We start from the raw sequence: 115,343 nt of genomic DNA, 5'->3' as shown, positions 1-115,343 counted from the left end.
AGATTGAGTTTCAGGGCCTTGCGCCACTGTGGCGTGACTTTTATGTGTTTATCCCGAGCTGGTTGTGGCCAGGTCGCCCGGTTATGGTGCTGAACAGCGCCAATTACTTTACCTGGGAAGTGCTGAATAACCATTCCGGGCTGGCCATTTCGCCAACGTTGATTGGCTCGCTGCTGGTGATGGGGGTGTTTGGGCTATTCCTGTAGGCGCGGTCGCGGTTGGCATGATCATCAAAGGTTTTGATGCGCTTTATGAACGCGGGCGCACTGAAACGAATCGCTATAGCGGCGCTATTTTGCAGAGCTTCTGCTTTGGTGCGGTGTTTAACATGATTGTGCTGGCGCGCGAAGGCCTGGATGCTTTTGGTTCGCGCGTGGTGTTTTTCTGCCTCATTTTTGCTGCCTGTTTAGGCATTGCGAAATTAATTTTTAGGTTACTGGATCACGCCGGACTGATTCGCAGTCGCGGCGTACGGGCGTTACACAGCCCATCCTGATCAGCCTTTGGGATTCACAGGAAGATATAGAATAACTATGACTATGTTACCTGACACGCCGCAGTATCAGATTCGCGGCGTGGCGCTGTATGGCTTTAACAGCATGGCGTCTTTTGTTGATTTTCTCATGCCGGAAAAGGGCATACGGACGGGCACGTTGGTCGCGATCAATGCGGAAAAGATATTAACCGCTGAGCAGGATGAAGGGCTTAATACCTTACTGCAACATGCTGAGTTCAAATATCCTGATGGCATTAGCATTGTGCGTTCCATTCGCAAAAAATACCCAGGTGCGCCGGTAAACCGAATTGCGGGTGCAGATTTATGGGAAGCGCTAATGGAACGCGCTGGCCGTGAAGGGACGCCGGTTTTTCTGATTGGTGGCCGCCAGGCGGTGCTGGATGAAACGTGTGACAAGCTGCGTCGCCAATGGAATGTGAATATTGTTGGTGCTCAGGATGGTTACTTTACCCCGGCTGAGCGTGATGCGCTGTTTATGCGTGTGGCTGCCAGCGGCGCAAAGCTGGTGACGGTGGCGTTGGGATCACCGCGTCAGGAACAGTTAATGCTGGCGTGCCGCGAACATTGGACCCATGCGCTCTACATGGGTGTAGGCGGCACCTATGACGTTTTTACTGGGCATGTGAAGCGTGCGCCGAAAATGTGGCAAAATATGGGGCTAGAGTGGCTTTATCGGCTGATCAAACAACCCAGCCGCTGGCGCAGGCAGTTAAAGCTGCTGAAATACCTGCGCTATCATTGGCGCGGCGATCTCTGATATTGCTGATAAATGCAGCGTTTTCATGCGTGCGAGCAAGATAAATGGTCTATTTGTCGACGAAATGCACAAAGCGTAATCAAACGCGTTTTTTTATTTAAAAAGCACTAGACACGATGGGCGCTTATCTCTAGTATGCACATCCGCAACGGCGCTACGCGCCCGTAGCTCAGCTGGATAGAGCGCTGCCCTCCGGAGGCAGAGGTCTCAGGTTCGAATCCTGTCGGGCGCGCCATTAACTTTGTGCGCAAGAGCTGCGGTGGTTTGATTACCGAGTTAGTAGTAAAGATTTATATGATGTAGGTTTTTGGCTTGCAACATTAAGTATTGTGGTGGCTATAGCTCAGTTGGTAGAGCCCTGGATTGTGATTCCAGTTGTCGTGGGTTCGAGTCCCATTAGCCACCCCAGATTTTGCTGGGATACGCGAAGGTGGCGGAATTGGTAGACGCGCTAGCTTCAGGTGTTAGTGTCTTAACGGACGTGAGGGTTCAAGTCCCTCTCTTCGCACCAGGCAAAACAAATTAAAAAATCGGCGAGTAGCGCAGCTTGGTAGCGCATCTGGTTTGGGACCAGAGGGTCGGAGGTTCGAATCCTCTCTCGCCGACCACTTTTAGAAACCTGCTTCTTGAAGCAGGTTTTTTTCGCCTGTAGCAAACAGAGGATGAGAACCTCCGAAGGAGGTTTGAGCCGAGCGTAGCGAGACCACGTTGCTTCAGCAACGGCCCGCAGGGCGCTTCTCAGCGAGAAGCGTAATCCTCTCTCGCCGACCACTTTTAGAAACCTGCTTCTTGAAGCAGGTTTTTTTTCGCCTGTAGCAAACAGAGGATGAGAACCTCCGAAGGAGGTTTGAGCCGAGCGCAGCGAGACCACGTTGCTTCAGCAACGGCCCGCAGGGCGCTTCTCAGCGAGAAGCGTAATCCTCTCTCGCCGACCACTTTTAGAAACCTGCTTCCTGAAGCAGGTTTTTTTTCGCCTGTAGAAAAGTCGCGGAGTGATTTAAGCGTGCTGTCGTTGATGTGAGACGAATAATCTTTTGTTTAATAAGGTATTTACTTGGTTTTACTGAGATTGTCTCTGAATGGATACAGCCTTTCTCTTACCTGTCGCTTTTAACCGACACACTTCTCGTTTCCCGTAATTTTCTCTCTTGTCTGTCAGTTTTAACCTACAGATAGATAATGATTTTTTAGGGATATCCCCATCTGGCACGATTTATGCAATAATATCTTTGTAGATGCTCATTCCACCTCTTATGTTAGCGGATGCTACATAAACCTGGGAATGACGCAGAGCCAATTTTGGGTACCTGTTGTCTGCCTGCCTGTATCGCGTGAGCTTTACAGGATCAACAGACACCACGTTGAGTCGGGTACCGTCCAGTTGTCTTATCGACCTGATCTTACACCTGCTTATGGCAGGTGTTTTTTTATCTGCAATTTGGCAGTAGACAATAAAAGTGACAGGCAAAAAAAGCCGGGCAAGCCCGGCTGTGCACATCCTACCTATTACGCGTTAGGATTATTTTTTAGCGTCAGCAATAAACCTTCCCGCCGCATTTTCGCCGCTTCTTCTGGGCGACGCAGACGATCGTATACATCTGCCAGCCAGGCGTAATCAAAAGCATCTGGGCGCTGCGCCAAGGCTTGTTGTAGCGCTTCGGCGGCCTGCTCCCATTCACCATGACGCATTAACAACTGACCCAGCGTACTGTGCAGTAGTGGCGTTGCGCCGTGTTGCTTGATCTGCAGTCGTAACGCTTTTTCCAACGCTTCTGGGTTTCCGCTTTTGATGCGAGGCATCAGCAGCACCAGACGATCGTCGTAGTGGCGTTTCAATCCTTCCAGCACGATTTCCTGCGCAGTGTCGTGGTCATCACATTCAATGAGATGGTCCGCCATCGCCACCTGCAGTGCCGTTTCCTGACGCGTTTTGCGGCTCAGGTTATTCCACCAGCGCTTCAAGCCATCGCTGCCTTGATCGGCCATCGCCTGACTCATCAGGCCAAGCCAGGCTTGCTGTTGCAGTGCGGTACGCTGGTTGTCATCGCTAACCTGTGCTTTCTGCATTGCAGGCAGAATATCTAACAATGCGCTCCACGCTCCGGTACGGATGTAGGCCTGTACTGCAAGACGTAACACTTCAGGATGGCGCGGCGCCACTTCCAGCAAGCGATCTATGCTATGACGCGCGGCATGATCTTCATTGCGGGCCAGTTGAATGCGGGCGCGAGTAATTTCGACAGGAATAGTATTGTTTTCAGAGAGTTCAGATGCACGTTCAAGATGCTGATTTGCTCGCACTTCATCACCACGCTGTTGCGCTGCTTCCGCTGCCAGCAAGTAGTTCGCTACGGGCACATCCGCATGATCGGCATCTTTCGACAACAGTTTCTCGACCTGCTTATGATCGCCTTCTGCCAGTTTCATTAATGCTGATTGCGTATGTCGCTGAGCACGGCGACGTTTACGTCCGGTAAACCAGCCGCGTGTACGCGCGCCAGTACGGAACAGACGACGCAACAGCCATTCCACCGCCAGAATCACCAACAAACTAATAATCAAGATGATCACTAAACCGGTCACGCTGGTTTCGACGTTCCAGTTATCCGTTTGAATCAGCACGTAACCTTGATGGCCAGCGATCATCGGTCCAAGGACCACGCCAGCAATCAGCAGCACAAAGAGGATAAATACCTTGAGCATGCTTAGCCTCCCTGCTGATTAGCATCGACGGAAGGTTGCGCTAACAGGTTCCGCACACGGGTCTGCATCAACTGTTCCAGCAGCGGCTGGCTTTCCAGATTTTCGGGTAAATCCATGTTGATGTTCTGTTGGCTCAACTCATCCAGCTGGGCGAGAAAGGCTTTGGTGGCGGCGTCGTTGGTGTCATACCAGGCACGCACCCAAGTCGAAACGGTATCGATCGATTGTTTGTAGATTTCGTCTTGATGGCGTGGAACAGCCTGAGCAGCAATCAGCAGGCGTGAACGGATATTTTCGCGTAAGTAGACATCCTGGTTCGGTGCCAGCAACGGCTGCGCAGTATTGTCGCGGCGGCGGATGGTAATGAAATCATCCATAAAGTTGTGCCAGCTTTTAACCAGATTTTGACGCCATTCACGAACCGAGCTGGAAAGCTCGCCGCCGTCGCTGTCCATCGGGGCATCATCGCTGTCGTTGTCGGCCAAACGCAGATTATCCACGCCGTTCGATAACTGATTCAGCTTGAGAATCGTGCCGTCATAATCGACCTGCGTTACTGCTGACAAGGTACTGATATCTTGCGTTAGCGCACGACGTACATTCATTACGCTAGGATCGTTCATGTCAGCCAAACTGGCATCAGCGCTTTTCAACAACGCTGCTGCCGTGGTGACATCCTGATCGCTCCACAATTTGCGGCCCGCCAGTTTCACCAGATAATCTGCCTGGGCTAACAACCAGCTGCGTACATCATTGCCAGAAATCACTGCCACTTTCTCACGCAGCGTTGTCAGTTCTTTCGCGGAACCTTCCAGCTGAGTCTGCGCCGTTTTCAAGGCGCTTTCAGTGCTGGTTAACTGCTGCGTCAGCTGCTGTTTGTCGCTGTTGGCCTGCTGTTGCAGGGCACTAAGTTGTTCGCTCAGGCTTTGGTTGGTTTGTGCTTGTAAATCAGCCTGATGTTTCCCATTAAGGTATAAACCGGCGCCAATTGCCAGGGCGATCACAATCGCTACCGCACCCAGCACCATGCCACCGTTTTTATTATTACGCGGTGGTTTGTTGCTGGCGGAAGGAGAGCGTTCAACCGCTGGGGTGGTTTCTTCAACCATGGCGGAGGAGTCTTTTTGTTCCGTCATATGTGGCACATCCCATTGTTAAGTTCAGCGTAACGCACGCAGCAGCGCGTCGTTATCGGCACCATCGGCTACCTGAATATCCTGCCAACCCAAATTTGCGGCCAGGGTAGCCAAACGTTCACTGACGACTAGCAGCCGACAGTTAAGCAACCATTCCTCACGGTCAATTGCGGGGAACAGCAAAAAAGTTGTTGTAACATTTCACCGCTGGTCACGACTAAAGTAGTAACACCGCGCTCTCGCCAGCGTTTGCCTTCTATCGCCCCGTCATAATGCTTTTGGCAGCGCTGATAACATTCACTAAACAGGACGTCCGCGCCCCGGCTGCGTAAAGTGTCTGCGAGCAACTCCCGACCCTGATTACCCCGCAATATCAAGGCGCGCTTATGGCCTACACGCTGCAACACATTCAGCTGGATAAGTTCTTCGCTGGTTTCTTGCGCGTGGGGATAGGTCACATGCAGGCCGCTAATAGTGTGAAACGCCAGCGCGGTGCTGCGGCCAATTGCATAATAGTCTACGTCGGCGGGCCACGCTGCGCCTGCGTGTTGCATCGCGGGATGGACAAAGTGGATAACCTGCTGCGACAGCATGAAAACCAAATCGCCAGGACGTAAATCTGCCAATTGTTGTGGCAGACGATCAAGATCGCCGCCCGGCGCGAATTCAATCAGCGGCAGGCTCCAGGCCTGTTTTCCCAGCGCATGCAGACGTGTTACTAATTCTGCCGCAGCGGGCTCCGGGCGGGTCACCAAAATGGTCATGCAGGCGGTTGGCCTTGATAAACGTCACGCAGAATTTCACGCGCGCCACTTTCTAACAACTCTTCCGCCAGTGAGGTTCCCATTTGCTCAGCTTGATCGCGTGGGCCACGGCGCTCGCCGCTGACCATCACGCTACCATCCGGCGCACCTACCATGCCGCGCAGCCAAAGTTGATCACCTTCTAGCAGCGCAAAGCTGCCGATAGGAACCTGACAACCGCCTTCGAGGCGTGTATTCATCGCACGCTCAGCTTTTACACACACGGCTGTGTCTTCGTGATTCAGCGCTTGCAGCAAGCCAATCAGCGTCGTGTCATCAAGGCGGCATTCTATGCCCACCGCACCTTGGCCCACCGCGGGCAGAGAAATCTCTGCAGGCAAGGGTTGGCGAATGCGATCGGCCAGACCTAAACGTTTTAGCCCGGCTGCGGCGAGAATAATGGCATCATATTCACCGGCATCCAGCTTGCCCAAGCGCGTTCCAACATTGCCGCGTAAGGTTTTAATCACTAAATCAGGACGGCGTGCGCTGATCTGACATTGGCGTCGCAAACTGGAGGTACCCACTATCGCACCCTGCGGCAGTTCGTCGATTGAGGCATAATGATGAGAGACAAACGCGTCACGCGGATCGTCGCGTTCACAAATGGTCACCAGTCCCAAACCTTCGGGGAAATCCACCGGCACATCTTTCATTGAATGCACCGCCAGATCGGCACGATTTTCCAGCATAGCCTGTTCGAGTTCTTTGACGAACAAGCCTTTACCGCCGACCTTAGCCAGCGGCGTATCAAGAATAATGTCACCTTTGGTGACCATCGGAACCAGCTCAACGCGTAAGCCTGGATGGGCGCTCATGAGGCGCTGCTGTACATATTGTGCCTGCCACAAAGCGAGTGGACTCTGTCTTGTAGCAATTCTGAAAATTTTGTCTAACATGCTGTTAACCATTTTGATCGTTCACCGAATATCCTATCATCGATAGGGGAATGCTGTCAGTTTCAACGGATTGAAAACAGTCCGCTCTCAGATTTCGCCCGTGTTTATCGCGGTGGAGCTTTGAGCCAGAGTCTGAAAAGGCAGGACGCCAGCAGGAACGTGCTAAACTGTTAAGTAGCGCAACTTTCTTTACGGTCAATCTGCCGAGTGATAGATTGATCACGTTTCCAGCAATAATCTGCACGACATCTTGATTATAAAGCGGCAGATTTTGGAAACAGGGTGCTTAAACATTAGGACAATCAGGCGAAACGTCTTGTACCTCTACATTGAGACACTGAAACAGAGACTGGATGCTATCAACCAGCTGCGTATTGATCGCGCGCTGGCTGCCATGGGACCCGCTTTCCAGCGCGTCTACAGTCTGCTGCCAACCTTATTACATTATCAACATCCGCTGATGCCGGGTTACCTTGAAGGTAACGTTCCACATGGCATCAGCTTCTTCACGCCTGAAGAAAACCAGCACCGTTTGCTGGCTGACTTGACCGGCGATCATGACCTTACGTTGGCTGATACACCGAAAGGGCAAATGCCGATTACCGGCATCTATTCTATGGGCAGTACGTCATCTGTAGGACAAAACAGCATATCGGATCTTGATATCTGGGTTTGCCATCAATCCTGGCTCGACAATGAAGAGCGCCTCAATCTGCAACGTAAGTGTACCTTGCTGCAGAAATGGTGTGTGTCGATGGGCGTAGAAGTCAGTTTCTTCCTGATTGATGAAAACCGTTTTCGACATAACGAAAGCGGTAACCTCGGTGGCGAAGACTGTGGTTCAACACAACATATTTTGTTGCTGGATGAATTCTACCGCACCGCGGTTCGCATGGCGGGCAAACGTATTCTGTGGAATATGGTTCCAGGCGAAGAAGAGCATCATTATGACGAATACGTCATGTCGCTTTATGCCAAAGGTGTGCTGACACCCAACGAATGGTTGGATTTAGGCGGCCTCGGCACGCTGTCGGCAGAAGAATACTTCGGTGCCAGCTTGTGGCAGCTCTATAAAAGTATCGACTCGCCTTATAAAGCGGTGTTGAAAACCTTGCTGCTGGAAGCGTACAGCTGGGAATACCCCAACACGCAGTTGCTGGCGATGGATATCAAGCAACGTCTGCATGATGGTGAAATCGTCTGCTTCGGTCTTGATCCTTATTGCATGATGCTGGAACGCGTCACGCACTATTTGACCAGCGTTGACGATCAGCCACGCCTTGATTTAGTGCGCCGCTGCTTCTATCTCAAAGTGTGTGAAAAGCTCACCAGTGAAGAGCATTCACATCGCACCGGCTGGCGTCGTGAGATTTTGTCGCAGCTGGTTAAAGAGTGGGGCTGGGACGAAGAAAAACTGGCCATTCTCGATAATCGTGCAGGCTGGAAAATCGAGCGGGTTCGTGAAGCTCATAATGAATTACTGGATGCGATGATGCAGAGTTATCGCAACTTGATCCGCTTTGCGCGCCGCAACAATTTAAGTGTCAGCGCCAGCCCGCAGGATATCGGCGTGCTGACACGTAAACTGTACGCAGCGTTTGAAGCGTTGCCGGGTAAAGTCACCTTGGTTAACCCGCAAATCTCGCCCGATCTTTCGGAAGAGAATCTGACCTTTATCCATGTGCCGCCGGGACGTGCCAATCGTTCCGGCTGGTATTTGTATAATCAGTCGCCGGACATGAACTCGATCATCAGCCATCAGCCGCTGGAATATAACCGCTACCTCAATAAACTGGTGGCGTGGGCGTGGTTCAACGGGTTAATGACCAGCAAAACGCGGCTGCATATAAAAGGTAATGAGATTTGCGACTTGGCACGTTTGCAGGAGCTGGTGAATGATGTTTCCAGCCATTTCCCGCTGCGTGTGCCTTCACCTACGCCAAAAGCGTTGTACAGCCCGTGCGAAATTCGTCATCTCGCGATCATTGTGAATCTTGAATACGATCCCACCTCGGCGTTTCGTAATCAGGTGGTGCATTTTGATTTCCGTAAGCTGGATGTGTTCAGCTTTGGTCAACAGCAGCAATGTCTGATTGGCAGCATCGATCTGCTGTATCGCAACTCGTGGAATGAAGTACGTACGCTGCATTTCAGCGGCGAGCAGGCGATGATTGAAGGATTGAAAACCATTCTGGGCAAAATGCATCAGGATGCCGCGCCACCCGATACGGTAGAAGTATTCTGCTACAGCCAGCATCTGCGTGGTTTAATTCGTACTCGTGTGCAGCAACTGGTGTCGGAATGCATCGAATTGCGCCTTTCCAGTACGCGACAGGAGCCGGGCCGCTTTAAAGCCTTGCGTATGGCGGGTGAAACCTGGGGCCTGTTCTTCGAACGCATGAGCGTCTCGGTGCAGAAGTTGGAAAATGCCGTCGAGTTTTATGGAGCGATTTCCAACAACAAACTGCATGGCTTGTCGATTAAAGTCGAAACCAATCAGACGCCGTTACCGCCGGTCGTCAACGCTTATGCGAGTGAAGGCATCATCCAGTTCTTCTTTGAAGACACCACCGATGAGCGTGGTTTTAATATCTATATTCTGGATGAAACTAATCGGGTTGAGGTTTATCACCACTGTGAAGGCAGTAAAGAGGAGCTGGTGCGTGACGTTAGCCGGTTCTATTCATCTTCGCATGACCGGTTTACCTACGGCTCCAGCTTTATCAACTTTAACCTGCCGCAGTTCTATCAAATTGTGAACACCGGCGAGCGTTTCCAGGTGATTCCTTTCCGCAGCCAGACGCTGACGCAGTTGTGTGCTTCTCAGCCAGACAACGACAACAGCGACTACCAGCCGCGTTATCAGATGCATTGATTCTGGTGGGCCGCACAGCATGAATGCGCGGCCGCCATCTTCACAGCTTGTCACAACGCTCACGCTATTTACGGGGATTTCCTGTTGCTTTTCCGACTTCAACTGCGATGATAAGCATCCAGGTAAAGGACATGAAGAGCATAAAGAATGAAGAAAGTAATTAGCCTGTTGGGAATTGCCTTGGCATTAACGAGCCTTGCAGGCTGTGGGTTAAAAGGACCGCTTTACTTCCCGCCGAAGGATAAGCCGCAAACGCAAAAAACACCGACTGAGACGCAAAAAACAGAGGCTTCGAAAGCGGATGTGAGCGGATTAGTGACTGGCGATTCGAGCACTCAAGCGAACTAATTTCAATGGCGCATCCGGCGGAGCAAAAAATGCAGTTCTCCAAAATGCACGGCCTCGGCAACGATTTCATGGTTGTGGACGCTGTGACGCAAAATGTCTTTTTTCGCCCGAACTGATTCGCCGATTGGCCGATCGTCATTTGGGTATCGGCTTTGATCAGTTGCTTATCGTTGAGCCACCTTACGATCCTGACCTCGATTTTCACTATCGTATCTTCAACGCAGATGGCAGCGAAGTGTCGCAATGCGGCAACGGCGCACGCTGTTTTGCCCGCTTTGTGCAACTTAAAGGCTTGACCAACAAGAGCGACATCCGCGTCAGCACGCAGGCGGGCCGCATGGTGTTAAGCGTAACGCCGGACGATCTGGTCTGCGTCAACATGGGCTTGCCTGACTTTGAGCCTCAGCAGGTGCCTTTTCGCGCCAACAAAGCGGAAAACATTTATCTGCTCCGCGTTGCTGAACAAACTGTGATGTTTGGCGCGGTATCGATGGGGAATCCGCACTGCGTGATTCAGGTCGAAAGTGTAAAAACGGCACAGGTTGAAGTATTAGGGCCAATTCTTGAAGGCCATGAACGTTTCCCAGAGCGCGTCAACGTTGGCTTTATGGAAATCGTCAATCCTGAACATATTCGTCTGCGCGTGTATGAACGCGGTGCGGGCGAAACCCAGGCGTGCGGTAGCGGTGCATGTGCAGCCGTTGCTTGTGGCATCCAGCAGGGAATTTTGGCACCAAAAGTGCGTGTTGATTTACCCGGCGGCACGCTGCATATCGCCTGGAAAGGGGCTGGAGAACCACTTTACATGACCGGCCCAGCCACACACGTCTACGATGGGTTTATTCATCTATGAAAAATATCGAAGAGCAAGCCGATAATACGGTCTTGCTGGACGATCAAGCCGTTAACGATTACCTGCGGCAAAATCCCGATTTCTTTATCCGCAATGCGCGCCAGGTCGAACAAATGGCGGTGCCGCATCCGGTACGTGGCAGCGTATCGCTGGTGGAATGGCACATGGCGCGTCAGCGCAATCATATCCAGCAGCTGGAAGAAGAGATCACGCTGCTGATGGAGCAAGCCACTAATAATCACCAGCTGTTTGATCGTCTGCTGTCGTTACAGGGACATTTAGCGGCGGCCGATTCTCTGCAGGAGATGTTAAATCGCCTGCACCGCTGGGCGCGTGAGCTGGGCCTGGCGGGTGCAAACATTCGTTTGTTCAATGATCAATGGCGTCTTGGCGCGCCGTCTGATTTTATTCAGCTAAGCCTTTCACGCCAGCTGTTTGAGCCGCTGCGTATTCAACGTTTTGGCAATGAACACCATTATCTCGGCAGCATTAATGGCCCGGAATTGCTGTTGCTGCTGCCGCAAGCCAAAGCGATTGGCTCGGTGGCGATGTCGTTAATGGGCGAACATGGCGATTTGGGCGTGCTGATTTTCAGCAGCCGCGACAGCCAGCATTATCAATCGGGCATGGGCACGTTGCTGTTGCAGCATCTGTCACAAATGATGCCTGAACTGTTGATGCGCTGGGTAGAACGCGCATGAGTCATTCGCTGCAGGATGCCGTTGACGGATTTCTGCGCTATCTGAAAGTGGAGCGCCAGCTCAGTCCGCTCACGCAAAGCAACTATGCGCGCCAGCTCGCCGCGTTGGTGATTATTGCGGATGAGATGAAAATCAGCGCCTGGGCGACGCTGGAACCGGCACAGGTGCGTAGCATGGCGGCACGCAGTCGCCGCACCGGCCTTTCCGCCAGCAGCCTCGCGCTGCGCCTTTCGGCGTTGCGCAGTTTTCTTGACTGGCAAGTCAGTCAGGGCATGTTAAGTGCCAATCCTGCAAAAGGCATTGTTACCCCAAGAAAAGCGCGCCACTTACCTAAAAATATTGATGTTGATGAAGTGAATCAGCTGCTTGAGATCGATCTTGATGATCCGCTAGCGGTACGCGATCGCGCCATGCTGGAAGTGATGTATGGCGGTGGATTGCGTCTTTCTGAACTGGTAGGCATGGATTGTCGCCATGTCGATATGGCTTCAGGTGAAGTCTGGGTAACAGGTAAAGGCAGCAAAGAACGCCGCGTACCGATTGGTCGTACTGCTGTAACCTGGCTTGAACATTGGCTGCCGCTGCGCGCCAGCTTTGGCTGCGAGGATGATGCGCTGTTTCTCTCCACGCGTGGCTGTCGTATATCGGCGCGTAACGTGCAGAAGCGCTTTGCGGAGTGGGGCATCAAGCAGGGCGTAGCCAGCCATATCCATCCGCACAAGCTTCGCCACTCTTTTGCGACCCATTTACTTGAGTCGAGTGGCGATCTCCGTGCGGTGCAGGAGCTGTTGGGGCATGCCAACCTTGCGACTACGCAAATTTATACCCATCTCGACTTCCAACATCTGGCTTCGGTGTACGATGCTGCCCATCCCCGCGCCAAACGAGGAAAGAAAGAATGAAGTTTTATCGTCCCTTACGTGCCATCAAAGCCATGACTTTTGATCTCGATGACACGCTTTACGACAATTATCCGGTAATACGTAAAACCACCGAAGAATCCCACGCTGCGTTACAGGCGTTCCATCCGTCGCTGAAAACTTTCACAGCAGAAGCGTATCAGGCGTTGCGTGATGAATTGCTGCTGCGGGAGCCCGATATCTACCATGATGTGTCGGAATGGCGTCGTCGTTCGGTTGAGCTGGCGATGTTGAATGCTGGCATTCCCGCAGAACAAGCCTTTGCCGGGGCTGCGCAGGTGATGGAGGTTTTCCATCAATGGCGTAGCGAAGTGAAAATGCCAGAAGAGACGCATCAAACGCTGAAAATGTTGGCGGAAAAAGTGCCGCTGGTGGCCATCACCAACGGCAATGCGCAGTTAGAAAAGTTGGGAATTGCTGACTACTTCCAGTTTGCGTTGCGTGCCGGCCCGGATGGTCGCGCTAAGCCATGGGAAGATATGTATCATCTGGCCGCAAAACGTTTGAACATCGCGCCGGAACACATTCTGCACGTGGGTGACGATCTCACTACCGATGTGGCCGGATCGCTGCGCTGCGGCATGCAAGCCTGCTGGATCAACCTGCGCCAAGGCAATCTTATGCACATCAACGATGCGCGCCTGCTGCCGCATGTTGAAATTTCACAGTTGGCATCGCTCACCTCACTGCTATAATGGCTGTAAATATATCCAGTCTTTTGCTTTACACTCTCTGACTTATTGGTGCTTATGGACGTTTCTGAACTGCTCGACGGTTTGAATGACAAACAGCGCGAGGCCGTTGCGGCCCCGCGCAATAACCTGCTGGTATTAGCAGGCGCGGGCAGCGGAAAAACGCGCGTTCTGGTGCACCGTATCGCCTGGCTGCTCTCGGTGGAAAACTGCTCGCCTTACTCAATCATGGCGGTAACGTTCACCAATAAAGCCGCCGCAGAGATGCGTCACCGTATCGAACAGCTGATTGGCACCAGCCAGGGCGGAATGTGGATCGGCACTTTCCACGGTTTAGCGCACCGCTTGCTGCGTGCGCATCATCTGGATGCTAATTTGCCGCAGGATTTTCAGATCCTCGATAGCGAAGACCAGCTGCGTCTGTTAAAGCGACTGATCAAAGCGATGAATCTTGATGATAAGCAATGGCCTGCGCGTCAGGGCATGTGGTACATCAACGGCAAAAAAGATGAAGGGCTGCGTCCAAAGCATATCGAAAGCTATGGCAATCCGGTGGAGCAAACCTGGCTGCGTATTTATCAGGCTTATCAGGAAGCGTGTGATCGTGCTGGATTGGTGGATTTTGCCGAGCTGTTGCTGCGTGCGCATGAACTCTGGCTTAACAAGCCGCACATTCTGAATCACTACCGCGAACGTTTTACCAACGTGCTGGTGGACGAGTTTCAGGATACCAACAACATTCAATATGCATGGATCCGCATGCTGGCAGGTGACAGCGGACGCGTCATTATTGTCGGTGATGACGATCAGTCGATTTACGGCTGGCGTGGTGCGCAGGTCGAGAACATCCAGCGCTTTCTGCAAGATTTTGCTGGCGCAGAAACTATCCGCCTTGAGCAAAACTATCGCTCAACCAATAATATTCTGAAATCGGCTAACGCCTTGATCGCGAATAACAACGGTCGCCTCGGCAAAGAGCTGTGGACCGATGGTAGCGACGGCGAGCCGATTTCAATTTACTGCGCCTTTAATGAGCTGGATGAAGCGCGCTTTGTGGTGAATCGCATCAAAGCCTGGCACGAAAACGGCAATGCGCTGATAGATTGCGCCATTCTCTATCGCAGCAATGCTCAGTCACGCGTGCTGGAAGAAGCCTTGCTGCAAAGCAGCATGCCGTACCGTATTTATGGCGGTATGCGCTTCTTCGAGCGTCAGGAAATCAAAGACGCACTGGCCTATTTGCGACTGATGGCCAACCGTAACGATGACGCGGCCTACGAGCGCGTCGTCAATACCCCCGTTCGTGGCGTGGGCGATCGTACGCTGGATGTCGTGCGGCAAACCGCGCGGGAAAAACAGCTAACGCTGTGGCAAGCGACGCGTGAATTATTGCAGACGCGCGCCTTAGCGGGTCGAGCGGCGTCCGCGCTGCAACGCTTTTGTGAGCTGGTTGATTCGCTGGCAACCGAAACCGCAGAAATGCCGCTGCATGTGCAAACCGATCGGGTCATAAAAGATTCAGGTCTGTGGATGATGTACGAGCAGGAAAAAGGCGAAAAAGGCCAGGCGCGTATCGAAAACCTTGAGGAACTGGTCACGGCAACACGCCAGTTCAGCTATCAAGATGAAGACGAAGATTTGATGCCGCTGCAGGCATTTTTATCGCATGCTGCGCTGGAAGCGGGCGAAGGCCAGGCGGATAAATGGCAGGATGCGGTGCAGTTAATGACGCTGCACTCAGCTAAAGGGCTGGAGTTTAGCCAGGTCTTTATCGTTGGCATGGAAGAGGGCATGTTCCCCAGCCAGATGTCGCTGGATGAAGGCGGACGTTTGGAAGAAGAGCGTCGTCTTGCCTACGTTGGCGTGACGCGCGCCATGCAAAAGCTGACGCTGACCTACGCTGAAACCCGTCGCTTATATGGTAAAGAGGTGTATCACCGTCCTTCGCGCTTTATCGGCGAATTACCGGAAGCCTGCATTGAAGAAGTACGTTTGCGTGCCAGCGTAACGCGCCCGGTCAACCATCAACGTATGGGAACGCCAATAACGAAAAACGACAGCGGCTTCGCGCTGGGGCAGCGAGTAAAACATGCCAAATTTGGTGAAGGAACCATCATCAATCTGGAAGGCAGCGGCGAACACAGCCGACTTCAGGTGGCGTTTCAGGGGCAGGGAATCAAATGGTTAGTTGCTGCTTACGCCAAACTGGAAACGCTTTAGCATCGGTTGACGACTTTTTCGTCTCAGCGTAACATGCGCCCACTATTATCATGAGAGGACAATGCCTTGGACACGCCCAGTCGATGCTGGCTCGAATACCTGGTTAACAGGAATAACATCTAAGGCTACCTCTTTACGCGGGTAGCCTTAGCGGTTATCAGCGACCTCCCTTCTTTAATCTCGTCGCATGAGTCAGCACTGATTTACCCTTGAAACGTGAGTTTCCGTGTTCAGGTGTTAGCCGTGCCCGTTCTGCTTTGTAGAACGGCGTACTGGCTTGTCCCATTAAGTCTGCAATGGGGAGTATTGCTATGCTGAGCGCATTTAAACTTGATCACAGCCGCCTGACGCGTCTTGAACTGGAAGACGAAACGCACCAACTCACTTCTTCAGTCTGGGTCGATTTGATCGAACCGGAAGAGGGCGAGCGTGAGCGGGTACAAACTGAGTTAGGCCAAAGTCTGGCGACGCGTCCTGAACTGGAAGATATCGAAGCCTCTGCGCGTTTCTTCGAAGATGAAGATGGCCTGCATATTCACTCCTTCTTCTTTTATGAAGATGCAGAAGATCACGCTGGTAACTCCACTGTGGCGTTTACCATTCGTGAAGGCCGTCTTTATACGCTGCGTGAGCGCGAACTGCCGGCGTTTCGCCTCTATCGTATGCGCGCCCGTAATCAAACGTTGATCGACGGCAACGCCTTTGAACTGCTGCTCGATCTGTTTGAAACCAAAATTGAACAGCTGGCGGATGAAATCGAAAACATCTACAGCGCGCTGGAAAAACTGAGCCGGGTGATCATGGAAGGTCAGCAGGGCGAAGAGTACGATCAGGCGCTGTCGCGTTTGGCAGAGCTGGAAGATATCGGCTGGAAAGTGCGTTTGTGTTTGATGGATACCCAGCGTGCGCTCAACTTCCTGGTGCGCAAGGCGCGTTTACCGGGCAATCAGCTGGAGCAGGCGCGTGAAATCCTGCGCGATATCGAATCACTGTTGCCACATAATGAATCGCTGTTCCAGAAAGTGAACTTCCTGATGCAGGCGGCAATGGGTTTTATCAACATTGAACAGAACCGCATCATCAAGATCTTCTCGGTGGTTTCCGTGGTCTTCCTGCCGCCGACGCTGGTGGCATCAAGCTACGGCATGAACTTCGAATTCATGCCTGAGCTGAAATGGAGCTTTGGTTATCCGGCAGCCATTGGCCTGATGATCCTTGCCGGGCTGGCGCCTTATCTCTATTTCAAACGTAAAAACTGGTTGTAATCTTTGTTACGGGCCGTTTATTACGGCCCGTTTTACTGGCTCCCGCTGGCAATTCTGCGTAATCTAAATCCTCGTTTCCTCAATACATTTCTCCCTTATGGATTCTCTCTCGTTGCGCGCGCAATGGACTTTGCTGCTGTTCGCGTCAATTTTATTGGGTGCGCTGTTCCACTATTTTCATGTTCCTGCCGCGCTGTTGCTTGGGCCGATGATTGTCGGCGTGGTAATGGGATTGTCAGGCGCAACGCTACGTATCAATAAGCGTTTTTCCTGCTGGCGCAGGCAGTATTGGGCTGCATGATTGCGCAAAGCCTGTCGCCATCCATCCTGACGCCGCTGCTGCAAGACTGGCCGATCGTGTTAGCGGTATTGGTGTTGACGCTGGCCGCTAGCGGTTTATCTGGTTTTCTGCTGGTGCGTTTTAGCCATTTACCCGGACCAACGGGTGCATGGGGATCGTCGCCCGGTGGCGCTTCTGCGATGGTCGCAATGGCGGGGGATTTTGGCGCGGACGTCCGTCTGGTGGCTTTCATGCAATATTTACGCGTACTTTTTGTCGCCACGGCGGCAGCGATTGTGGCGCGTATAGGGCTGGGTGATACCGCGCACAGTGTTGAGCTGCTCTGGTTCCCGCCGCTGAATCAGGGGTTTTGGATCACGCTCGGCGTGATGTTTGCTGGCGCATGGCTCGGCACCCGGCTGCGTATTCCTTCTGGTGCGCTGCTTCTGCCTGCGTTGGTCGGTGCCGCTCTGCACTCAACCGGTGTCGCGCTGTTGCAGGTGCCTGAATGGCTACTGGCGCTGGCGTATGCGTTAATTGGCTGGAGCGTCGGTCTGCGCTTTACCCGACCGGTGTTTTTATTGGCGCTACGGACTTTGCCGCAAATGATCATCTCAATCATCGGGCTGATGCTGTTGTGTGGCGGTTTAGCCTGGATGCTCACGCGGGTATTACACATTGATTTGATGACAGCCTATCTCGCCACCAGCCCCGGCGGGCTTGATACGGTGGCGATCATCGCGGCGGGTAGCCGGGTCGATATTGCTTTTGTGATGGCGTTACAAACGCTGCGCTTGTTCACCATTTTGCTGACCGGCCCAGCATTAGCCCGCTTTATTTCACGCTACGCCCACACGCGAGCGAGCGCGAATTGAGGTGGAAACCGCATCGTAGACAAACACCAGCAGTGCCAGCCAGATGAAACCAAAGGTCACCATTTTATCTGGCGTGATGGTTTCACCATAAAAAAGCACCGCCAGTAAAAACATCAGCGTTGGACCGAGATACTGGAAAAAGCCGACGGTGGAAAGGCGCAGGCGACTACACGCGGCGGCGAACAGCATCAGCGGAATGGTAGTAATAATACCGGCTGCAATCAGCTTTATATTCAGGCTCATTGGGTTCGCGCCCAAATGGCTGGTGCTGCTGTCGGCAAAACCAAACAGGTAAATTGCCGCCAGCGGAAACAGCCACAGCGTTTCGATCAACATTCCGCTCTGCGCATCAACCTGAATCTTTTTACGCACCAGACCGTAAAAAGAGAAGCTCAAGGCCAGGCCCAGCGCGATAATGGGCAGCGATCCAAACTGCCACAGCTGCACGACAACACCCAGCGTCGCCAGAAATACCGCCAGCCATTGCAGACGACGGAAGCGCTCGCGCAGAAACAGCATGCCGAATACCACGTTGATCAGCGGATTAATAAAGTAGCCAAGGCTGGCTTCCAGCATGTGCTGATTATTTACCGCCCAGATGAACAGTAGCCAGTTGCCGCCGATAGTCAGCGCGGTGGCCGCTAAAATCAGCACTTTTTTGGGCTGACGTAATACACCGCGAACGACTCCCCAACTGCGGCTTAGGGTGATCAAAAGCAACATAAACAGTGCAGACCAGATCACCCGATGCGTCATGATTTCAGTCGGTGGGACTTCTTTTACCAGTTTGAAATAGGCGGGTGCGATGCCCCAAATAAAATAAGCGCCAAGAGCAAAGCCAATGCCCTGGCGCGTTTGTTGCGTATCCATAGACCTTCCGAAAACGACTATCCAAAAAACGGCGACGCTTGCACGTCGTATAAGTTATCCAATCAAATAGGTCGCGGTTGCCGTGGCGATGTAATCGCCTTGCTGGTTATGCAGCTCAACGCGTGCGACCGCCACTTTATTACCGGCGCGCAACAGGCTGCTGGTGGCGGTAAATCGTTCACCGCGCCCAGGCCGTAAATAATCTACGCGCATATCAATGGTTCCCATGCGCGACAGACGCTGACGCAACTCATCTTCGCTGATACTTTCCTGACGAGTCAGAGCATTGCTCACACAAACCATGCCTGCTGCAACGTCCAGCACTGAAGCGATAACGCCGCCATGCAAAATTGCCTGAGCAGCGTTACCCACCAGCATGGTTTTATTAGCGAAACTCAGCTCCGCATAATCAGGCTCCAGTCGTTCCAGCTCAAGTCCTAACGCCTGGTTAAAGGGCATATGATAAACAAAAATTTCGCCGATAAGACGGCGCGCTTCCTGCTGAGTCAGCAGTACTGATGACATGGTTTTTTCCTGAAAAATAACGCTAACGTGGCGCCCAAATGTTAATGAGATGTGTATTCTATGCCGCTAGCGAGAGGCTTTCCAGTTTAGGAAATCAGCGCTCATATTAAGCGCCATTTGCGTGTAGAATGGCCTGCTTTTTAAGACACCCACACCGCTCTTTTCAAATACGCAGCGTTTCACCGGAGAATTTTATGCGTAAGCATCGCGCCTTGTTGGCGGCAACGTTGTTACTTCCTACTTTGGCGCAAGCAGAAGAAGCCACGGTTAAAGAGATCCATGACGTACCGCAGGTTCGCGGCAGCATTATTGCGAACATGTTGGAAAAACATGATAACCCGTTTGTGCTGTATCCGTATGAGAGCAACTATCTACTCTATACCTATACCAGCGATATCAATAAAGAGGCGATCTCCTCTTACAATTGGGCCAAAGAAGCGCGTAAAGATGAAGTGAAGTTCCAGCTCAGCCTGGCCTTTCCGCTGTGGCGCGGGATTTTGGGTGACAACTCGGTGCTGGGTGCATCTTATACACAACGTTCATGGTGGCAGCTGTCGAACCAAAGCCAGTCTGCTCCGTTTCGTGAAACCAACTACGAACCGCAAATTTTCCTTGGCTGGGCAACGGATTACTCGTTCGCAGGCTGGACGTTACGTGATGTTGAAATGGGCTTTAACCATCAATCGAATGGTCGCAGCGATCCCACTTCGCGTAGCTGGAACCGCCTGTATGCCCGCCTGATGGCACAAAACGGCAACTTCCTCGCCGAAGTGAAGCCGTGGTACCGTTTACCGGAAAGCAGCAGCCGCGATGATAACCCCGATATCACCAAATATATGGGCTATTACCGTCTCAAACTCGGCTATATGATGGGCGACAGTATTTTCAGTATGGAAGGTAACTACAACTGGAACTCCGGCTTCGGTGGCGCGCAGTTGGGTTGGAGTTATCCCATCACGGAACACGTGCGTTTTTACACCCAATTATTTAGCGGTTATGGTGAATCGCTGATCGACTACGATCATCGCCAGACGCGTATTGGTGTCGGCGTGACGCTGAACGACCTCTTCTGACCAACGACTTAAAGCAGGAATAGCGTGGCAACCTCGGCAGTTCTTAATCAGGAAGCGCTGGCACAGCAAGTATTACAAGATACTTTCGGCTACCAGCAGTTTCGTCCCGGTCAGCAAAGCATTATTAATGAAGCGCTGAACGGGCGAGATTGTCTGGTGGTGATGCCTACTGGCGGCGGTAAATCGCTGTGTTATCAGATCCCCGCGCTGGTGCAGGAAGGGCTGACGCTGGTGGTGTCGCCGCTGATTTCACTGATGAAAGATCAGGTGGATCAGCTGCTGGCAAACGGTGTGGCGGCGGCTTGCCTGAATTCGACGATGACGCGTGAGCAGCAGCAAGCGGTAATGGCAGATTGCCGTACTGGCCGCATTAAGCTGCTCTATATCGCACCAGAGCGCCTGATGATGGATAACTTCCTCGACAGTCTGGCGCACTGGCAGCCAGCAATGTTGGCTGTTGACGAAGCACACTGTATTTCGCAATGGGGCCACGATTTCCGCCCGGAATATGGTGCATTGGGAAAAATGCGTCAGCGCTTTCCCGATTTGCCGGTAATGGCCTTGACCGCTACCGCCGACGAAACCACGCGTAATGACATCATTAACCTGCTGCACATGCACGATCCGCTTATCCAGATCAGCAGCTTTGATCGTCCCAATATTCGCTACACGCTGGTGGAAAAATTCAAACCCACCGAGCAGCTGTTGCGTTACGTCCAGGATCAGCGAGGCAAGTGCGGCATCATTTACTGCAACAGCCGAGCAAAGGTTGAAGACACCGCTGCGCGTTTGCAGAGCCGTGGCCTGAGCGCAGGTGCCTATCACGCAGGCATCGACAGTGAACAGCGCGCTCGCGTGCAGGAAGCGTTCCAACGTGACGACTTACAAATAGTGGTCGCCACGGTGGCGTTTGGTATGGGAATCAACAAGCCCAACGTACGTTTTGTGGTGCACTTCGATATTCCGCGCAATATCGAATCCTATTATCAGGAAACCGGTCGCGCCGGGCGTGATGGGTTGCCGGCAGAAGCGATGATGCTGTACGACCCGGCTGATATGGCATGGCTACGTAAATGTCTGGAAGAGAAAGTACCCGGTCCATTGCAGGACATTGAAAGGCACAAGCTGAATGCGATGAATGCGTTTGCAGAAGCACAAACCTGTCGCCGTCTGGTGCTGCTTAATTACTTTGGTGAAGGTCGCCAGCAGCCGTGCGGCAACTGCGATATCTGCCTTGATCCTCCTAAGCGGTATGACGGTTTAGTTGAGGCGCAAAAAGCGTTGTCAGGTATTTATCGTGTCGGTCAGCGTTTCGGCATGGGTTACATTGTCGAAGTGCTGCGTGGGGCAAACAATCTGCGTATTCGCGAACAGGGCCACGATAAATTACCGGTTTATGGACTCGGCAAAGATCACAGCCATGAGCATTGGGTCAGCGTGCTGCGTCAGCTCATCCATTTGGGATTTGTGACGCAAAACATTGCTATGCATTCCGCTTTGCAGCTGACGGAAGCGGCGCGACCGGTATTACGCGGTGAAGTACCGTTGATGCTGGCGGTACCGCGACTGATTACCGCCAAACCCAAGAGTAATAGCTCAGCGAAATTTCATGGCGGCAATTACGATCGCAAGCTGTTTGCCAAATTGCGCAAGCTGCGTAAAGCCATTGCCGACGAAGAGAACATCCCGCCTTACGTGGTATTCAACGATGCAACGCTGATTGAAATGGCAGAACAGATGCCGGTGAGCGCATCAGAGATGTTAAGCATCAACGGTGTAGGTCAACGCAAGCTGGAGCGTTTTGGTAAGCCATTTTTGGTGATGATTAAAGAACATCTTGATGAAGAGTAAAGGACGCTAATTATGTTGATGTTATTCGCTACCGTTGCGCTGGTTCATTTGGTTGCACTGATGAGCCCTGGCCCGGATTTCTTTTTGTCTCTCAAACTGCCGCCAGTCGCTCACGTAAAGAGGCGATGATGGGTGTGTTTGGTATCACGCTGGGTATTGTGATCTGGGCGGGTGTGGCGCTGATGGGCTTGCATCTGATTCTGGAAAAAATGGCCTGGCTGCATCAGATCATTATGGTCGGCGGCGGTCTTTATCTGCTGTGGATGGGGTGGCAGCTGATGTGCTCAGCACGCCAGCGCCACAAGCAGCCTCAGCCCTCTGAGCCGACGGTCGCGCTGCCGAAAAAAGGCATGAGCTTCCTGAAAGGTTTTCTTACTAACCTTTCGAATCCGAAAGCGATCATCTACTTCGGTAGTGTGTTCTCGCTGTTTGTTGGTAATGATGTCGGCGCGATGGAGCGCTGGGGGTTATTCCTGCTGATCATCGGCGAGACGTTTGCGTGGTTTACGTTGGTAGCGGCTATTTTTGCCATGCCGTGGATGCGTAGCAGGTATCAGCGTTTAGCGAAATGGATAGATGGTATGGCAGGCGTACTGTTTGCTGGATTCGGCATTCACTTGATTATTTCGCGGTAAGAACGGCTTTGCTTGCCCGTTCGTTCCCGAACGGGCTGGGCAATATTCAGCAGGATAAATCAGGCAATCTTTCTCGCGCTGGCCAGCAACACACCAACGGCCATAAACATCCCACCAAATAGACGATTCAGCAATTTCATCTGCTTTGGCCCCTTAATCCACACGGCAATGCGTGTCGCTAAGGTGGCATAACCAATCATCACGATGATATCGACGACCACTGTGGTGATGCCCAGCACCAGAAATTGTGCCAGCTGTGGCTGATGCGGCAAGATGAACTGCGGAAACAGCGCGGCCAGGAACACAATACTTTTCGGGTTGGTGAGATTCACCAACACGGCACGTTTGAACAGGCGACGTCGCGGCATGGCTTTAGAAACCGCATTGAGATCAATGGCACCGGCGGAGCGCCATTGTTGTATGCCAAGCCAAACCAGATAAGCGGCGCCAGCCCATTTCAACATCTCGAACGCCAGCAGCGATTGAGAAAACAGTGCGCCGAGACCCACGCCCACCAAAACAATGTGCAGCGACAGACCAAGCTGCAGGCCCGCTATCGAGGCAACTGTCCCGCGATAGCCGTGACTGATGCCCGTGCTCATGGTGTTAATTGCGCCAGAACCTGGCGATAAACTGAGAATTGAGGTGGTGAGAAGATAGGTCAGCCACCATTCGATGGTCATGGGTTACGTTCCCTGTATAGACGGAAGTGTGACACAATACGCCAGAAATAAGCGCGGCGCTATGGGCGACACGCGGCGAATCAGACTCTTTTTTCAGGGCAAACAGGAGGGTGAATGAATCAACACAAAGCCAGTTGGCTTCGGCGTGAAAAAGCATTTGCCGCCTTTGCAACCGGGCCTTTACTGGATTTTTGGCACGGCCGAGAAGAGTGTGAGTTTATTGGGGTAGAAAACCTGACTTTGCGCTATGTGCGCTTCACCTCGCCGCAACATAAGCGCGTTATCTTGATTGTGCCGGGCCGCATCGAGAGTTACGTAAAATATCCCGAGCTGGCGTACGATCTGTTTCATTGCGGTTTCGACGTGATCATTCTCGATCATCGTGGTCAGGGAAGATCGGATCGTTTACTGGAAGATTCGCATCGTGGACATGTGGACGAATTTACCCACTACGTTGATGATTTGGAAACGCTCTACTTAAAAGAGATCGTTGGTGGCCATTATCAACAGCGCTATGCTTTAGCGCACTCTATGGGCGGCGCAATTTTGACGCTGTTTTTGGCGCGTCAGCCGCAGGCTTTTCACGGGGTGGCATTGGTTGCCCCGATGTTCGGTATTGCCTTGCCGTTACCGGAGTGGATGGCGCACCGTATTCTTGATTGGGCTGAAAAACGCCCGACCCTGCGCGATGGTTATGCACTAGGCACAGGACGCTGGCGAGCGCATCCGTTTGGCATTAACCGCCTGACACACAGCGCGGAACGTTATCGCCGTAATTTGCGTTTTTACGCTGACGATCCGGCGATTCGCGTCGGCGGGCCCACCTATCATTGGGTTCGCGAAGGGATTCATGCCGGACGTAACATTATTAGTCAGGCCGATAAAATCACGACGCCGGTGCTGCTGTTACAAGCCAGCGACGATCGTGTCGTCGATAACCGTTCGCAGGATCTCTTCTGCGCCGCGATGGCGTCTGCAGGTCATCCATGCGCAGGCGATAAGCCGCTAGTTATAGAAGGTGCGCGGCATGAGATCTTGTTTGAAAAAGACGAAATGCGCGCCGAAGCGCTGAACGCCGTGGTCGACTTTTTTCAGCCCACTGCTAACTCTTTCATTTACCTTGCTGGCTGCAGCCACCTGAATTAAATACCCGAGGTTTTCATGTATTACATCGTTGCATCCGACCTGGATGGCACGCTGCTTTCTCCCGAACATCGCATCACACCGTTTGCCCGCGAAACATTGCAACAACTGGTGGCACGCAATATTCACTTTGTTTTCGCAACGGGCCGCCATCATATTGATGTTGGTCAGATGCGCGATAAACTGGGTATCCCGGCTTACATGATCACGTCTAACGGTGCGCGTGTTCACAATGCCGATGGCGAACTGATCTTTAGTCACAATCTGGATCAGGACATCGCGGGCGATCTTTTCGGCCTGCAATATCATCACCCTGAAATTCTGACGCACGTTTATCGTGACGACGAATGGTTTGTTAGCCGTTCGCGTCCGGCTGAACAAGATTATTTCCGCGAATCGGTGTTCAATTATCAGGTTTACGAGCCGGGGCTGCTGCCCACCGACGGTATCAGCAAGGTCTTTTTACCTGTGAAAATCCTGAGCATCTGATTCCCATGGAGCAGGCGATTGAAGCACGGTGGGGCGACCGCGTTAACGTTAGCTTCTCGCTGCCGACGTGTCTGGAAGTGATGGCGGGCGGCGTTTCCAAAGGCCATGCGTTGGAAGCGGTGTCAAAGCTGCTCAACTACTCCTTGAAAGAGTGCATCGCTTTTGGAGACGGCATGAATGATGTTGAAATGCTGAGTATGGCGGGCAAAAGCTGCATCATGCTGAATGCTGCCCAGCGTTTAAAAGATACCTTGCCTGAAGTCGAAGTGATTGGCAGTAATGTCGAGGACGCTGTGCCGCAAACCTTGCGCGCTCTGTTTTTATCATAGATAAGCTTTTGAAAGAAAAAGGCCGGTTATCCGGCCTTTTTTATGTCGACTCAGGCCAACTGTTTTTTGTGTTTATGTTCGCTGACCATTGTCAGCAACAGCAGAATCACTGCTAACACACAGCCGACAATCATCACTAAAAATCCACCGTCCCAGCCGAAATAATCCACCGTGTAACCCACGATAGCGCTGGCTGCAACCGAACCGCCCAGATAGCCGAATAAACCCGTAAAACCTGCCGCTGTGCCTGCCGCTTTTTTCGGTGCCAACTCCAGCGCATGCAGGCCAATCAGCATTACCGGACCGTAAATCAAGAAGCCGATAACGATCATACAAGCCATATCAATGCCGGGATTACCTGGCGGATTTAGCCAGTAAACCACTGTAGCGATGGTCACCAATGTCATGAAGAACACACCGGTTGCACCACGATTGCCACGGAAGACTTTATCTGACATCCAGCCGCACAGCAGGGTGCCGGGAATGCCAGCGTATTCATATAAGAAGTAAGCCCAGGAAGATTTATCCAGGCTGAAATGTTTGACCTCTTTAAGGTAAGTCGGTGACCAGTCAAGAATGCCGTAACGCAGCAGATAAACAAACACGTTAGCCAATGCGATGTACCACAACAGTTTGTTGGGTAAAACATACTTCATGAAGATCTGTTTAGCCGTGAGTTCCTCTTCATGGCTGGCGTCGTAATCCACCGGATAATCGTTTTTATACTCTTCAATAGGCGGTAAACCACAGGATTGGGGCGTGTCGCGCATTAAAGCAAAAGCAATAATTGCGATCGCAATCGCACCAAAAGCAGGCATATACAGCGCCGCTTTCCAGTCATTGAACCAAGCCATGCCGAGCAGGAAAAGCAGTGGAGGAATGCCGCCGCCCACGTTATGCGCGCAGTTCCACACCGAAACAATGCCGCCGCGCTCTTTTTGCGACCACCAATGCACCATGGTACGACCGCACGGTGGCCAGCCCATTCCCTGAAACCAGCCACACACGAATAGCAGCACAAACATCACCATGATGCTGGACGTTGCCCAAGGCACAAAGCCCATTATCAGCATCACAGCCGCAGCCAGAATCAATCCAGCCGGTAAGAAAACGCGTGGATTCGAGCGATCCGAAACGGAACCCATGATGAATTTGGAAAAGCCATACGCGATGGAAATACCGGAAAGCGCGAAACCCAGATCGCCACGGGAAAAGCCTTGTTCTACCAAATAAGGCATGGCGAGAGCGAAGTTTTTTCTGACCAGGTAGTAAGCGGCGTAACCAAAAAAGATGCCAATGAAAATTTGCCAGCGCAGGCGGCGGTAAAGCGGATCGACATATTCGTCAGCAACCTGCGACTTATGTGGCGCGGGTTTAAAGATACTCAGCATAGGAGTGGCCCTCCGGGCGCATTATGGTTTTCGTTCCCAGCAACGTGGATTATAAAAATAAGATTTACTCTGGTGTTCCATTTCGCGCACAGAATAATAATGGTTGCGTAGCGTTACTGTGATGAATCGCGCATTTGTTACAGTTTTGTGACAGTAAAGCGCGTTTAAATCCAGAAAATGGATCATTACGCGCGTTTTATCGAGAGGGGATGAAAAGAGGGTTTTTCACGGAGGTGTAAGGGGTTCACAAAACAGCAAGCAAAGGTTTGATTGCTTAATTAATGCTTAGTTGTAAACCAAATATCGCAACCTTATCAAAGCACATTGTTTACACTGGCCACTTCGTTTATATCGGGGTCGTTAGCGTGCTGTTATTGATTGTTACCACCATACTTTGGGCTTTTTCATTCAGCCTGATTGGCGAATATCTGGCGGGACAGGTGGATACCTGGTTCTCAGTTTTAATGCGATTGGCTTTGGCGGCATTGGTGTTTTTACCCTTCCTGCGCTGGCGTGGTTATCGCCCTTCAACGCTGTTGCTTTATATGTTGGTGGGCATGTTGCAGCTCGGCATCATGTATTTGATCAGTTTCGAAGCCTATCTCTATCTCAGCGTGTCAGAATTTTTGTTGTTCACGGTGATGACGCCGCTCTATGTCACGTTGATTTATGACGTGATAAGCAAGCGTCCACTGCGTATCGGCTATATCTTTAGCGCTCTATTGGCCGTAGCGGGTGCCGCGATTATTCGTTACGACAAAGTCAGCGAAAATTTCTGGTTTGGTCTGCTGCTGGTGCAGCTGGCAAATATCTGTTTTGCGGCTGGCATGGTGGGTTACAAACGCCTGCAAGAAACGCGTCCAATGCCGCAACACACCGCCTTTTCCTGGTTCTATCTTGGCGCGGTGCTGATTGCCGCGATCGCCTGGTGCATTTGGGGAAATCCGAATAAATTACCGACGACTTCGCTGCAGTGGAGCATTCTGGTGTGGTTAGGCGTAGCAGCCTCGGGTCTGGGTTATTTCATGTGGAACTATGGCGCAACGCAGGTCGATGCAGGCACGCTGGGCATCATGAACAATATGCATGTGCCGGCTGGATTACTGGTGAATCTGGCGATTTGGCAGCAGCAGCCGCATTGGCCGAGTTTTATCGCGGGGGCAGCGGTAATTATTGCCTCGTTATGGGTGCATAAACGCTGGGTTATTGGAAAGAGTCCGACATAATTATTGATTGTGGCCAGACGGCTTTTCGTCGAAAAGGCGAAGCAGCAACGTAAAAACGGCGAAGCCTTTACTCAGGGCTTCGCCGTTATATTTTTGCAATGAGCGTGAGGCGAACTTAAGCCGGTTTACCCGTCTTTGGACGATGAATCATCGCGAGTCCCTTCAGGAAATTACGCATAATCTGATCGCCGCACTCGCGGTAGTTTTTGTGATCAGGTTTACGGAAGATCGCGCCAATTTCAGCTTGAGAAACGGTGAAGTTAGCCTTTTTCAGTACGTCAGGAATGTCAGTAGTTTTCAAATCGAAAGCGATGCGCAGTTTTTTCATAAAGATGTTGTTGTTCATTTTGCGCTCAATGGAAGGCGCTGGCATATCTTCACTTTTGCCACGGCGATGGAAAATAAGCCCGTTAAGGAAATAACCCATCAATACGTCAGGACAGGGACGATACGCGGCGTCGTCATCTTTTTTAACCACGTCTGCACATCGGTTTCTGGCACATCGCAACCTGCCAGCGCAAAAATCGCCACCACTTTGGCATCGCTCAAATTGAGCATGTAGCGCACGCTGCGCAGAATATCATTGTTAGTCATGGTGAAATCTTCTTATGGTCAGTCGACAGGCTGCGCATTATAGGGGATTTTACCCGCGCTCGCGCAGGTTTGTGGCGTTTGATTAGCGTTGCAGTACGGTACCCGGAAGCTGGGCATTGCGCACAAATGGCAGATGCTCACAGGCGTGCTGGCGAGCGAAACGAATAAAGGCTTCCAGCACCGGCTGGCGCTGCTCGCCGTCACGTACGGCGGCGTAAAGCCGACTCCATAATCCATCACCCAAAGTTTTAGTTACCACCAATCCCTGTTTCTCAAAACTCTCAACCACCCAATGTGGCAAGGCGGCAATGCCCATGCGCGCCGACACCATCTGAATCAACAACAACGTGTTATCAACGCTTTTCAGTGCCGGGCTGACGCCAGCGGGTTGCAGGAAGTTACGCCAGATATCAAGGCGTTGTCGCTGCACCGGATAGATCATTAATACCTCGTCAGCGAGATCGTCTGGCGAAATGTGCTCAACCTGCGCCAACGGGTGATCCGGCGCCAGAACAAGGCGGACTTCAAAATCAAACATCGGTGAATAAAACAGGCCAGAGCGCGGCAGGATATCGGACGTCAGCACCACGTCCAGCTCGCCTTGTTGCAGGGCGGGTTGCGGATCAAAGGTGACGCCAGATTTGAAGTCCATTACCACTTGCGGCCAGCTTTGGCGGAAATTATCCAGCGCAGGTGTTAACCACTGAATACAGCTGTGACATTCAATTGCGATGCGCAGCGTGGTTTGATGCGGCTCATGGCAGGCTTGCAGCGCTTGCTGTATTTGCGGCAGAACCTGCTCAGCCAGCTGCAATAAAATTTCTCCCTGCGGCGTAAATCGCAACGGCTGACTTTTACGGACGAACAGGCGGAATCCCAGCCGCTGTTCCAGATCGCTGAACTGATGTGACAACGCAGATTGCGTCTGATGAAGCTGGGCAGCAGCAGCAGCCAGCGAGCCAGTATTACGCAGAGCCTGAAGCGTCCGCAGGTGCTTGAGTTCGATCATGAGAGTCCTTCACATCGAAATGAACAAATTGCGCTTGAGGAACATACAGTACCCGCAGAATATAGCGGTGTAAACATCTGGACGGCTAAACATCTTTGGCTGCCAGCTTCAAGCCAAAGAGAAAGAATATCTGGAGAACAGCAAATGACCATTCTGAACCATACTCTCGGCTTCCCTCGTGTTGGTCTGCGTCGTGAACTGAAGAAAGCGCAGGAAAGCTACTGGGCGGGTAACAGCAGCCAGGAAGCGTTACTGGCAGTGGGCCGCGAGCTGCGTGCACGTCACTGGCAACAACAGAAAGATGCCGGCGTGGATCTGCTGCCGGTTGGCGATTTCGCCTGGTACGATCATGTTTTGACCACCAGCTTGCTGCTGGGCAACGTGCCTGCTCGTCACCAGAACAAAGAGGGTTCAGTTGATCTCGATACGCTGTTCCGTTTGGGACGTGGCCGTGCACCGACCGGCGAACCGGCTGCAGCCGCTGAAATGACCAAATGGTTTAACACCAATTATCACTATATGGTGCCGGAATTCACTCAAGGTCAGCAGTTCAAACTGACCTGGACGCAACTGCTGGATGAAGTAGACGAAGCGCTGTCACTGGGCCATAAAATCAAACCCGTAGTGCTTGGTCCGGTGACCTATTTGTGGCTGGGTAAAGTCAAGGGCGAGCAATTTGATCGTTTGTCCCTGCTGGACGATATTCTGCCGGTGTATAAGCAGGTTCTGGATGAGCTGGCTAAGCGTGGTATTGAGTGGGTGCAAATTGATGAGCCTGCGCTGTCACTGGAACTGCCGCAGGCCTGGCGCGACGCTTTTAAAGTGGCTTACGCTGTGCTGCAAGGCCAAAGCAAAATATTGCTAACGACCTATTTCGACAGTATTAGTCAGAATCTTGATGTGATTCGTGAACTGCCGGTACAGGGCCTGCACGTTGACCTGGTTCACGGTCGTGATGACATTCAGCAACTGAACCAGCAACTTCCTGCTTCCTGGTTACTTTCGCTCGGCGTGATTAATGGCCGCAACGTATGGCGTGCTGATCTCAGTAGCTGGTTTAAACGCCTGCAACCGCTGGTGAGTCAGCGTGAGCAATTGTGGATCGGCTCTTCCTGTTCACTGCTGCACAGTCCGATTGATCTGAGCGTGGAAACACGTCTGGACGAAGAAGTGAAAAGCTGGTTTGCTTTCGCCCTACAGAAATGTGCTGAGCTTTCACTGCTGAGTCAGGCATTAAATAATGATGATGCCGCCTCGCTGGAAGCCTGGAGCGCGCCGATTCGTGCTCGTGCTCACTCTAGCCGTGTACACAACGCTGCAGTGGGTCAACGTCTGCAAGCGATCACCGCACAGGATAGTGAACGACAAAGCCCTTATGGCGAGCGTGCTAAGGCACAGCGTCAACGCTTTAACCTTCCAGCCTGGCCAACCACTACCATCGGTTCTTTCCCGCAAACCACAGAGATTCGTGGCCTGCGTCTGGATTTCAAACAGGGTCGTCTGGATGGCAACCACTATCGCACCGGCATTGCCGGGCACATCAAGCAGGCGATTGTTGAGCAAGAGCGCTTAGGTCTGGACGTACTGGTGCACGGTGAAGCTGAACGTAACGACATGGTCGAATATTTCGGTGAACATCTTGATGGCTTCGTCTTTACACAAAACGGTTGGGTACAAAGTTACGGTTCTCGCTGCGTTAAGCCGCCGGTAATCATTGGTGACATAAGCCGTCCTGAAGCGATCACCGTTGAGTGGGCGAAGTATGCGCAATCACTGACGGACAAGCCGGTAAAAGGCATGTTGACCGGTCCCGTAACCATTCTTTGCTGGTCATTTCCCGTGAAGATGTGACGCGTGAAACCATCGCTAAGCAAATTGCGCTGGCGCTGCGTGATGAAGTAGTCGATTTGGAAAAGGCGGGCATCGGCATCATCCAGATCGACGAACCCGCACTGCGCGAAGGTCTGCCGCTGCATCAATCTGATTGGGCTGCATACCTGACATGGGCCGTTGATGCTTTCCGTCTGAATGCTGCCGTAGCGCAAGACGACACGCAGATTCACACCCACATGTGTTATTGCGAGTTCAACGACATCATGGATTCTATTGCGGCGCTGGATGCGGACGTGATCACCATCGAAACCTCACGTTCAGATATGGATCTGCTGGAGTCGTTTAGAGACTTCGAATATCCGAACGAAATTGGTCCAGGCGTGTATGACATTCACTCGCCAAATGTGCCAAGCGTTGAATGGATAGAAGCGCTGTTGCAGAAGGCGGCTAAGCGTATTCCAGAAGAACGTCTGTGGGTGAACCCAGATTGCGGCCTGAAAACGCGTGGCTGGACCGAAACGCGCCAAGCGCTGGCGAACATGGTCACAGCAGCGAAAAACCTGCGTGGTGAAAAAGTGTAAAGGTGTGTTGAGTTGAATCTTTGGGGCGCTCAGGCGCCCCTTTTTATTGGTTAAGCGGATGGCGCAACACCGTATTGTTTAAACCAGGCCAGCATGCGCGCCCAGCCATCTTTGGCTGACTCTGCGTGGTAGCTGGGTCGATAATCGGCATTAAAAGCATGGCCTGCTTCGGGATAAACGATGATTTCAGCTTTGGCATTTGCAGCATGTATCGCCTGACGCATCTGCTCCACGCTTTCCAGGGGGATGCTCTCATCCTGCCCGCCATATAAACCCAGCACCGGCGCGGAAAGATCGACAGCAATATCAATTGGATGTTTTTGCTGCTTCATGGTTTTGTCTCCCATTACGCGGCCATACCACGCCACGGCGGCACGCAACTGTGGATTATGTGCTGCGTAAAGCCAACTGATACGACCGCCCCAGCAGAAGCCGGTAATGCCCATCCGGCGAATATCACCGCCGTTACGCGCTGCCCAATTGGCCGCGTGATCGAGATCGGCGAGCACTTGTGTGTCGGGCACTTTGCTCACAAGTTCTTTAAATAGCGTGGGAATATCGGTGTACTCGTTCGGGTCGCCTTCGCGAAAATAGAGCTCAGGTGCAACCGCCAGATAACCCTCTAGCGCCAGACGGCGGCAAATATCGCGAATATGTTCATGTACGCCAAAAATTTCCTGCACGACGAGCACGACCGGCAATGGGCCTTCAGCACCTTTGGGTTTGGCAAAAAAGCAGGCATGTTCTCGCCCTGGCTTGGGACTGAGGTTTCGCCGAATTGAATGTCGGGGCTTTCAGTAAAAATGGTCGTAGAAGCAGTCGGCTGCACTGCAGGTGCAAAGCCGCCTCCCGCTGATTTTTGTGCCATATTATCTTCGGTTTTCATTGTTTTCTCCGTGCAAGCAATAGCGCAATCACGTAACTATAGCCTGGCCAGATTTCGCGCGGACCAGACAAGGGGTAACAGAGTCAGCAACAGATAAAATCACCTACCTCTTTAACATTGCGCTGACTGGCTTCACAGTACAGCTTGTAGCAGTGCGGGATGACTTAAACTCAAGGTGTGATATTGATCGCATTTTTTCTGATAAAAAATGTAACTTTCATTTTATGAAGTGATTGTTATCACATATTTATCGGGCGCGCTGACGTAAAGTGGCGCGCTACTTTCTTTTAATCAGGAGTCTGAAATGACACAGTCTGACGTTTTCCACCTTGGTCTTACCAAAGCCGATCTGCAAGGGGCGACTTTAGCCATTGTGCCCGGCGATCCGGAGCGCGTTAAGAAAATCGCCGGACTGATGGACGATGCGCAGCATCTGGCTTCGCACCGTGAATTTACCTCATGGCTAGCAAAACTGGATGGTAAACCGGTGATTGTTTGCTCAACCGGTATCGGCGGGCCTTCCACTTCCATTGCGGTTGAAGAGCTGGCCCAGCTTGGGGTGCGCACCTTCTTGCGTGTTGGTACCACCGGCGCGATTCAACCGCACATTAATGTAGGTGACGTATTAGTCACAACCGCATCAGTGCGTTTAGATGGTGCCAGCCTGCACTTTGCACCGATGGAATTCCCCGCAGTAGCGGATTTTGCCTGCACGACTGCCTTGGTTGCGGCAGCAGAGGAGTGTGGCGCAGCTACCCATATTGGTATCACGGCATCTTCCGACACCTTTTATCCAGGCCAGGAGCGCTATGACACTGTTTCAGGACGCGTCGTCAGCCGCTTTCAGGGTTCAATGAAAGAGTGGCAACAGATGGGTGTTCTCAACTATGAGATGGAATCCGCTACACTGTTAACCATGTGCGCCAGCCAAGGGCTGCGAGCCGGTATGGTGGCGGGCGTTATCGTGAATCGTACGCAGAAAGAGATTCCAGATGCGGCGACCATGAAACAGACCGAAAGCGATGCGGTGAAGATTGTTGTAGAAGCGGCGCGTCGCTTGCTATAACGCGCGCGGCAGCAGGTTTCAAGACCGGGCTTATAAAGGTTAACCTGCTGCTTCCCTTAAGATGCGCGCCATTTCAGCTGAACCTGAGAACTTTCTTATGCGCAATACGATTCCTGTACGTCGGCCTTCCTTTGGACCTAATCCCGCTGCGCTGCAAGCGCAAATGGAAAACAGCGCCGCGCGCTTCCGCGTCGCGATGAGCCAGAATAATTTCCAGCAGGCAATGAAATGCTGTGAAGAAGTTCTGCGTTTTATGCCTAATCAAATGCAAGTGCTGAGCGATTATGCGCTCTGCCTGATGCGTCTGGGTCAATACAATAAATCCTACAAGATTTACCAAAAAATCTATCAGGCACCTGCTGCATTGCGTGCCACCGCTTCGGAAACCTGGTTGGATGGCCTGACAGAAGTCTGCGGTTGGTTAGGTAAAAATGAAGAAGTGGCGCGTTATGGCCTGGAATCACTGAATCAGTCAGATGCACGTTTTAGTCAAGGCCAGCGCTACGCTTATCCTGCACCGCAACCCGAACCCATCGATCTTAGCCAGCCTGAACAAAATGTGATTTCGTTTAGCCTTTATGGTGGTCAGCCGCGCTATTGCGAAACGCTGATCAAAAACGTGGAGGTGGCACAAGAGTTCTATCCGGGCTGGGTTTGCCGAGTCTATCTTGACGACACCGTGCCGAAACATGTCTGGCAGCGCCTTGAGCAGCGGCATGTACAGTTAGTAGATATGTCGCATGAAAAAACTATTTTCCCTACGCTTTGGCGTTTCCTGGTGATGGATGATCCTGCGGTAAAACGCTACATCGTACGCGACGCAGATTCCTTGCTTTCGGAACGTGAAGTGGCGGCGGTTAACGCCTGGCTAGCTTCGCCATACTGGTTCCACCATATGCGTGACTATTATTCACACACCGAATTATTGCTGGCAGGAATGTGGGGCGGCTGTCATGGCGTATTTAACAACGTTGAACAGTCGATGCGTGACTTCATTGCACAATATGAAGGCAGCGAACGCTTTACCGATCAGTACTTCTTGAAAGTCGCCTTATGGCCGACAGTGCGAGAAAGTATTCTCAATCACGATGACATCTTTAATTTTTATCAGGCGCAGCCTTGGCCAGCACATGCACCGATACGTTGGAAAACGGACAGTTTCCATGTAGGCAGCAATGCTGGGTTTGCCAGCATGGCAGGAAAAACCAATGGCGTTGACGGCGAAGAGCAGCAGGTTGAAATCACTTACGGCGGCAATACCTGGAATTATCCGGCGAAAGTTAAAAAAGGAGAATGGGTGCTGCCGATGCCGTTTTTCCTGATTGATGACTGGCAAGCAGGCACACTGAGCGTCAGAGCGTTATAACGCCTTAACGCCGGGCAGAATTGTCTGGACATTCATACAGTGCGACTCTACCTTTTCCCTCAGCAACGCATCTGGCGAGGGAATCATGGATCAGCACATCATTATCAGCGCCTGCCTGGCGCTGGCAGGCTTGGGCATTGGCTGGATACTGGCGCAACTGCGCGCCAGTCAACAACTCGCCAGTTTTGCTACCGAACGTCGCTTGCTGGAAGCAGCACAACAGCGCCAGCAGCTGCATATCGACCAACTTCAACAACAATCTCAGCAACGCGAGCAAGAACTTCGTCAACTGCATGGTGCGTTGAGCGGGGCGAATGAGCGTCTGCAACAGTTGGATTATTGGCGCAGCGAAAGCGAGCAGCTGAATCGCGAGTTGCGTAATCAGCTGGAAGTTAATAGTGCTCAGGAAGCTGAGCTGCGTGAAGTCACCATCCGACTTGAAGAGACGCGTTTCGCCACGGAAGAGAAGCAGCGCCTGCTGACCAACAGTGAACAGCGCCTGAGCGCCCAGTTTGAAAATCTTGCTAACCGCATTTTTGAAAACAGCGGGCGGCGCGTCGATGAACAGAACCGCCAAAGCCTGAACAGCCTGATTAGCCCGCTGCGTGAACAGCTGGATGGTTTTCGTCGTCAGGTACATGAAAGTTTTGGCCTTGAAGCGCGCGAACGCCATACGCTCACGCATGAAATTCGTCAGCTCCAGCAGCTGAATGCCCAGATGGCGCAAGAAGCGGTTAACCTTACTAAAGCGCTGAAAGGCGATAATAAAATCCAGGGAAACTGGGGCGAAGTGGTGTTGAGCCGGGTGCTGGAAGCATCAGGTCTGCGCGAAGGCTACGAATATGAAACTCAAGTCAGCATTCAGTCGGAACAGCAGGGCAGGATGCAACCGGATGTGATCGTTCGTTTACCGCAAGATAAGGATGTGGTGATTGACGCTAAAATGACGCTGGTTGCCTATGAACGCTACTTCAACGCGGAAGATGAAGTTGATCGCGAGCAGGCGATTCAGGAACATATCAGCGCAATGCGCGGACACATTCGCTTGCTCGGGCGCAAAGATTATCAACAATTGCCGGGTTTACGATCGCTGGATTATGTGTTGATGTTCATTCCGGTTGAGCCAGCCTTTTTGTTGGCTATTGATCGCCAGCCAGAACTGATCAGTGAAGCGCTACAGCAGAACATCATGCTCGTTAGCCCAACCACGCTGCTGGTGGCGCTACGTACCATCAATAATCTGTGGCGTTATGAACATCAAAGCCGCAATGCACAGCGTATCGCCGAGCGTGCGGCAAAACTGTATGACAAGATGCGGCTGTTTGTCGATGACATGAGCGGGATTGGCGTCAATCTGGATAAAGCGCAAAACAGCTATCGCGAGGCGATGAAGAAGCTGGCAGAAGGGCGTGGAAATCTCATTGCGCAAAGCGAAGGTTTTCGGGACCTTGGGGTTGAAGTGAAGCGCTCAATCAATCCTTTGTTAGTGGAACGTGCAAAGCCAGAAAGCGATGCTGAAGATGAGTTAGAAGATGAAAACGAAGCGGATGACAGCGACTTACGTGTGAGACGCCTCCATGAATAACATGGGCGCTGCGTGCCTGACTTCCGTGACTCTGATACACTTCGTGAAGAATTGTTTGTGGAGCAGGTAAAACCGATGGCAGATGAATCACAGCAGGAAACTACCCATTTTGGCTTTCAGACGGTCGCTAAAAGCGAGAAGGCTGACAAAGTCGCGGACGTGTTTCATTCCGTAGCGGCAAAATATGACGTGATGAATGACTTAATGTCGTTTGGCGTTCATCGCATCTGGAAGCGTTTTACCATTGACAGCAGCGGCGTGCGCCGTGGTCAACGTGTATTAGATTTGGCGGGCGGAACCGGTGATTTAACCGCAAAGTTCTCTCGTTTGGTTGGTGAAACGGGTCAGGTTGTACTGGCTGACATCAACAGTTCCATGCTGAAAATGGGTCGCGAAAAACTGCGCAATCTCGGCGTGGTTGGCAACGTCAATTACGTGCAGGCAAATGCCGAAGCGCTGCCGTTCCCGGATAACTATTTTGACTGCATCACCATCTCTTTTGGTCTGCGTAACGTGACCGAAAAAGAGAAAGCGCTGGCGTCGATGTTTCGCGTATTAAAGCCGGGCGGACGTTTGCTGGTGTTGGAGTTTTCTAAGCCGATGCTTGAGCCATTAAGCAAAGCTTACGATGCGTATTCTTTCCACATCCTGCCGCGTATTGGCCAGCTGGTGGCACAAGACGCAGAAAGCTATCGCTATCTGGCCGAGTCAATCCGTATGCATCCCGATCAGGAAACCCTGAAGGCGATGATGAACGATGTTGGATTTGAAAATACCACCTATTCCAATATGACCGGCGGCATCGTTGCGCTGCACCGTGGATTTAAGTTCTAAACGACTATGGTGATGACCTTAACGCCCCTAATCACTGCCGGACTTGAGACTGCACTGAACCGCGTGCTGTATCGCGACCGCAGCCTGAAAGCTGCGCGCCAACGTTTGGCAGGTAAAGTACTGACGCTGCGTTTGAGCGAATTTTCCAATCCTTTAGTGCTGGTGTTCAGCGAGCAACAGCTGGATGTGTTGGGTGATTGGCAGGATGTCAGCGATTGCACGGTGCTCACCCAGCTAAAAACATTGCCGAAACTGCGCGATCGTCAACAGCTCACCAGCCTGATCCGCAGCGGTGAACTGGAGGTTGAAGGCGACTTGCAGGTGGTGCAGCAATTTTCTGCACTTATGGATCTGGCTGAGCTGGATCCCGCCGAATATTTGGCACCCTGGATCGGTGATATCGCGGCCCAAGGCATTAGCCAAGGCGCACAGCGTGCTTTGCGTTTTGTAAAAGGCGAAGTGCAACGGCGCCAAGATTATTTAGGTCAGGCGATTACTGAAGAGTGGCGCGTTGCACCCGGCGCGCTGGAGTTAGCCTGGTTTTCCGAAGAGGTAGACGCGATGGAACGTTCGCTTGATGCGCTCACTGCGCGTTTAGCGCAGCTGGAGGCGAAATGAGTTTTGGTGAGATCCGCCGCTTGTATTTCATTATCAAGGTTTTTTAACTTACGGCCTTGATGAATTAATTCCTCAAATGCGCATTACCCTTCCGCTTCGTCTGTGGCGTCGCTGCGTTTTCTGGATTCCCAATAAGCACGTTGAAGAGCCGATTGGTGCGCGTTTGCGTATGGCCATGGAGCAGCTTGGGCCAGTGTGGATTAAATTTGGTCAGATGCTATCAACGCGTCGCGATCTGTTCCCGCCAATGATTGCTGACCAACTGGCTATTTTGCAGGACCGTGTTGCGCCTTTTGATGGCGTTAAAGCGAAAGCGCAGATTGAAGCCTCGATGGGAGCGCCGATTGAAACCTGGTTTGATGATTTTGATATCAAACCGCTGGCGTCGGCCTCGATAGCGCAAGTTCACACCGCGACGCTGAAATCCAATGGTAAGAAAATCGTTATCAAGGTGATCCGCCCAGACATCCTGCCTGTGATCAAAGCAGATATGCAGCTGATCTATCGCTTAGCGCGTTGGGTGCCGCGCTTGCTGCCAGATGGTCGCCGTTTGCGCCCGCTTGAAGTGGTGCGTGATTATGAAAAAACCTTGATTGATGAATTGAATTTGCTGCGTGAAGCGGCGAATGCTATTCAGCTGCGTCGTAACTTTGAAGATAGCCGCATGCTGTATGTGCCTGAGATTTATTCAGACTACTGCAGCGAAACAATGCTGGTGATGGAGCGCATTTATGGCATCCCTATCTCAGATGTAGTGACGCTTGAACAACACGGCGTGAACATGAAATTGCTCGCCGAGCGCGGCGTTCAGGTGTTCTTCACGCAGGTTTTTCGCGACAGTTTTTTCCATGCAGACATGCATCCCGGCAATATCTTCGTGAGCTACGATCACCCAGAAGATCCGCAATATATCGGCATCGACTGCGGCATCGTGGGCTCGCTTAACAAAGAAGATAAACGCTATTTAGCTGAAAATTTCATCGCCTTTTTTAACCGTGATTACAAAAAGGTCGCTGAATTACACGTCGACTCTGGTTGGGTTCCGCCAGATACGAATGTTGAAGATTTTGAATTTGCTATCCGTACCGTCTGCGAACCGATTTTTGAGAAGCCGCTGGCTGAGATTTCTTTTGGTCACGTGCTGCTGAATCTGTTTAATACGGCACGTCGCTTCAATATGGAAGTACAGCCGCAGCTGGTTTTGCTGCAAAAAACGCTACTCTATGTAGAAGGGATTGGACGTCAGCTCTATCCGCAACTGGATTTGTGGAAGACGGCAAAACCTTTCCTTGAAGACTGGATCAAGGATCAGATCGGTATCCCGGCAATCATTCGTGCGGTGAAAGAGAAAGCGCCATTCTGGGCAGAAAAATTGCCTGAACTGCCGGAACTGTTTTACGACAGCATGCGTCAGCATAAGCTTTTGCGGCATAGCGTCGATAAGTTAGTGGGCGATCTCAATGCGCAGCGTACCCGCCATCATCAGGCGAAGTATCTGTTTGGCGTCGGTGCCACGCTGTTGTTAAGCGGCACGGCGGTACTCTTGAGTCGACCGGAATGGGACTTCTTTCCTGCCGTGTTAATGGCAGCGGGGATTGTCTCTTGGTTAATTGGCTGGCGTAAGACAAACTGATTGTCACTCCAGCACAAAACGCGGTAATGTCGCTGGCTCAGGCCTGAATTTATACAGGCTCTCTGTGGTGCATTATTCAACAGTTTTTCACAGAATATTAGAGGCTATCCCATGGGCGGTATCAGTATTTGGCAATTGTTAATTATTGCCGTGATTGTTGTACTTCTTTTCGGTACCAATAAATTACGCAATCTGGGTTCGGATTTGGGCTCCTCAATTCGTGGCTTCAAAAAAGCCATGGGTGATGAGGACAACAAAAAGGATCACCCGAACGAGCAGGACGCTGACTTCAACGCCAAAACGCTGGCGGACAAACAGCAAACCTCGGCTAACAAAGAAGAAGCCAAGAACGACAAGCAGGTGTAAACCGTGTTCGATATTGGTTTTAGTGAACTGGTATTGGTGTTCGTTATCGGGCTGATCGTTCTCGGCCCGCAACGTTTACCGGTTGCGGTGAAAACCGTAGTCGGCTGGATCAGGGCGATACGTTCGCTGGCAGCCAATGTGCAAAACGAGCTGGCGCAAGAGCTGAAACTGCAAGAGTTGCAAGACAGCCTGAAGAAGGTCGAAGAAGCGGGCCGCGGCACGCTTTCGCCTGAGCTAAAAGACTCAATGGAAGAGCTGCGTAAAACGGCGGATTCGATGAAGCGCTCCTATCAACAGAGCATTGATATCGAAAAAGAGGAAGACGAAGCGAACACCATTCATGCTCCGCAGCAGAAACCTGTCGAGTCAGCGCAGGTTTCTCATCCTGTGACGCCGGCGACAGCGGAAGGCCAGGCCAGCGCGCCTGCTCAGGCTCCCGGTAGCGTCGAAGCCACGCCAGCGGTGAAACTTGAAAAGTCAGCCACAGCCCACAGCACAGCAACAACCTCTTCTGCAAGTGATGAACGATAATGGCCGTTGAAGATACCCAACCGCTCATCAGCCATCTGATTGAGCTGCGCAAGCGCCTGCTGAACTGTATCATCGCCGTTTTGGTGATCTTCCTGGCGCTGATTTACTTTGCTAACGATATCTATCATCTGGTTGCCTCGCCGCTGATTAGTCAGATGCCGGCCGGCGCTAGCATGATCGCAACGGATGTCGCATCACCGTTTTTTACTCCGATAAAGCTGACTATTATTGTGTCGGTATTTTTCGCAGTGCCGGTGATTCTGTATCAGGTTTGGGCCTTTATAGCGCCAGCGTTATATCGTCATGAACGCAAGCTGGTCATGCCGCTGCTGTTCTCCAGTACGCTGCTGTTTTATGTCGGTGTAGCTTTTGCCTACTTCATTGTGTTTCCGCTGGCCTTTGGCTTTTTTGCCAAAACGGCACCGCAGGGCGTTACCATCGCGACCGATATCACCAACTATCTCGATTTCGTCATGACGTTATTTATGGCGTTTGGTGTAGCGTTTGAGGTGCCGGTAGCGATTGTGCTGCTTTGCTGGACTGGTATCACTAATCCAGATGATTTAAGAAAAAAACGCCCTTATATTTTGGTGGGTGCCTTTGTCGTTGGCATGCTGCTGACGCCGCCGGACGTTTTTTCCCAAACTTTGCTCGCTATTCCGATGTACTGCCTGTTTGAAGTCGGCGTATTCTTCTCACGTTACTATGTGGGGAAAGGCCGCCGAGAGCAGGATGAGGAACAGAACACCGAATCCTGATGTCTCTATTAAGAGCGCCCCGCATCGGCGGGATAAAGTTGAATCCAAACCGCCTTCTGGGCGGTTTTTGTTTATATCTCTCTTACAAATGGGAAAAAGTATGTTTGATATCGGTGTAAACCTGACCAGCACGCAATTCGCCTCCGACCGGGAAAAGGTGGTTAAACGCGCGCGCGAAGCGGGCGTCACCGGCATGCTGATTACCGGCACCAATGCGCTGGAAAGCCAGCAAGCGCAGCGGCTTGCGGCGGGCCAGCCAAACTTCTGCTGGTCTACGGCAGGCGTACATCCGCATCATGCCAGCGAATGGTCAGCTGAAATCGCCAGCTCAATACGCCGTTTGGCGGAAAAACCCGAAGTGGTGGCGATTGGTGAATGCGGGCTCGACTTCAATCGCAATTTATCGGCGCATCAACAGCAGGAATATGCTTTTGATGCTCAGTTGGCTTTAGCGGCGGAATTGAATATGCCGGTTTTTCTGCACTGCCGTGAAGCGCACGATCGCTTCGTTGCGGTACTGGAGCCTTGGTTGCCTAAACTGCCCGGCGCGGTGTTGCACTGTTTTACCGGCACGCGTGACGAACTGGAGGCTTGCCTGAGTTTAGGCTTGTCGGTAGGCATTACTGGTTGGGTATGCGATGAGCGTCGAGGACTGGAACTGCGTGAGATGCTGCCGTTGATTCCAGCGGATCGTCTGCTGCTGGAGACCGACTCGCCTTATTTGTTGCCGCGTGATATGCGGCCACGTCCGACTTCCCGTCGCAATGAGCCCTGCTTTTTACCGCATATTGTTCAACAGGTTGCTACCTGGCGAGGAGAGGATGTTAAGGCGTTGACTGCGCGCGTCGATCGCAATGCGCGAACGCTATTTCGTCTGCTTTAAGCCTTGCGAAACTGCTTGTTATCTACGCTACGCATGACCTGCTTGTTGAGCAGGTTTAGCAGCAATATAGAACGCGTTTCTCCATCTGGTTCCGCAAAAATAGCGCGCAGACCTTCAAAAGTGCCTTCGATGATGATGACTTCGTCACCGATTTGCGGCGTCTCTGGGTCGAGCAAAATTTGCGGTGCATCGGTTTGCAGCGCTTCGATAACAGCAGAGGGGACGGTTGCGGGTGTTGTGCCAAAACGCACAAAGTGGCTGACGCCGCGTGTGCTGCTAATGGTCGTAGTATGAATGGCTTCTGGATCAAATTCGATAAACAGATAGTTAGGGAACAGCGGTTCACTTACTGTAGTGCGTTTGCCGCGCACAATTTTTTCCAGCGCGATCATCGGGCTGAGGCAATTGACTTCTTGCCGCTCCAGGTGTTCCTTAGCGCGCAAGAGCTGTCCACGTTTGCAATAAAGTAAGTACCAGGATTCCATAACTGCTCCCATCGAATGGACGCTAAGAATACCAAACCTGCTGCCAGAGTTATAGCGCATCGAAACGCTGAAAGGGGTGAGACGCTAAAATAAACTGAGACTTTTCTTAACATGCGGAATGGCTTCAGAAAAGCGGATTGGAAATTGACGTCCCGCTATCCTCTGTATCAGACTCGATGCCCATTACCTATGCGAAAAGGATCACCTGATGGAACTGTTTCTGTTGAGCAATGGCAAGTTAGCGGATGATGCACCGCTGTTGGGTTATGCGCAGCCTCAGCTGCACGCGATGATTGCCCAGCGCGGCATCACTTCTGCTGTGCTTATTCCCTATGCGATTATTCGCGGCGACCAGCAACAGCGTGCCGTCGATCTTAGCGTTTCGCTGGGAATTTCAGTGCGCTCTATCCAGGATTTCTCATCCGCTGTTGAGGCGATTGAACAGGCAGAACTGATTCTGGTCAGTGGTGGAAACACCTGGTTTTTGAATCAGATGCTGCATGAAAAAGGGCTGGTTGTGCCGATTCAGCGCGCAGTCCGTGAGCGTAACGTGCCTTACGTCGGTTGGAGCGCGGGTTGTAACGTGGCGACACCGTCGATCCGCACCACCAATGACATGCCAGTTCGCAGCACTGTGGTGTTGCCTGCGCTAGGTTTGTTCCCGGTTCAAATCAATCCTCATTATATTGACGCCCACGTCAGCGGTCACATGGGTGAAACGCGCGATGAGCGGCTGGCAGAGTTCTGCGCCGTTAATCCTGATGAATCCGTGATAGCGCTGCGTGAAGGCAGTTTTCTGCACGTCAGCGAAGATCGTCTCAATTACTTCAGCGTGCGTGATGAAGATTTTAAACTGTTCCGTCACAACCAGCCGATTCAGCGTTGTTACGATGTCAGCGCATTGCAATCGCTGGTTCCTTTTCGCTGCGATTAAGGTTGTCGCATAAACCTCAACATACCAAGATATTCGGCCTTATAATGGCCGCTTCACTCTGGCCGGAAAGCTAAAGCCGCATGAAATATCATGATTTAAGAGACTTCCTCGCGCTGTTAGAGCAGCGTGGTGAATTAAAGCGCATCACCCAAGAGATCGATCCCATACTGGAAATGACGGAGGTTGCCGACCGTACCTTACGTGCTGGCGGGCCTGCATTGTTGTTTGAAAACCCAAAAGGGTATGACATGCCGGTACTGTGCAACCTGTTTGGCACACCAAAACGTGTGGCGATGGGCATGGGACAGGAAGAGGTGAGCGCCCTGCGTGAAGTTGGCAAATTGCTGGCATTTTTAAAAGAACCTGAGCCGCCTAAAGGGTTCCGCGATCTGTTCGACAAGATGCCGCAGTTCAAACAAGTGCTGAACATGCCGACTAAACGTCTGCGCAATGCGCCTTGTCAGGAAGTGGTGTTCAGCGGTGATGAAGTGGATTTATCGCGTATCCCGGTAATGAAATGTTGGCCTGGTGATGCCGCGCCGCTTATTACCTGGGGGTTAACCGTGACGCGTGGTCCCCATAAAGAGCGTCAAAATCTGGGCATTTATCGCCAGCAGGTCATCGGCAAAAATCGGTTGATCATGCGCTGGCTTTCGCATCGCGGTGGCGCACTCGACTTTCAGGAGTGGAGCAAAGCGCATCCGGGTGAGCGCTTTCCTGTTTCTGTCGCGCTGGGTGCGGATCCTGCTACCATCCTTGGTGCAGTGACACCGGTGCCAGATACGTTGTCTGAATATGCTTTTGCCGGCTTACTTCGTGGCAATAAGACCGAAGTCGTGAAATGCCTCTCCAACGATCTTGAAGTTCCGGCCAGCGCGGAAATCGTCTTGGAGGGCTATATCGAACCTGGCGACATGGCACCCGAAGGCCCTTACGGCGACCACACTGGCTACTACAATGAAGTAGACAGTTTCCCGGTATTTACCGTGACGCATATAACGCAGCGTCATCAAGCGATCTATCATTCAACCTATACCGGACGCCCACCAGATGAACCTGCGGTTTTAGGTGTGGCGTTGAATGAAGTGCTGGTACCGATCCTTATCAAGCAGTTCCCGGAGATTGTTGATTTCTATTTACCGCCTGAAGGCTGCTCATATCGCCTGGCAGTAGTCACGATCAAAAAACAGTACGCGGGACATGCTAAACGGGTAATGTTTGGCGTCTGGTCATTCCTACGGCAGTTCATGTACACCAAATTTGTTATTGTGTGTGACGACGACGTTAATGCGCGTGACTGGAACGATGTGATTTGGGCGATTACAACTCGTATGGACCCCGCGCGTGATACGGTATTAGTTGAGAATACGCCGATCGATTACCTCGATTTCGCCTCACCGGTTTCCGGTTTGGGATCGAAAATGGGACTTGATGCGACCAACAAATGGCCGGGTGAAACGCAGCGTGAATGGGGAACGCCCATTGAGAAAGATCCTGCGGTCACGGCGCGCATTGACGCCATCTGGGATGAGTTAGGTATTTTCGATCAGCCGCCACAACGCTGACGGTGAGCACAACCATAAAGACGACCCGACAGAGGGAACGCATGACAACGTTAAGCTGTAAAGTAACTTCAGTTGAAGCGATTACCGACACGGTGTATCGCGTTCGTCTGATTCCAGAAGCGGATTTTAATTTTCGCGCGGGACAGTATTTGATGGTGGTGATGGACGAACGCGATAAGCGCCCGTTTTCGCTGGCATCGACGCCGATGGAAAAAGAAATTATTGAGCTGCATATCGGGGCTTCCGACCTGAACCTGTATGCAATGGCCGTGATGGATCGTATTCGTGACGATCGCCAAATTACTGTGGATATTCCGCATGGTGATGCCTGGCTGCGTGAAGAGAGCACTAAGCCGGTAATTTTGATCGCAGGTGGAACAGGCTTCTCTTATGCGCGTTCTATTCTGCTTACCGCACTGGCGCAGCAGCCGAACCGCGATATTGCCATTTACTGGGGCGGCCGTGAGTTGAAACACTTGTACGATTTGGAAGAGCTCAATGCGCTGTCAGTTAAGCATCCTAATCTCAAAGTGATCCCGGTCGTTGAACAGCCAGAACAGGGCTGGCAAGGTCGATCCGGCACGGTGCTTACCGCAGTAATGCAGGATTTCAGTACGCTGAGCGAGCATGAAATTTATATTGCCGGCCGTTTTGAGATGGCGAAAATTGCCCGCGATCGCTTCTGTGCCGAACGCGGCGCGGTTGAAGCACAAATGTACGGTGATGCTTTCGCCTTCATTTGATAACGCATTGGCAAACAGAAAAAACCCGCCTCTGACAGGCGGGTAAAAACAGCCAGGTTGAGACTCAACGTATTAAAGACGTTCGAATACGGTAGCGATGCCCTGACCTAAGCCGATGCACATTGTTGCAAGGCCAAATTGGGCATCGCGTCGTTCCATGATGTTCAGTAATGTGGTGCTGATACGTGCGCCTGAACAACCCAGCGGATGTCCGAGTGCAATAGCGCCGCCATTCAAATTGATTTTGTCATCCATCTGCTCCAACAATCCCAAATCTTTAATGCACGGCAGCGTTTGCGCTGCAAATGCTTCATTCAACTCAAAAATATCGATATCGCTGATGCTTAGCCCGGCGCGTTTTAATGCCAACTTGCTGGCAGGAACCGGACCATAACCCATGATAGAAGGATCGCAACCCACCACCGCCATGCTTCTTATGCGTGCACGTGGCGTCAGGCCCAGTTCACGCGCGCGGCTTTCGCTCATCACCAACATGGCCGCTGCGCCATCTGATAATGCAGATGATGTGCCTGCTGTGACGGTACCATTTACCGGATCGAACGCCGGTTTGAGTGCTGCCAGCCCTTCAAGACTGGTCTCTTCACGAATCACTTCATCAAAGTCATAGCGCTTCAAGACACCATCAACATCGTGGCCGTAAGTAGCGACAATCTCGCGCTGAAAATCGCCACGTTGTGTGGCTTGCCATGCGCGCTGATGTGAGCGTAGCGCAAAAGCATCTTGCTGCTCACGGCTGATGTGATGCATGTGTGCCAGCATTTCGGCAGTTAATCCCATCATACCTGCGGCTTTCGCCACCGTGCGGCCTAATCCGGGATGAAAATCTACGCCGTGGCTCATGGGTACATGCCCCATATGCTCAACGCCGCCAATCAGGCAACTGTGGGCATCGCCAACCATAATGGTGCGTGCCGCATCGTGTAATGCCTGCATAGAAGAACCGCATAAACGGTTGACGGTTGTTGCCGGCACGCGGTGCGGAATCTCTGCCAACAGCGCCGCATTACGGGCAATATTAAAACCTTGCTCCAGCGTTTGTTGAACGCAGCCCCAGATAATGTCATCCAGTGTAGAGGCATTTACTGCGGGATTGCGACTCAGCAATTCACGCATCAGGTGTGCCGAAAGATCCTCGGCGCGTACATGGCGGAACGCGCCGCCTTTCGAGCGGCCCATTGGTGTACGCACCGCATCAATAATCACCACATTTTCCATATTCTTTACCTCAGGCGCTTTTCAGCGCAGCTTCATCAATGGGTTTGGCGGCGGGGTACCAGCTTTCATGCTGGTGAGCTTTCTGCAGCAGCAACGCGGGCAGCTCGTAGAGAGCACCGAGCGAGGTATAACGTTTCGCTTGATCAACCACATTGCTATTGCCCAGCGTATCGAGATAGCGCAACGCGCCACCACGGAATGGTGGGAAGCCCAAGCCATAAACCAAGGCCATATCCGCTTCGGCAGGTGAAGCGACAATCTGTTCTTCCAGGCAGCGCACCACTTCGTTCAGCATCGGCAGCATCATGCGGTTAAGAATCTCTTCATCCGTGAATTCGCGTTTCGGCTGGCAAACCTGTTGCAGCAGCGTATCCACTTCCGCATCTGCCACTTTTTTCAGCTTTCCTTTCTTATCTTCTTCCCAATGCCAGAAACCTTTGCCGTTCTTTTGGCCGTAACGATTGGCATCAAACAGGGCATCGATGGCATCACGATAATTTTTCTTCATGCGCTGTGGAAAACCATCGGCCATAACGCTTTGCGCATGATGTGCAGTATCAATGCCGACCACATCCAGCAGCCACGCTGGGCCCATCGGCCAACCGAACTGTTTTTCCATGACTTTATCAATGTGACGGAAGTCCGCTCCATCGCGTAGCAGCAAGCTAAAAGCGGCGAAGTAGGGGAACAATACGCGGTTGACGAAAAAACCGGGGCAATCATTTACCACAATCGGCGTTTTACCCATTTTGCTGGCCCAGGCCACCACTTTACCGATCGTCGCTTCGCTGGTTTTCTCACCACGCACGACTTCAACCAGTGGCATACGCGGCACGGGATTAAAGAAGTGCATCCCGCAGAAATTCCCGGGACGTTGCAGCGCTTGTGCCAGTTGGCTGATAGGGATGGTGGAGGTGTTTGAGGCCAGAATGGCGTCCTGACGCAAATGAAGTTCCGTTTCAGCCAGTACCTTAGCTTTAACCAGCGGATTTTCTACCACGGCTTCCACCACGATATCGGCCTGCTCAAAGCCAGAGTAATCCAATGTCGGTTGGATGGTAGCAATGACGCTCGCCAGCTTGCTGCCATCTATTTTTCCGCGCTCCAGCAGCTTATTAAGCAACTTGCTGGCTTCATTCATGCCAAGTGTTAGCGCCTGCGGATTGATGTCTTTCATTTTAACCGGCACGCCTTTCCACGCTGACTGGTAGCTGATGCCGCCACCCATAATGCCAGCGCCCAGAACCGCAGCCTGTGATGGCGTACCGCTTTCACTACTGCGTTTTTTTGCCAACGCTTTGACATATTGATCGTTAAGGAAGATACCGACTAAAGCACGAGCTTCATCCGATTGCGCCAGCGGTACAAACGCAGCCGTTTCCAGCTTTAGCGCATCGTTACGATCCAGCGCAGCAGCGGCTTCAATGGTTTTAACTGCAGTCAGCGGTGCAGGATAATGTTTTCCGGCAGTTTGCATCACCATGCTTTTGGCAATAGTGAAACTCATCGCTGCTTCAATCGGGCTGAGTTTCAAGGGGCCAGCTTTGGCGCGCGGCGTTGACGCCAGCTATTATTCACCGCTGCCTCTTTGACCATAGTGATTGCAGCCTGGCGCAGCTTGTCGCTTTCAACCACCGCGTCCACTAAACCGAGTTTCAGTGCGCTCAAACCATCAACATCTTTACCTGCCGCAATAATTTCTAAGGCGCTGTCGGCACCGAGCAAGCGGGGTAAACGTACGCTACCGCCAAAACCTGGCATGATGCCCAGTTTGGTTTCGGGTAAGCCAATACGTGCGGTGGGCGTGGCGACACGGAGATCGGTGGCCAGAATACATTCACAGCCGCCACCTAAGGCGTAACCGTCAATAGCGGCAATGGTTGGAACCGGCAAATCCTCGAGCCGATTAAATATACTGTTTGCAAAAGTTAGCCACTGGCTGAGCTTTTCGGTCGGCGCATCAAATAGTGACAGGAATTCCGTGATATCTGCGCCCACAATAAACGCTGGTTTAGCCGAGCTCAGCACCAGACCACGTAAAGTTGGTTGCTGTTCCAGTACGGCGATGGCTTCGCCCAAACTTGCCACCGTTTTTGTGTCGAGTTTATTTACCGAACCGGGTGCATCAAAAACCAGCTCGGCGATGCCGTCGTCCAGCCAGTGAAGAGAAAGATTTGCGCCTTGGTAGAGCATGTGCGTCTCCTGAAACCACGAAAGGTGATCTGGTCATACCAGATGATCGTGAGTGTGGGAGTGATGTTAATTTTTTGCAAACGGCTCTTCAGGTATTTGCTAACAAGATCACAACCTCCCGGAACACGGCATCCACTTTGCGGCTGTGCTAAACTGCGGCGATTTCGCGACTCTGGAGAAACGGCCATGGATTCACTGAAAACCCTGTATCACGCGCATATCGCTACGTTGCAAAAACGGGCACAGCAGGTGCTGGCGCACAATAAGCTTGATGCAATGCTGATTCACTCCGGCGAATTGCTGACGGTATTTCTGGATGATCACAGTTATCCCTTCAAAGTGAATCCACAGTTCAAAGCCTGGGTTCCTGTCACTCAAGTTCCTAACTGTTGGCTTTGGATTGATGGCGTAAATAAACCCAAGCTCTGGTTTTATTCTCCGGTTGATTACTGGCACAACGTCGAGCCGCTGCCGAACAGTTTTTGGACTGATGACGTTGAAGTTATTGGTCTGAAAAAAGCGGATGAGATTGGACAACTGCTGCCCGCGCAGCGCGATAACGTTGCGTATATCGGCCCGGTTATTGAGCGAGCTGGACAGTTGGGTATTTCTTCGGGCAATGTGAACCCTAAAGCGGTGATCGATTTCCTGCATTATCATCGCAGCATCAAAACCGAATATGAGTTGGCCTGCATGCGTCAGGCGCAAAAAGTGGCGATTGCGGGGCATCGTGCGGCAAAAGAAGCCTTTTCTGCTGGTCTCAGCGAGTTTGACATCAATCAGTCTTACCTGACGGCAACGGGCCATCGCGATACCGATGTGCCTTACGGTAATATTATCGCCTTAAATGAACATGCTGCGGTGTTGCATTACACCAAGTTGGATCATCAACCACCGGCGAAACGCCACAGCTTTCTGATTGATGCTGGCGCTGAATATCTTGGTTACGCTGCTGATCTAACCCGTAGCTATGCAGCGCAAAGCGGATCGCTCTATGCCAGCTTAGTAGAAGCGATGAATGCAGAAGAACTGGCGCTGATTGCTACTTTGAAAGCAGGTGTGCGTTATACCGACTACCATCTGCAAATGCACCAGCGTATTGCCAAACTGCTGCTGAAGTTCGATTTAGTTCAGGGGCTCAGTGAAGAAGCGCTGGTGGCTGAAGATATTACTGGGCCATTTATGCCGCACGGCTTGGGCCATCCGCTGGGATTACAGGTGCATGATGTGGCTGGTTTTATGCAGGATGATCACGGCACTCATCTTGCAGCACCTTCGCAATATCCTTATCTCCGTTGTACTCGCGTGCTGGAGCCGGGCATGGTGATCACTATTGAGCCGGGTTTCTATATCATTGACTCTCTGCTTGCTTCGTTGCGTGCCGGTAAGTTTAGCCAGCACATTAACTGGCAAACCATTGATGCGCTGAAGCCGTTTGGGGGCGTGCGCATCGAAGATAATGTAGTGATTCATGCCAATCGTATTGAAAACATGACGCGCGATTTGAATCTTGCCTGATGAACGCCTTCGACATTCCCGCTGACGCGTTAAGCGTCAGTGAGGAGACGATTAAAAAAAGCCGCTTTATTACTCTGTTAGCTCATACCGACGGGGTAGAAGCGGCACGTGCCTTTGTTCAGCAGGTCAGAAATGAACATCCCGGTGCGCGTCATCATTGTTGGGCTTGGGTTGCTGGTGCTCCCAGTGACTCGCAGCAGCTGGGTTTCTCCGATGATGGCGAGCCTTCCGGAACGGCGGGTAAACCGATGCTGGCACAGCTGATGGGTGCAAACATCGGTGAAATTACTGCCGTCGTGGTGCGCTATTACGGCGGCATTATGTTGGGTACTGGTGGATTAGTAAAAGCCTATGGCGGCGGCGTACAGCAAGGTTTGAAACAGCTGACGCGCACCCTAAAGGTGCCAATGAAACTCTTTTCGCTTCAGTGTGATTACGCACAACTCAGTGATATTGAACGTCTGTTGCTTCGCTTTGAGGGCAAGATCGCAGAGAGTCATTATCAAGATCGCATTTCCCTGACGCTGGCCTTACCTTATGGACAAATTGATGGATTCAGACAAAATCTGTCAGACTTTAGTCGAGGCGCGTTGACGCTTTTCTCGCTCACACCTTGATCTGTTTACTCTCTTTTTAAAGGAACGGCTGAATGCATTTTCGCGCCATTACCCGCATTGTCGGTCTGCTGGTGATCCTCTTTTCGGTCACGATGATCTTGCCAGGTTTGGTCGCGCTGATCTATCGCGACGGTGCCGGTCGTGCTTTTAGTCAGACGTTTATGATGGCATTAGTTATTGGTTCACTGCTGTGGTGGCCAAACCGCAAACAGAAGACCGAGCTAAAACCGCGCGAAGGGTTTCTAATTGTGGTGCTGTTTTGGACAGTGCTGGGCAGCGTGGGTGCGATGCCGTTCATTTTTGCCGAGCAACCCCATCTTTCTATTACTGATGCGTTCTTTGAATCCTTCTCTGGATTGACCACTACCGGCGCAACCACGCTGGTGGGATTAGATTCTCTTCCTAAAGCGATTCTCTTCTATCGCCAAATGCTGCAATGGCTTGGCGGGATGGGAATCATTGTTTTAGCCGTGGCGATTCTGCCTATTTTGGGCGTGGGCGGAATGCAGTTATATCGTGCTGAAATGCCCGGTCCGCTGAAAGATAACAAAATGCGGCCACGTATCGCTGAAACGGCCAAAACGTTGTGGTTAATCTATGTGTTATTAACTATTGCCTGCGCAATCGCGCTTTGGCTGGCGGGTATGCCCGTATTTGATGCTATAGGCCACAGTTTTTCGACCATCGCTATCGGCGGCTTTTCTACTCATGATGCCAGCCTCGGTTACTTTAATAGTGGAACTATCAACACTATCGTGGCGGTATTTTTGCTGATCTCAGGCTGTAATTATGGTTTGCACTTTTCACTGCTAAGTGGACGCAACTTACGTGTTTACTGGCGTGACCCTGAATTTCGCATGTTTATTGGTGTGCAGCTCACGTTGGTTATGATTTGTACGCTGGTGCTGTGGTTTCATAATGTTTATGCCAGCGGCTGGCAAACGTTGAACCAGGCTTTCTTTCAGGTCGTTTCTATGGCGACAACTGCTGGCTTTACTACTGATAGCATTGCGCGGTGGCCACTGTTTTTACCGGTGCTGCTGCTTTGCTCTGCTTTTATCGGTGGCTGTGCGGGCTCAACGGGCGGTGGGTTAAAGGTCATTCGTATCCTGTTGCTGTGTAAGCAGGGCAATCGCGAATTGAAGCGTCTCGTCCATCCCAATGCGGTTTATACCATCAAGCTAGGTAACCGCGCGTTGCCGGAACGTATTCTTGAAGCGGTTTGGGGATTCTTTTCTGCGTATGCGCTGGTGTTCCTGATCAGCATGCTAGCAATTATCGCCACAGGCGTAGACGACTTCTCAGCATTTGCGGCAGTCGCCGCAACGCTGAATAATCTAGGCCCGGGCTTGGGGGTGGTGGCAGATAACTTCACCTCAATGAATGATGTGGCTAAATGGATTTTGATCTCCACGATGCTGTTTGGTCGTCTCGAAGTATTCACGCTGTTGGTGCTGTTTACGCCAACTTTCTGGCGTGAGTAATAAATAAGGATACTAACAATGAAAGCACTGATTCTTTTTCCAGCCGTGATGGGCAAACGCAACTCATCGCTTCTTCTATAGCGAAAGAGCTGGAAGGGAAGCAGGCATGCGATGTGCTGAATATTTTGGATACGACCAATGTGGAATGGACACAGTATGATCGCGTGCTGATTGGGGCCTCAATTCGCTATGGGCATTTTCATCCGGCAGTAGCAGAGTTTGTTAAGCGCCATCAGCGTGAGCTACAGCAACGTTCCAGTGGCTTCTTCTCCGTAAACCTAACTGCGCGCAAACCAGAGAAACGCTCGCCTGAAACAAATGCGTATACCGCTAAGTTTCTTAATCAGTCTCCTTGGCAACCAGATTGCTGTGCTGTGTTTGCTGGCGCGTTACGTTATCCGCGTTACCGCTGGTTCGATCGCATTATGATTCAGCTTATTATGCGAATGACCGGTGGCGAAACTGATTCAAGTAAAGAAGTTGAATACACCGACTGGCAACAAGTGACGCATTTCGCCCAAGAATTTGCACGTTTACCAGGCAAGACGAGTTAAAAAAACACGATTTGTTGAAAATTAAATCGAACGATAATTTATTTGAAATAAACTCTTGTCAGCCCGGAAGAACTCCCTATAATGCGCCTCCACTGACACGGCAAACCGGCAACGGGATGGCGGTTCAGGAGACACAGGAAACTGCGTCGCCGGAGAAAAACTTCTGAAAAAGAGGTTGACTCTGAAGGAGAGAAGCGTAATATACGCCACCTCGCGACAGACCGGCTAAGCCGCTGTTCGCACTGCTCTTTAACAATTTATCAGACAATCTGTGTGGGCACTCGCAGGATGGATATCAGCGTCTCCGGACGTAAAAAATATCAAGCCTCACGAGTGAACACATAATGAAATTCATTATGACGTTTTACAGATGAGCACCGCTTAACTTGTTTAAGCAAATCAAACTTAAATTGAAGAGTTTGATCATGGCTCAGATTGAACGCTGGCGGCAGGCCTAACACATGCAAGTCGGACGGTAGCACAGGAGAGCTTGCTCTTTGGGTGACGAGTGGCGGACGGGTGAGTAATGTCTGGGAAACTGCCCGATGGAGGGGGATAACTACTGGAAACGGTAGCTAATACCGCATAACGTCGCAAGACCAAAGTGGGGGACCTTCGGGCCTCACACCATCGGATGTGCCCAGATGGGATTAGCTAGTAGGCGGGGTAATGGCCCACCTAGGCGACGATCCCTAGCTGGTCTGAGAGGATGACCAGCCACACTGGAACTGAGACACGGTCCAGACTCCTACGGGAGGCAGCAGTGGGGAATATTGCACAATGGGCGCAAGCCTGATGCAGCCATGCCGCGTGTATGAAGAAGGCCTTCGGGTTGTAAAGTACTTTCAGCGGGGAGGAAGGCGATGCGGTTAATAACCGCGTCGATTGACGTTACCCGCAGAAGAAGCACCGGCTAACTCCGTGCCAGCAGCCGCGGTAATACGGAGGGTGCAAGCGTTAATCGGAATTACTGGGCGTAAAGCGCACGCAGGCGGTCTGTTAAGTCAGATGTGAAATCCCCGGGCTCAACCCGGGAACTGCATTTGAAACTGGCAGGCTTGAGTCTCGTAGAGGGGGTAGAATTCCAGGTGTAGCGGTGAAATGCGTAGAGATCTGGAGGAATACCGGTGGCGAAGGCGGCCCCCTGGACGAAGACTGACGCTCAGGTGCGAAAGCGTGGGGAGCAAACAGGATTAGATACCCTGGTAGTCCACGCCGTAAACGATGTCGACTTGGAGGTTGTGCCCTTGAGGCGTGGCTTCCGGAGCTAACGCGTTAAGTCGACCGCCTGGGGAGTACGGCCGCAAGGTTAAAACTCAAATGAATTGACGGGGGCCCGCACAAGCGGTGGAGCATGTGGTTTAATTCGATGCAACGCGAAGAACCTTACCTACTCTTGACATCCAGAGAACTTAGCAGAGATGCTTTGGTGCCTTCGGGAACTCTGAGACAGGTGCTGCATGGCTGTCGTCAGCTCGTGTTGTGAAATGTTGGGTTAAGTCCCGCAACGAGCGCAACCCTTATCCTTTGTTGCCAGCGATTCGGTCGGGAACTCAAAGGAGACTGCCGGTGATAAACCGGAGGAAGGTGGGGATGACGTCAAGTCATCATGGCCCTTACGAGTAGGGCTACACACGTGCTACAATGGCGCATACAAAGAGAAGCGACCTCGCGAGAGCAAGCGGACCTCACAAAGTGCGTCGTAGTCCGGATCGGAGTCTGCAACTCGACTCCGTGAAGTCGGAATCGCTAGTAATCGTGGATCAGAATGCCACGGTGAATACGTTCCCGGGCCTTGTACACACCGCCCGTCACACCATGGGAGTGGGTTGCAAAAGAAGTAGGTAGCTTAACCTTCGGGAGGGCGCTTACCACTTTGTGATTCATGACTGGGGTGAAGTCGTAACAAGGTAACCGTAGGGGAACCTGCGGTTGGATCACCTCCTTACCTGAAGATACCTTCCCGCGAAGTGCTCACACAGATTGTCTGATAGAAAAGTAATGAGCAAGACGGCTGCGAAGTCGTGACACACCTTTGTGTCCCCTTCGTCTAGCGGTTAGGACACTGCCCTTTCACGGCGGTAACAGGGGTTCGAATCCCCTAGGGGACGCCACTTGCTTGGTGACAGGTGAAAGGTGTCTCCACAAAATATCTCAAAGCCGGCTTTTCAGCCGTGTTTGAGATATTGCTCTTTAACAATCCGGAACAAGCTGAAAATTGAAACGACGCGCGCCGCATCCCTCCGTAATAAGGGGTGCACAGGCGACGCGTTCGAGTCTCTCAAATGCTTACAGCACGCAGCGTTGCAAAACGCCTGTGGGTTGTGAGGTTAAGCGACTAAGCGTACACGGTGGATGCCCTGGCAGTCAGAGGCGATGAAGGACGTGCTAATCTGCGTAAAGCGACGGTAAGGTGATATGAACCGCTACAGCCGTCGATGTCCGAATGGGGAAACCCGGTGCACTCAGTGCATCATCGCAACATGAATACATAGTGTTGCGAGGCGAACCTGGGGAACTGAAACATCTAAGTACCCAGAGGAAAAGAAATCAACCGAGATTCCCCCAGTAGCGGCGAGCGAACGGGGAGCAGCCCAGAGCCTGAATCAGCTTGTGCATTAGTGGAACGGTCTGGAAAGTCCGACGGTACAGGGTGATAGTCCCGTACACAAAAGTGCACAAGCTGTGAGCTCGATGAGTAAGGCGGGACACGTGGTATCCTGTCTGAATATGGGGGGACCATCCTCCAAGGCTAAATACTCCTGACTGACCGATAGTGAACCAGTACCGTGAGGGAAAGGCGAAAAGAACCCCGGCGAGGGAGTGAAACAGAACCTGAAACCGTGTACGTACAAGCAGTGGGAGCCTCTTTATGGGGTGACTGCGTACCTTTTGTATAATGGGTCAGCGACTTATATTCTGTAGCAAGGTTAACCGTATAGGGGAGCCGCAGGGAAACCGAGTCTTAACTGGGCGTTAAGTTGCAGGGTATAGACCCGAAACCCGGTGATCTAGCCATGGGCAGGTTGAAGGTTGGGTAACACTAACTGGAGGACCGAACCGACTAATGTTGAAAAATTAGCGGATGACTTGTGGCTGGGGGTGAAAGGCCAATCAAACCGGGAGATAGCTGGTTCTCCCCGAAAGCTATTTAGGTAGCGCCTCGTGAACTCATCTCCGGGGGTAGAGCACTGTTTCGGCTAGGGGGCCATCCCGGCTTACCAACCCGATGCAAACTACGAATACCGGAGAATGTTATCACGGGAGACACACGGCGGGTGCTAACGTCCGTCGTGAAGAGGGAAACAACCCAGACCGCCAGCTAAGGTCCCAAAGTCATGGTTAAGTGGGAAACGATGTGGGAAGGCACAGACAGCCAGGATGTTGGCTTAGAAGCAGCCATCATTTAAAGAAAGCGTAATAGCTCACTGGTCGAGTCGGCCTGCGCGGAAGATGTAACGGGGCTAAACCATGCACCGAAGCTGCGGCAGCGGCGCGCAAGCGCTGTTGGGTAGGGGAGCGTTCTGTAAGCCGTCGAAGGTGGACTGTGAGGTCTGCTGGAGGTATCAGAAGTGCGAATGCTGACATAAGTAACGATAAAGCGGGTGAAAAGCCCGCTCGCCGGAAGACCAAGGGTTCCTGTTCAACGTTAATCGGAGCAGGGTGAGTCGACCCCTAAGGCGAGGCCGAAAGGCGTAGTCGATGGGAAACAGGTTAATATTCCTGTACTTGGTGTTACTGCGAAGGGGGGACGGAGAAGGTTAGGTTAGCCGGGCGACGGTTGTCCCGGTTTAAGCGTGTAGGCTGGCAGTCCAGGTAAATCCGGACGGCCTCAAGGCTGAGGCGTGATGACGAGGCACTACGGTGCTGAAGTAACTGATACCCTGCTTCCAGGAAAAGCCTCTAAGCATCAGGTAACACAAAATCGTACCCCAAACCGACACAGGTGGTCAGGTAGAGAATACCAAGGCGCTTGAGAGAACTCGGGTGAAGGAACTAGGCAAAATGGTGCCGTAACTTCGGGAGAAGGCACGCTGGCGCGTAGGTGAAGGGACTTGCTCCCGGAGCTGAAGCCAGTCGAAGATACCAGCTGGCTGCAACTGTTTATTAAAAACACAGCACTGTGCAAACACGAAAGTGGACGTATACGGTGTGACGCCTGCCCGGTGCCGGAAGGTTAATTGATGGGGTTATCCGCAAGGAGAAGCTCTTGATCGAAGCCCCGGTAAACGGCGGCCGTAACTATAACGGTCCTAAGGTAGCGAAATTCCTTGTCGGGTAAGTTCCGACCTGCACGAATGGCGTAATGATGGCCAGGCTGTCTCCACCCGAGACTCAGTGAAATTGAACTCGCTGTGAAGATGCAGTGTACCCGCGGCAAGACGGAAAGACCCCGTGAACCTTTACTACAGCTTGACACTGAACCTTGAGCCTTGATGTGTAGGATAGGTGGGAGGCTTTGAAGCGTGGACGCCAGTCCGCGTGGAGCCAACCTTGAAATACCACCCTTTAATGCTTGATGTTCTAACGTAGGCCCGTAATCCGGGCTGCGGACAGTGTCTGGTGGGTAGTTTGACTGGGGCGGTCTCCTCCTAAAGAGTAACGGAGGAGCACGAAGGTCAGCTAATCACGGTCGGACATCGTGAGGTTAGTGCAATGGCATAAGCTGGCTTGACTGCGAGAGTGACGGCTCGAGCAGGTGCGAAAGCAGGTCATAGTGATCCGGTGGTTCTGAATGGAAGGGCCATCGCTCAACGGATAAAAGGTACTCCGGGGATAACAGGCTGATACCGCCCAAGAGTTCATATCGACGGCGGTGTTTGGCACCTCGATGTCGGCTCATCACATCCTGGGGCTGAAGTAGGTCCCAAGGGTACGGCTGTTCGCCGTTTAAAGTGGTACGCGAGCTGGGTTTAGAACGTCGTGAGACAGTTCGGTCCCTATCTGCCGTGGGCGCTGGAAAACTGAGGGGGTTGCTCCTAGTACGAGAGGACCGGAGTGAACGCACCGCTGGTGTTCGGGTTGTCACGCCAGTGGCACTGCCCGGTAGCTAAGTGCGGAAAAGATAAGTGCTGAAAGCATCTAAGCACGAAACTTGCCCCGAGATGAGTTTTCCCTGACCCCTTGAGGGTCCTGAAGGGACGTTGAAGACTACGACGTTGATAGGCCGGGTGTGTAAGCGCAGCGATGCGTTGAGCTAACCGGTACTAATGACCCGTGAGGCTTAACCTTACAACGCCAGAGGCGTTTTGGTTGAGAGACAGAGAAATTTCAGCTTGTTCACCGGATAACCCTGCGCGGCGGAAGCGGCGCGGGACAACAGAATTTGCCTGGCGGCTGTAGCGCGGTGGTCCCACCTGACCCCATGCCGAACTCAGAAGTGAAACGCCGTAGCGCCGATGGTAGTGTGGGGTCTCCCCATGCGAGAGTAGGGAACTGCCAGGCATCAAATAAGTAAAAAAGCCCTTTGCATCCGCAAAGGGCTTTTTTACGTCTGGAGTTTGTACTGGCTTTCGATTATAAGCGATAAAATCATCCCAACATGCTGTATGTGATGCGGTAAACTACTAAAAGTTTAAATTAGTTAAGGCCGTAAAATGTCTATCCAGCATCCTTCCTTAAAAGCCGACAACACGCTTGGTCTCGATGTCAGCACACAAATGCGTATTGTTGCAAAATCCCCTGAAGATATTTTAAAAGCTTGGCAGGCAAGCCAAATCGAGCATTCTCCATTCCTTATTCTCGGTGAAGGAAGTAATGTACTTTTCATGGAAAATTTTGACGGGACAGTTGTACTCAATCGAATCAAGGGGATCGAGATTCGCGAGGAAACTGAAAGTTGGAAGCTACATGTAGGAGCTGGAGAGAATTGGCATCGACTGGTCCAAATTACCTTGGAAAAAGGTATTCCAGGCTTGGAAAACCTGGCTTTAATACCTGGAATGGTGGGTTCTTCGCCAATTCAAAATATTGGTGCCTATGGCCTCGAATTAAAAGATGTCTGTGAGTATGTCGATATACTCAATTTACGGACAGGAAAAACTGAAAGACTGCAGCAGAATGAATGCCAATTCGCTTATCGAGATAGTATCTTCAAACACCAATATCAGTTTGGGTATGCGATCATCGCTGTAGGATTCAAACTAAAAAAGAAATGGCAACCAATATTGTCATATGGTGATTTAAGGTCGTTAAACCCCGCTACAGTAACTGCATGGGAAGTCTATAACGCTGTTTGCAATATGCGACAAAGTAAACTGCCTAATCCTGCGGTAACGGGGAATGTAGGCAGTTTTTTAAAAACCCTGTAGTTAGCTATGAGAAAGCTGCCACGCTAATATCATGCTTTCCTGATATACCTCATTATCCGCAAGCTTCGGGTGAGATTAAATTAGCAGCGGGTTGGTTAATTGACCAATGTCAGCTGAAAGGATTTCGCATTGGAGGAGCTGCGGTGCATGAGCAACAAGCATTAGTTTTAATCAATGCTGATAATGCTTCCCCGCAAGATATTGTTACTCTGGCTAAAGTAGTGCGTGCTCAGGTTGGAAAAAATTTGAAGTGTGGCTTGAGCCAGAAGTAAGGTTTATTCAAGCCCAAGGTGAATGCAATGCGGTTGAGGTAATATCATGAAAGATCACAGCGTTCCGCTCAAGCTGGTTGAAATATTATCTGATGGAGAATTTCATTCAGGTGAACAACTTGGTGAGCTGCTCGGCATGAGCCGGGCAGCTATTAATAAGCATTTTCAAACTCTAAAAGGCTGGGGCCTGGATATCTACACTGTAACCGGTAAAGGTTATAGCTTGCCGTCGCCAATGAAATTGTTAAATGAAGCAGAAATTATAGCTAAGTTGAAGAATCCTAACTTGGCCGTTATCCCTGTTATCGATTCGACTAATCAGTATTTATTGGATCGAATAAATGAACTTCAGTCGGGTGATGCTTGTATTGCTGAATATCAACAAGCGGGCCGTGGACGACGTGGACGTCAGTGGTTTTCTCCATTCGGCGCAAATTTATATATGTCAATGTACTGGCGGTTGGAGCAAGGCCCTGCTGCTGCGATGGGGCTTAGTTTAGTTATTGGCATAGTCATGGCTGAAACTTTGCAAGCTTTAGGCGCAGAAAAAGTAAGGGTTAAATGGCCAAACGATCTTTATCTTAATGATCGTAAACTTGCAGGTATATTGGTGGAGTTAACCGGAAAAACAGGCGATGCTGCGCAAATTGTTATAGGCGCTGGCATCAATTTAGCTATGCGTAGCGCTGAAGCGACTCAAATTAACCAAGGTTGGATTAATCTGCAAGAAGCGGATGTCAACATTGATCGAAATGAGCTCGCCGCTAAGCTTATAAACAGTTTACGTCAAGCATTGTCTGTATTTGAAGTCGATGGCCTAAAGCCCTTTATAACGCGTTGGGCAGCGCTGGATAATTTCATTAATCGCCCGGTGAAATTACTTATAGGTGAACGGGAAGTTCACGGTATTGCCCGAGGCGTTGATGATCAAGGTGGCTTATTGTTAGAGCAAGATGGCCAAATTAAATCTTGGATCGGTGGTGAAATTTCTTTAAGACCAAATTAAATAAAAGCCTGCTTAAAAGCAGGCATTTATATTTACAATTCCCAATGCACTATTTTCTTAAGCGTACTTTGTCGACAGCATGGTTGCTACTTTTAGTCATTATTAGACTCGCCCGCTCGCGTGTTGGTAGTATATTTTCTTTTAAATTCAACCAGTTGATCTCTTTCCATAAGTTGCTGGCTATTTCGACCGCTTCATTTTCAGGTAATTGAGAATAGTGGTGAAAATAGGAGTCAGGATCGCTAAATGCTCCTTGGCGAAATTTCAAAAATCGATTGATATACCAATTTTTTAAAAGCTCTTCTTCGGCATCAACATAAATGGAAAAGTCCACAAAGTCAGATACAAATACGTGATGAGGATCGTGGGGATAATCCATGCCGCTTTGTAAAACGTTTAATCCTTCCAGGATAAGTATGTCAGGTTGGTGAACAATCTTGTCACCATCAGGAATGACATCATAAGTAAGATGAGAATAAACAGGTGCTGTTACCTGCCTCGCTCCTGATTTCAGGTCGGAGACAAAATTCACCAAGCGGTGCATATCATACGATTGTGGAAAACCTTTTTCTTCATCAAACCACGCTCTTTGAGCACGGCATTAGGATGAAGAAATCCATCAGTAGTAATCAACTCCACCTTACGATGCTCTGGCCAGCGGCTCAGGAGCGCTTGTAATACACGAGCTGTAGTACTTTTGCCCACCGCAACACTGCCAGCAATACTTATTATATAGGGAATCTTTTGCCCGTTAGTGCCTAAGAATTGTTCCAGCACAGCTTGACGACGCAAGTTCGAGCTGATGTAAAAATTTAGAAGGCGAGAAAGAGGCAAATAAATTTCAGCAACTTCTTCCAATGAAAGATCTTCATTGATTCCTTTTAATTGTGCGATTTCATCCTCTGATAAGGTCATTGGAACAGAATCGCGCAATGCAGCCCATTGCGTACGAGTGAACTGTAAGTAAGGCGTTGTGAGTTGTGTTGTTTTGTCCATAAGCATATCTGGCAGCAATTTTTCCACCAAGCATGATTTCCTTAGAGGCAACATCATAACGAAGATGGGGTGCTGTCTACTGTTTTAAGGTCGGGAACATTGGAATGGAGGGTATCACCAGTATGGCTTTTGAAAGAAGCAAAAAGATATATGCGTTACTGCTTTCGCAAGCGAGACCGCATTTTTGCTGTAACTGTAGTGAGTTGACTTGATTGAGAAACATAAAGGTGGGTAGGTAAAAGAGATGATTGGCGGTAGTGCACATCAGAGGCATTCACAACATTCGTTATCCAGCCGCTATATGTTGTGTTTGGTTGATGGTGAATCATCTAATACGAGCGCTATATAGAGATAAAATTCTCATACTGACTTTTCTTTAACCTAACCGTACCAAAAAAGGCAGCATTAGAGCAGTACTACAAAGGTGTAAGAAACAAATCTTCATTGTTTTGCATCTGCCAGGAGGGCTAGCGAAATTCTTTTATAGAAAATGATGAGCTTCAAATCTAAAAACACGCACTGCATTTTTGATTATTCTATGGAAAAGACAACGTAATCGAGCAATTTTTCTTCAAAATTAGCCTGATTTGCTTTGATTCGCACAAATAGTAAGCGAAAGAACAAAAATAGCGATTTTTTTGTTGCATCAAACCGCCGACCTTCCTAGAATGCGCGTCACTTGATGCCGGCTTAGCTCAGTTGGTAGAGCAACTGACTTGTAATCAGTAGGTCACCAGTTCGATTCCGGTAGCCGGCACCATCAAGTAGGTGGGATTCCCGAGCGGCCAAAGGGAGCAGACTGTAAATCTGCCGTCACAGACTTCGAAGGTTCGAATCCTTCTCCCACCACCATTTCAACCCTAGGGTTGAGAACTGATAAACAATCAGTTTATCTGTCAGGTGAGTCACTTCTTCTCACCCTGAATTCAGATTGTGCATTAGCGCAGTCAAAGCCAGTCAGCAACGCTGACAGGCTAAGAATAGTAGGGGGACTTCTCTTACTATTCACAAGCTACAGAAAGAACAGGTAGCCGAGTTCCAGGATGCGGGCATCGTATAATGGCTATTACCTCAGCCTTCCAAGCTGATGATGCGGGTTCGATTCCCGCTGCCCGCTCCAGATGTGCTGATATGGCTCAGTTGGTAGAGCGCACCCTTGGTAAGGGTGAGGTCCCCAGTTCGACTCTGGGTATCAGCACCACTTCCTTTATCTCCCTCCTGATTTTCTCTCTGTAATTCCTTGCAGTCAGGCACTGCCTGGTTAATGTCATGATATCTTTGATATATCCGTGTCTTAGAGGGACAAACGATGGCTAAAGAACAATTTCAACGTAATAAACTGCACGTAAACGTGGGCACCATCGGTCACGTTGACCACGGTAAAACCACCCTGACTGCAGCAATCACTACCGTTCTGGCTAAAACCAGCGGTGGTCAGGCTCGTGCATTCGATCAAATCGATAGCACCCCAGAAGAGAAAGCGCGCGGGATCACCATCAACACCGCTCACGTTGAGTATGAAACCGCTACTCGTCACTACGCACACGTTGACTGCCCAGGCCACGCCGATTATGTAAAAAACATGATCACCGGTGCTGCGCAGATGGACGGCGCGATCCTGGTTGTTGCTGCGACTGACGGCCCAATGCCTCAGACCCGTGAGCACATCCTGCTGGGTCGTCAGGTTGGCGTTCCTTACATCATCGTGTTCCTGAACAAGTGCGACATGGTTGATGATGAAGAGCTGCTGGAACTGGTTGAGATGGAAGTCCGTGATCTACTGACTCAGTATGATTTCCCAGGCGACGATACTCCAATCGTTCGTGGTTCTGCTCTGAAAGCGCTGCAAGGCGAAGCTGAGTGGGAAGCGAAAATCACTGAGCTGGCTGGATACCTGGATACTTATATCCCAGATCCAACGCGTGCAATTGACAAGCCGTTCCTGCTGCCAATCGAAGACGTATTCTCAATCTCTGGCCGTGGTACTGTTGTTACCGGTCGTGTTGAGCGCGGCATCGTTAAAGTCGGCGACGAAGTTGAAATCGTTGGTATCAAAGATACCGTGAAATCAACCTGTACCGGCGTTGAAATGTTCCGCAAACTGCTGGATCAGGGTCAGGCTGGCGAAAACTGTGGTGTTCTGCTGCGCGGTATCAAGCGTGAAGACATCCAGCGTGGACAGGTTCTGGCTAAGCCAGGCTCAATCAAGCCACACACCCAGTTCGAATCAGAAGTTTATATTCTGTCGAAAGACGAAGGCGGCCGTCATACTCCGTTCTTCAAAGGCTACCGTCCACAGTTCTACTTCCGTACAACTGACGTGACTGGCTCAGTAGAGCTGCCAGAAGGCGTTGAGATGGTAATGCCGGGCGACAACATCAAAATGATTGTTACCCTGATTCACCCAATCGCTATGGACGACGGTCTGCGCTTCGCAATCCGTGAAGGCGGCCGTACCGTTGGTGCGGGCGTTGTTGCCAAAGTTATCGCATAATTATCGATAACATTTGACGCAATGCACACGAAAAGGGCATCATTTGATGCCCTTTTTGCACGCTGTCTCATAGAACCTGGCTCATCAGTGATTTTCAACCATAATCATTGTTGAGACAGGCTCTGTTATGCGGCGTTGGATGCCGAGTTACGCCCCAAAAGCTCATTCGGTTTGGATGCCTCGCACTGCGGGGCAGAATAGTTTCTGAATTATTGTGGCAGGTTGGTTTATGAGTGCGAATACCGAAGCTCAAGGGAGCGGGCGCGGCCTGGAAGCGGTAAAGTGGCTGGTCGTAGCAGTGTTGTTACTCGCGGCAATTGTGGGTAATTATTACTTTCGCGATGTGACATTACCTCTGCGTGCGCTAGCTGTGGTCGTGCTGATCGCAGCGGCTGGCGGCATAGCGCTTTTAACGATAAAAGGCAAAGCGACCGTGGCTTTTGCACGTGAAGCAAGAACCGAAATGCGTAAGGTCATTTGGCCGACTCGCCAGGAAACGCTGCACACCACGTTAATCGTTGCCGCGGTTACCGCCGTGATGTCACTGATTTTGTGGGGGCTAGATGGTATTCTGGTCCGTCTGGTATCGTTTATCACTGGCCTGAGGTTCTGAGATGTCTGAAGCTCCAAAAAACGCTGGTACGTCGTGCAGGCGTTTTCCGGTTTTGAAGGCCGCGTAGCGCAATCGCTACGTGAGCACATCAAATTGCACAACATGGAAGAACTGTTTGGCGAAGTTATGGTTCCAACTGAAGAAGTGGTTGAGATCCGTGGCGGTCAGCGTCGTAAAAGCGAGCGCAAGTTTTTCCCCGGTTACGTTCTGGTACAGATGGTCATGAATGACGCTAGTTGGCACCTCGTACGCAGCGTTCCTCGCGTAATGGGGTTCATCGGTGGTACATCTGACCGCCCAGCGCCAATAAGCGACAAAGAAGTCGACGCGATTATGAACCGCCTGCAGCAGGTTGGAGATAAGCCGCGTCCTAAAACGATGTTCGAGCCAGGCGAAATGGTCCGTGTTAGTGATGGTCCGTTTGCTGACTTTAATGGTGTAGTGGAAGAGGTGGATTACGAGAAGAGCCGCCTGAAAGTGTCCGTTTCAATATTTGGACGTGCTACCCCTGTCGAACTCGACTTTGGTCAGGTAGAAAAAGGCTAACTTTTTCTGCTCACAATTTAGCTATTGCAGCAGGCGCGAAATTTCACTACAATTTCGCGCCTTTTGTTTTTATGCGCTCTTGCTAGCGTATAAATCGTTATCACGGGGAGCCTGTCTATTCAGGCGCTAAAACCCAATTGAGGAAATATCATGGCTAAGAAAGTACAAGCCTACGTCAAGCTGCAGGTTGCAGCTGGTATGGCGAACCCAAGTCCACCGGTTGGTCCAGCTCTGGGTCAGCAGGGTGTTAACATCATGGAATTCTGTAAAGCGTTCAACGCTAAGACCGAATCTTTAGAGAAAGGTCTGCCGACTCCTGTTGTTATCACTGTATACAGCGACCGTTCTTTCACCTTCGTTACTAAAACGCCTCCAGCCGCCGTTCTGCTGAAAAAAGCAGCAGGCATCAAATCTGGTTCTGGTAAGCCGAATAAAGACAAAGTCGGTAAAGTAACGCGTACTCAGGTACGTGAAATCGCAGAAACCAAAGCTGCGGACATGACTGGTTCTGACGTTGAAGCGATGACTCGCTCCATCGAAGGTACTGCTCGTTCCATGGGCCTGGTAGTAGAGGATTAAGAAATGGCTAAGCTGACCAAGCGCATGAGCGTGATCCGCGACAAAGTGGACGCGACTAAACAGTATGACATCGCTGAAGCCGTTGCTCTGCTGAAAGAACTGGCTACTGCTAAATTCGTAGAAAGCGTTGACGTTGCTGTTAACCTCGGCATCGACGCTCGTAAATCTGATCAGAACGTACGTGGCGCAACTGTGCTGCCGCACGGTACTGGCCGTTCAGTACGCGTTGCTGTATTTGCCCAAGGCGCAAATGCAGAAGCTGCTAAAGCAGCTGGCGCTGAGCTGGTAGGTATGGAAGATCTGGCTGATCAGATCAAAAAAGGCGAAATGAACTTTGACGTTGTTATTGCATCTCCAGATGCAATGCGCGTTGTTGGCCAGTTAGGCCAGGTTCTGGGCCCACGTGGTCTGATGCCAAACCCTAAAGTTGGTACTGTAACGCCTAACGTTGCTGAAGCAGTTAAAAATGCTAAAGCGGGTCAGGTTCGTTATCGTAACGACAAAAACGGCATCATCCATACCACCATCGGTAAAGTGGATTTTGACGCTGACAAATTGAAAGAAAACCTGGAATCTCTGCTGGTTGCGCTGAAAAAAGCAAAACCATCACAGGCGAAAGGCGTGTACATCAAGAAAGTCAGCCTCTCCACCACCATGGGTGCTGGTCTTGCCGTTGATCAGGCTGGTCTGAGCGCAACAGCAAACTAATTGCTGCTTGAAACGGGCGAAAAATTCACCTAGAATCTTACGCCCGTTATGCGTATACGCATGCCAAAGTATTTAGGTTGGAGCCAGGCCTTATCCTGGCCTCCGTCCAAGACCGCAGGAGCTGCACATTTTCGGATGTAACGCTTAATCCCCTGCGTAGACGGTGACAGAACCAAAAGAATTTTTCTTAGCTGGATTCTGCTCACCGTGTAATAGCGCTTATTTTCCCTCGGGATAAGTAAGTGAAGTGAGTTCCGGGGAAATCCTTCCCCGGTCAAATCCAGGAGCTAAAGCTAATGGCATTAAATCTTCAAGACAAACAAGCGATTGTTGCTGAAGTCAGCGAAGTAGCCAAAGGTGCGCTTTCAGCGGTTGTTGCGGATTCTCGTGGCGTTACCGTTGATAAAATGACCGAACTGCGTAAAGCAGGTCGTGAAGCTGGCGTTTACATGCGTGTTGTCCGCAACACCTTGCTGCGCCGCGTCGTTGAAGGTACTCAGTTTGAGTGCCTGAAAGACACGTTTGTTGGTCCGACCCTGATTGCATATTCTATGGAACACCCGGGCGCTGCTGCTCGTCTGTTCAAAGATTTCGCGAAAGCGAATGCAAAATTTGAGGTCAAAGCTGCGGCCTTTGAAGGTGAGCTGATCACGGCGGCTGATATTGACCGTCTGGCAACTCTGCCGACCTACGAAGAAGCATTGGCACGTCTGATGTCGACCATGAAAGAAGCCGCTGCAGGCAAATTGGTCCGCACTCTGGCTGCTGTTCGCGATGCAAAAGAAGCGGCTTAAGGCCAAATTCTTTTTCTTCGTACTTGCTAACGTATAAACTTTTTCTGATTCTTAGGAACAATACACATGTCTATCACTAAAGACCAAATTCTGGAAGCTGTTGCAGCTATGTCCGTAATGGAAGTAGTTGAGCTGGTTTCTGCTATGGAAGAAAAATTCGGCGTTTCTGCTGCTGCTGCTGTAGCTGTTGCTGCTGGCCCAGCTGAAGCTGTTGAAGAGAAAACTGAATTCGACGTCGTACTGAAAGCTGTTGGCGCGAACAAAGTTGCAGTAATCAAAGCCGTTCGTAGCGCAACTGGTCTGGGCCTGAAAGAAGCCAAAGATCTGGTTGAAGCAACTGGCGTGATCAAAGAAGGCATCAGCAAAGATGACGCAGCTGCACTTGAAGCTGCTCTGAAAGAAGCTGGCGCTGAAGTTGAAGTTAAGTAAGACAACCTTAGGGTTGCAGTCTGAGTAGTTTCAGACTGATGGCTGGTGACTTTATGGTCACCAGCCTTTTTGCGCTCCAGGGCCTCAATGGGGTTTCACACTGTTTGTCCATTGTTGCTCTTCAATATCTTTCTCTATCGACGACTTGATATACCGCTTTTCTGTGAGGGTTCCCTGCCCACACTAAAGCGATGAAATGATTTAAGAGTGATAGAAAGAGGTATTGCACATACTGCCGCGCAGTCTGTGAATCAAACAAAATCGTGTTGCATGAACTGTCCTTTCAGGACGGACAGCGTGGGTCGACTTGTCAGCTAGCTGAGGAACCCTATGGTTTACTCCTATACCGAGAAAAAACGTATTCGTAAGGATTTTGGTAAACGTCCACAAGTTTTGGACATACCTTATCTCCTTTCCATCCAGCTTGATTCGTTCCAGAAGTTTATCGAGCAAGATCCAGAAGGTCAGTACGGACTGGAAGCTGCATTCCGTTCCGTCTTCCCTATCGCGAGCTACAGCGGCAATTCAGAATTGCAGTATGTGAGCTATCGTCTGGGTGAACCTGTCTTTGACGTGAAAGAGTGTCAGATCCGTGGCGTGACCTACTCGGCACCGCTGCGCGTGAAACTGCGTCTGGTGATCTATGAGCGCGAAGCGCCAGAAGGCACCGTAAAAGACATTAAAGAACAAGAAGTCTACATGGGCGAAATTCCGCTCATGACCGACAACGGTACCTTTGTTATCAACGGTACTGAGCGTGTTATCGTTTCTCAGCTGCACCGTAGTCCTGGCGTGTTCTTCGACAGCGATAAGGGTAAAACCCACTCTTCGGGTAAAGTGCTGTACAACGCACGCATTATTCCTTATCGCGGTTCATGGCTCGATTTTGAGTTCGACCCGAAAGACAACCTTTTTGTCCGTATTGACCGTCGTCGTAAGCTGCCGGCCACTATCATTCTGCGCGCACTGCAATACACCACTGCACAAGTTCTCGATATTTTCTTCGAGAAAGTGGTGTTTGAAATCCGTGATAACAAGCTGCAGATGGAATTGGTGCCTGAGCGCCTGCGCGGTGAAACCGCCACCTTCGATATCGAAGCAAACGGCACGGTATACGTTGAGAAAGCGCGTCGCATCACTGCTCGCCACATTCGTCAGCTGGAAAAAGATGGCATTCAGCACATCGAAGTACCGGTTGAATACATTGCGGGCAAAGTGGTCTCTAAAGATTATATCGATGAGAGCACAGGTGAACTGATCATTGCTGCCAACATGGAGCTGTCGCTGGATCTGCTGGCTAAATTGAGCCAAGCCGGTCACAAGCGCATTGAAACGCTGTTCACTAACGACCTGGATCACGGCCCTTATATCTCCGAGACCCTGCGTGTTGACCCAACCAGCGATCGTCTGAGCGCACTGGTTGAGATCTACCGCATGATGCGTCCTGGTGAGCCGCCAACGCGTGAAGCCGCAGAGAACTTGTTTGAGAACTTGTTCTTCTCAGAAGATCGTTACGATCTCTCTGCTGTAGGTCGTATGAAGTTCAACCGTTCATTGCTGCGTGATGAAATCGAAGGCTCAGGTATTCTGAGCAAAGAAGACATCATCGAAGTTATGAAGAAACTGATCGATATCCGTAACGGTAAAGGCGAAGTGGACGATATCGACCACCTCGGTAACCGTCGTATTCGTTCAGTCGGTGAAATGGCTGAGAACCAGTTCCGTGTTGGTCTGGTACGTGTTGAGCGTGCAGTGAAAGAGCGTCTTTCTCTGGGCGACCTTGATACGTTGATGCCTCAGGACATGATCAACGCCAAGCCGATTTCGGCGGCGGTGAAAGAGTTCTTCGGTTCGAGCCAGCTGTCACAGTTTATGGATCAGAACAACCCGTTGTCAGAGATCACGCATAAGCGTCGTATTTCTGCTCTCGGTCCGGGCGGTTTGACGCGTGAGCGTGCCGGCTTTGAAGTGCGTGACGTACACCCAACGCACTACGGTCGTGTTTGCCCAATCGAAACGCCGGAAGGTCCAAACATCGGTCTGATCAACTCCTTGTCTGTTTATGCACAGACCAATGAGTATGGCTTCCTGGAAACCCCGTATCGTCGTGTTATCGACAGTGTGGTTTCTGATGAAATTCATTACCTCTCTGCAATTGAAGAGGGTAACTACGTTATCGCTCAGGCGAACGCCGAACTTGATGAAAACGGTGCGTTTGTTGATGACCTGGTAACTTGCCGTAGCAAAGGCGAATCAAGCTTGTTCAGCCGCGATCAGGTTGACTACATGGACGTTTCCACCCAGCAGGTGGTTTCTGTCGGTGCGTCACTGATCCCGTTCCTGGAACACGATGACGCCAACCGCGCCTTGATGGGTGCGAACATGCAACGTCAGGCCGTTCCAACTCTGCGTGCTGATAAGCCGCTGGTTGGTACAGGTATGGAGCGCGCAGTTGCGGTTGACTCCGGTGTTACCGCCGTAGCGAAACGTGGTGGTACTGTTCAGTACGTTGATGCTTCTCGTATCGTTATCAAAGTTAACGAAGACGAAATGCATGCGGGCGAAGCCGGTATCGACATTTACAACCTGACTAAATACACCCGTTCTAACCAGAACACCTGCATCAACCAGATGCCTTGCGTGTCCCTGGATGAGCCGGTTGAGCGCGGCGACGTGTTGGCAGATGGTCCGTCCACCGATCTCGGTGAACTGGCACTGGGCCAGAACATGCGCGTAGCGTTCATGCCGTGGAACGGTTACAACTTCGAAGACTCCATCTTAGTCTCCGAGCGTGTTGTTCAGGAAGATCGCTTCACCACCATTCATATCCAGGAGCTGGCGTGTGTGTCTCGTGACACCAAGCTGGGGCCAGAAGAAATCACGGCTGATATCCCGAACGTGGGTGAAGCTGCGCTTTCTAAACTGGATGAGTCCGGCATCGTTTATATCGGTGCAGAAGTGACTGGTGGTGACATTCTGGTCGGTAAAGTGACGCCTAAAGGCGAAACTCAGCTGACTCCAGAAGAAAAACTGCTGCGTGCCATCTTCGGTGAAAAAGCGTCTGACGTGAAAGATTCGTCACTGCGCGTACCGAACGGTGTTTCGGGCACGGTTATTGACGTTCAGGTCTTTACCCGCGATGGCGTGGAAAAAGACAAGCGTGCGCTGGAAATCGAAGAGATGCAGCTGAAGCAGGCCAAGAAAGACCTGTCTGAAGAACTGAAGATCTTCGAAGCTGGTCTGTTCAGCCGTATTCAAGCGGTACTGATTTCCGGTGGCGTTGAAGCGGATAAGTTGGACAAACTGCCTCGTGAGCGCTGGTTAGAACTCGGCCTGACTGATGAAGCTAAGCAAAACCAGCTGGAACAGCTGGCAGAGCAGTACGATGAGCTGAAGCACGAGTTTGAGAAAAACTCGAAGGTAAGCGTCGTAAGATCACCCAAGGCGATGATTTGGCACCAGGCGTGTTGAAAATCGTTAAGGTTTATCTGGCTGTTAAACGTCAGATCCAACCGGGTGACAAGATGGCTGGTCGTCACGGTAACAAAGGTGTTATCTCCAAGATCAACCCGATCGAAGATATGCCTTACGATGAGAACGGCACGCCGGTCGACATCGTACTGAACCCGCTGGGCGTACCATCACGTATGAACATCGGTCAGATCCTTGAGACGCACTTAGGTATGGCGGCGAAAGGTATCGGCGAGAAGATCAACGCCATGCTGAAGAAGCAGGAAGAAGTCGCAAAACTGCGTGACTTTATCCAGCGTGCTTATGATCTGGGTAGCGACCTTCGTCAGACAGTTGATCTGAACACCTTCAGCGATGATGAAGTGCTGCGTTTGGCTGAGAACCTGAAAAAAGGTATGCCAATCGCGACGCCAGTGTTCGACGGCGCGAAAGAAAGCGAAATCAAAGAGCTGTTAGAGCTCGGTGGCTTGCCTTCTTCGGGTCAGATTACGCTGTTTGATGGTCGTACCGGTGAGCAGTTCGAACGTCAGGTAACCGTAGGTTATATGTACATGCTGAAACTCAACCACTTGGTTGATGACAAGATGCATGCGCGTTCTACCGGTTCCTATAGCCTGGTTACTCAGCAGCCGCTGGGTGGTAAGGCGCAGTTCGGTGGTCAGCGCTTCGGTGAGATGGAAGTGTGGGCGCTGGAAGCATACGGCGCTGCATATACCCTGCAGGAAATGCTTACCGTTAAGTCTGATGACGTGAACGGTCGTACTAAGATGTATAAAAACATCGTAGACGGCAATCATCAGATGGAACCGGGCATGCCAGAATCCTTCAACGTACTGTTGAAAGAGATTCGCTCGCTGGGTATCAACATTGAGCTGGAAGACGAGTAACCCTGAATTTTAAGCCGCAGCCCTCTGTGCAGCGGCTTAATACAGGGCTAAAGCGCTCGCAATTGTACTGGTTATGGGGCGTTCAATTTCGGTTGAACGCCCCTGAGAGTCTCACTCCGACGGGAGCTAATCCGTGAAAGACTTACTAAAGTTTCTAAAAGCGCAGACTAAAACCGAAGAGTTTAATGCGATCAAGATTGCGCTGGCTTCGCCAGACATGATCCGTTCATGGTCTTTCGGTGAAGTCAAAAAGCCGGAAACCATCAACTACCGTACCTTCAAGCCAGAGCGCGATGGTCTGTTCTGTGCCCGTATCTTTGGGCCAGTAAAAGACTACGAATGCCTGTGCGGGAAGTACAAGCGCCTGAAGCATCGCGGAGTGATCTGTGAGAAATGCGGCGTTGAAGTAACCCAAACTAAAGTGCGTCGTGAGCGCATGGGCCACATTGAACTGGCGTCGCCAACTGCGCACATCTGGTTCCTGAAGTCACTGCCATCACGTATCGGTTTGCTGCTGGATATGCCCCTGCGCGATATCGAGCGCGTGCTCTATTTTGAATCTTACGTTGTTATCGAAGGTGGCATGACCAACCTCGAGAAACGTCAGATTCTGACTGAAGAGCAATACCTTGATGCGTTAGAAGAGTTCGGTGACGAATTCGACGCTAAAATGGGCGCCGAAGCGATTCAGGCCCTATTGAAAAACATGGATCTGGAGCAAGAGTGCGAGCAGCTGCGTGAAGAGCTGAACGAAACCAACTCTGAAACCAAGCGTAAAAAACTGACCAAGCGTATCAAGCTGCTGGAAGCGTTCGTTCAGTCTGGTAACAAGCCAGAGTGGATGATCCTGACCGTGCTGCCTGTATTACCACCGGATTTGCGTCCGCTGGTACCGCTGGACGGCGGCCGCTTCGCGACTTCAGATCTGAACGATCTGTATCGCCGCGTGATCAACCGCAACAACCGTTTGAAACGTCTGCTGGATCTGGCTGCGCCAGACATCATCGTTCGTAACGAAAAACGTATGTTGCAGGAAGCCGTTGATGCATTGCTGGATAACGGTCGTCGCGGTCGTGCGATCACCGGTTCCAACAAGCGTCCGCTGAAATCGCTCGCTGACATGATCAAAGGTAAGCAGGGTCGTTTCCGTCAGAACCTGCTGGGTAAACGTGTCGACTACTCTGGTCGTTCGGTTATCACCGTAGGTCCATACCTGCGCCTGCATCAGTGCGGTCTGCCTAAGAAAATGGCACTTGAGCTGTTCAAACCGTTCATTTACGGCAAGTTGGAGCTGCGTGGCCTGGCCACCACCATCAAAGCCGCGAAGAAAATGGTTGAACGCGAAGAAGCGGTTGTCTGGGATATCCTTGACGAAGTGATCCGTGAGCACCCGGTTCTGCTGAACCGTGCGCCTACACTGCACCGTCTGGGTATTCAGGCCTTTGAACCGGTTCTGATCGAAGGTAAAGCGATCCAGCTGCACCCGCTGGTTTGTGCGGCCTATAACGCCGACTTCGATGGTGACCAGATGGCTGTTCACGTACCGCTGACGCTGGAAGCCCAGCTGGAAGCGCGTGCGCTGATGATGTCGACCAACAACATTCTGTCTCCAGCGAACGGCGAGCCAATCATCGTTCCTTCTCAGGACGTTGTTCTGGGTCTGTACTACATGACCCGCGACAAAGTGAATGCTAAAGGCGAAGGCATGGTGCTGACCGGCCCTAAAGAAGCTGAGCGTGTATACCGCGCTGGCTTGGCTGAGCTACATGCACGCGTCAAAGTGCGTATCACTGAATACAGCAAAAACGAGCAAGAAGAATTTGTTGCGAAAACCAGCATCATCGACACCACCATTGGTCGTGCGATTCTGTGGATGATCGTACCGCAAGGTCTGCCTTACTCCATCGTCAACCAGGCGCTGGGTAAAAAAGCTATCTCTAAAATGCTGAACACCTGTTACCGCATTTTGGGCCTGAAGCCGACCGTTATCTTTGCTGACCAGACGATGTACACCGGTTTCGCATACGCTGCCCGTTCAGGCGCGTCTGTGGGTATCGACGACATGGTTATTCCAGCTAAGAAAGTGGAAATCATTGCCGAAGCAGAAGCTGAAGTTACTGAGATTCAGCAGCAGTTCCAGTCTGGTCTGGTTACCGCTGGCGAACGTTACAACAAAGTCATCGATATCTGGGCTGCCGCGAATGAGCGTGTAGCGAAGGCGATGATGGAAAACCTCTCTACTGAAACCGTGATTAACCGTGACGGCGTAGAAGAGAAACAGGTTTCCTTTAACAGCATCTTTATGATGGCCGACTCTGGTGCGCGTGGTTCTGCTGCACAGATTCGTCAGCTGGCCGGTATGCGTGGTCTGATGGCGAAACCAGATGGCTCCATCATTGAAACGCCAATTACTGCGAACTTCCGCGAAGGCTTGAACGTACTTCAGTACTTCATCTCGACGCACGGTGCACGTAAAGGTCTTGCGGATACCGCACTGAAAACAGCTAACTCCGGTTATCTGACGCGTCGTCTGGTTGACGTTGCGCAGGATTTGGTTGTTACAGAAGACGATTGTGGCACGCACGAAGGCATCATGATGACACCTGTCATCGAAGGTGGCGACGTTAAAGAGCCGCTGCGTGAACGTGTTCTTGGTCGTGTAACTGCTGAAGATGTATTGAAGCCTGGCACCGCAGATATTCTGGTTCCACGTAACACGCTGATGCATGAACACATCTGTGACCTGTTGGAAGAGAACTCTGTCGACAGCGTTAAAGTCCGTTCTGTAGTAGGTTGTGAAACCGATTTTGGTGTGTGTGCGCATTGCTATGGTCGCGACCTGGCACGTGGTCACATCATCAACAAAGGTGAAGCGATCGGTGTTATCGCTGCGCAGTCCATCGGTGAGCCGGGTACACAGCTGACAATGCGTACGTTCCACATCGGTGGTGCGGCATCGCGTGCGGCAGCTGAATCCAGCATTCAGGTGAAGAACAAAGGTACCATCAAGCTGACCAACGCTAAGTCGGTAACGAACTCTGCTGGCAAGCTGGTGATCACCTCGCGTAACGTCGAACTGAAAATGATCGACGAATTCGGACGCACCAAAGAAAGCTATAAAGTGCCTTACGGTGCTGCTATGGCGAAAGGTGACGGCGAGCAGGTTGCTGCAGGCGAAACTGTAGCGAACTGGGATCCGCATACCATGCCGGTTATCACGGAAGTGGGCGGTTATATTCGCTTCACTGACATGATCGATGGCCAAACCATCACGCGTCAGACAGATGACTTAACAGGTCTGTCATCGCTGGTGGTATTGGACAGCGCCGAGCGTACTGCTGGTGGTAAAGATCTGCGTCCTGCGCTGAAAATTGTTGATGCTAACGGTGATGATGTCTTGATCCCAGGCACCGACATGCCAGCTCAGTACTTCCTGCCGGGCAAAGCGATTGTTCAGCTGGAAGATGGCGTCAAGATCAGTGCGGGTGATACGCTGTCGCGTGTTCCGCAAGAATCTGGCGGTACTAAGGATATTACCGGTGGTCTGCCACGCGTTGCTGACTTGTTCGAAGCGCGTCGCCCGAAAGAGCCAGCTATCCTGGCGGAGATCAGCGGTATCATCTCCTTCGGTAAAGAGACTAAAGGCAAGCGTCGCTTAGTGATTACACCAGTCGACGGTAGCGAGCATTACGAAGAGATGATTCCGAAATGGCGTCAGCTGAACGTGTTCGAAGGTGAACGTGTTGAGCGTGGTGACGTGGTTTCCGATGGCCCAGAATCTCCACATGACATCCTGCGCTTGCGTGGCGTTCATGCGGTGACGCGTTACATCACTAACGAAGTGCAGGAAGTTTACCGTCTGCAAGGCGTTAAGATTAACGATAAGCACATCGAAGTCATCGTTCGTCAGATGCTGCGTAAAGCGACCATCCAGAGCGCGGGCAGTGCCGACTTCCTGGAAGGTGAGCAAGCAGAATTCTCTCGCATCAAGATCGCTAACCGCGAACTGGAAGCGAACGGAAAAGTTGCTGCAACCTTTATGCGCGACCTGCTGGGTATCACCAAAGCGTCACTGGCAACCGAATCGTTCATCTCTGCCGCATCGTTCCAGGAAACAACACGTGTCCTGACCGAAGCAGCCGTAGCGGGCAAACGCGACGAACTGCGTGGCCTGAAAGAGAACGTAATCGTGGGTCGTCTGATCCCAGCCGGTACCGGTTACGCTTATCATCAGGAGCGTACACGTCGCCGTCAGATTGGCGAAGCGCCGGCAGCACCGCAGGTCACTGCGGATGAAGCCTCAGCGAGCCTGGCTGAACTGTTGAACGCCGGTCTCGGCGGTAGCGACAACGATTAATCGTTAGCCGCATAATAAAAAACCCTGCCTCGGCAGGGTTTTTTTATGTCTTTAATTTAACTTGTTCCATTCATCGCGGCTGATACCAATATCTTTCAACTGAGTATCACTCAGCCTCGACAATATTATTCGCGTTTCGCGGCGCAGCTGCCAATTTTTAAAGCTATGCCATAAAACGCGTATCAAAAGGAGTGGGGTCCCTGAAAAAGGTTTCGCTGCTCGATTCTCTTCATATCCCATGATCTTACCCTCAGTAATGTGCCTGAGAGTTATTTTCGGCTTCTAAACTGTAATGATACAGACTCAAAAATCACCTTTATTTAACATACAGATTGCAATGTAATCGAACTGAATGGTAAAAATAACGTCAATCTGTATTGAATTATTTCTTATACGCTTAACGTGAGGCATACGATGACGCGCTATCAACATCTGGCAACGCTGCTGGCTCAGCGTATTGAACAGGGTCTTTATCGCAGTGGTGAACGTCTGCCCTCAGTACGTACGTTAAGCGCTGAGCATGGCGTCAGTATTAGCACCGTGCAGCAGGCGTATCATCTGCTTGAGGAGAAACAGCTAATCACGCCACAACCTCGCTCTGGCTATTTTGTTGCCTCGAGAAAAGCAACGCCGCCGATGCCTGCCTTGACGCGTCCAGCACAGCGACCAGTAGAAATTACGCAATGGGATGGGGTGCTTGAGTTGCTGGATAGCCGTTTAGAAGATGACATTCTGCAATTGGGTAGCGGCATGCCAGACCTAACGCAGTCAACGTTAAAGCCACTCTGGAAAGCCTTTAGCCGTCAGGCGCAAAAGCAGGAGACGTATCTACTTAACTACGACAATCTTTATGGCGTCGTTGCACTGCGCGAACAAATTGCGCGCCTGTCAATTGATAGCGGTTGTCAGCTCACCGCTGAAGACATTGTCATTACGACGGGGTGTCATGAAGCTTTGTCGGTTTCAATTCGCGCTGTATGTGAGCCGGGCGACATCATTGCTGTTGAGTCGCCTTCGTTTCACGGCATTATGCAAACGCTGCGTGGTTTTGGTATTCGCGCCATCGAAATCCCTACCGATTCGGTGAGTGGAATTAGCCTTGAAGCATTAGAGCTGGCGTTTGAGCAATGGCCAATCAAAGCCGTTGTTGTCGTGCCCAATTGTAATAATCCGCTGGGTTTCATCATGCCCGAAAATCGTAAACGCGCCTTGCTGGCTTTAGCGCAGCGTTTTGATGCTGCGGTCATTGAGGATGACGTGTACGGCGAGCTCGCATGGGAATATCCACGTCCATCCACCATCAAATCTTTGGATATGGATGGCCGCGTTTTGCTGTGCAGCTCATTCTCCAAAACACTGGCACCGGGTCTGCGTGTTGGTTGGGTTGCACCGGGTCGTTATCGCGATCGAGTATTACATATGAAATATATCGTCACCGGTTCTACTGCAACCCAGCCGCAGCATGCAGTGGCCGATTTCATTCGGCAGGGACATTATTTACCGCATCTGCGTCGTATGCGGCAGCTCTATCAGCGCAACTATGAAACTTTTAATTGCTGGGTGCGTCACTATTTCCCGTGTGGAATCTGTGTATCACGTCCACAAGGTGGCTTCCTGATGTGGGTCGAATTGCCAGAGGCATTTGATGCTGTTCGCCTTAATCGTGAACTGCGTGAATCACATATCCAAATTGCTGTCGGTTCGCTGTTTTCCGCGTCGGGTAAATATCGTAATTGCCTGCGGCTGAATTATGGACTGCCGTTAACGGACAAAACGGAGCAGGCATTGATGCTGGTGGGCAAGGCAATAGAACGTGCTATGGCAACCTGTGCGCACGAAACTACTCAAGAGCAACAAATCGAAATCCTTGCAGCTAAGTAGTTGAGGAAGCAGGGCCAGAAAGAGGGAGAAACTGGCCCTGGCCAGGCAACGTTGTCTGGCGAGAACAACTCTACCAAGTAACAAAAAACGCGCCAGTGACTAACTTCGTCACTGCGCGCGGCTTTCCAGCTTTATCTGTTCGTTTGCAGAAGTAATAACGTTAATGCGTAGCAGATTACAGAATGCGATTAAATAACCGCTTCCGGTTCGGCCAATGCCAGTAAGGTTCGCGTTGCTTCACGCCAATCCGCTGCTTGTGTAATTGCACTAACCACAGCAATGCTACCCACACCGGTTGCCAATACTTCTGGCGCTCGCGCAATACTGATACCGCCAATCGCCACGGTGGGGATATCTTGCAAACGTGCCAGATGGCGCTTCAGTTCAGTCAGCCCTTGCGGCGCAGAAGGCATCTCTTTGGTTTGTGTTGGAAAAATATGTCCAAGTGCAATGTAGGAAGGGCGCAATGCAAGTGCACGATCCAGTTCAGCATCATCATGCGTGGAAATACCCAGCCGTAATCCAGCCTGATTGATCAGCGCCAAATTCGCGACATCCAAATCCTCCTGACCAAGATGCACACCATACGCGTTGTGCTTGATGGCTAATCGCCAGTAATCATTAATAAACAGGCGTGCACGATACTGCTTACCCAACGCGATCGCCTGAACAATAGCGGGTTCGACTGCCTCATCAGGCTGATCTTTGATTCGTAGTTGAAGAGTACGCACGCCTGCTTTCAACAGGCGTTCAATCCACTCAACGTTATCAACCACCGGATAAAGCCCTAAACGTGGTGAGGTGGTGGGAAATGCATTCATAATTTTTCCTCCAGAGTCGTATCCGCTGGGTGATAAAGCTCACCTCCACGACTGCGAAAATTTTCAGACATCTGCGCCATACCCATTTCAATCGGCTGCGCTGCGGCTTCTTGTTGTGCGGCATATTCACGCACTTCCTGCGTGATTTTCATTGAGCAAAATTTCGGGCCACACATTGAGCAAAAATGCGCCACCTTGCCCGATTCTTGCGGTAGAGTTTCATCGTGATAGGCGCGCGCGGTATGGGGATCTAACGCCAGATTAAACTGATCTTCCCAACGGAATTCGAAACGCGCTTTGGACATGGCGTTATCGCGAATTTGCGCGCCAGGATGCCCTTTGGCGAGATCGGCGGCGTGAGCAGCAATTTTGTAAGTGATTAAGCCTTGCTTTACATCTTCTTTATTCGGCAAGCCAAGATGCTCTTTTGGCGTGACGTAACACAGCATCGCACAGCCAAACCAGCCAATCATGGCTGCGCCAATACCGGAAGTGAAGTGATCGTAACCCGGTGCGATGTCAGTTGTTAGTGGGCCGAGCGTATAAAAAGGGGCTTCATGGCAATGTTCAAGCTGTTCGGTCATGTTGCGGCGTATCATCTGCATCGGAACGTGGCCAGGGCCTTCAATCATTACCTGTACGTCATATTCCCAGGCAATCTTCGTCAATTCACCCAACGTATGCAGCTCGGCAAACTGCGCTTCATCGTTGGCATCCTGAATAGAACCTGGGCGTAAGCCATCTCCCAACGAAAGCGAGACGTCGTATGCGGCGCAAATTTCACAAATCTCCCGAAAATGCTGATAGAGAAAGCTCTCTTTGTGATGTGACAGGCACCATTTGGCCATAATCGAACCGCCACGCGAGACAATGCCGGTCAGGCGTTTTGCCGTCATCGGCACGTAACGCAGCAGCACGCCAGCATGAATCGTAAAGTAGTCGACACCTTGCTCAGCCTGTTCTAGCAGCGTATCGCGGAAGATTTCCCAGTTAAGATCCTCTGCCACGCCATTCACTTTTTCCAGCGCCTGATAAATCGGTACGGTGCCAATCGGAACCGGGCTGTTACGCAAAATCCACTCACGTGTTTCGTGTATATAACGGCCGGTGGAGAGATCCATTACCGTGTCAGCACCCCAACGCGTTGACCACACTAATTTTTCCACTTCTTCTTCAATAGAGGAGGTTACTGCCGAGTTCCCGATATTGGCATTCACCTTCACCAAAAAGTTGCGACCAATAATCATCGGCTCCGATTCGGGGTGATTAATATTGGCGGGAATAATGGCGCGACCCTCGGCGACTTCCTGGCGCACAAACTCCGGCGTAATATTTTCCGGTAAATTAGCACCGAAACTGTATCCCGGATGCTGTTGCAGCAGCACTTCACCACGTATGCGCTCGCGGCCCATATTTTCTCGCAGTGCGATGTACTCCATTTCTGGCGTGATGATGCCCTGACGCGCGTAGTGCAATTGTGTTACCCGGCGACCGGCCTTGGCACGTCGCGGTTGAGGTAAATGCTCGAAACGCAAATGATCAAGACCGTCATCGGCCAAACGCTGCTGCGTGTAAGTCGAGCTAATTTGCGTGAGATTTTCGCTGTCATCGCGATCGTTAATCCAGCCAGCACGCAGTTTTTCAAGACCGCGATGCACATCAATCTGCGCGTCTGGATCACCATAAGCGCCTGCCGTGTCATACACCGGCACGGCTTCATTCTCTTCGAAGCGAGGTTCGTCCTTGGTACCGCCAATTTGGGTGGCGCTGAGTTGAATTTCACGCATTGGCACGCGAATGTCAGCACGGCTACCGGTAATCCAAATGCGTTTAGAGTGGGGGAATGCACTGCCGCCTTGCAGGGAATCGATAAATTCCTGCGCCTGGGCGCGTTGTTCGCGACGATTGGTTTTCGAAGTAGACATAGCAATTTTCCAGTTAAGGGGGAACGTTGCTTGTCCGGAGTTCGGAAGGAGTAAGCGATACGATGGACAAAAATAGTGCCAGCGTACTAAGAAAATTTACTCTTGTTCCCTACGCAGGTTCTAACCTGGTCAGGTTCCGCGGATCCCGAATAAACGGTCTCAGCCCGAAGGCACTCCGACAAGAAATTAAAAACGGGTTTATCAGACTGGCGTCATCAAAACCCGTTCAGCATAAAAGGGCTTTTAGGTAATCACAAGACTTTTACATGTGATTAACGTTAAGCGGGACGAGCCATCTGGCTGTCATTGGCGACCGGCGGGCGCGCCAGCTGTTGATCCCACGCCAGCTGAATCAATTTATCTTCCAGCGTGAAGCGGGTTTCTAAAACTTCGCCGACTTCAGAAAGCGCTTTCTGGAAAGTCACGCAGTTATCATCGTCAATTGCCTGTTGCAAATGACCATCATACAGCTGCATCAAACGTTCCGTATTGGCTTCAAGCGGCGGATAGATCTGCGCAGCAGCAATCATCGGACTGTCGCCACTCATTTCACTAATAATGCGCTCGTAAATATTGAAGTGTCCGGCAGAAAGGTAATCCACCAAGCCGTGACAAAAATTATCCAACGCCTGTTCATCCAGCGTCGTTAAAGCTTCTTTATTGGGTTTCAATCCTACCAAATGGTAATAGGCGACTAAGAGTTGGCGACGGGCTTCAAGCCACGAATCCACCAGTTCGTTGCTGCCACCTACGCGCTCGGCCAGGACGTCTAACTGGTTAAGCATATCTAACTCCATGTGAGTTATAGTTGTTTATCTACACACTTAACATCAGGACTTCAGCGTGCCATTTGACGCTAAGGATGACGAAAAAAATGCAATTCGAGATCACAAGCGTAGACGCTGGATGGTGGGTTGTCAGCCATGAGCAAAAACTTTGGCTGCCACAAGGTGAATTACCGCATGGACCTGCAGAAAAATTCGGTCTGACTGGCACTAAAGGTCAGGTCATCGGCGAGTGGCTGGGTGAAAAAGTGTGGCTCATTTGCGAAGCGCGATCTGAAAGCATGTTCTCGGTACGTCAATTAATCGATGAAGAAGTTGGCCTGTTTCAACTCGCTGGGCGCGGTGTTCAACTGGCAGAGTTTTATCGATCCCATCGCTGGTGCGGCTATTGCGGTCACGAAATGAACCGCAGCAAACATGAATTTGCCTGTTTGTGCAGTCATTGTCGTGAGCGTTATTACCCGCAGATCGCGCCTTGTATCATTGTTGCGATTCGTCGGGGTGATGAAATCCTGCTGGCGAATCATGCGCGACAACGTAATAACATTTATACCGTGCTGGCGGGATTCGTCGAGGTGGGCGAAACGCTGGAGCAAGCTGTGGCGCGTGAAGTGATGGAAGAGAGCAATGTGCGGGTTAAAAATGTGCGTTACGTGACGTCACAACCCTGGCCTTTTCCACAATCATTGATGGTGGCGTTTATGGCTGAGTATGAGAGCGGGGATCTGCAACATGACGGCAAAGAGTTGCTGGATGCAGGTTGGTTCCGCTATGACGCGCTGCCAATGCTACCGCCGCCAGGCACCGTGGCGCGCCGCTTGATAGAAGATACCGTCGCCATCTGCCGCGCCGGAGCATAAGGAAAGTGCTACACTACGCGCTTGAAATTGAGAGAGCCTTAAAATGACTGAACTGAAGAATGATCGTTATCTGCGCGCCCTGTTACGTCAGCCGGTTGATGTCACGCCGGTCTGGATGATGCGACAAGCTGGGCGTTATTTACCGGAATACAAAGCGACCCGCGCCGAAGCCGGCGATTTTATGTCGCTGTGTAAAAACGCCGAGCTGGCTTGCGAAGTTACGCTACAGCCGCTGCGTCGTTATGAACTGGATGCGGCGATCCTCTTCAGCGATATCTTAACGATTCCCGATGCGATGGGGCTTGGACTTTACTTCGAAACCGGTGAAGGCCCGCGCTTTTCAAACCCAATTACCTGTCGAGCCGATGTTGAGCGCCTGCCGATCCCCGATCCTGAACAGGAACTGGGTTATGTTATGAACGCTGTGCGCACTATTCGTAAGAATTTAAAAGGCGAAGTGCCGCTGATTGGTTTCTCAGGCAGCCCGTGGACGTTGGCAACGTATATGGTCGAAGGCGGCAGCAGCAAAGCCTTTACTAAAATCAAAAAGATGATGTACGCCGATCCCACAACGCTGCATGCGATGCTGAACAAGCTGGCAGACAGCGTCATTTTGTACTTGAATGCACAGATACGTGCCGGTGCGCAGTCGGTAATGGTGTTCGATACTTGGGGTGGGGTGTTGACGGGTCGAGATTATCGCGAGTTCTCGCTTTATTACATGCATAAAATTGTCGATAGCGTTTTGCATGAAAATGAAGGGCGCCGCGTGCCGATTACGCTGTTCACCAAAGGTGGCGGGCAATGGCTGGAAGCGATGGCGGAAACGGGTTGTGATGCGCTCGGCCTCGACTGGACAACTGATATCGGTGACGCTCGCCGTCGCGTAGGTGACAAAGTCGCCTTGCAAGGCAACATGGATCCTTCCATGCTTTATGCACCACCTGCACGTATTGAGCAGGAAGTCGCGGGAATTCTGGAAAGCTTTGGCAAAGGTGATGGTCACGTATTCAACCTGGGTCACGGCATTCATCAGGATGTCCCACCTGAACACGCGGGCACGTTTGTTGAAGCCGTGCATCGCTTATCTCGTCCATGGCATCAGGAGTAAATATGGATATTGCCGCACTACGTGCCGAGCAGCTTCAACGCGCCGCAGACGTGGTGCGTGAGGATGATTTTGACGTGTTGCCGCCACGCTTTATCGGCGGCGCAGACGTTGGCTTTGAGCAAGAGGGTACTATCACGCGTGCCGCTCTGGTCATCCTTGAGTATCCTTCTCTGAAGCTGGTGGAACATCGCATTGCGCGTATCGAAACCACCATGCCATATATTCCCGGTTTTCTCTCTTTCCGTGAGTATCCCGCGTTAATGGCGGCATGGCAGATGCTTGAGCAAAAACCCGATCTGTTATTTGTTGATGGTCACGGTATTTCGCATCCTCGTCGGCTGGGTGTTGCATCGCACTTTGGCTTGCTGGTGGATGTTCCTACGATTGGCGTCGCTAAGCGTCGCTTATGTGGTCGTTATCAAGACGTTGACCCACAACCGGGGAGCCGCCAGCCGCTGATCGACAAAGGTGAGCAAATCGGTTGGGTATGGCGTAGCAAACAGCGTTGTAACCCCTTGTTCATTGCGACCGGGCATCGTGTTAGCCTGGACAGTGCGCTGCATTGGGTTGAAAACTGTACGCGCGGCTATCGTTTGCCTGAGCCTACGCGCTGGGCGGATGCTGTCGCTTCAAATCGTACCGCCTTTCAGCGTTGGCAAAACACGCTTTAACGCTGTTTACGCGGCATTTTTACGATACACTGCCGCCAGCTAAACGAATAAGAGCCACCTTCATGTTACAAAATCCCGTTCATCTGCGTCTGGCAAAGCTGGAAAGCTGGCAACACCTGACCTTTATGGCTTGCCTGTGCGAACGCATGTATCCCAATTACTGGGCTTTTTGCGAGCAGACGCAGTTTGCCGATCCAGCACTTTACCGTCGTATTCTCGATTTGATTTGGGAAAACCTGACGGTCAAAGATGCAAAGATTAATTTTGATAGCCAACTTGAGAAGCTGGAAGCTGCTATTCCTGATGGCGAAGCTTTTGAGGTTTACGGCGTTTATCCGGCTATCGATGCCTGTGTGGCATTAAGCGAAGTGCTCCATGCACAGTTAAGTGGTGAGACGCTGGAACATGCCATTGAAGTCAGCGAAAGCTCAATCACCACGATAGCGATGCTGGAAATGACTCAGGCAGGTCGTGAAATGACCGATGAAGAGCTGCGTGAAAACCCAGCAATAATCGATGAATGGGACCTGCAATGGGAGATTTTTCGCCTGCTCGCGGACTGTGAAGAGCGTGACCTTGAATTAATCAAAGGACTCCGATCGGACCTGCGTGAAGCGGGAATCAGTAACATCGGTATAAAATTTCAGCAGTAAGGCGAGAAAACGTGACTTCAGGCCCGAATTAGCGCGCCTGGAGGCTTCACATCGGCCCCCTGTCTGGTCTACATTTGGGGGCTGAAAATTGTGGCTATCGGTGCGTGCTGGCTGGAGAGTGCCAGATTGTGGCTTTTCCCTCGCACTCGTTGCTTAGCAAGCGATAAATACACTTTAAGGATAACTTATGAACAAGACTCAACTGATTGATGTAATCGCAGAAAAAGCTGACCTGTCTAAAACCCAGGCAAAGGCAGCGCTGGAATCAACTCTGGCTGCGATCACTGAGTCTCTGAAAGATGGTGATGCTGTACAACTGGTTGGTTTTGGTACTTTTAAAGTGAACCACCGCGCTGAGCGTACCGGTCGCAACCCGCAGACTGGCAATGAGATCAAAATCGCTGCAGCAAACGTACCGGCATTCGTGTCTGGTAAAGCGCTGAAAGACGCCGTTAAGTAAGACGTCGCACTGCGGTCAAGCTTTAAAACAGGGGGCGTTTTCGCCCCTTTTGTTTAAGGGGTTAAACATCATGACTCCGCTGTTCCGGCGTTTTCCCACCCTGATTCTCTCCTTGTTACTTATTGGGTGCAGTTCGACCCCTGATATTCCTGCTTTTTCTGCCAGTGGTTATCTTGCCGATCGCGGTGCCGTGCGTATGTGGCGCAAGAATAGCGACCATCAGGCAACGCATTTACGTACGATCTTTACTCCTTTTAATGGCGATGCGGTTGAAACCACGGATTATATCTGGCTTGAAGATTCGCTCATTAGCGTGCAGCGAAAAATCAACGGCGATACGCCAGATGATGTCACGCTGCGTTTTGACCAGGAAGGCAGCCTCAACTTTATGCAGCGGCAGCTTGCCGGACGACGTGAAGCTGTTAGCTCAGATTCAGTCGAACTCTATAAGTTTGACGCTCAGCGCATGCATAAAGTGAGTGATGCACTGTTAAGTGGCCGCGTGTTTCTCAAGCAAGGCCATTGGCAAGGCGGCAACGTCATTCAAACTTGTGAAGGGCAGCATGTGACGCCTTCATTTGATGCACTGGCGTTACAGACTTTAGCGCAGCAGCAGCGTAGCGCGCATGCGCCGTTGATGGTTTCATGGCTGGAAGCACCGGAAGGTGTTCAGTTGTTGCGAGTCAGTTCGCAGGATGATTGCGCAGAGCAACCTAAAGAAGCGGATTTTTGAAGAGATGAAAAGGGCACTGCGTGCCCTTTTGCTTACTTGCGGTTAATGGCGCGATAACCAATATCGTGACGACAGAAGCTGCCTTGCCATGAAATAGGCTTGGTTAGCTCATACGCACGCTTCTGTGCAGCAGCCACATCATCGCCTAACGCCGTAACACACAGCACGCGGCCACCATTAGTCAGTACCAAATCGTCTTCAAGACGTGTGCCAGCATGGAAGACTTTGCCGTCAGCAACTTCTTCAAGCGGCAGACCATGAATCTGATCGCCATTGTTGTAGTTACCCGGATAGCCACCCGCTGCCAAAACCACGCCCAATGAAGGACGCGGATCCCACTTCGAATCTTTTTGATCCAGTTTGCCTTCACAGGCTGCCAGGCAAAGATCAACCAGATCCGATTGCAGACGCAGCATGATCGGTTGAGTTTCTGGATCGCCAAAGCGGCAGTTAAATTCGATCACTTTCGGCTGACCTGATTGATCGATCATTAAGCCTGCGTACAGAAAGCCGGTATAAACGTTGCCTTCTGAAGCCATGCCGCGCACGGTAGGCCAAATGACTTGATCCATCACACGCTGGTGGATTTCATCAGTGACGACAGGAGCAGGTGAATATGCGCCCATGCCGCCAGTGTTCGGTCCGGTATCGCCATCACCGACACGTTTGTGATCCTGGCTGGTGGCCATAGGCAACACGTTCTCGCCATCGACCATCACGATAAAGCTGGCTTCTTCACCCTCAAGAAACTCTTCAATAACGATGCGGTGTCCAGCATCGCCAAATGCATTACCTGCCAGCATATCGTTAACGGCGTCTTCAGCTTCTTGCTGCGTCATCGCAACAATAACGCCTTTTCCCGCAGCAAGGCCGTCCGCTTTGATGACAATCGGTGCGCCTTTTTCGCGCAGATAGGCCAGCGCAGGTTCGACTTCCGTAAAGTTCTGGTATTCCGCTGAAGGAATTTTATGGCGTGCCAGGAAGTCTTTCGTGAAGGCTTTTGAACCTTCCAATTGGGCTGCGGCTTGCGTTGGGCCAAAAATTTTCAGGCCTGCGGCGCGAAAAGCATCAACGACGCCAATCACCAACGGAGCTTCTGGACCGACAATCGTCAGGTCAATCTTTTCGCGTTGAGCGAATTCCAGCAAAGCAGCGATATCCGTTGGATTGATGGCGATGTTTTGCAGCGCAGGTTCTAATGCAGTGCCCGCATTGCCCGGGGCAACGAAAACGGTTTCAGCCAATGGTGATTGAGCTGCTTTCCATGCCAGCGCATGTTCACGTCCGCCATTTCCGATGACTAAAATTTTCATTTCTAACTCTCCAAACGATTAGTGACGGAAGTGACGCATTTCAGTGAAGATCATGGCGATACCGTGTTCATCGGCAGCAGCAATCACTTCATCATCACGAATGGAACCGCCCGGCTGAATCACACAGCTAATGCCAACTGCAGCAGCAGCATCAATACCGTCACGGAAGGGGAAGAAAGCATCCGATGCCATTGCAGACCCTTTAACGTCCAATCCTTCATCGCTCGCTTTGATACCTGCAATCTTGGCGGAGTAAACGCGGCTCATTTGACCGGCACCAATACCGATGGTCATATTGTCGCGTGCATAGACAATCGCATTCGATTTAACAAATTTCGCCACCTTCCAGCAGAACAGTGCATCACGCAGTTCTTGCTCAGTGGGCTGGCGTTTGCTGACTACGCGAAGCTGACTGGCTTCGACCATACCTAAATCGCGGTCCTGCACCAACAAACCGCCATTGACGCGTTTGAAATCCAAGCCTTTTGTCCGTTCTTGCCACTGCCCGCACACTAAAACACGTACGTTTTGCTTGCTGGCCGTTATCTTCAATGCGGCTTCGCTTGCGGAAGGAGCAATGATCACTTCAACAAACTGGCGACTGATGATTGCCTGCGCGGTGGCTTCATCTAACTCACGGTTAAAGGCAATAATGCCGCCGAAAGCAGAAGTAGGATCGGTTTTGTAGGCGCGCTCATAAGCAGCGAGAATGGATTCGCCGGCGGCCACACCGCAAGGGTTTGCATGCTTGACGATAACGCAGGCAGGTTCGCTGAATTCTTTGACGCACTCTAACGCAGCATCAGTATCAGCAATGTTGTTGTAAGAAAGCGCTTTGCCTTGAACCTGCTGCGCAGTGGCGACAGAAGCTTCTTGCACATTCTCTTCTATATAGAAGGCAGCGTCCTGATGGCTGTTTTCGCCATAACGCATATCCTGCTTCTTGATGAAGTTAAGATTCAAAGTACGTGGGAAGCGGCCCGCAGGCTCATTGCTTCCGCCATGATAAGCAGGAACCAGGCTACCGAAGTAGTTGGCAATCATGCTGTCGTAGGCAGCAGTATGCTCGAAAGCTTTGATCGCAAGATCAAAGCGGGTTTCTAGCTTCAGAGAGTTTTCGTTAGCATCCAGCTCGGCAATGATCGCCTCGTAGTCACTGCTCTTCACTACAATCGCCACATCTTTATGGTTCTTAGCCGCAGAGCGCACCATTGTCGGGCCGCCGATATCAATGTTTTCTACGGCGTCTTCAAGAGAACAACCTTCACGCGCGACAGTTTGAGCGAAGGGATAGAGGTTAACGACCACCATGTCGATTGGGCTGATAGCATGCTGCGCCATGATGTCATCGTCCTGACCGCGACGACCCAAAATACCGCCATGTACTTTCGGGTGCAGCGTTTTGACGCGTCCATCCATCATTTCCGGGAAACCGGTGTAGTCAGACACTTCTGTGACAGATAGCCCCGCGTCAGCGAGTAGGCGAGCTGTGCCACCTGTAGAAAGCAGTTCAACACCGCGTTGAGAGAGTGCCTGAGCAAATTCGAGGATACCGGCTTTATCAGAAACACTGAGAAGAGCGCGGCGTACAGGACGACGTTGTTGCATGGTGGTTTTATCCCTTGGCTTTGTTTCGCGTAAATAAGAGCGTTACATCAAGCTTAGCGTGCTCTTCTCTCTATATATAAAGAAAAGAAAGCACGAAAACTTCAGGTAACGCCCCGAAAAGGGGCGTCCGTTACGTCGGCGGCATTGTAGCGAAAACGTTTGCGTGATGCTCGCCTAAATTTATCACGCCGAATAATGTGGATAACTTTGTGTGTAACTGCGTATAAGGCGGGGTTTTGCTGTGGAATGCAGCGAACGGTTGTTTTTGTTGAATTTAACGGTTGCGGATGCCGAACAACTCCCTATAATGCGCATCCATCAACACGGCACACCGGCAACGGGATGACGGGTTGAGAGATTCAGGAGACTGAGTCGACGGAGAAAAGCTTCTGAAAAAGAGGTTGACTCTGAGGAGGGAAAGCGTATTATACGCCCCTCGCGACAGACCGGCTAAGCCGCTGTTCGCACTGCTCTTTAACAATTTATCAGACAATCTGTGTGGGCACTCGCAGGATGGATATCAGCGTCTTAGGACGTAAAAAATATCAAGCCTCACGAGTGAACACATAATGAAATTCATTATGACGTTTTACAGATGAGCACCGCTTAACTTGTTTAAGCAAATCAAACTTAAATTGAAGAGTTTGATCATGGCTCAGATTGAACGCTGGCGGCAGGCCTAACACATGCAAGTCGGACGGTAGCACAGGAGAGCTTGCTCTCCGGGTGACGAGTGGCGGACGGGTGAGTAATGTCTGGGAAACTGCCCGATGGAGGGGGATAACTACTGGAAACGGTAGCTAATACCGCATAACGTCGCAAGACCAAAGTGGGGGACCTTCGGGCCTCACACCATCGGATGTGCCCAGATGGGATTAGCTAGTAGGCGGGGTAATGGCCCACCTAGGCGACGATCCCTAGCTGGTCTGAGAGGATGACCAGCCACACTGGAACTGAGACACGGTCCAGACTCCTACGGGAGGCAGCAGTGGGGAATATTGCACAATGGGCGCAAGCCTGATGCAGCCATGCCGCGTGTATGAAGAAGGCCTTCGGGTTGTAAAGTACTTTCAGCGGGGAGGAAGGCGATGTGGTTAATAACCGCGTCGATTGACGTTACCCGCAGAAGAAGCACCGGCTAACTCCGTGCCAGCAGCCGCGGTAATACGGAGGGTGCAAGCGTTAATCGGAATTACTGGGCGTAAAGCGCACGCAGGCGGTCTGTTAAGTCAGATGTGAAATCCCCGGGCTCAACCCGGGAACTGCATTTGAAACTGGCAGGCTTGAGTCTCGTAGAGGGGTAGAATTCCAGGTGTAGCGGTGAAATGCGTAGAGATCTGGAGGAATACCGGTGGCGAAGGCGGCCCCCTGGACGAAGACTGACGCTCAGGTGCGAAAGCGTGGGGAGCAAACAGGATTAGATACCCTGGTAGTCCACGCCGTAAACGATGTCGACTTGGAGGTTGTGCCCTTGAGGCGTGGCTTCCGGAGCTAACGCGTTAAGTCGACCGCCTGGGGAGTACGGCCGCAAGGTTAAAACTCAAATGAATTGACGGGGGCCCGCACAAGCGGTGGAGCATGTGGTTTAATTCGATGCAACGCGAAGAACCTTACCTACTCTTGACATCCAGAGAACTTAGCAGAGATGCTTTGGTGCCTTCGGGAACTCTGAGACAGGTGCTGCATGGCTGTCGTCAGCTCGTGTTGTGAAATGTTGGGTTAAGTCCCGCAACGAGCGCAACCCTTATCCTTTGTTGCCAGCGATTCGGTCGGGAACTCAAAGGAGACTGCCGGTGATAAACCGGAGGAAGGTGGGGATGACGTCAAGTCATCATGGCCCTTACGAGTAGGGCTACACACGTGCTACAATGGCGCATACAAAGAGAAGCGACCTCGCGAGAGCAAGCGGACCTCACAAAGTGCGTCGTAGTCCGGATCGGAGTCTGCAACTCGACTCCGTGAAGTCGGAATCGCTAGTAATCGTGGATCAGAATGCCACGGTGAATACGTTCCCGGGCCTTGTACACACCGCCCGTCACACCATGGGAGTGGGTTGCAAAAGAAGTAGGTAGCTTAACCTTCGGGAGGGCGCTTACCACTTTGTGATTCATGACTGGGGTGAAGTCGTAACAAGGTAACCGTAGGGGAACCTGCGGTTGGATCACCTCCTTACCTGAAGATACCTTCCCGCGAAGTGCTCACACAGATTGTCTGATAGAAAAGTAAAGAAGCAGTAAAACCCCGGCAGGCTTGTAGCTCAGGTGGTTAGAGCGCACCCCTGATAAGGGTGAGGTCGGTGGTTCAAGTCCACTCAGGCCTACCAAATCCTGTTTTCAGGATCACTGGTCGACGGGTTTTACCAGACTTTTGGGGCTATAGCTCAGCTGGGAGAGCGCCTGCCTTGCACGCAGGAGGTCAGCGGTTCGATCCCGCTTAGCTCCACCATCAACTCCCCGTTGATACCCAAACAAAACTTCAGAATGCATTTTCGAGTGCATTGCGAAGTTTTACTGCTCTTTAACAATCCGGAACAAGCTGAAAATTGAAACGACGCGCGCCGCACTCCTCCGTAATAAGGGGTGCACAGGCGACGCGTTCGAGTCTCTCAAATGCTTGCAGCACGCAGCGTTGCAAAACGCCTGTGGGTTGTGAGGTTAAGCGACTAAGCGTACACGGTGGATGCCCTGGCAGTCAGAGGCGATGAAGGACGTGCTAATCTGCGTAAAGCGACGGTAAGGTGATATGAACCGCTACAGCCGTCGATGTCCGAATGGGGAAACCCGGTGCACTCAGTGCATCATCGCAACATGAATACATAGTGTTGCGAGGCGAACCTGGGGAACTGAAACATCTAAGTACCCAGAGGAAAAGAAATCAACCGAGATTCCCCCAGTAGCGGCGAGCGAACGGGGAGCAGCCCAGAGCCTGAATCAGCTTGTGCATTAGTGGAACGGTCTGGAAAGTCCGACGGTACAGGGTGATAGTCCCGTACACAAAAGTGCACAAGCTGTGAGCTCGATGAGTAAGGCGGGACACGTGGTATCCTGTCTGAATATGGGGGGACCATCCTCCAAGGCTAAATACTCCTGACTGACCGATAGTGAACCAGTACCGTGAGGGAAAGGCGAAAAGAACCCCGGCGAGGGGAGTGAAACAGAACCTGAAACCGTGTACGTACAAGCAGTGGGAGCCTCTTTTATGGGGTGACTGCGTACCTTTTGTATAATGGGTCAGCGACTTATATTCTGTAGCAAGGTTAACCGTATAGGGGAGCCGCAGGGAAACCGAGTCTTAACTGGGCGTTAAGTTGCAGGGTATAGACCCGAAACCCGGTGATCTAGCCATGGGCAGGTTGAAGGTTGGGTAACACTAACTGGAGGACCGAACCGACTAATGTTGAAAAATTAGCGGATGACTTGTGGCTGGGGGTGAAAGGCCAATCAAACCGGGAGATAGCTGGTTCTCCCCGAAAGCTATTTAGGTAGCGCCTCGTGAACTCATCTCCGGGGGTAGAGCACTGTTTCGGCTAGGGGGCCATCCCGGCTTACCAACCCGATGCAAACTACGAATACCGGAGAATGTTATCACGGGAGACACACGGCGGGTGCTAACGTCCGTCGTGAAGAGGGAAACAACCCAGACCGCCAGCTAAGGTCCCAAAGTCATGGTTAAGTGGGAAACGATGTGGGAAGGCACAGACAGCCAGGATGTTGGCTTAGAAGCAGCCATCATTTAAAGAAAGCGTAATAGCTCACTGGTCGAGTCGGCCTGCGCGGAAGATGTAACGGGGCTAAACCATGCACCGAAGCTGCGGCAGCGGCGCGCAAGCGCTGTTGGGTAGGGGAGCGTTCTGTAAGCCGTCGAAGGTGGACTGTGAGGTCTGCTGGAGGTATCAGAAGTGCGAATGCTGACATAAGTAACGATAAAGCGGGTGAAAAGCCCGCTCGCCGGAAGACCAAGGGTTCCTGTTCAACGTTAATCGGAGCAGGGTGAGTCGACCCCTAAGGCGAGGCCGAAAGGCGTAGTCGATGGGAAACAGGTTAATATTCCTGTACTTGGTGTTACTGCGAAGGGGGGACGGAGAAGGTTAGGTTAGCCGGGCGACGGTTGTCCCGGTTTAAGCGTGTAGGCTGGCAGTCCAGGTAAATCCGGACGGCCTCAAGGCTGAGGCGTGATGACGAGGCACTACGGTGCTGAAGTAACTGATACCCTGCTTCCAGGAAAAGCCTCTAAGCATCAGGTAACACAAAATCGTACCCCAAACCGACACAGGTGGTCAGGTAGAGAATACCAAGGCGCTTGAGAGAACTCGGGTGAAGGAACTAGGCAAAATGGTGCCGTAACTTCGGGAGAAGGCACGCTGGCGCGTAGGTGAAGGGACTTGCTCCCGGAGCTGAAGCCAGTCGAAGATACCAGCTGGCTGCAACTGTTTATTAAAAACACAGCACTGTGCAAACACGAAAGTGGACGTATACGGTGTGACGCCTGCCCGGTGCCGGAAGGTTAATTGATGGGGTTATCCGCAAGGAGAAGCTCTTGATCGAAGCCCCGGTAAACGGCGGCCGTAACTATAACGGTCCTAAGGTAGCGAAATTCCTTGTCGGGTAAGTTCCGACCTGCACGAATGGCGTAATGATGGCCAGGCTGTCTCCACCCGAGACTCAGTGAAATTGAACTCGCTGTGAAGATGCAGTGTACCCGCGGCAAGACGGAAAGACCCCGTGAACCTTTACTACAGCTTGACACTGAACCTTGAGCCTTGATGTGTAGGATAGGTGGGAGGCTTTGAAGCGCGGACGCCAGTCCGCGTGGAGCCAACCTTGAAATACCACCCTTTAATGCTTGATGTTCTAACGTAGGCCCGTGATCCGGGCTGCGGACAGTGTCTGGTGGGTAGTTTGACTGGGGCGGTCTCCTCCTAAAGAGTAACGGAGGAGCACGAAGGTCAGCTAATCACGGTCGGACATCGTGAGGTTAGTGCAATGGCATAAGCTGGCTTGACTGCGAGAGTGACGGCTCGAGCAGGTGCGAAAGCAGGTCATAGTGATCCGGTGGTTCTGAATGGAAGGGCCATCGCTCAACGGATAAAAGGTACTCCGGGGATAACAGGCTGATACCGCCCAAGAGTTCATATCGACGGCGGTGTTTGGCACCTCGATGTCGGCTCATCACATCCTGGGGCTGAAGTAGGTCCCAAGGGTACGGCTGTTCGCCGTTTAAAGTGGTACGCGAGCTGGGTTTAGAACGTCGTGAGACAGTTCGGTCCCTATCTGCCGTGGGCGCTGGAAAACTGAGGGGGTTGCTCCTAGTACGAGAGGACCGGAGTGAACGCACCGCTGGTGTTCGGGTTGTCACGCCAGTGGCACTGCCCGGTAGCTAAGTGCGGAAAAGATAAGTGCTGAAAGCATCTAAGCACGAAACTTGCCCCGAGATGAGTTTTCCCTGACCCCTTGAGGGTCCTGAAGGGACGTTGAAGACTACGACGTTGATAGGCCGGGTGTGTAAGCGCAGCGATGCGTTGAGCTAACCGGTACTAATGACCCGTGAGGCTTAACCTTACAACGCCAGAGGCGTTTTGGTTGAGAGACAGAGATTTTCAGCCTGTTCGACGGATAACCTGCGCGGCGAAAGCGGCGCGGGACAACAGAATTTGCCTGGCGGCTGTAGCGCGGTGGTCCCACCTGACCCCATGCCGAACTCAGAAGTGAAACGCCGTAGCGCCGATGGTAGTGTGGGGTCTCCCCATGCGAGAGTAGGGAACTGCCAGGCATCAATTAAGTAAAAAAGCCCTTTGCATCCGCAAAGGGCTTTTTTACGTCTAAATTTTATTAAAACCAAGCTAATAAAACCCGCCAATAATCCCACATTATCTTTTTAGAATGTCTAAACTCGCTGCAAATAACTCACATGCACGATCACGCTGCCGTATAAATTGAGTTTCAAGCATCAGCCAGAAGCGCTCACTACACTGCTCTGATCTATGGCCACGGAGTATTTGCAAGCCGGGAAAAGCACCTCCGTGATAACTCAAATCAGGATGATAATCATCACTCGCGCGATATCTCACACGATGCAAGATTCCAATTACTTTTTTAAATCAGAAGGTTGATGCCCAAGCAATAATGCTTTTTCCAATGCTTGCAGCATTTGATCGATAGGCTTAACAGAAAACATCGGATCGAGTTCGCTCTGCAGCTGAGCCAAGGCACCGCGTAATGCACAGACATAACTTGTTGGATCAACAGGAAGTGTGTCAGATAACAGTAATGTCTCTAGCCAGCGTTGATGAATTTGTACATCGCGCCATAAATGCGCCTCATCGACTTTATCAAGCGTATCTTCCTCAGTATGCCACCACCAACCGCCACCGCTTCCCGGAGAAAGAGAAGTGCGTAAGGCTGGCTCTTCTCGCAATGCAAAATGCAATGGAATTCCTAATCCCCAAAAGGACTGATCGCCGCCTTTGCCCATAGGTGTGATGCGTGATGCAGTGGTTCCCGTTACCGATGTTATCGCTTGATTCAACCAGAACGTGGATTCTGCACCGCTGGCATTGACGACAACTTCACTACCTCCCACGCAGCCTGGGGAGTCAACGTTGATATGTGCCACGCAATGCTGCATAAGTTCGGCACGATAGTTATCGGCATACCATGTTGAGCCACCATAACGCGCATTTGAGTGTCCAGGCCAAAACGCGATGCGTAATCCTCGTTTTAACGGTCCGCTGTTATGAGCAAAATGTAGCGCCATTGCCAGACAAAGTGCATTGCCCGTTGCATTATCGGTCACGCCTTCATGCCAGGAATCGTAGTGAGAAGAGAGCAGGACAAACTCTTCGCTTTCCCCGTCAATTCCACTATCGGTAACGAACACTCCGCGACATGCTCATGTAACCGGGTAAAAATGCATGCTTGTAACGGTGAATGCAGCATATGCTGCAAAAGGGTTTTACCCTCCTGATGATTGATACTTATTACGGGCAAAGTTGGATAGCGCAGCACGTCATCGGGTACAGGTGTACCCCAAATCGGGCCCACCGTTTCCTCATGCAAGGCTGGCTCCACCGAACCCCAAATATGAATTAATCCAGCCGCACCCGCCTGCATAAGACGCTGAACATAATCTTCATAACCTTGATCAGCCACTACGAGTTTTCCGCGAACTGCGGTGGCCCAACTTTCATATTCAGATTCAGGCACAAAAACCAGCGAGCGTTGATCATAATACAACTCAGCCTCGATACCTTCGGGGCAATGCGCTGAAAATGAGCGCGTTTTTGCTGGGATTGTTAAAGGCACGCTGCCTTGCACTATTAACGAACCTTCCAAAGGATCACTAAGCCAGAGCCGACAACGCTCGCGCTTAAAAGGAATTTGATGTGTCCTCAGTTGCGCGCAAAGCCAGTCAACGCTGCGTTCAGCATCCGCGCTTCCCGAAAGGCGATGCAAATGCTGAAACGATTGCAACAGCGCTTGCATTGCCTGCTGCAAATCATTCGGCAGCATGGGTACTTTCTGCACGAGTAACTTTCATTTCTAAATCGCCAAAATAGTGTTGTTTCACTTTTTCCCAAGTGCCGTCAGCCATGATTTTAGCCAGACCTTCGTTCAGCAACTTCTGTGTTTTTGTATCGTCTTTACGCACGCCATAGGCAGAACCAATGCTGAACAGCAGATCGTCACGTACTTCTGGGCCGGTTAAAGCAAAATCTTTTCCTTCCGGTTTATTCAGGAAGCCGTAAGTCACCGCTACGCCAGGGCTCAGTGCGCCATCCAATCGGCCAGAAGCCAGATCTTGATAAATAACGTCCTGGTCAGGATACATCACGATATCAACACCCTTAGGAGCCCAATATTTATTGGCATACATTTCCTGTATAGAACCCTGCTGCACTGCAATACGTTTGCCGAGCAAAGACGCGACGTCAGGTTGTAAGTTGCTCCCTTTATGCGCAACTAACTTTGTAGGGATATGGTAAATAAAATCGCTGAAATCAATGGATTTACGCCGTTTTGCTGTTGCGCCTAACGGGGAGATGAAATCGACTTTTTGGCCATCAATGAGGGAATCTCAGCGTCGAAACTGCTGACGACATAATCACATTTGACTTGTACTGCTTTGCAAACCGCGTTAGTGATATCGATTTCAAAGCCGGTTGGCGTACCGTTTTGATCACGATATTGAAAAGGTGGGTAACTCAAATCCGCGCCTACACGTAATGTCTCTCCGGCGGCATAACTTGTGCCTGCCATCCCCAAGGCCAATGTAGCCAGTAACGTTAATGCTGATTTCATTTTGAATCTCCAAGAGAATGAGCCGCTTGCCAGGCACAAAATTCCTGACGTACAGATTGAAAGTGTTCAGGGTCTTGCAGATCAAACGCAGTCATTGCTAACGCTTTTGCTGCATTAAGCATGGCGTCGATACCTGCATCAGAAGCCGCCGCTATGGCGAATTCTGGGGTATGTGGCACCACATCGCCGATACGTAAATAAGGATGAATAGCTGCGGTAAGTTGGCTGACATTACCGATATCAGAGGAGCCAACGCCACCGCGTTCCGGTGGCACTTCTGTTGTTAGACCCAGTTGCAAAAGGTTGTGCTGGAACAAATCGGCTAGCGCCAGATTATTATTGCGCTCTGCATAAGTTAGCCCTTCTTCAATCTCAACGCGCGCGCCACTCATTGCGGCTGCGGCTTCAACGGCAGCGAACACTTTATGTCGCACCGTTTGCAAGCCAGTTACTGTTGCCGCACGCATCAGGAATTTGGCTTCCGCATAGGCCGGTACAATATTTGTGGCATCACCACCGTGCGTAATAATGCCGTGTACGCGCACATCATCTGTAAAAAACTGCCGTAATCCATTGATACCCACAAACGTCTGGATCACGGCGTCAAGCGCGCTGATACCAAGATGGGGAGCGGAAGCAGCATGGGCTGCTTTGCCGTAAAATTTGAATACCGCATCAACACAAGCTAACGCGCCGCGCGTCACCATGTTTTTCTCTCTGGGATGAAACATCATCACAGCATCGACATCGGTAAAGATCCCTTGCTCGGCCATAATGATTTTTCCGCCGCCTTCCTCTTCTGCAGGCGTGCCAATGACTTCCAGACAACCTGAATTCAGCGCGCCACTCTGCACTAACGCTAAAGCCGCTGTTACCGAGGCGGTACCAATCAAGTTATGTCCACAGGCATGCCCTAATTCAGGCAGCGCATCATATTCTGCCAGTAACGCTATACGTGGCCCGGGTTTGCCGCTGTCATAGCGGGCAATAAAGGCGGTTTCCAGTTCTGCCAGCGGCTGGGTAAGAATAAATCCGGCGTCACGAAGCGGCTGCTGCAACGCAGCAGAGGAACGATGCTCATTGAAGCTCAACTCAGGATGGCTATGTATATCGCGGGCCAGTGCTGTCATAGCGTCTCGTAACTTCTCAACAGCATAAATAATTTTATTCTTCTGCTCTTTCATGGTGCACCCAGGGCTTTTCTCTCACCATAAAGGTGCGAGTAATTCATTGAATTAAAATGTATTACTCAGATATAAACCTGTTGAACATTAATTCCCAATTGAGCTTTTTTATTGCTTGCGGCTTTAAAGCAAAAATTATTTTATGGAAGGGGCATTATCAGGAGCGTGACGGTGAACGAAAAAGATTGGCAGATTATTTATACGGTGTGGCAATACCACAACATTACCCGCGCAGCAGAACAACTGTTTACGTCGCAACCCGCACTGAGTTATCGGCTGAAACAGATTGAACGCAAGCTAGGCGTTTTATTATTTGAAGAGAGTGGACGTCAAATAGTTTTCAGTGCTCAAGGGCGCTATCTGGCACAACATGCTGAGAAAATGCTTAACGAGTCACAGCAATTGCGACAAACCCTACAAAGTTTGAATCTGCCGCGACAGGGCGAATTACGTATTGGCGTAACCAGCAATTATGCCGCCTATTGCCTGCCAGAAATATTGGCGCGCTTTAGCCAGCAGCATAGTGGCATCCGAGTAAATTTGGTTAGCGGATTAAGTGAGGAGATGTACCAAAAGCTGCAACGTGAGGAGATCCATGTTGCGCTGGTTAAAGATGATTACCACTGGCGCGATGGCAAACGACTGGTCGACATTGATGATTATTGGCTGGTTAGCCAGCAGCCACTCGATTTAAAGCTGTTACCGCAGTCACCACAAATTCGTATCAACCATGGCGGGCACATTACGCATCTGATTGAGCGATGGTGGAATGCCAATTTCACGCTAGCACCGCGTATAGCGATGCAAGTCGATAAATTGGAAGTGTGCCTGGCGATGGTTGAGCGTGGGTTAGGATATGCCATTGTTTCAAGCTATCAGCCGCTTTCAGATCGGCTTTGGTGCCAACCTTTGCAAGTGGCTGGTACAGCACTTAAAAGCCGAACCTGGTTACTCTATCGTCATGCCAGCAGCGATGCGTCAGTGATTTTGCCCTTTGTCGAGATGTTCGCCGATCTAAGTTGAAACATTTTCATCATTCGCATGAAGTCTCGACATTACAGAGTCACCAGGCTAAGGTTGGGCATCTGGATGTCTAAACGTTTATACGGTTATAAGAGGTAAGCAGGCTATGCCAATCAGGGTTCCCGACGAATTACCGGCTGCGAATTTTTTGCGCAATGAAAATGTTTTTGTGATGACGTCATCGCGCGCCAGTATTCAGGAGATCCGCCCGCTTAAAGTACTGGTACTGAATCTCATGCCTAAAAAGATTGAGACTGAAAACCAGTTTCTGCGCCTGCTTTCTTACTCGCCCTTGCAGATCGATATTCAGCTGTTACGCATCGATAGCCGCGAATCTCGCAATACGCCAACAGAGCACCTCAATAACTTCTACTGTAATTTCGAAGATATTAAGCATGACAACTATGATGGCTTAATCGTTACAGGTGCACCGCTGGGGCTGGTTGATTTCAATGATGTTGCTTACTGGCCGCAGATTCAGCGCATATTGCATTGGGCTAAGGAACACGTCACCTCAACGCTGTTTGTCTGTTGGGCGGTTCAGGCCGCGCTAAATATCCTGTACGGTATTCCCAAGCAAACGCGTCAGCACAAATTATCTGGCGTCTTTGAGCATCAAACCCTGCATCCACACGCCTTGCTGACCCGAGGATTTGACGATAATTTCCTGGCTCCGCATTCACGTTATGCCGATTTTCCCACTCAACTCATCACTGATTACACCGATCTTGAGCTGTTTGCTGAATCGGAACAAACCGGCGCGTATCTGATGGCCAGTAAAGATAAACGTCTGGCGTTTGTCACCGGGCACCCGGAATATGATGCGCTGACATTATCGGGTGAATACCATCGTGATTATGAGGCTGGCTTAAACCCTGCTATTCCGCACAATTATTTTCCTCAGGATAATCCTGAGTTGCCGCCGCGTGCGACATGGCGCAGCCACGGTAATCTGTTGTTTTCTAACTGGCTTAACTATTACGTCTACCAGATCACACCATACGATCTGCGCCATATGAATCCAACCTTAGAGTAATTCCCGACTTCATCAAATCAGACCGTGATAGCCACTCGCTGTCACGGTTTTTTTGTGTCTGTATTTCAGTAGTGAAAAAAATTCCTTCTATTAAACGTGTTTTAATTAATTATTTATCAATAAGATAAAGCGTTAATAAGATTAAAATGGAAATAGTTTTTGATTTTAAAATTAAAATGCATATGCTTTGATCCTGTAGCTTAAAAATTACCCTACATTTGGATCCACCCACGTCGATCTCGCTAATAACAGGAGTAAGCCACCATGACAGACTCGGTTATCAGTAGTGCTTTAGATTTCACTCAGCCCTTTAATCATGCCGAACAGCAGCTTCTTACCCCAGAAGCGATTGCGTTTTTGCATGCATTGGTCGAACGTTTTACTGCGCAACGTGAGGATTTATTAGCGATACGCCAGCAGCGGCAGCAACGTTACGACGAGGGAGAACTTCCAGGATTCGATATGGAAACGGATTCCATAAGAGAAGGCGAGTGGCGAATCCGCGCTATCCCACAAGATTTGAGGGATCGTCGGGTGGAAATTACCGGGCCGCCCGACCACAAAATGGTAATTAACGCCCTGAATGCCAACGTTAATGTTTTCATGGCAGATTTTGAGGATTCACTCACGCCCGAATGGCAGAAACTGATCGAAGGACAACAAACCCTACGTGAAGCCGTAAAGGGAACGCTGCGCTTTACTGGCGATAACGGCAAAATCTATCAGCTGTGCGCCAATCCCGCAGTGTTGATGTGTCGGGTGCGCGGCTTACATCTGTCAGAAAAGCACGTTCAGTGGCAAGGGAAGCCAATATCCGGCGGCTTGTTTGATTTCGCGCTCTACTTTTTTCATAACGTTGACGCGCTACTGGCAAAGGGCAGCGGTCCCTATTTTTATTTGCCAAAAACTGAGAGCGGACAAGAGATCGGCTGGTGGCGTGAGATCTTCACTTTTACCGAGGATCGTTTTGATCTACCGCGTGGCACGATTAAAGCCACCGTTTTAATCGAAACGTTACCGGCGGTGTTTCAGATGGATGAGATCCTCTGGAATCTGCGCGATCACATTGTGGGACTGAACTGCGGTCGCTGGGATTACATCTTCAGCTACATCAAAACGTTGCGTCAGCATCCAAATCGTATTCTTCCCGATCGTCAATCCATTAGCATGGCGCAGCCGTTTCTGGACTGTTATTCCCGCTTGCTGATCAAAACCTGCCATCGTCGTGGCGCGTTCGCGATGGGCGGCATGTCGGCGCTGATTCCGAGTAAAGAGGCTGCGCGTAACGAATGGGTGTTACAACGGGTAAAAGAAGATAAGCAGCGCGAAGCTAACAATGGGCATGACGGCACATGGATTGCGCATCCGGGACTGGCAGACACGGCAAAAGCGGTATTCGATGACGTGTTGGGCAACAGACTGAACCAGCTTGATGTGATGCGAAATGATGACGCCGCGATCGTTGCAGAGCAATTACTGGCACCTTGTGAAGGCGAGCGTACCGAAGCGGGAATGCGTGCGAATATTCGCGTTGCGCTGCACTATCTCGAAGCGTGGATTGGCGGTAACGGCTGCGTCCCGATTGAAGGATTGATGGAAGATGCCGCCACCGCTGAAATCTCACGTACCTCAATCTGGCAATGGATACGCCATCAGCAAAAGCTCAACGATGGACAACGCGTAACCACCGAGCTGTTCCAGAAATGGCTTACCGAAGAGCTCATTAACCTAAAAACCTCGCTGGGCGATGCGCGTTTCAATGCCGGTCGCTATGGTGAAGCTGCGCAGCTAATGGTGCAAATCACCACAGAAGATAAATTGGTTTCGTTTCTCACTCTGCCGGGCTATCGCCTGATCCCATGAATGAAGGAGCCGTTGCTATGATACGTACCCAACAAATTCAACAACTCGAACAGGGTTGGCAAAATAGTCGCTGGAAAGGCATCACTCGCCCTTACAGCGCGGCAGATGTGGTTAACTTGCGCGGTTCCGTTAATCCAGCCTGCACGCTGGCGGAACGTGGCGCGGAGAAATTATGGTCATTGCTTAATGGCGAGGCGAAGAAAGGCTATATCAACAGTCTTGGCGCGTTAACGGGCGGCCAGGCTTTGCAGCAGGCCAAAGCTGGCATTGAAGCCATTTACCTTTCCGGTTGGCAAGTCGCGGCAGACGCCAACGTCGCTGGGCAGATGTACCCGGATCAATCGTTGTATCCAGTGAACTCCGTACCCGAGGTGATCGAACGTATCAACCGAACCTTTCAGCGCGCCGATCAGATCCAATGGTCCAGCGGCATTGAGCCTGGCGACAGCCGCTACATCGACTATTTCTTGCCGATTGTCGCTGATGCAGAAGCGGGTTTTGGCGGGGTACTGAATGCCTTTGAGTTAATGAAATCGATGATCAGCGCGGGGGCATCGGCGGTGCATTTTGAAGATCAGCTGGCTGCGGTGAAAAAGTGTGGTCACATGGGGGGCAAGGTGTTGGTGCCCACGCAGGAAGCCGTGCAAAAACTGGTTGCGGCGCGTTTAGCTGCAGATGTGATGGGCGTGTCAACGATCTTGCTGGCGCGCACTGACGCTGACGCTGCAGATTTGATCACGTCCGATTGCGATGAATATGACCGTCCGTTTATTCGTGGCGATCGTACCGCCGAAGGATTCTTCCGTACCAACGCTGGTATTGAACAGGCGATCAGTCGTGGCCTGGCTTACGCACCCTATGCTGACGTACTGTGGTGTGAAACATCCACGCCCGATCTGGCGATGGCAGCCCGCTTTGCCGAGGCAATCCACGCTCAGTTTCCTGGCAAGCTGCTGGCCTACAACTGTTCGCCCTCATTCAACTGGAAAAAGAATCTCGACGACAGCACCATCGCCAGCTTTCAGCAGGCGCTAAGCGAGATGGGGTATCGCTTTCAGTTCATCACACTGGCGGGCATTCACAGCATGTGGTTCAACATGTTCGACCTTGCCCAGGCCTATGCGCAAGGCGAAGGGATGCGACACTACGTGGAAAAAGTGCAGCAGCCAGAATTCGCAGCCCGTGAACGCGGTTACAGCTTCGCTTCGCATCAACAGGAAGTCGGCACCGGCTATTTCGATCAGGTCACCACCCTTATTCAGGGCGGAAAATCGTCGGTGACGGCGCTAACCGGCTCGACGGAAGAACATCAGTTTTAATTCTCTGTCTCTGTTTCCCGCCTGCCACTTCACAGGCGGGCTTTTTATGGGGAACGCGCCATGCCGCCACGCGAATCGTTGATTGCCCATACCATTCTGCAAGGTTTCGACGCCCAGTATGGTCGCTTTCTGGATATCACCGCTGGCGCGCAGCAGCGCTTCGAGCAGGCCGAATGGCATGCGGTGCAGCAGGCGATGAAAGCACGTATTCATCTTTATGATCATCATGTTGGGTTAGTCGCCGATCAGCTGCGCATTCTGAACGGCGCCGCCAGCTGGGATGATGCGTTTTGGTTGCGGGTAAAAAGTCATTACGAAACCTTGCTGCCGGGCTACCCACGCTATGAAATTGCTGAAAGCTTTTTCAACTCGGTTTATTGCCGACTGCATGGACACGAACATTTACAACCCCAGCGTTTGTTTATCGTGAGCTCGCAACCTGGTGCGACAAATATTGCGCCTTCGCGTCCGCTCTCTCGCTGCTATCAACCGCAGCAAGGCTGGCTGGCGCTGATTCATCAGCTGCTGCGCGATCTGCCTTTAACACTTCAGTGGCAGGATAGTGCGCGGGATGAAAAGTGGATTGTGCAGCATCTCAATGAACACTTTACGGCCGTGGAATTAGAACAGGGTTGGCTGGACGTAAGCTGTGAACTTTTTTCGTAATAAAACCGCCTGGATTGTGGCGCGGTTGCATTTGCCGCAGGGAATTTATCCTTTTCTGCTCCCGATTCAGCGCAGCGAAAAGGGCGAATTGTGGATCGATACTTGCCTAACGGCGAGGGACGATGCCAGCATTGTGTTTGGTTTCGCGCGCGCTTATTTCATGGTTTATGCGCCGATCCCCGCCGCGCTGGTGGCGTGGCTACAGCCGATTCTACCGGGCAAAACGCTCGCTGAACGCTATATGGCAATCGGCTGCCAGAAACACGGTAAAACTGAAAGCTATCGCGAGTACCTTCAGGCGCTGGCTAACACGCAACACCCTTGTGAAGTCGCGCCTGGCGTGCGTGGCATGGTGATGATGGTGTTCACGCTGCCAGGATTTGATCGGGTATTCAAAGTGATCAAAGACCGCTTTGCCCCACAAAAAGAGGTCACAGAAGCGCAGGTGCGCGCCTGTTATCAATTGGTCAAAGAACACGATCGCGTAGGACGCATGGCGGATACTCAGGAATTTGAGCAGTTCGCGCTGCCGTTGAAGCAAATTTCTCCTGCGCTAATGGCGGAACTTAACGCGACGATTGCTGAAAAAATGCATATTGAAGGCGATCGCCTCATCATCCGCCATCTTTGGCTGGAGCGACGTATGCAGCCGCTCAACCTTTATCTTACTCAGGCGAATGCCGCACAGCGAAAGCATGCCATCACGGAATACGGTAATGCCATCAAACAGTTGGCGGCGGCCAATATCTTTCCTGGTGATATGTTGTTTAAAAATTTTGGTATGACGCGCCATGGCCGCGTGGTGTTTTATGACTACGATGAAATCCGCCCAATGAGTGAACTCCATTTTCGTGACGTGCCGGCAGCGCGTTATGAAGAGGATGAGTTAAGCGCTGAGCCTTGGTACAGCGTGGGAGTGGATGATGTTTTTCCTGAAACCTTTCGCTACGCATTGTGCAGTGAAGCGGCAACAGGCGCGCTGTTACAGCAGCTGCACCCTGAGCTGTTCGACGCGAGCTGGTGGCGTGCCCAGCAGCAGCGCATCACGCAAGGTCACGTCGAGGAGGTCATCGCCTGGCAGCAGGCGCAGCGCTTCAGCGAGCGTTATGCTAACGTCCGCTGTACGCCAGCGTTACCTGACGAGCTTCACGAATGACCAGCGCGCCTAACTCAGTGATGCGATCGTCAGTCATGCGTGCAATCGGCCCTGAAATAGAGATCGCGGCGAAGGCTTCACCGTGTTCGTCATAAATCGGTGCTGCCACACAGCGCAGGCCCAGCGCATGTTCTTCATCATCAAATGAGAACCCCGCTTTACGCACCTGCGCCAGGTTTGCTTTGAGGCTTTGCGGCGACATCAGCGTCTTGGGTGTGTAGTGATGCAATCCCTTTTGATGCAGCAGCGCGGTGACTTGTTCGTCGGTCAGATGCGCCAGAAAAACTTTGCCCGCGCCAGAGGCGTGCATCGGTAATTTTCCCCCAATGGGCGCAGACATGCGCATCAACTGCGTACACTGCACTTGATCGATAATCACCGCCTGATGATCGCTGAGATCCAGCACCGCCAGATTAACGGTTTCACCCGACGTCTCCATTAACGAGCGCAACACCGGATGCACCAAGGCCAGCAGATTGCGGCTCTGCAAAAAGCTGCTGCCGACCACAAAAGCATGGGCGCCAATAGTCCAAAAGCCGAGATCGCCGACCTGACGCACAAAGCCTTGCTGCTGCATGGTAGTCAGTAAACGATGCGTGGTGGAATTAGGTAAACCCGCTTGCTGAGCGAGTTCGGTGAGCGCGACGCTGCCGTGAGAATCCGCGATCAGTTCCAGTAATGTCAGGCCACGGGTTAAGGATTGAACCTGCCCGACTGCAGGTGTAGCAGCGATCGTGCCGCGAGGTTTCTTACCGCGTTTAGCGGCCACAGGTGTAACCATTGCTGTTTCTCCTTCTGCAATATGGAAATCATTTTCGTTTTAATTGGCTAATTTGCAATCAACGCTTTTCTGGTCGGATCTGTTAGTCGTTTTGCCTGAAAATGTCTCATCCAAGGTTGCTTTGACCCTTCACGAAGTTATGACAGTATGTCGGGCGGGTATTTCTGCCAGCAGATTGACGTTAATGAGGCAACAGTGAGCAACAAAATCGAAGCGCTGCATCAGCAGCTCGCGCAACGCATTATGGTGTTGGACGGCGGCATGGGCACCATGATCCAGAGCTACAAGCTGGATGAGCAGGATTTTCGCGGCAGCCGTTTCGCTGACTGGCCCTGCGATCTCAAAGGTAACAACGATCTGCTGGTATTGAGCAAGCCGGAAGTGATCCGCGAGATCCACAACGCCTACCTTGCCGCGGGTGCCGATATTCTCGAAACCAATACCTTTAACTCTACCACCATCGCGATGGCGGATTACCAGATGGAATCGCTGTCGGCAGAGATCAACTTCGAAGCCGCCAGGCTTGCGCGCGCCAGCGCAGATGAATGGACGGCGAAAACGCCGGATCGTCCACGCTATGTCGCGGGCGTATTAGGCCCAACAAACCGCACGTGCTCGATCTCGCCGGATGTTAACGATCCCGCTTATCGTAACGTGACCTTCAATCAGTTGGTGGACGCTTATCGTGAATCCACACGGGCGCTGGTGGAAGGCGGTTCTGACATCATCATGATTGAAACGGTGTTTGATACCCTGAACGCCAAAGCGGCGGTTTACGCGGTTAAAACTGAGATGGAAGCGCTGGGCGTGGATCTGCCGCTGATGATCTCGGGCACCATCACCGACGCTTCTGGGCGAACGCTTTCTGGGCAAACCACTGAAGCCTTTTATAACTCGCTGCGTCACGCCGAACCGCTGTCGTTTGGCCTTAACTGTGCGCTGGGTCCCGATGAGCTGCGTCAGTATGTGGCGGAGCTGTCGCGCATTGCGGAAGGTTACGTTACCGCCCATCCAAACGCGGGTTTACCCAACGCCTTTGGTGAATATGACCTCGACGCCGACATTATGGCGCAGCAGATTGGTGAATGGGCGACGTCAGGTTTTCTCAATATTATCGGCGGCTGCTGTGGGACTACGCCGGAGCACATTGCCGCAATGGTGCGTGCGGTTGAAGGCGTTGCGCCACGTAAGCTGCCAGAAATTCCCGTCGCTTGCCGGCTTTCCGGTCTTGAACCGCTGAATATCACCGCTGAGTCGCTGTTCGTGAACGTGGGTGAACGTACCAACGTCACCGGTTCAGCCAAGTTCAAACGCCTGATTAAAGAAGATAAGTACAACGAAGCGCTGGAAGTGGCGTTGCAGCAGGTTGAAAGCGGCGCGCAGATCATCGACATCAACATGGATGAAGGCATGCTCGACGCCGAAGCGGCGATGGTGCGTTTCCTGAATCTGATCGCCGGTGAACCTGACATTTCACGCGTGCCGATCATGATCGACTCCTCGAAATGGGAAGTGATCGAAAAAGGCCTGCAATGTATTCAGGGCAAAGGCATCGTGAACTCCATCTCAATGAAAGAGGGCGAAGAGGCCTTTATTCATCATGCGCGTCAGGTACGTCGTTACGGCGCCGCGATGGTAGTGATGGCGTTTGACGAAGTCGGTCAGGCAGATACGCGCGCGCGAAAAATTGAAATCTGTCGCCGCGCCTACAAAATCCTGACTGAGCAAGTGGGCTTCCCGCCGGAAGACATCATTTTTGACCCCAATATCTTTGCGGTGGCGACCGGCATTGAAGAACACAACAACTACGCAATGGATTTCATCGGCGCCTGTGAAGACATCAAACGCGAATTACCACATGCGATGATTTCTGGCGGCGTGTCCAACGTCTCGTTCTCATTCCGCGGCAACGACCCGGTGCGTGAGGCGATTCACGCCGTGTTCCTCTATTACGCCATCCAAAAAGGCATGGATATGGGGATCGTCAACGCCGGTCAGCTGGCGATTTATGACGATTTGGCTGACGAACTGCGAAACGCGGTCGAAGACGTTATTCTCAACCGCCGCGATGATGGCACCGAACGGCTGTTGGATTTAGCCGAGAAATATCGCGGCGGCAAAAGCGATGGCTCACAAGAAAAACAGCTGGCTGAATGGCGCAGTTGGGACGTGGTGAAGCGCCTGGAATATTCGCTGGTTAAAGGCATTACCGAATTTATTGAACAGGATACTGAAGAGGCGCGTCAGCAGGCTCCGCGTCCAATTGAAGTGATCGAAGGTCCGCTGATGTCAGGTATGAACGTGGTGGGCGATCTGTTTGGCGAGGGCAAAATGTTCCTGCCGCAGGTAGTAAAATCAGCGCGGGTGATGAAGCAAGCGGTGGCTTACCTGCAACCCTTTATTGAGGCGAGCAAAGAAGCGGGGCGCAGCAACGGCAAAATCGTGCTGGCGACGGTAAAGGCGATGTGCACGACATCGGTAAAAATATCGTTGGCGTGGTGTTGCAGTGTAATAACTACGAAATCATCGATCTTGGCGTGATGGTACCGGGCGAAAAAATCCTGAAAACCGCCCGCGAAGTAAACGCTGACATCATTGGCTTATCGGGCTTGATCACGCCGTCGCTGGATGAAATGGTCAATATGGCCAAAGAGATGGAGCGTCAAGGCTTCACGCTGCCGCTGCTGATTGGCGGCGCGACCACATCAAAAGCGCATACCGCGGTGAAAATTGAGCAGAACTACAGCGGCCCGACGGTGTATGTGCAAAATGCCTCGCGCACGGTTGGCGTGGTTTCCTCACTGTTATCCGCTACGCTGAAAGATGAGTTCGTGGCACGCACCCGCAAAGAGTACGAAACTGTGCGTATTCAGCACGCCCGCAAGAAACCGCGTACGCCGCCGGTTTCATTGCAGGTTGCGCGTGATAACGCCACCAGCCTTGATTGGGAAAGTTACACGCCGCCGGTGGCGCATCGTCTTGGTGTTAGCGCGGTAGAGGCGAGCATTGATACGTTGCGTAACTACATCGACTGGACGCCGTTTTTTATGACCTGGTCGCTGGCGGGCAAATATCCGCGCATCCTTGAAGATGAGGTGGTAGGTGAAGAGGCGAAACGCCTGTTTGCCGACGCCAACGATATGCTGGATAAGCTGAGTGAAAAAGGCGCACTGACGCCACGCGGTGTCGTCGGTATTTTCCCGGCCAATAGCGTTGGTGATGACATTCATATCTACAAAGATGAGCAGCGTGACGACGTAATAAGTGTGAGTCATCACTTACGTCAGCAGACAGAGAAAACCGACTTCGCCAACTACTGCCTGGCCGATTTCGTCGCCCCTAAAAGCAGCGGAAAAGCGGACTACTTTGGCGCGTTTGCCGTTACAGGCGGACTCGAAGAAGATGAGCTGGCAGAGGCTTACGATCGTCAGCATGACGACTACAACAAAATCATGGTTAAGGCGCTCGCCGATCGTCTGGCAGAAGCATTTGCCGAGTATCTGCATGAGCGGGTGCGTAAAGTGATTTGGGGCTTTTCGCCGAATGAAAACCTCAGCAATGAAGAGTTGATTCGCGAAAATTATCAGGAATTCGCCCTGCGCCAGGTTATCCGGCCTGTCCGGAGCACACCGAGAAAGCCGCGATCTGGCAACTGCTGGACGTTGAAACCATGACCGGTATGAAGCTGACGGAATCTTTTGCCATGTGGCCTGGCGCGTCAGTTTCAGGTTGGTACTTCAGCCATCCTGACAGCCGCTACTTTGCAGTGGCGCAGATTCAGCGCGATCAGGTTGAGGATTATGCGGCACGTAAAGGGATGTCGGTAACGGAAGTCGAACGCTGGCTGGCACCGAACCTGGGTTACGATGCGGATTAGCAGCAGAACAGCGTAAACAACAAGGGCGACCCGATGGTCGCCCTTGTTTTATTCTCTCAGGTATCAGTTAAATCGTGCGTCACGATCGGAGGTCAAATCATACAGCTGGTATTTACGTCCCAGCATCTGACCACCATCACGCGTCAGCGGCACCCAGTTAACCTGCGCACGGCCACGCGTTGGCGTCACAGTGAAGAGATCCATCGGAATAGAGATATAGAAGCCTTTGGTGAAGTCACCTTCGCCATACTCTTCTGACGAGACGTTGGTTTTGGTGGCGTAGACACCAACCATCACGCCGCTGTCGAAGCGTTTGGAGAGATCTACCGTGACGCCTTTGTCTTTCGCCAGATACTGCCCGACGCTGGCTTTCACCAACACATCCTGCATAAACCACGGACGCCAGTAAGCGGTGACATTACCCGTTGGCGCCTTGTAGTTGGTGAACTGCATCATGTTGTCCCAGTCACGCTGGCGGACATAGTTTGCATCCACGCCCACTGCCCAGTTGCTGTCGACCGGGCGATAAAGCAGTTCGCCACCGACGCCACCGTACATCGTTTCAAGGTAGCCACCGTATATCTGACCGTAGAAGCCATTACCGAGATGTCCCATGTAATTGGCTTGCAGGTCATTGACGTACACATTGTTCTCGACGTAATCACGAATGTGAGTACGTACGCGGGGCAAGGTTGAATCGGCAGGCGCGCCGTTGTAGTTAAACTTGTCGTAGTTATTAGCAAGGTTGCCAAACAGGCTGCCGCCAACCAACAGGTGATCGGTAAGCCAGAAATCAACGTTACCCATTACGCCAACCTGATACATATAAAAACTTTCTGGGCCGCCCACCGATTGGTTTAGCACCGGCGACAAACTGTAATTCAGGCGATCCTTACGAATAAACATCCCTTGTTCAGTTTGTCCGGCATCAACCGGATTTTTACGCGTTTGCTGCAAAGGTTGTTCATGGCCCAACGGATAACCGGCCAGTTCATTGTGCAGGCTGGAAACCTTGGTTTCGGTGGTGACCTGCGGCATGTTAAAGCGCGATTCTGTGACGTTAATGGTGTCGATGCCAGCCGGCAGGTTATTCATCATGATACGGTTTGCGCGATCAACACCTTCACGCGTATCACGATATTTAGTCTGCTCGCCAGAGACAAACAGCGTATGGCCTTTAGTCTGGATACGCGGGCCATTCAGCCCGGCGTTGTACTTCAGGTCAGTTAACTGGTTGGCAACCACTGTCGGTTCTAACAGCGTCGGCTGCGGATGCGGATCGTAAGCAGGTTTAGCGCTGTCGAGATGTTCCTGACGCAGGTCGTTGAAGTTAGTGCGAATGGTCACACCAAACATAAACGTATTGCCGCGTTCGTAGCTGGCGTTGATATCAGCCCAATCGGTAACTCGATAAATAGCGCCGACGTTCAGCTTGCTGCGCTGCTCTAAACGACCGGCAAAATCATCTTGATAATCGTTGCCTTCATATTCCATCTTCAGGCGCAGCGGCTGCCACGGCGTTTGATACTCCACGCCGCCAAACAGGGCGCTTGGGCCATGAAACATTTGTGAGCCGTTGATCGAACCCGCCTGGCCTACGCCCGGGCGCTGGCAATAGCTGTCGCTATAAGAGCAGAAGGGGTTTTTGACCGTACCGCTGTTACCAAGGTAGCCCCAGCCAAGGCCGAGCGTGAAATCAAACGGACCCCAGGCTTTGCTGGCGACCAGATACTCGCTGTCGAACAAACCGGTGCCGCCGAGATCGCGTGTACCCAATGAGACTTCCGGTAAATAGTAACCTTCCTGCCACAAGCGTAACTTCAGGTCGAACGCTTTATCTTTGTAACTTTGATTGCCGCTGAATGATGAAACGGCGCTGTACTCACGGGTGCGCACGTCGGTATAGCGCACGGTGGTTTCCAGCCAGGGAAATAGCTGCAATGACGCAGAGTAATAGCGATATTGATCGTTATCGCGGAAGTTCAGGCTAAATTCACCCTCTTTTGCCATGCGCGCCGTAGGCACTTGCAGCAGGCCAACACCACCAAAGTCCGATTGAGAAGGGCCAACCGGTTCCTGCCAGGTGTCAGCTTGTACCTGACACGCGGTCGCCACAGAAACAGCCAACAGGCTGAAGAGATAACGTTTTTTCATCAGTCTGGTATCCGGTGAGTCAGAACGGTAAGCATGCGACTGTTCAGGTCGTCATAAGCGCCAGGCAGGCTCCATGAAGAGAAGCCGAGCCAAATAATGCTGCCGGGTTCAACTTCAGCATGACGGTGGTTCCAGTAAGCGACAGGCACTTGCTGGGTCGTACCGGAAGGGGAGATCACCGTGGCAAAATTATGCTCAGCACCGGAGAGAAGCTCATGATTTGCCAGATACTGACGGACCGATTGGCCTGGCTGCCAGGTGACTTTCCCGGCACCGGAGAGTGCGCCCAGCACGAGTACGGTATTTGACGGCGCAGCCAGATAAAGATCGTATTGCCCTTCGAGGCGGCGATTATCAGCGGGGTGCAGACGAATCCAGTCGGGATCCAGCGGGGTAAACTGGCGTCCGGTAACGTTGATTTCACCTAACTGACGAAGTACTTCATCGATAGCAACAGCACGATCGCCGCTGCTGTCGGCACGCCATGCCCGCAACTGGGCCAGGGTTTGTTGGTATTGTTGCTGTGCCACGGCGGTGGCACCGCGTTCAGCGATAACCGCGCCCTGGCTAAAGGGCAGCAGTGCAGGTTGTGTCATCAGCTGTGCCAGGTTTTGCACGGCATCAATTTGCACGCTGTTTTGATTGTGCGGCGCATGGACTGTTATCTGGCCTTCAGCCAAAACTGTTGCGCTGAACAGGCTGAGACCGGTCAGCATTAGCGTTATTTTTTTCATGATTTTGCCGGCTTCAGAATGGTGATTTCAACAGGGAAGGCATCCGCCGCCAGCATCTGATGGGCTTGCACCACTTCGCCGCTGCGGTTATCGATCCAGAACGTGTTTTCCCATTTGCGACCCAAGCTGTCGATACGCGCCTGCTCATGCCAAACCCGACAGGCGATGCGATTACCCGCAATCTCTATCACTTCATCGTCGCCGCGCTGGAAAGTGGAACTGACCGTGCCAGCGCGCACTTTACCTTGTTCGGTCCACTGCACAATGCGTGTCCAGCTTGCACCCTCTTGAATGTGCAGGCTGTCTGCGAGTGGATCCTGCTGCAGATTGCTAACCTGCTGTAAATCGTCTGGCAGGCCCAGCGTTTTAATCAAACGACCCTTTGCGGTCACCAGCATGGCTTTGTCTTGCGTTACCCATTTTTGTTGATTGTTTTCGTTGTAACCCAGCACAACAAAAATACGCGGGCCTTCATTGATTCGGGCGTAAATGCTGGCGTAAGGCAGAGCGTCTACCTGTTGGTCAGTAACGGTTACATCATCGGGGCCGCTGATGGCTAGCATCACGGTTTGTTCCAGCCCTTTTTGCGTTTGTGTACAAGCCTGCAGCAACAGGCAAGCGAGCAGCAGAGGAAGTTGGCGCACTGTGTGTCCCTGATAAGTCATGCCAAAGTAAAAATAACCACACGAAAGTGTGGTTATGTTTAAAGGTGCTACATCAACGAGTGGTGCTCGTTGTGGTCGTGGTTGTTGTACCGGTATTTGCCCCGTCACCACCGCCAGAAGCGGCAACGCCGAGTCCCACTAACGCGCCGAGTGCGCCGATACCGACAGCGGTAGACGCACCGGCAGAGATTGCTCCCGCCTGCGCGCCTGCTGCGGCACCTGCTTCTTCTGGCGCTGCAAAAGCACTGGAAGAGACAGCAACGTAAAGTAGGGCTGCACCGGCAACCATGTATTTTTTCATAACAACATTTCCTGCATTGAGTGAATGAAGGATCTTTCCCCTTCGTCATTAACGCTGCAGGCAGGCGATATT

Annotated in this window: 71 protein-coding genes, 11 tRNA genes, 6 rRNA genes, 2 other RNA genes, 19 pseudogenes and 1 riboswitch (1 of these 110 only partly in view); of the genes and pseudogenes, 79 read left to right on the top strand and 30 right to left on the bottom strand. The window is 51.4% G+C overall.

Translation table 11 applies throughout. The features are described 5' to 3' along the window. The 8 genes and pseudogenes from wzyE to KQP84_RS21030 form a co-directional block, all read left to right on the top strand. A pseudogene (gene wzyE / locus KQP84_RS21065) lies at positions 1-496 on the top strand (ECA oligosaccharide polymerase); it begins 846 nt to the left of the window's first position. 37 nt (positions 497-533) lie between these two features. Then, positions 534-1,274, top strand: coding sequence for a lipopolysaccharide N-acetylmannosaminouronosyltransferase (gene wecG, locus KQP84_RS21060; protein ID WP_215847988.1), 741 nt, complete (start codon positions 534-536; stop codon positions 1,272-1,274). A 158-nt stretch (positions 1,275-1,432) separates the two neighbouring features. Continuing rightward, positions 1,433-1,509, top strand: a tRNA-Arg gene (locus KQP84_RS21055). Positions 1,510-1,606: 97 nt separating this feature from the next. Further along, a tRNA-His gene (locus tag KQP84_RS21050) sits at positions 1,607-1,682 on the top strand. Between the two features lie 16 nt (positions 1,683-1,698). Further along, positions 1,699-1,785, top strand: a tRNA-Leu gene (locus tag KQP84_RS21045). Positions 1,786-1,805: 20 nt separating this feature from the next. Next, positions 1,806-1,882, top strand: a tRNA-Pro gene (locus KQP84_RS21040). Positions 1,883-1,915: 33 nt separating this feature from the next. Continuing rightward, a non-coding RNA gene (locus KQP84_RS21035) (RtT sRNA) lies at positions 1,916-2,045 on the top strand. Between the two features lie 34 nt (positions 2,046-2,079). After that, positions 2,080-2,209, top strand: a non-coding RNA gene (locus KQP84_RS21030) — RtT sRNA. 571 nt (positions 2,210-2,780) lie between these two features. Here the strand turns inward: KQP84_RS21030 and hemY are convergent. The 4 genes and pseudogenes from hemY to hemC form a co-directional block, all read right to left on the bottom strand. Next, entirely contained in the window at positions 2,781-3,977 is a 1,197-nt protein-coding gene (gene hemY, locus KQP84_RS21025; protein WP_215847987.1) for a protoheme IX biogenesis protein HemY, read from the bottom strand. 2 nt (positions 3,978-3,979) lie between these two features. Then, positions 3,980-5,113 (bottom strand): uroporphyrinogen-III C-methyltransferase, encoded by a 1,134-nt coding sequence (gene hemX / locus KQP84_RS21020; protein ID WP_215847986.1) that lies wholly within the window; start codon positions 5,111-5,113, stop codon positions 3,980-3,982. A 24-nt stretch (positions 5,114-5,137) separates the two neighbouring features. After that, positions 5,138-5,877: pseudogene (gene hemD, locus KQP84_RS21015) on the bottom strand (uroporphyrinogen-III synthase). After that, positions 5,874-6,815, bottom strand: a complete 942-nt coding sequence (hemC, locus tag KQP84_RS21010) for a hydroxymethylbilane synthase (RefSeq protein WP_215847985.1) — start codon at positions 6,813-6,815, stop codon at positions 5,874-5,876. The pseudogene hemD and the gene hemC overlap by 4 nt, the downstream one beginning before the upstream one ends. Before the next feature lie 316 nt (positions 6,816-7,131). Here hemC and KQP84_RS21005 point away from each other — a divergent pair, with 316 nt between their 5' ends. The 10 genes and pseudogenes from KQP84_RS21005 (at position 7,132) to KQP84_RS20965 (ending at position 17,844) form a co-directional block, all read left to right on the top strand. After that, entirely contained in the window at positions 7,132-9,690 is a 2,559-nt protein-coding gene (locus tag KQP84_RS21005) for a class I adenylate cyclase (protein WP_215847984.1), read from the top strand. A gap of 147 nt (positions 9,691-9,837) precedes the next feature. Beyond that, positions 9,838-10,038, top strand: coding sequence for an LPS translocon maturation chaperone LptM (gene lptM / locus KQP84_RS21000; protein WP_215847983.1), 201 nt, complete (start codon positions 9,838-9,840; stop codon positions 10,036-10,038). 29 nt (positions 10,039-10,067) lie between these two features. Continuing rightward, positions 10,068-10,891 (top strand): annotated as a pseudogene (gene dapF, locus KQP84_RS20995) (diaminopimelate epimerase). After that, positions 10,888-11,592 (top strand): DUF484 domain-containing protein, encoded by a 705-nt coding sequence (locus KQP84_RS20990; RefSeq protein WP_215847982.1) that lies wholly within the window; start codon positions 10,888-10,890, stop codon positions 11,590-11,592. Before dapF ends, KQP84_RS20990 begins: the two are co-directional and overlap by 4 nt. Then, complete coding sequence (xerC, locus tag KQP84_RS20985; protein ID WP_215847981.1) at positions 11,589-12,494, top strand: tyrosine recombinase XerC; 906 nt, start codon at positions 11,589-11,591, stop codon at positions 12,492-12,494. Before KQP84_RS20990 ends, xerC begins: the two co-directional genes overlap by 4 nt. Continuing rightward, complete coding sequence (gene yigB / locus KQP84_RS20980; protein ID WP_215847980.1) at positions 12,491-13,207, top strand: 5-amino-6-(5-phospho-D-ribitylamino)uracil phosphatase YigB; 717 nt, start codon at positions 12,491-12,493, stop codon at positions 13,205-13,207. The genes xerC and yigB overlap by 4 nt, the downstream gene beginning before the upstream one ends. Before the next feature lie 54 nt (positions 13,208-13,261). Continuing rightward, entirely contained in the window at positions 13,262-15,424 is a 2,163-nt protein-coding gene (gene uvrD / locus KQP84_RS20975; RefSeq protein ID WP_215847979.1) for a DNA helicase II, read from the top strand. Positions 15,425-15,490: 66 nt separating this feature from the next. Continuing rightward, positions 15,491-15,547, top strand: coding sequence for a YsgD/CorL family protein (gene ysgD, locus KQP84_RS26295; RefSeq protein WP_370661507.1), 57 nt, complete (start codon positions 15,491-15,493; stop codon positions 15,545-15,547). A gap of 188 nt (positions 15,548-15,735) precedes the next feature. Further along, on the top strand, positions 15,736-16,689 hold the full coding sequence (gene corA / locus KQP84_RS20970) for a magnesium/cobalt transporter CorA (RefSeq protein WP_215847978.1): 954 nt from the start codon (positions 15,736-15,738) through the stop codon (positions 16,687-16,689). Between the two features lie 97 nt (positions 16,690-16,786). Next, a pseudogene (locus KQP84_RS20965) lies at positions 16,787-17,844 on the top strand (AbrB family transcriptional regulator). On the opposite strand, the gene rarD reads toward KQP84_RS20965, so the two are convergent. Continuing rightward, positions 17,809-18,714, bottom strand: coding sequence for an EamA family transporter RarD (gene rarD, locus KQP84_RS20960; RefSeq protein WP_215847977.1), 906 nt, complete (start codon positions 18,712-18,714; stop codon positions 17,809-17,811). The pseudogene KQP84_RS20965 and the gene rarD overlap by 36 nt on opposite strands. A 54-nt stretch (positions 18,715-18,768) precedes the next feature. Continuing rightward, positions 18,769-19,239 carry a thioesterase family protein gene (locus KQP84_RS20955; protein ID WP_215847976.1) on the bottom strand — a complete coding sequence of 157 codons (471 nt, stop codon included), beginning with the start codon at positions 19,237-19,239 and terminating at the stop codon, positions 18,769-18,771. 194 nt (positions 19,240-19,433) lie between these two features. Here KQP84_RS20955 and pldA point away from each other — a divergent pair, with 194 nt between their 5' ends. The 3 genes and pseudogenes from pldA to rhtC all read left to right on the top strand — a co-directional run bounded on the left by pldA (position 19,434) and on the right by rhtC (position 22,798). Next, positions 19,434-20,312, top strand: coding sequence for a phospholipase A (gene pldA, locus KQP84_RS20950; protein ID WP_215847975.1), 879 nt, complete (start codon positions 19,434-19,436; stop codon positions 20,310-20,312). A 24-nt stretch (positions 20,313-20,336) separates the two neighbouring features. Beyond that, positions 20,337-22,163, top strand: coding sequence for an ATP-dependent DNA helicase RecQ (gene recQ, locus KQP84_RS20945; RefSeq protein ID WP_215847974.1), 1,827 nt, complete (start codon positions 20,337-20,339; stop codon positions 22,161-22,163). Between the two features lie 12 nt (positions 22,164-22,175). Then, positions 22,176-22,798, top strand: a pseudogene (gene rhtC / locus KQP84_RS20940) (threonine export protein RhtC). A gap of 59 nt (positions 22,799-22,857) precedes the next feature. Here rhtC and rhtB read toward each other — a convergent pair. Then, positions 22,858-23,481 (bottom strand): homoserine/homoserine lactone efflux protein, encoded by a 624-nt coding sequence (rhtB, locus tag KQP84_RS20935; protein WP_215847973.1) that lies wholly within the window; start codon positions 23,479-23,481, stop codon positions 22,858-22,860. A gap of 114 nt (positions 23,482-23,595) precedes the next feature. On the opposite strand from rhtB, the gene pldB reads away from it, so the two are divergent. After that, a complete protein-coding gene (gene pldB / locus KQP84_RS20930) occupies positions 23,596-24,627 on the top strand; it encodes a lysophospholipase L2 (protein WP_215847972.1) in 1,032 nt (343 codons plus the stop codon). A gap of 15 nt (positions 24,628-24,642) precedes the next feature. Beyond that, positions 24,643-25,442: pseudogene (gene yigL / locus KQP84_RS20925) on the top strand (sugar/pyridoxal phosphate phosphatase YigL). 50 nt (positions 25,443-25,492) lie between these two features. Here yigL and glpT read toward each other — a convergent pair. Continuing rightward, the gene (gene glpT / locus KQP84_RS20920; protein WP_215847971.1) at positions 25,493-26,833 is read right to left on the bottom strand and encodes a glycerol-3-phosphate transporter; all 1,341 of its coding nucleotides are present in this window, start codon (positions 26,831-26,833) and stop codon (positions 25,493-25,495) included. A gap of 365 nt (positions 26,834-27,198) precedes the next feature. Between glpT and KQP84_RS20915 the strand changes: the two genes are divergently transcribed. After that, a complete protein-coding gene (locus KQP84_RS20915) occupies positions 27,199-28,059 on the top strand; it encodes a carboxylate/amino acid/amine transporter (RefSeq protein ID WP_215847970.1) in 861 nt (286 codons plus the stop codon). A 115-nt stretch (positions 28,060-28,174) separates the two neighbouring features. Here KQP84_RS20915 and KQP84_RS20910 read toward each other — a convergent pair. Further along, positions 28,175-28,653 (bottom strand): annotated as a pseudogene (locus KQP84_RS20910) (YehS family protein). Between the two features lie 82 nt (positions 28,654-28,735). Beyond that, the gene (metR, locus tag KQP84_RS20905; RefSeq protein ID WP_215847969.1) at positions 28,736-29,662 is read right to left on the bottom strand and encodes an HTH-type transcriptional regulator MetR; all 927 of its coding nucleotides are present in this window, start codon (positions 29,660-29,662) and stop codon (positions 28,736-28,738) included. A 144-nt stretch (positions 29,663-29,806) separates the two neighbouring features. Between metR and metE the strand changes: the two are divergent. Next, positions 29,807-32,076: pseudogene (gene metE / locus KQP84_RS20900) on the top strand (5-methyltetrahydropteroyltriglutamate--homocysteine S-methyltransferase). 50 nt (positions 32,077-32,126) lie between these two features. On the opposite strand, the pseudogene KQP84_RS20895 reads toward metE, so the two are convergent. Then, a pseudogene (locus tag KQP84_RS20895) lies at positions 32,127-32,962 on the bottom strand (dienelactone hydrolase family protein). Positions 32,963-33,266: 304 nt separating this feature from the next. Here KQP84_RS20895 and udp point away from each other — a divergent pair. From udp to tatD, 10 genes and pseudogenes are all read left to right on the top strand, one after another. Continuing rightward, complete coding sequence (gene udp, locus KQP84_RS20890) at positions 33,267-34,028, top strand: uridine phosphorylase (protein WP_215847968.1); 762 nt, start codon at positions 33,267-33,269, stop codon at positions 34,026-34,028. 97 nt (positions 34,029-34,125) lie between these two features. Beyond that, entirely contained in the window at positions 34,126-35,394 is a 1,269-nt protein-coding gene (locus KQP84_RS20885) for a tetratricopeptide repeat protein (RefSeq protein WP_215847967.1), read from the top strand. A gap of 85 nt (positions 35,395-35,479) precedes the next feature. Beyond that, positions 35,480-36,979 (top strand): DNA recombination protein RmuC, encoded by a 1,500-nt coding sequence (rmuC, locus tag KQP84_RS20880; protein WP_215847966.1) that lies wholly within the window; start codon positions 35,480-35,482, stop codon positions 36,977-36,979. Positions 36,980-37,054: 75 nt separating this feature from the next. Beyond that, complete coding sequence (gene ubiE / locus KQP84_RS20875) at positions 37,055-37,813, top strand: bifunctional demethylmenaquinone methyltransferase/2-methoxy-6-polyprenyl-1,4-benzoquinol methylase UbiE (protein WP_215847965.1); 759 nt, start codon at positions 37,055-37,057, stop codon at positions 37,811-37,813. A 12-nt stretch (positions 37,814-37,825) separates the two neighbouring features. Next, positions 37,826-38,431 carry a ubiquinone biosynthesis protein UbiJ gene (gene ubiJ / locus KQP84_RS20870; RefSeq protein WP_215847964.1) on the top strand — a complete coding sequence of 202 codons (606 nt, stop codon included), beginning with the start codon at positions 37,826-37,828 and terminating at the stop codon, positions 38,429-38,431. Continuing rightward, positions 38,428-40,064 (top strand): annotated as a pseudogene (gene ubiB / locus KQP84_RS20865) (ubiquinone biosynthesis regulatory protein kinase UbiB). Before ubiJ ends, ubiB begins: the two are co-directional and overlap by 4 nt. A 111-nt stretch (positions 40,065-40,175) precedes the next feature. Continuing rightward, positions 40,176-40,430, top strand: coding sequence for a Sec-independent protein translocase subunit TatA (tatA, locus tag KQP84_RS20860; RefSeq protein ID WP_215847963.1), 255 nt, complete (start codon positions 40,176-40,178; stop codon positions 40,428-40,430). A 3-nt stretch (positions 40,431-40,433) separates the two neighbouring features. Continuing rightward, positions 40,434-40,961, top strand: a complete 528-nt coding sequence (tatB, locus tag KQP84_RS20855) for a Sec-independent protein translocase protein TatB (RefSeq protein WP_215847962.1) — start codon at positions 40,434-40,436, stop codon at positions 40,959-40,961. Then, positions 40,961-41,719, top strand: coding sequence for a Sec-independent protein translocase subunit TatC (tatC, locus tag KQP84_RS20850; RefSeq protein WP_215847961.1), 759 nt, complete (start codon positions 40,961-40,963; stop codon positions 41,717-41,719). Before tatB ends, tatC begins: the two co-directional genes overlap by 1 nt. Before the next feature lie 100 nt (positions 41,720-41,819). Further along, positions 41,820-42,602: a 3'-5' ssDNA/RNA exonuclease TatD gene (tatD, locus tag KQP84_RS20845; protein ID WP_215847960.1), complete on the top strand. Its 783-nt coding sequence runs from the start codon at positions 41,820-41,822 to the stop codon at positions 42,600-42,602. Here the strand turns inward: tatD and rfaH are convergent. Next, positions 42,599-43,087: a transcription/translation regulatory transformer protein RfaH gene (gene rfaH, locus KQP84_RS20840; RefSeq protein WP_215847959.1), complete on the bottom strand. Its 489-nt coding sequence runs from the start codon at positions 43,085-43,087 to the stop codon at positions 42,599-42,601. The two genes, tatD and rfaH, sit on opposite strands and share 4 nt — an antisense overlap. Before the next feature lie 208 nt (positions 43,088-43,295). Here rfaH and pepE point away from each other — a divergent pair, with 208 nt between their 5' ends. The 3 genes from pepE to fre all read left to right on the top strand — a co-directional run bounded on the left by pepE (position 43,296) and on the right by fre (position 46,329). Next, entirely contained in the window at positions 43,296-44,021 is a 726-nt protein-coding gene (gene pepE, locus KQP84_RS20835) for a dipeptidase PepE (RefSeq protein ID WP_215847958.1), read from the top strand. An 80-nt stretch (positions 44,022-44,101) separates the two neighbouring features. Further along, entirely contained in the window at positions 44,102-45,586 is a 1,485-nt protein-coding gene (ubiD, locus tag KQP84_RS20830) for a 4-hydroxy-3-polyprenylbenzoate decarboxylase (RefSeq protein ID WP_215847957.1), read from the top strand. A gap of 41 nt (positions 45,587-45,627) precedes the next feature. Beyond that, positions 45,628-46,329: an NAD(P)H-flavin reductase gene (fre, locus tag KQP84_RS20825; protein ID WP_215847956.1), complete on the top strand. Its 702-nt coding sequence runs from the start codon at positions 45,628-45,630 to the stop codon at positions 46,327-46,329. A 72-nt stretch (positions 46,330-46,401) separates the two neighbouring features. On the opposite strand, the gene fadA is transcribed toward fre, so the two are convergent. After that, positions 46,402-47,565: an acetyl-CoA C-acyltransferase FadA gene (fadA, locus tag KQP84_RS20820; RefSeq protein WP_215847955.1), complete on the bottom strand. Its 1,164-nt coding sequence runs from the start codon at positions 47,563-47,565 to the stop codon at positions 46,402-46,404. A gap of 10 nt (positions 47,566-47,575) precedes the next feature. After that, positions 47,576-49,758: pseudogene (fadB, locus tag KQP84_RS20815) on the bottom strand (fatty acid oxidation complex subunit alpha FadB). Positions 49,759-49,944: 186 nt separating this feature from the next. Between fadB and pepQ the strand changes: the two are divergent. From pepQ to birA, 10 genes and pseudogenes are all read left to right on the top strand, one after another. After that, positions 49,945-51,276 carry a Xaa-Pro dipeptidase gene (gene pepQ / locus KQP84_RS20810; protein ID WP_215847954.1) on the top strand — a complete coding sequence of 444 codons (1,332 nt, stop codon included), beginning with the start codon at positions 49,945-49,947 and terminating at the stop codon, positions 51,274-51,276. After that, complete coding sequence (locus KQP84_RS20805; protein WP_215847953.1) at positions 51,276-51,893, top strand: IMPACT family protein; 618 nt, start codon at positions 51,276-51,278, stop codon at positions 51,891-51,893. The genes pepQ and KQP84_RS20805 overlap by 1 nt, the downstream gene beginning before the upstream one ends. 32 nt (positions 51,894-51,925) lie before the next feature. Then, positions 51,926-53,377, top strand: coding sequence for a Trk system potassium transporter TrkH (gene trkH / locus KQP84_RS20800; protein WP_215847952.1), 1,452 nt, complete (start codon positions 51,926-51,928; stop codon positions 53,375-53,377). Positions 53,378-53,395: 18 nt separating this feature from the next. Further along, positions 53,396-53,931 (top strand): annotated as a pseudogene (hemG, locus tag KQP84_RS20795) (menaquinone-dependent protoporphyrinogen IX dehydrogenase). Positions 53,932-54,338: 407 nt separating this feature from the next. Next, positions 54,339-55,879: ribosomal RNA gene (locus KQP84_RS20790) — 16S ribosomal RNA — on the top strand. Between the two features lie 91 nt (positions 55,880-55,970). Continuing rightward, positions 55,971-56,045 (top strand) — tRNA-Glu (locus KQP84_RS20785). A gap of 214 nt (positions 56,046-56,259) precedes the next feature. Further along, positions 56,260-59,163 (top strand): 23S ribosomal RNA (locus KQP84_RS20780). 97 nt (positions 59,164-59,260) lie between these two features. After that, a 5S ribosomal RNA gene (gene rrf, locus KQP84_RS20775) occupies positions 59,261-59,376 on the top strand. The 16S, 23S and 5S rRNA genes sit together here with 1 tRNA gene alongside, the layout of an rRNA operon. Before the next feature lie 152 nt (positions 59,377-59,528). Continuing rightward, positions 59,529-60,564: pseudogene (murB, locus tag KQP84_RS20770) on the top strand (UDP-N-acetylmuramate dehydrogenase). Further along, positions 60,561-61,520, top strand: a complete 960-nt coding sequence (gene birA / locus KQP84_RS20765; protein WP_215847951.1) for a bifunctional biotin--[acetyl-CoA-carboxylase] ligase/biotin operon repressor BirA — start codon at positions 60,561-60,563, stop codon at positions 61,518-61,520. The pseudogene murB and the gene birA overlap by 4 nt, the downstream one beginning before the upstream one ends. Before the next feature lie 49 nt (positions 61,521-61,569). Here the strand turns inward: birA and coaA are convergent. Next, a pseudogene (gene coaA / locus KQP84_RS20760) lies at positions 61,570-62,516 on the bottom strand (type I pantothenate kinase). Positions 62,517-63,200: 684 nt separating this feature from the next. Here coaA and KQP84_RS20755 point away from each other — a divergent pair. The 13 genes and pseudogenes from KQP84_RS20755 to rpoC all read left to right on the top strand — a co-directional run bounded on the left by KQP84_RS20755 (position 63,201) and on the right by rpoC (position 77,394). Then, a tRNA-Thr gene (locus KQP84_RS20755) sits at positions 63,201-63,276 on the top strand. Between the two features lie 7 nt (positions 63,277-63,283). Continuing rightward, positions 63,284-63,368: transfer RNA gene (locus KQP84_RS20750), tRNA-Tyr, on the top strand. A gap of 193 nt (positions 63,369-63,561) precedes the next feature. Further along, positions 63,562-63,636 (top strand) — tRNA-Gly (locus tag KQP84_RS20745). Between the two features lie 5 nt (positions 63,637-63,641). Next, positions 63,642-63,717, top strand: a tRNA-Thr gene (locus KQP84_RS20740). A 108-nt stretch (positions 63,718-63,825) separates the two neighbouring features. Continuing rightward, the gene (gene tuf / locus KQP84_RS20735) at positions 63,826-65,010 is read left to right on the top strand and encodes an elongation factor Tu (RefSeq protein ID WP_215847950.1); all 1,185 of its coding nucleotides are present in this window, start codon (positions 63,826-63,828) and stop codon (positions 65,008-65,010) included. A 229-nt stretch (positions 65,011-65,239) separates the two neighbouring features. Beyond that, positions 65,240-65,623, top strand: coding sequence for a preprotein translocase subunit SecE (gene secE / locus KQP84_RS20730; RefSeq protein ID WP_215847949.1), 384 nt, complete (start codon positions 65,240-65,242; stop codon positions 65,621-65,623). Between the two features lies 1 nt (position 65,624). Beyond that, positions 65,625-66,169: pseudogene (gene nusG / locus KQP84_RS20725) on the top strand (transcription termination/antitermination protein NusG). A 150-nt stretch (positions 66,170-66,319) separates the two neighbouring features. After that, a complete protein-coding gene (rplK, locus tag KQP84_RS20720) occupies positions 66,320-66,748 on the top strand; it encodes a 50S ribosomal protein L11 (protein WP_215847947.1) in 429 nt (142 codons plus the stop codon). A gap of 3 nt (positions 66,749-66,751) precedes the next feature. Beyond that, on the top strand, positions 66,752-67,456 hold the full coding sequence (gene rplA, locus KQP84_RS20715; protein WP_215847946.1) for a 50S ribosomal protein L1: 705 nt from the start codon (positions 66,752-66,754) through the stop codon (positions 67,454-67,456). Positions 67,457-67,752: 296 nt separating this feature from the next. Then, a complete protein-coding gene (rplJ, locus tag KQP84_RS20710; RefSeq protein ID WP_215847945.1) occupies positions 67,753-68,250 on the top strand; it encodes a 50S ribosomal protein L10 in 498 nt (165 codons plus the stop codon). A 66-nt stretch (positions 68,251-68,316) separates the two neighbouring features. Next, on the top strand, positions 68,317-68,679 hold the full coding sequence (rplL, locus tag KQP84_RS20705; protein WP_215847944.1) for a 50S ribosomal protein L7/L12: 363 nt from the start codon (positions 68,317-68,319) through the stop codon (positions 68,677-68,679). Positions 68,680-69,009: 330 nt separating this feature from the next. Beyond that, positions 69,010-73,037 (top strand): annotated as a pseudogene (gene rpoB / locus KQP84_RS20700) (DNA-directed RNA polymerase subunit beta). A gap of 133 nt (positions 73,038-73,170) precedes the next feature. Continuing rightward, positions 73,171-77,394 carry a DNA-directed RNA polymerase subunit beta' gene (gene rpoC / locus KQP84_RS20695; RefSeq protein ID WP_215847943.1) on the top strand — a complete coding sequence of 1,408 codons (4,224 nt, stop codon included), beginning with the start codon at positions 73,171-73,173 and terminating at the stop codon, positions 77,392-77,394. Positions 77,395-77,445: 51 nt separating this feature from the next. Here rpoC and KQP84_RS20690 read toward each other — a convergent pair whose 3' ends face one another. Next, positions 77,446-77,634, bottom strand: coding sequence for a DUF1127 domain-containing protein (locus KQP84_RS20690; RefSeq protein ID WP_215847942.1), 189 nt, complete (start codon positions 77,632-77,634; stop codon positions 77,446-77,448). Positions 77,635-77,808: 174 nt separating this feature from the next. Here KQP84_RS20690 and KQP84_RS20685 point away from each other — a divergent pair, with 174 nt between their 5' ends. Then, the gene (locus tag KQP84_RS20685; RefSeq protein ID WP_215847941.1) at positions 77,809-79,275 is read left to right on the top strand and encodes an aminotransferase-like domain-containing protein; all 1,467 of its coding nucleotides are present in this window, start codon (positions 77,809-77,811) and stop codon (positions 79,273-79,275) included. A 188-nt stretch (positions 79,276-79,463) separates the two neighbouring features. On the opposite strand, the gene thiE is transcribed toward KQP84_RS20685, so the two are convergent. From thiE to rsd, 3 genes are all read right to left on the bottom strand, one after another. Further along, positions 79,464-80,096, bottom strand: coding sequence for a thiamine phosphate synthase (thiE, locus tag KQP84_RS20680; RefSeq protein WP_215847940.1), 633 nt, complete (start codon positions 80,094-80,096; stop codon positions 79,464-79,466). Then, complete coding sequence (gene thiC, locus KQP84_RS20675; protein ID WP_243080119.1) at positions 80,093-82,021, bottom strand: phosphomethylpyrimidine synthase ThiC; 1,929 nt, start codon at positions 82,019-82,021, stop codon at positions 80,093-80,095. Before thiC ends, thiE begins: the two co-directional genes overlap by 4 nt. Before the next feature lie 89 nt (positions 82,022-82,110). After that, positions 82,111-82,209, bottom strand: a riboswitch (TPP riboswitch). Positions 82,210-82,299: 90 nt separating this feature from the next. Further along, entirely contained in the window at positions 82,300-82,806 is a 507-nt protein-coding gene (gene rsd / locus KQP84_RS20670; protein ID WP_215847939.1) for a sigma D regulator, read from the bottom strand. 89 nt (positions 82,807-82,895) lie between these two features. Here rsd and nudC point away from each other — a divergent pair, with 89 nt between their 5' ends. The 6 genes from nudC (at position 82,896) to KQP84_RS20640 (ending at position 87,294) form a co-directional block, all read left to right on the top strand. Beyond that, positions 82,896-83,666, top strand: a complete 771-nt coding sequence (nudC, locus tag KQP84_RS20665) for an NAD(+) diphosphatase (RefSeq protein ID WP_215847938.1) — start codon at positions 82,896-82,898, stop codon at positions 83,664-83,666. A 43-nt stretch (positions 83,667-83,709) separates the two neighbouring features. Next, positions 83,710-84,777 carry a uroporphyrinogen decarboxylase gene (gene hemE, locus KQP84_RS20660; protein WP_215847937.1) on the top strand — a complete coding sequence of 356 codons (1,068 nt, stop codon included), beginning with the start codon at positions 83,710-83,712 and terminating at the stop codon, positions 84,775-84,777. 2 nt (positions 84,778-84,779) lie between these two features. After that, positions 84,780-85,448: a deoxyribonuclease V gene (gene nfi / locus KQP84_RS20655; RefSeq protein ID WP_215847936.1), complete on the top strand. Its 669-nt coding sequence runs from the start codon at positions 84,780-84,782 to the stop codon at positions 85,446-85,448. 62 nt (positions 85,449-85,510) lie between these two features. Further along, positions 85,511-86,101: a YjaG family protein gene (locus tag KQP84_RS20650; protein ID WP_215847935.1), complete on the top strand. Its 591-nt coding sequence runs from the start codon at positions 85,511-85,513 to the stop codon at positions 86,099-86,101. Between the two features lie 187 nt (positions 86,102-86,288). Further along, positions 86,289-86,561, top strand: coding sequence for a nucleoid-associated protein HU-alpha (gene hupA, locus KQP84_RS20645; protein WP_215847934.1), 273 nt, complete (start codon positions 86,289-86,291; stop codon positions 86,559-86,561). Positions 86,562-86,631: 70 nt separating this feature from the next. Next, complete coding sequence (locus tag KQP84_RS20640; protein WP_215847933.1) at positions 86,632-87,294, top strand: DUF1481 domain-containing protein; 663 nt, start codon at positions 86,632-86,634, stop codon at positions 87,292-87,294. 32 nt (positions 87,295-87,326) lie between these two features. On the opposite strand, the gene purD is transcribed toward KQP84_RS20640, so the two are convergent. Together purD and purH are read right to left on the bottom strand one after the other, a co-directional pair. Then, positions 87,327-88,607, bottom strand: a complete 1,281-nt coding sequence (purD, locus tag KQP84_RS20635; RefSeq protein ID WP_215847932.1) for a phosphoribosylamine--glycine ligase — start codon at positions 88,605-88,607, stop codon at positions 87,327-87,329. 18 nt (positions 88,608-88,625) lie between these two features. Further along, complete coding sequence (purH, locus tag KQP84_RS20630) at positions 88,626-90,215, bottom strand: bifunctional phosphoribosylaminoimidazolecarboxamide formyltransferase/IMP cyclohydrolase (protein WP_215847931.1); 1,590 nt, start codon at positions 90,213-90,215, stop codon at positions 88,626-88,628. Positions 90,216-90,847: 632 nt separating this feature from the next. Here purH and KQP84_RS20625 point away from each other — a divergent pair. The 5 genes from KQP84_RS20625 (at position 90,848) to rrf (KQP84_RS20605) (ending at position 95,984) form a co-directional block, all read left to right on the top strand. After that, positions 90,848-92,387: ribosomal RNA gene (locus KQP84_RS20625) — 16S ribosomal RNA — on the top strand. Between the two features lie 74 nt (positions 92,388-92,461). After that, positions 92,462-92,538: transfer RNA gene (locus tag KQP84_RS20620), tRNA-Ile, on the top strand. Positions 92,539-92,584: 46 nt separating this feature from the next. After that, positions 92,585-92,660, top strand: a tRNA-Ala gene (locus KQP84_RS20615). Between the two features lie 207 nt (positions 92,661-92,867). Further along, positions 92,868-95,773 (top strand): 23S ribosomal RNA (locus KQP84_RS20610). 95 nt (positions 95,774-95,868) lie between these two features. After that, positions 95,869-95,984 (top strand): 5S ribosomal RNA (gene rrf, locus KQP84_RS20605). Positions 95,985-96,299: 315 nt separating this feature from the next. On the opposite strand, the gene KQP84_RS25560 is transcribed toward rrf (KQP84_RS20605), so the two are convergent. The 4 genes and pseudogenes from KQP84_RS25560 to KQP84_RS20590 all read right to left on the bottom strand — a co-directional run bounded on the left by KQP84_RS25560 (position 96,300) and on the right by KQP84_RS20590 (position 99,642). Next, positions 96,300-97,091, bottom strand: a complete 792-nt coding sequence (locus tag KQP84_RS25560) for a M28 family metallopeptidase (protein WP_309140162.1) — start codon at positions 97,089-97,091, stop codon at positions 96,300-96,302. Continuing rightward, a complete protein-coding gene (locus KQP84_RS25555) occupies positions 97,004-97,723 on the bottom strand; it encodes a PA domain-containing protein (protein ID WP_252515320.1) in 720 nt (239 codons plus the stop codon). Before KQP84_RS25555 ends, KQP84_RS25560 begins: the two co-directional genes overlap by 88 nt. Further along, a pseudogene (locus tag KQP84_RS20595) lies at positions 97,710-98,512 on the bottom strand (transporter substrate-binding domain-containing protein). Before KQP84_RS20595 ends, KQP84_RS25555 begins: the two are co-directional and overlap by 14 nt. Further along, complete coding sequence (locus tag KQP84_RS20590) at positions 98,509-99,642, bottom strand: M20 family metallopeptidase (protein WP_252515319.1); 1,134 nt, start codon at positions 99,640-99,642, stop codon at positions 98,509-98,511. The pseudogene KQP84_RS20595 and the gene KQP84_RS20590 overlap by 4 nt, the downstream one beginning before the upstream one ends. 225 nt (positions 99,643-99,867) lie before the next feature. Between KQP84_RS20590 and KQP84_RS20585 the strand changes: the two genes are divergently transcribed. The 5 genes and pseudogenes from KQP84_RS20585 (at position 99,868) to aceK (ending at position 106,759) form a co-directional block, all read left to right on the top strand. Beyond that, positions 99,868-100,719: a LysR family transcriptional regulator gene (locus KQP84_RS20585; RefSeq protein WP_215847929.1), complete on the top strand. Its 852-nt coding sequence runs from the start codon at positions 99,868-99,870 to the stop codon at positions 100,717-100,719. Positions 100,720-100,825: 106 nt separating this feature from the next. Then, a complete protein-coding gene (gene metA / locus KQP84_RS20580) occupies positions 100,826-101,755 on the top strand; it encodes a homoserine O-acetyltransferase MetA (RefSeq protein WP_215847928.1) in 930 nt (309 codons plus the stop codon). Between the two features lie 264 nt (positions 101,756-102,019). Then, entirely contained in the window at positions 102,020-103,618 is a 1,599-nt protein-coding gene (aceB, locus tag KQP84_RS20575; RefSeq protein WP_215847927.1) for a malate synthase A, read from the top strand. Between the two features lie 17 nt (positions 103,619-103,635). After that, positions 103,636-104,937, top strand: coding sequence for an isocitrate lyase (aceA, locus tag KQP84_RS20570; protein WP_215847926.1), 1,302 nt, complete (start codon positions 103,636-103,638; stop codon positions 104,935-104,937). Between the two features lie 60 nt (positions 104,938-104,997). Continuing rightward, positions 104,998-106,759: pseudogene (aceK, locus tag KQP84_RS20565) on the top strand (bifunctional isocitrate dehydrogenase kinase/phosphatase). Here aceK and iclR read toward each other — a convergent pair. After that, complete coding sequence (iclR, locus tag KQP84_RS20560) at positions 106,713-107,540, bottom strand: glyoxylate bypass operon transcriptional repressor IclR (RefSeq protein ID WP_215847925.1); 828 nt, start codon at positions 107,538-107,540, stop codon at positions 106,713-106,715. The pseudogene aceK and the gene iclR sit on opposite strands and share 47 nt — an antisense overlap. Positions 107,541-107,735: 195 nt before the next feature. Here iclR and metH point away from each other — a divergent pair. Continuing rightward, positions 107,736-111,417: pseudogene (gene metH / locus KQP84_RS20555) on the top strand (methionine synthase). A gap of 63 nt (positions 111,418-111,480) precedes the next feature. Here metH and KQP84_RS20550 read toward each other — a convergent pair. From KQP84_RS20550 to yjbE, 4 genes are all read right to left on the bottom strand, one after another. After that, positions 111,481-113,571: a YjbH domain-containing protein gene (locus KQP84_RS20550; protein ID WP_215847924.1), complete on the bottom strand. Its 2,091-nt coding sequence runs from the start codon at positions 113,569-113,571 to the stop codon at positions 111,481-111,483. Next, positions 113,571-114,305 carry a capsule biosynthesis GfcC family protein gene (locus tag KQP84_RS20545; protein ID WP_215847923.1) on the bottom strand — a complete coding sequence of 245 codons (735 nt, stop codon included), beginning with the start codon at positions 114,303-114,305 and terminating at the stop codon, positions 113,571-113,573. The genes KQP84_RS20550 and KQP84_RS20545 overlap by 1 nt, the downstream gene beginning before the upstream one ends. Next, positions 114,302-114,949, bottom strand: a complete 648-nt coding sequence (locus KQP84_RS20540; protein WP_215847922.1) for a YjbF family lipoprotein — start codon at positions 114,947-114,949, stop codon at positions 114,302-114,304. The genes KQP84_RS20545 and KQP84_RS20540 overlap by 4 nt, the downstream gene beginning before the upstream one ends. A gap of 73 nt (positions 114,950-115,022) precedes the next feature. Next, positions 115,023-115,271, bottom strand: a complete 249-nt coding sequence (gene yjbE / locus KQP84_RS20535) for an exopolysaccharide production protein YjbE (RefSeq protein ID WP_215847921.1) — start codon at positions 115,269-115,271, stop codon at positions 115,023-115,025. Positions 115,272-115,343: the final 72 nt, after the last annotated feature.

The sequence above is a fragment of the Candidatus Pantoea bituminis genome (genome assembly GCF_018842675.1).
GTDB classification, from domain to species: domain Bacteria; phylum Pseudomonadota; class Gammaproteobacteria; order Enterobacterales; family Enterobacteriaceae; genus Pantoea; species Pantoea phytostimulans.
Note: the sequence above shows the minus strand (reverse complement) of the source record. Positions and strands in the feature narration are given on the sequence as shown.

Bases quoted from the DNA above. Each gene is read 5' to 3' on its own strand.
- wecG (WP_215847988.1), top strand. From the start codon at position 534: ATGACTATGTTACCTGACACGCCGCAGTATCAGATTCGCGGCGTGGCG.
- hemY (WP_215847987.1), bottom strand. From the start codon at position 3,977: ATGCTCAAGGTATTTATCCTCTTTGTGCTGCTGATTGCTGGCGTGGTC.
- hemX (WP_215847986.1), bottom strand. From the start codon at position 5,113: ATGACGGAACAAAAAGACTCCTCCGCCATGGTTGAAGAAACCACCCCA.
- hemC (WP_215847985.1), bottom strand. From the start codon at position 6,815: ATGTTAGACAAAATTTTCAGAATTGCTACAAGACAGAGTCCACTCGCT.
- lptM (WP_215847983.1), top strand. From the start codon at position 9,838: ATGAAGAAAGTAATTAGCCTGTTGGGAATTGCCTTGGCATTAACGAGC.
- KQP84_RS20990 (WP_215847982.1), top strand. From the start codon at position 10,888: ATGAAAAATATCGAAGAGCAAGCCGATAATACGGTCTTGCTGGACGAT.
- xerC (WP_215847981.1), top strand. From the start codon at position 11,589: ATGAGTCATTCGCTGCAGGATGCCGTTGACGGATTTCTGCGCTATCTG.
- yigB (WP_215847980.1), top strand. From the start codon at position 12,491: ATGAAGTTTTATCGTCCCTTACGTGCCATCAAAGCCATGACTTTTGAT.
- uvrD (WP_215847979.1), top strand. From the start codon at position 13,262: ATGGACGTTTCTGAACTGCTCGACGGTTTGAATGACAAACAGCGCGAG.
- corA (WP_215847978.1), top strand. From the start codon at position 15,736: ATGCTGAGCGCATTTAAACTTGATCACAGCCGCCTGACGCGTCTTGAA.
- rarD (WP_215847977.1), bottom strand. From the start codon at position 18,714: ATGGATACGCAACAAACGCGCCAGGGCATTGGCTTTGCTCTTGGCGCT.
- KQP84_RS20955 (WP_215847976.1), bottom strand. From the start codon at position 19,239: ATGTCATCAGTACTGCTGACTCAGCAGGAAGCGCGCCGTCTTATCGGC.
- pldA (WP_215847975.1), top strand. From the start codon at position 19,434: ATGCGTAAGCATCGCGCCTTGTTGGCGGCAACGTTGTTACTTCCTACT.
- rhtB (WP_215847973.1), bottom strand. From the start codon at position 23,481: ATGACCATCGAATGGTGGCTGACCTATCTTCTCACCACCTCAATTCTC.
- pldB (WP_215847972.1), top strand. From the start codon at position 23,596: ATGAATCAACACAAAGCCAGTTGGCTTCGGCGTGAAAAAGCATTTGCC.
- glpT (WP_215847971.1), bottom strand. From the start codon at position 26,833: ATGCTGAGTATCTTTAAACCCGCGCCACATAAGTCGCAGGTTGCTGAC.
- metR (WP_215847969.1), bottom strand. From the start codon at position 29,662: ATGATCGAACTCAAGCACCTGCGGACGCTTCAGGCTCTGCGTAATACT.
- udp (WP_215847968.1), top strand. From the start codon at position 33,267: ATGACACAGTCTGACGTTTTCCACCTTGGTCTTACCAAAGCCGATCTG.
- KQP84_RS20885 (WP_215847967.1), top strand. From the start codon at position 34,126: ATGCGCAATACGATTCCTGTACGTCGGCCTTCCTTTGGACCTAATCCC.
- rmuC (WP_215847966.1), top strand. From the start codon at position 35,480: ATGGATCAGCACATCATTATCAGCGCCTGCCTGGCGCTGGCAGGCTTG.
- ubiE (WP_215847965.1), top strand. From the start codon at position 37,055: ATGGCAGATGAATCACAGCAGGAAACTACCCATTTTGGCTTTCAGACG.
- ubiJ (WP_215847964.1), top strand. From the start codon at position 37,826: ATGACCTTAACGCCCCTAATCACTGCCGGACTTGAGACTGCACTGAAC.
- tatA (WP_215847963.1), top strand. From the start codon at position 40,176: ATGGGCGGTATCAGTATTTGGCAATTGTTAATTATTGCCGTGATTGTT.
- tatC (WP_215847961.1), top strand. From the start codon at position 40,961: ATGGCCGTTGAAGATACCCAACCGCTCATCAGCCATCTGATTGAGCTG.
- tatD (WP_215847960.1), top strand. From the start codon at position 41,820: ATGTTTGATATCGGTGTAAACCTGACCAGCACGCAATTCGCCTCCGAC.
- rfaH (WP_215847959.1), bottom strand. From the start codon at position 43,087: ATGGAATCCTGGTACTTACTTTATTGCAAACGTGGACAGCTCTTGCGC.
- pepE (WP_215847958.1), top strand. From the start codon at position 43,296: ATGGAACTGTTTCTGTTGAGCAATGGCAAGTTAGCGGATGATGCACCG.
- ubiD (WP_215847957.1), top strand. From the start codon at position 44,102: ATGAAATATCATGATTTAAGAGACTTCCTCGCGCTGTTAGAGCAGCGT.
- fre (WP_215847956.1), top strand. From the start codon at position 45,628: ATGACAACGTTAAGCTGTAAAGTAACTTCAGTTGAAGCGATTACCGAC.
- fadA (WP_215847955.1), bottom strand. From the start codon at position 47,565: ATGGAAAATGTGGTGATTATTGATGCGGTGCGTACACCAATGGGCCGC.
- pepQ (WP_215847954.1), top strand. From the start codon at position 49,945: ATGGATTCACTGAAAACCCTGTATCACGCGCATATCGCTACGTTGCAA.
- KQP84_RS20805 (WP_215847953.1), top strand. From the start codon at position 51,276: ATGAACGCCTTCGACATTCCCGCTGACGCGTTAAGCGTCAGTGAGGAG.
- trkH (WP_215847952.1), top strand. From the start codon at position 51,926: ATGCATTTTCGCGCCATTACCCGCATTGTCGGTCTGCTGGTGATCCTC.
- birA (WP_215847951.1), top strand. From the start codon at position 60,561: ATGAAAGATCACAGCGTTCCGCTCAAGCTGGTTGAAATATTATCTGAT.
- tuf (WP_215847950.1), top strand. From the start codon at position 63,826: ATGGCTAAAGAACAATTTCAACGTAATAAACTGCACGTAAACGTGGGC.
- secE (WP_215847949.1), top strand. From the start codon at position 65,240: ATGAGTGCGAATACCGAAGCTCAAGGGAGCGGGCGCGGCCTGGAAGCG.
- rplK (WP_215847947.1), top strand. From the start codon at position 66,320: ATGGCTAAGAAAGTACAAGCCTACGTCAAGCTGCAGGTTGCAGCTGGT.
- rplA (WP_215847946.1), top strand. From the start codon at position 66,752: ATGGCTAAGCTGACCAAGCGCATGAGCGTGATCCGCGACAAAGTGGAC.
- rplJ (WP_215847945.1), top strand. From the start codon at position 67,753: ATGGCATTAAATCTTCAAGACAAACAAGCGATTGTTGCTGAAGTCAGC.
- rplL (WP_215847944.1), top strand. From the start codon at position 68,317: ATGTCTATCACTAAAGACCAAATTCTGGAAGCTGTTGCAGCTATGTCC.
- KQP84_RS20690 (WP_215847942.1), bottom strand. From the start codon at position 77,634: ATGGGATATGAAGAGAATCGAGCAGCGAAACCTTTTTCAGGGACCCCA.
- KQP84_RS20685 (WP_215847941.1), top strand. From the start codon at position 77,809: ATGACGCGCTATCAACATCTGGCAACGCTGCTGGCTCAGCGTATTGAA.
- thiE (WP_215847940.1), bottom strand. From the start codon at position 80,096: ATGAATGCATTTCCCACCACCTCACCACGTTTAGGGCTTTATCCGGTG.
- thiC (WP_243080119.1), bottom strand. From the start codon at position 82,021: ATGTCTACTTCGAAAACCAATCGTCGCGAACAACGCGCCCAGGCGCAG.
- rsd (WP_215847939.1), bottom strand. From the start codon at position 82,806: ATGCTTAACCAGTTAGACGTCCTGGCCGAGCGCGTAGGTGGCAGCAAC.
- nudC (WP_215847938.1), top strand. From the start codon at position 82,896: ATGCAATTCGAGATCACAAGCGTAGACGCTGGATGGTGGGTTGTCAGC.
- hemE (WP_215847937.1), top strand. From the start codon at position 83,710: ATGACTGAACTGAAGAATGATCGTTATCTGCGCGCCCTGTTACGTCAG.
- nfi (WP_215847936.1), top strand. From the start codon at position 84,780: ATGGATATTGCCGCACTACGTGCCGAGCAGCTTCAACGCGCCGCAGAC.
- KQP84_RS20650 (WP_215847935.1), top strand. From the start codon at position 85,511: ATGTTACAAAATCCCGTTCATCTGCGTCTGGCAAAGCTGGAAAGCTGG.
- hupA (WP_215847934.1), top strand. From the start codon at position 86,289: ATGAACAAGACTCAACTGATTGATGTAATCGCAGAAAAAGCTGACCTG.
- KQP84_RS20640 (WP_215847933.1), top strand. From the start codon at position 86,632: ATGACTCCGCTGTTCCGGCGTTTTCCCACCCTGATTCTCTCCTTGTTA.
- purD (WP_215847932.1), bottom strand. From the start codon at position 88,607: ATGAAAATTTTAGTCATCGGAAATGGCGGACGTGAACATGCGCTGGCA.
- purH (WP_215847931.1), bottom strand. From the start codon at position 90,215: ATGCAACAACGTCGTCCTGTACGCCGCGCTCTTCTCAGTGTTTCTGAT.
- KQP84_RS25555 (WP_252515320.1), bottom strand. From the start codon at position 97,723: ATGCTGCCGAATGATTTGCAGCAGGCAATGCAAGCGCTGTTGCAATCG.
- KQP84_RS20590 (WP_252515319.1), bottom strand. From the start codon at position 99,642: ATGACAGCACTGGCCCGCGATATACATAGCCATCCTGAGTTGAGCTTC.
- metA (WP_215847928.1), top strand. From the start codon at position 100,826: ATGCCAATCAGGGTTCCCGACGAATTACCGGCTGCGAATTTTTTGCGC.
- aceB (WP_215847927.1), top strand. From the start codon at position 102,020: ATGACAGACTCGGTTATCAGTAGTGCTTTAGATTTCACTCAGCCCTTT.
- aceA (WP_215847926.1), top strand. From the start codon at position 103,636: ATGATACGTACCCAACAAATTCAACAACTCGAACAGGGTTGGCAAAAT.
- iclR (WP_215847925.1), bottom strand. From the start codon at position 107,540: ATGGTTACACCTGTGGCCGCTAAACGCGGTAAGAAACCTCGCGGCACG.
- KQP84_RS20550 (WP_215847924.1), bottom strand. From the start codon at position 113,571: ATGAAAAAACGTTATCTCTTCAGCCTGTTGGCTGTTTCTGTGGCGACC.
- KQP84_RS20545 (WP_215847923.1), bottom strand. From the start codon at position 114,305: ATGAAAAAAATAACGCTAATGCTGACCGGTCTCAGCCTGTTCAGCGCA.
- yjbE (WP_215847921.1), bottom strand. From the start codon at position 115,271: ATGAAAAAATACATGGTTGCCGGTGCAGCCCTACTTTACGTTGCTGTC.